The sequence below is a fragment of the Allobrachymonas denitrificans DSM 15123 genome (genome assembly GCF_900110225.1).
In the GTDB taxonomy this organism is placed as follows: Bacteria; Pseudomonadota; Gammaproteobacteria; order Burkholderiales; family Burkholderiaceae_C; genus Brachymonas; species Brachymonas denitrificans.
Map to the genome: position 1 here is coordinate 1,184,627 of NZ_FOCW01000001.1, position 113,422 is coordinate 1,298,048.

A 113,422-nucleotide genomic window follows, 5' to 3' on the forward strand; every position below is an offset into this window, starting at 1 on the left:
CCCGGCCGTGACCTACCACGAGGATGCCGACATCACCGACCTGGAAGCCTTCCGCGTGACCCTGAACAAGGAGAACGAGAAGGCGGGCATCAAGGTCACCATGCTGGCCTTCCTGATCAAGGCCTGCGTCAAGGCGCTGCAGAAGTTCCCCGAGTTCAACAGCTCGCTGGATGGCGACAACCTGGTGCTCAAGAAGTACTTCAACATCGCCTTTGCCGCCGACACGCCGAATGGCCTGGTGGTTCCGGTCATCAAGAACGCCGACAAGAAGTCCGTGTTCGAGATCGCGCAGGAATCCGGCGAACTGGCGAAGAAAGCCCGCGACGGCAAGCTGAGTCCTGCCGACATGCAGGGTGCCTGCTTCACCATTTCCAGCCTGGGTGGCATCGGTGGCACGTATTTCGCGCCCATCGTCAATGCGCCCGAGGTGGCGATTCTCGGCGTCAACAAGAGCGCCATGAAGCCGGTGTGGGACGGCAAGCAATTCGTGCCGCGCCTCACGCTGCCGCTGTCGCTCACGGCCGACCACCGCGTCATCGACGGTGCCCTGGCCACGCGTTTCAACGTCTACCTGGCGCAGCTGCTGGCTGATTTCCGCCGCGTGGCACTGTAAGGAGCTGAAGATGAGCGAAGTGCAAGTCAAGGTTCCCGATATCGGCGATTTCGCCGAAGTGGCCGTAATCGAAGTGCTGGTCAAGCCCGGCGACACCATCAAGGTGGAGCAGAGCCTGATCACGGTCGAGAGCGACAAGGCCTCCATGGAGATCCCCTCCAGCCATGCCGGCGTGGTCAAGTCCCTCGCTGTCCAGTTGGGCGACAAGGTCAGCGAAGGCTCCGTGCTGTTGACGCTGGAAGTGCAGGAGCAGGGCGCTGGAGACGGCGCCGCCTCGCAGCCCGCTCAAGCCGGTGCCTCCGCCGGTGCGGCAAGTGCTGCATCGCCGGCGGCGTCCCCATCAGCCCCGGTCACAGCCGGTTCGGCACAGGCTGCGCAAGCCGTTGCTGCGCCGGCCCCGGTTGCCTCCAGCTACAGCGGCCACGTCGACCAGCAATGCGACGTCCTGGTGCTGGGCGGCGGCCCCGGTGGCTACAGTGCCGCCTTCCGCGCAGCCGACCTGGGTCTGAACGTGGTGCTCGTCGAGCGTTACGCCACCCTGGGCGGCGTCTGCCTGAACGTAGGCTGCATCCCGTCCAAGGCGCTGCTGCACGTGGCTGCCGTCATGGACGAAGTCGGCCACATGGCCGATCTCGGCGTGGACTTTGGCAAACCCGTGGTCAATATCGACAAGCTGCGTGGCTACAAGGAAAAGGTGATCGGCAAGCTGACCGGCGGCCTCGCCGCCATGGCGAAGATGCGCAAGGTGACCGTGGTGCGCGGCTACGGCGCCTTCGTCAGCCCCAACCATGTGCAGGTCGAGGAAACCACCGGCACCAGCCAGGAAAAGACCGGCAACACCACCACCATCGGCTTCCAGAAGTGCATCATCGCGGCCGGCAGCCAAGCCGTGCGTCTGCCCTTCATGCCTGAAGATCCGCGTGTGGTGGACAGCACCGGCGCTCTGGCCCTCAAGGAAGTGCCCAAGCGCATGCTGATCCTCGGTGGCGGCATCATCGGTCTGGAAATGGGTACGGTGTACAGCACGCTGGGCGCCCGTCTGGACGTGGTGGAGATGCTCGACGGCCTGATGCAGGGCGCCGACCGCGACCTGGTCAAGGTCTGGCAGAAGATGAACGCCCATCGTTTCGACAACATCATGCTCAAGACCAAGACGGTGGCTGCCAAGGCGACCGACGCGGGTATCGAGGTGACGTTCGCGCCAGCGGAAGAGGGGGGTCAGGTGCCGGCTCCGCAAACCTACGATCTGGTGCTGCAGGCTGTGGGGCGCAGTCCCAATGGCAAGAAGATCGCTGCCGACAAGGCGGGCGTCTCTGTCAGCGACCGCGGCTTCATCCCGGTCGATGTGCAGATGCGCACCAACGTGCCGCACATCTTTGCCATTGGCGACATCGTGGGCCAGCCCATGCTGGCGCACAAGGCGGTGCATGAGGCGCATGTGGCCGCCGAAGTCATCGCCGGTGAACTCAAGGGCGACAAGGATCTGGCCGCGGCCGCATTCGACGCCCGCGTGATCCCCAGCGTGGCTTACACCGATCCCGAAGTGGCCTGGGTGGGCCTGACCGAGGAGCAGGCCAAGGCCCAGGGCATCAAGGTCAGCAAGGGCCTGTTCCCGTGGTCGGCCTCGGGCCGTGCCATTGCCAATGGCCGCGACGAAGGCTTCACCAAGCTGCTGTTCGACGAGGAAACCCATCGCATCGTCGGTGGAGGCATCGTGGGCACGCATGCCGGTGACATGATCGGCGAGATTGCCCTGGCCATCGAGATGGGCGCCGATGCTGTCGATATCGGCAAGACCATCCATCCGCATCCGACGCTGGGCGAAAGCATCGGCATGGCTGCGGAAGCGGCGCACGGCAGCTGTACCGATCTGCCGCCGCAGAAGCGCAGATAAGCGCTTTCAGCGTCAGCAACGAGAAGCGCCGGTAGCTGCAAGGCCACCGGCGTTTTTCTTGCCCACGGCACAGAAGGCAGGCAACAAAAAAGCGACCACTGGGGTCGCTTTTCTCATGAAGAAGTTGTGTGGCAGGTCGTCAGTTGCCCACCTGCGAGGCGATGTCGAACGCCGTCTTGGTGGTAATCGTGCTGGCGATGCCTTCGCTACCTGGAACACGGCGGGCGCCGTTGAAGCGGGAAGACCAGTAGCTGCCGTCCATGCTCTCCACGCGCACGCGCGCACCGGAACGGGGGGCGTGGATGAACTTGCCATCACCCACGTAGATGCCAACGTGGCTGAAAGCGCGGCGCATGGTGTTGAAGAAAACCAGATCGCCCGGACGCAGTTCCGAACGGGAGATGCTCTGGGTCGCTGCAGCCTGATCGGCAGCGCGACGGGGCAGCACCTTGCCCAGCGTCTTTTCGTAGGTGGCGCGGACAAAGCCGCTGCAGTCAAAACCCGATTCTGCCGAAGTGCCCCCGTAGCGATACGGCACACCGATGAAACCCATGGCCGTGCTGACCAGGTCGGATGCGGTGTTGCGGACGTTCTGTCCTACGTGCTGGATCTGGGACCCGATCCTGCCTTCCTGCAGAAAGCTGTCGAGTTCATCGGAGGGGGAAGCATGGGCCGCTGAGGCGAATAGACCCACGAACAGGAGGGCTGACAATTTCTTCATGGGTGCGTAGTTTATCGGACATGTAGGTGAAATCCGACACGGTTTCACAGAAATAACCGACTTTTACCGGCTTTTTTGTATCAAAAGACCAGAAATTCCTGAAACAAGCCTGACAGTGCCGATTTTTGTCAATGTGTCGTCAGTGTTTGTGCTATATGCGCGCAGTGTCTGGCGCCGGTAAGGGATATCGTCAGCATGCCGGGCAGGGCAGTGCCATCAAAAGCGGCCCATAATCGAATGGATACCCCATAGACAACAAAGGATGCCCTCATGCTGCTCAATCTCGAAGAATCCCAGCTCGTACTGGTTGACTACCAGGAACGCCTGATGCCCTTCATCCATGAGGCCAACATGGTGCTGCAGAACGCGATCCGCCTCGGCAAGATTGCCCGTATGCTGCAGGTGCCCGTGTGGGGCACCGAAGAAAACCCCTCGCGCCTCGGCCCCAACGCGCCCGAGGTGCGTGACCTGTGCGACAAGACGCTCTCCAAGATGTATTTCGGCGCCTGCGAAGATGGCCTGTCCGATGCGCTGCGCCCGCCGGCACGCCCGGTTTCCGGCAATGCACGCAGTCTGCCACGCCACCTGCAGAAGAGCATCGAGAAGCCGGCCGAGCGCAACACCATCGTGATCGCCGGCTGCGAAGCACACGTCTGCCTCATGCAGACAGCCCTGGGACTGATCGAGGACGAGTTCGACGTCTGGGTAGTGACCGATGCCTGCAGCTCCCGCACCGAGCGTAACCGTGATGCCGGATTCGACCGCCTGGCCACGGCCGGTGCAGAACTTGTGACCACGGAAATGGTGGCGTTCGAATGGTTGCGCACGGCCGAACATCCGCAGTTCCGCGACGTGCTCGCGCTCATCAAGTGACCGAGAAAACCGGAGGTCTAGGGACTAACCCGGTTTCTGTCCCGGAGTGCGGCTGACAGGGCCGTTTCCCTCTGGTGTGTCAGCAGCGCGCAAGAAAATATGTCACATAATGCTGCAATATAAAAATACGGATGCAAGGAGCCCTCATGCAAAGTTACGCAGACTTTCATCAACAATCCCTGAGTGACCGGGATGCCTTCTGGGCCGAACAGGCCAAGCGCATCGATTGGGAAACGCCTCCGCAGCAAATCTGCGATTACAGCAATCCCCCGTTCGCACGCTGGTTTGTTGGTGGCAAGACCAACATCTGCCATAACGCCGTCGATCGTCATGCTGCCCAGCGTCCCAATGACGCCGCACTGATCGCCGTTTCCACCGAAACCAATACCGAAAAGACCTACAGCTTTGCCGAGCTGCAGCGTGAAGTCGAGCGCATGGCCGCCACGCTGCTGGATCTGGGCGTGCAGCAGGGCGATCGTGTGCTGATCTACATGCCCATGATTGCCGAAGCCTGCTTCGCCATGCTGGCCTGCACGCGTATCGGTGCCATTCATTCGGTGGTGTTCGGCGGCTTTGCTTCCGGCTCGCTGTCCACGCGCATCGATGATGCACAGCCCAAGGTCATCGTGAGTGCCGACGGTGGCTCGCGTGGCGCCAAGCCCGTGCCCTACAAGCCGCTGCTGGACGAAGCCATCAACCTGGCTCAGCACAAGCCGGCAGCCGTGCTTCTGATCGACCGTGGCCTGACGCCCATGAACCTGGTTGAAGGTCGCGACGTGCTGTGGGGCGACATGCGCGCCAAGCACATGGATGCCCAGGTGCCGTGCGTCTGGCTGGATTCCACGGCTCCCAGCTACACCCTGTACACCAGCGGCACTACCGGCAAGCCCAAAGGCGTGCAGCGTGACACCGGTGGCTATGCCGTGGCACTGGCGACCAGCATTCCCTACATCTACGGCGGCAAGCCGGGCGAAACCTTCTTCTCCACCAGCGATATCGGCTGGGTGGTGGGCCACAGCTACATCATCTATGGCCCGCTGCTGGGCGGCATGGCCACCATCATGTACGAAGGCCTGCCCACGCAGGGCTTCGACCACCAGCCCGATGGCGGCATCTGGTGGCGTCTGGTCGACAAGTACAAGGTCAGCGTCATGTTCAGCGCGCCCACTGCCATCCGCGTGCTCAAGAAGCAGGATCCGGCGCACCTGACCAAGCATGACCTGTCCAGCCTCAAGGCCCTGTTCCTGGCCGGCGAGCCGCTGGATGAGCCCACCGCCAAGTGGATCTCCGACGGCCTCAACGGCAAGCCCATCATCGACAACTACTGGCAGACCGAAACCGGCTGGCCGATTCTGGGCATCTCCAACGGCATCGAAGGTGTGGAAAAGAACCAGCCGCGCTTCGGCAGCCCGGGCTTCCCCACCTACGGCTACAACGTGCGCCTGGTGGACGAGGCTACCGGCCTGGCTGTCGAGGGCGACGATGCCAAGGGTGTGCTGGTGGTCGAAGGCCCGCTGCCTCCCGGCTGTCTGCAGACCGTGTGGGGCGATGACAAGCGTTTCGTCAGCACGTACTGGAACAAGATGGAAGACGCCGCCACCGGTGAAGGCCGCTGGGTGTACAGCACCTACGACTGGGCGCGCCGTGATGCCGATGGCTACTACTTCATCCTGGGCCGTACCGACGACGTGATCAACGTGGCCGGCCACCGCCTGGGCACGCGCGAAATCGAGGAAAGCATCGCCGCGCATCCCAACGTGGCAGAAGCCGCCGTGGTGGGTGTTGCCGACGACGTCAAGGGACAGGTTGCACTGGCTTTCGTCACTGCCAAGTCCTCCGAAGGCCTGGATACTCCTGAAGGCATCAAGAAGATGGAGCAGGAAATCATGCGCCAGGTCGATGGCGACCTGGGTGCGGTGGCACGTCCTGCACGCGTCATGATCGTGACTGCGCTGCCCAAGACACGCAGCGGCAAGCTGCTGCGCCGTGCATTGCAGGCCGTGGCCGAAGGCCGCGATCCCGGAGACCTGACCACGATCGATGACCCGTCTTCGCTGATGGCCATCAAGAGCATGGTCTGACACCAACAGGGCAGGCAGACCGGCAACGGTCTGCCTTGCGGCCAGCGTTGCATCACGGGCAAAGTAAGCGCGTGGTCAGTCAAACGGTGGCACAATACTCGCCTGACTTGTGAGGTTGCACTCCCCAGTTTGGCGCAACGCATCCGCGTTCCGCACATCCTTCCCAGTCACTGTCGCATCCGCCAACCGGTTCAGCCGTGTCGCGGAAGGTTTTCCCAACCAGCTAATGTGCCCTGAAGGGGCACGGAGGTAAGCGCAAGATGAGCGATTCATCGATTTTCAAGGCCTATCAGGGCAACACGTACCTGTTCGGCGGCAACGCTCCGTACGTCGAGGAGATGTACGAGAACTATCTGGCCAACCCTGGCAGCGTGCCGGACAGCTGGCGCGAGTATTTCGACAACCTGCAGCACCTGCCTGCGGTCGACGGCACCAACAGCCGCGACATTCCGCACATGCCGGTGATCAATGCATTTGCCGAGCGTGCCAAGCAGGGCGGTACCCAGGTGGTGTTTGCCAACCCCGACGTCGAGCTGGGCCGCAAGCGCACTGCCGCGCAGCAGCTGATTGCTGCCTACCGCAACTCCGGCACCCGCTGGGCCGATCTGGATCCGCTCAAGCGCAGCGAGCGTCCCGACATTCCCGAACTGGATCTGGCGTTCTACGATTTCACCGATTCCGATCTGGAAACGGTGTTCAACACCAGCAACACCTTCTTCGGCAAGGAACGCATGGCACTGCGTGACTTGCTGAACGCCCTGCGTGAAACCTACTCCGGCACCATTGGCGCCGAATTCATGCATACCAGCGACTTCAACCAGAAGCGCTGGTGGCAGCAGAAGCTGGAGTCTTCGCGCGGCAAGCCCCAGTTCAACACCGAGAAGAAAAAGCGCATCCTTGATCGCCTGACGGCAGCCGAGGGCCTCGAGCGTTTCCTGCACACCAAGTACGTGGGCCAGAAGCGCTTCTCGCTGGAAGGCGGCGAGAGCTTCATCGTGGCCATGGACGAACTGATCAACCAGGCCGGCGCCAAGGGCGTGCAGGAAATCGTGATCGGCATGGCTCACCGCGGCCGTCTGAACGTGCTGGTCAACACGCTGGGCAAGATGCCGCGTGACCTGTTCGCAGAATTCGACCACACCGCCCCCGAAGACCTGCCCAGCGGCGACGTGAAATACCACCAGGGTTTCAGCTCCGACGTCTCCACCGAAGGTGGCCCGGTGCACCTGAGCCTGGCGTTCAACCCGTCCCACCTCGAAATCGTCAACCCCGTGGTGGAAGGCTCCGTGCGCGCCCGCATGGACCGCCGCAAGGATCCCCAGGGCAAGCAGGTGCTGCCCGTGCTGGTGCACGGCGATGCCGCCTTTGCCGGCCAGGGTGTGGTCATGGAAACGCTGGCACTGGCCGAAACGCGTGGCTACCACACCGGCGGTACCGTGCACATCGTCATCAACAACCAGATCGGTTTCACCACCTCCGATCCGCGCGACAGCCGTTCCACGCTGTACTGCACGGATGTGGTCAAGATGATGGACATCCCGGTGCTGCACGTGAACGGTGATGATCCGGAAGCCGTGGCACTGTGCATGCAGTGGGCCATGGAATACCGCAGCGAGTTCCGCAAGGACGTGGTGCTGGACATCGTCTGCTACCGCAAGCTGGGCCACAACGAGCAGGATACCCCCATGCTCACCCAGCCGCTGATGTACACCAAGATCGCCAAGCATCCCGGCACGCGCAAGCTGTACGCCGACAAGCTGTCTGCCCAGGGCATGGGCGAGACGCTGGGCGACGACATGGTCAAGGCCTACCGCGCCGCCATGGATGAAGGCCGCCACACGGTCGACCCGGTGCTGAGCCACTTCAAGAGCAAGTACGCCGTCGACTGGACGCCCTATCTGGACAAGAAGTGGACCGATGCCGGTGACACTGCCATTCCGGTCACGGAATGGAAGCGTCTGGCCGAGCGCATCACCACCGTTCCCGAGAACTTCAACGTGCACCAGCTGGTCAAGAAGGTGCTGGATGACCGCGCCGCCATGGGCCGTGGCGACATTCCGGTGGACTGGGGCATGGGCGAGCACATGGCGTTTGCCTCCCTGGCTGCCAGCGGCTTCCCGGTGCGTCTGTCCGGCGAGGATTGCGGTCGTGGTACCTTCACGCACCGTCATGCCGTGCTGCATGACCAGAAGCGCGAGAAGTTCGACGAGGGCATCTACATCCCGCTGCAGAACATCTCCGAGAACCAGGCTCCGTTCGTCGTGATCGACTCCATCCTGTCCGAAGAGGCAGTGCTGGGCTTCGAATACGGCTACGCCTCCAACGACCCGCAATCGCTGGTGATCTGGGAAGCCCAGTTCGGCGACTTCGCCAACGGTGCCCAGGTCGTGATCGACCAGTTCATCGCCTCCGGCGAAGTGAAGTGGGGCCGCGTCAACGGCATCACGCTGATGCTGCCGCACGGCTATGAAGGCCAGGGCCCGGAACACAGCTCGGCCCGCCTGGAGCGTTTCATGCAGCTGGCCGCCGACGCCAACATGCAGATCGTGCAGCCGACCACGGCCAGCCAGATCTTCCATGTGCTGCGTCGCCAGATGGTGCGCAACCTGCGCAAGCCGCTGATCATCATGACGCCCAAGTCGCTGCTGCGCAACAAGGATGCCACGTCGCCGCTGTCCGAGTTCACCAAGGGCTCGTTCCAGACCGTCATCCCCGAGCAGAACGCCGACGTGCAGAACAAGGCCGACAAGGTCAAGCGCGTGCTGGTGTGCTCCGGCAAGGTGTACTACGACCTGGTCAAGAAGCGCGAAGAGCGCAAGGATCACGACGTCGCCATCCTGCGTGTGGAACAGCTCTATCCGTTCCCGCACAAGGCGTTTGCGACCGAACTCAAGAAGTACCCCAACCTCCAGGAAGTGGTGTGGTGCCAGGACGAGCCGCAGAACCAGGGCGCCTGGTTCTTCGTGCAGCACCAGATCTTCGAGAACATGGCTCCGGGCCAGAAGCTGGGCTATTCCGGCCGCGCCGCCTCTGCCTCTCCGGCAGTGGGTTACGCGCACCTGCACCAGGATCAGCAGAAGTCGCTGGTCGAAGGTGCCTTCGCCCGCCTCAAGGGCTTCGTGCTGACCCGCTGATGGGCCGCTGGTAATTACTTCAAAGATTCAAGAGAAAGAACAAGATCATGGCTATCGTAGATGTGAAAGTTCCGCAGCTGTCCGAGTCCGTTGCCGAAGCAACCATGCTGCAGTGGAAGAAAAAGCCCGGCGAGGCCGTCGCCGTTGATGAAATCCTGATCGAGATCGAGACCGACAAGGTCGTGCTCGAAGTGCCCGCCCCCGCAGGCGGCGTGCTGGCCGAGATCATCGAGCAGGACGGTGCCACGGTTACCGCCGAGCAACTGATTGCCCGTATCGACACCGAAGGCGTGGCTGGTGCCGCTCCGGCCGCTGCTGCTCCGGCAGCCGCACCCGCAGCGCCTGCTGCTGCAGCTCCAGCTGCTCCTGCCGCCGCTGGTGGCAGCATGGCCGGCGTTGCCATGCCCGCAGCTGCCAAGCTGATGGCCGACAACAACCTGGCTGCCGGTTCCGTGCCGGGTACCGGCAAGGATGGCCGCGTCACCAAGGGCGACGTGCTGGGTGCCGTGGCTGGCGGTGCCAAGGCCGCTCCTGCTGCCGTCATCCCGACCGGCGTGCCGACCTCTGCACTGCCGCAGGCTGCCGCTCCGGCCCCCAACCTGGGCGACCGTCCGGAACAGCGCGTGCCGATGACCCGCCTGCGTGCCCGCGTGGCCGAGCGTCTGCTGCAGTCCCAGTCCACCAACGCCATCCTGACGACGTTCAACGAAGTCAACATGGCGCCCGTGATGGAAATGCGCAAGAAGTTCCAGGAGAAGTTCGAGAAGGAACACGGCGTCAAGCTGGGCTTCATGAGCTTCTTCGTCAAGGCTGCCGTGGCCGCCCTGAAGAAGTACCCGGTGCTGAACGCCTCCGTGGACGGCAATGACATCGTCTACCACGGCTACTTCGACATCGGTATCGCCGTGGGCAGCCCGCGTGGTCTGGTGGTGCCGATCATCCGTAACGCCGACCAGATGAGCTTTGCCGACATCGAGAAGAAGATTGCCGAATTCGGCGTCAAGGCCAAGGACGGCAAGCTGGGCATCGAAGAGATGACCGGTGGTACCTTCTCCATCTCCAACGGTGGCGTGTTCGGTTCCATGATGTCCACCCCGATCATCAACCCGCCGCAATCCGCCATTCTGGGCGTGCACGCCACCAAGGATCGTGCTGTCGTCGAGAACGGCCAGATCGTGGTGCGTCCGATGAACTACCTGGCCATGTCCTATGACCACCGCATCATCGACGGCCGCGAAGCCGTGCTGGGCCTGGTCACCATGAAGGAAGCGCTGGAAGATCCGGCTCGCCTGCTGTTCGACATCTAAGCCATTGCATGGCATCAAACGGGTGGCACTGCCGCCCGTTTTTGTAATTGACAAAAGGATTTGATCATGTCCCAACAATTCGACGTCGTCGTCATCGGTGCCGGCCCCGGCGGTTACATTGCAGCCATTCGCGCTGCGCAACTGGGCAAGAAGGTTGCCTGTATCGATGAATGGAAAAACGCCAAGGGCGGCGCAGCCCCCGGCGGCACCTGCACCAACGTGGGTTGCATTCCGTCCAAGGCGCTGCTGCAGAGCTCCGAGCACTACGAGCATGCCGCGCATCACTTCGCTGACCACGGCATTTCCGTCAAGGGCCTGTCCATGGACGTGGCCAAGATGATTGCCCGCAAGGACGAGGTGGTCAAGCAGAACAACGACGGTATCCTGTACCTGTTCAAGAAGAACAAGGTCACCTTCTTCCACGGCCGTGGTTCCTTCGTGAAGGCAGTTGAAGGCGGCTACGAAGTGAAGGTTTCCGGCGACAAGGAAGAAACCATCACCGGCCAGCACGTCATCGTGGCGACCGGCTCCAATGCCCGTCCGCTGCCGCAGGCTCCGTTCGACGAGGAAAACATCCTCTCCAACGATGGCGCACTGCGCATCGGCGCTGCTCCCAAGAAGCTGGCAGTGATCGGTTCCGGCGTGATCGGCCTGGAAATGGGTTCCGTGTGGCGTCGCCTGGGGGCTGACGTGACGATCCTGGAAGGCCTGCCCACGTTCCTGGGTGCAGTCGACGAGCAGATCGCCAAGGAAGCCAAGAAGGCTTTCGACAAGCAGGGTCTGAAGATCGAGCTGGGCGTGCAGGTGGGCGACATCACCACCGGCAAGAAGGGCGTGAGCATCGCCTACAAGAACGCCAAGGGCGAAGACCAGAAGCTGGATGCCGACAAGCTGATCGTGTCCATCGGCCGCGTGCCGAACACCAACGGCCTCAACCCCGAAGCCGTGGGCCTGCAGCTGGACGAGCGCGGTGCCATCGTGGTGGACGGCGACTGCAAGTCCAACCTGCCCAATGTGTGGGCCGTGGGTGATGTGGTGCGTGGTCCGATGCTGGCGCACAAGGCAGAGGAAGAGGGCGTTGCCGTGGCCGAGCGCATTGCCGGCCAGCATGGCCACGTGGACTTTGCCCTGGTGCCCTGGGTCATCTACACCAGCCCCGAAATTGCCTGGGTTGGCCGTACCGAGCAGCAGCTCAAGGCGGATGGCGTGGCCTACAAGGCCGGCACCTTCCCGTTCATGGCCAACGGCCGTGCACGTGCGCTGGGTGACACCACCGGCATGGTCAAGTTCCTGGCCGATGCCACCACGGATGAAATCCTGGGCGTGCATATCGTCGGCCCGATGGCGTCCGAACTGATCGCCGAAGCCTGCGTGGCCATGGCCTTCCGCGCCAGCAGCGAAGACATCGCCCGCATCTGCCACGCTCACCCGAGCCTGAGCGAATCCACCAAGGAAGCGGCCCTGGCGGTCGACAAGCGTACGCTGAACTTCTGATGTCGGATGCGTTGAAGGACGGACCGGTCGCGCGCGTCTACCAGCGGGAGCTGGCCGCGCGCGGCTTCCAGAGTGATCCGGCACAGCTCCGCGCCATTGCGGCGCTGGAGCGTTGTGCCGACGAATGGACCCATTACAAGAGCAAGCGTTCCAGCAAGCTCAAGAAGATGTTCAACAACCCGCCAATTCCGCGCGGGGTCTACATGTATGGCGGCGTGGGTCGCGGCAAGAGCTTCCTGATGGATTGCTTCTTCGAAGCCGTGCCGATCAAGCGCAAGACACGCCTGCATTTCCACGAATTCATGCGCGAGGTGCATCGCGAACTCGGCAAGCTGCAAGGCACCGAGAACCCGCTGGACGCACTCGGCAAGCAGATGGCCAGGCGCTTCAAGCTGATCTGCTTTGACGAATTCCATGTGGCTGACGTGACCGACGCCATGATCCTGCACCGCCTGCTGGTGGCGTTGTTCGAGAATGGCGTGGGCTTTGTCACCACCTCCAACTTCAAGCCGGATGACCTCTATCCCAATGGCCTGCACCGCGATCGCATCCTGCCCGCGATCGCTCTGCTGAACCAGCGGCTGGAGGTTCTGAATGTCGATAACGGCACCGACTATCGCCAGCGCACGCTGGAAAAGCTGCATCTGTACCTGACGCCGCTCACGCCCGAAACCGATGCCGAACTGAACGCGGCCTTCGACAAGCTGGTAACCGGCAAGGACGAAGAACCGGTGTTCCATCTGGCTTCGCGCCAGATTCAGGCGCGCCGCCGAGCGGGTGATGTGATCTGGTTCGACTTCCGCGAGTTGTGCGGCAAGCCGTGTTCGCAGAACGACTACCTCGAGGTCGCGACGGAGTTCCATACCGTGGTGTTGTCCGGCGTTCCCGAGATGAACGAGAGCATGGCCTCGATTGCACGCCGTTTCACTCTGCTGGTGGACGTGCTGTACGATAGGCGGGTAAAACTTGTGATCTCCGCGGCCGTGCCGCCCGCACAGCTCTACACCAAGGGCATGCTGGCCCATGAGTTCGTGCGTACGGTGTCCCGGCTGGAAGAAATGCAGTCGGCCGAATACCTGGCGCTGGAGCATCGCGCGGTGGATATTTCCCTGACCTGAGGCATTTTCCTGCATGCATTGTTTTCGGCACATTCCGGCCCGGTCCTGTCTGGCAGCAGTCGGGCTGGTGGCGCTGGCCTTTCTGGCTGGCTGTACCCCTCCCAAGCTGCCGACCCTCGAGGCAACGGTGGAGGAGGTTCCTTTTCTCGGGCAGCAGCTGACGCAGGAGCAGATTGCCGAATGGCGTGACAAGGTGGCGCAGCACCGTGCGGCCATCGAAGCGCGCCATGCAACGGAAAAGGTGGAGTGCTATCAGCGCTTCTTCGTCAACCGCTGTCTGGCAGAGAGCCGCACGGCTTACCGGCTTGAGGAAAGTGTGCTGCGCAAGCAGGATCTGGAACTCAACCGTCAGGAACGCCTGCTGAAGGAAATTGATCGCCAGCTGCGCATCCAGCAGAATGCGCAGGATGCCGCGTCGGCTGCCGCTGCCCTGACCGTTCCCCCGGCGGCTGCGCCTGCCGCTTCGGCTCCTCCGCGTTGAACGGACAGGCGCTCCCCGGGCAGCGGTCGCTCCGCACATTATTGTTCTCTTTCCTCTCATGGCCGACATCACCACCCATTACCAGGACCACAGCTTGCTGATTCGCGTCAGCGACGCCATCCATGGGGCTTCGGCCCCGGAACTGTTCGTCAATCTGGTCGAGATCCTGAGTGAGGCCGAACGCAGCGAGGATGTCCGCAGCATTGTGTTGGCAGGGTACCAAGGCTTTCTGCCTACACTGGAGTTGCCGGCAGCGCTGTCGGCGGCCGATGCGCAGGCCTGGATCGAAGGCTGGCACTCCGTGCTGGATGCAGTGGATACGGGCAGCAAGCCGGTGACAGCCGTGCTGGAGGGGGGTGTCTCTGCCATGGGGTTCGCACTGGCGCTGGCCTGTGAGCGCGTTGTGGCCAGCCGGTCGTTGCGCCTGCTGCTGGAATCGGGGCAGAACGGAGTGGGGTCCGGCCTGAGCTGGTTTCTGGGTCAGCGGGTTCCGCAGGCTCTCGCGAGCCAGATCCTGTTCGGCAGCGTGGCGCCGGTGCAGCCCGAGCGTCTGTTGCAGGCAGGCCTGGTGGGCATGTTGACGGAGCAGGGCGAAGCGCTGGATCATGCCTTGGCCGATGCTGCCTGCCTGAACCGGCATGCGCCGCAAACCGTGCAACTGGCACGTGAACTGCTGCGTCAGGCGCCGACCCAATCCCTGCACGCCCAGCTGGAGGCAGAGCGCCACTTGCTGTGGAAGCTCCAGCGCCAGTCATCCGGCCGCTGATGTCCGATTGTTTGACACCGGCAGGGAGCAACTCCGGACAAGAAGTGGCGCAGAGCACACTGGAACAGCAGGTGCTGGACTTTTTTGCGCCTGGCGGGCCATTGGCCGAGCATGACCCTCATTATCGCGAGCGTAGCGGGCAACGGCACATGGCGCTGGCGGTCGCGCGCGCCATCGTGGAACACGATGCACTGGTAGTCGAGGCGGGCACGGGGGTTGGCAAGACCTTCGCCTATCTGGTGCCGGCATTGCTGGCCGGTGAGCGCGCGCTGGTTTCCACGGCAACCAAGACCCTGCAGGACCAGCTGTTCACACGGGATCTGCCCTATCTGGCCAATCTGCTCGGCTTGCCGCTGCGGCTGGCCCTGCTGAAAGGGCGGGGCAGCTATTTATGCCTGCACCGGCTGCATCAGGCGAGACATACGGTCCTGCGCTCCGATGGCGCCTTGCTTCACACCATCAGCCGCATCGAACGGTTCGCGCAATCCACCCGCACGGGTGACCTGTCGGAGCTGGAAGGGCTCGACGAACGCTCTCCGGCCATCCCGCTGGTGACCTCCACGCGTGACAACTGCATTGGCAGCACCTGCGATCACTTCAGGCAATGTCACGTCAATGTGGCCAGGCGCGAAGCTCTGGCGGCGGATGTGGTGGTCGTCAATCACCACCTGTTTTTTGCCGATCTGGCTGTGCGCGAATCGGGCATGGCTGAGCTGTTGCCCTCCGTGCATACCGTGATCTTTGACGAGGCGCATCAACTGAACGAGATTGGCACCCAGTTCATGGGCATGCAGCTGGGCAGCGGTCATGTGCTCGATCTGTGTCGTGATCTGCTGGCGACCGGGATGCAGTCGGCACGCGGTCTGGCGGACTGGCAGACGCTGGCACGCCAGCTTGAGCAAGCGGCGCGTGAACTGCGCCTGGTGGTGGGCCAGCGCCCTGCAGGCACCAAGCTGCGTTGGACGGAGTCCGTGCCGGATACGCTGAACCCCGACGAATGGCCGGGCGCGCTGCGGGCACTGCGTACTGCACTCGAGGATGCGGCTTCGGCTCTGGACATGATGTCCGAACTCGGCCCGGATTTCGTGCGCCTGCATCAGCGGGCCACCGCCATGCAGGAACGCATCGATCTGTTCCAGCAACCCTGCCCGCCAGATGCCGTGCGTTGGCTCGACGTTTCGGCTCAGCTGCGTCTGGTGCAATCTCCGCTCGATATTGCAGAGACGGTTCGCACGCGGATGCTCAAGCGCAAACAGTTGCCTGTTCAGGAGAGGGAGCCGGAATCCGCCTGGGATGAACCTCAAGTAATACATGAAGTTCAATCCGAGAAATTACATGATGATCATCGCATAAAACAGGGTAGAACCTGGATTTTTACCTCTGCGACGCTTGGTGATGAACCTCAATTGCGCTGGTTTACCGAGCCGTGCGGCATGCAGGATGTCGCAACGCTGCAGGTGGAAAGCCCGTTTGCCTACGCTACCCACGCCTCGGTCCATGTTCCCCCTGATTTGCCTCTGCCCAATGCGCCAGAGCATCCGGCCGCCGTGGCCAGGCTGGTGGCGGAGGCTGCCAGCCAGATTGGCGGCCGTACGCTGGTGCTGACCACGACCTTGCGCAGTCTGCGTGTTATCGGCGAGGCGCTGCGACGCCGTTTCGAGGGCGGTGACAGCATCGAGGTGCTGGTGCAGGGAGAGTCGACCAAGCGTCGCCTGATAGAGCGCTTCCGTCTGGGCGACGATGAGGGACGCCTGCCTGGATGCATCCTGGTGGCGTCAGCCTCCTTCTGGGAAGGGGTGGATGTGCCGGGAGACGGCCTGCAACTGGTGGTGATCGACAAGCTGCCGTTCCCGCCACCGCAGGACCCCTTGGTGGAAGCGCGTTCGCGCCGGCTGGAGCTGGAAGGACGCAGCCCGTTCCGTGATTATTTTCTGCCGGAAACGGCCGTGATGCTCAAGCAGGGAGCAGGGCGACTGATCCGGCGCGAAAACGATACCGGGGTCCTGATCGTGTGCGACCGGCGCCTGCTGCAGATGAGCTATGGCAATCGCCTGCTCAAGGCATTGCCGCCCATGCGCAGGCTTGCCAGCCGCGAAGAGCTGGATGCCGCGCTGCAGGCCATGGCCTGCAGGCACGGGAAGGACTGATTACCAGAGTTTCCAGAAGGACTTGCGCTGCGCGGCGTAGCCTTTTTCGAGATAGCGGCTTTCCGGGAAGTTCTGGGCCAGCACGCGCTGGGCATCGTCACGGGGCTGCTCCAGACCCAGACGGTCGTAGGAACTCATCAGGATGGCCAGTGCCTCTTCCTGGGCAGGGGTGCCCTGGTAATTGCTGATGGTGGATTGGGCACGGTTGGCAGCGGCCACATAGGCGCCGCGCTTGAAGTAGTAGGAGGCAATCGCCACTTCCGACTTGGCCATGGCATTGACGATGTACGTCATGCGCTTGCGGGCGTCAGCCGAATAGCGGGAATCGGGGAAGCGCGTGACCAGTTCGCGGAAGGCCTCGAACGAGTCCTTGGCGGCCTGCATGTCTCGCTCGGCCAGATCCTGCGTGCTCAGGAAGGTCAGCCAGCCTTCCTTGTTGTTGAAGTTGACCACGCCCTTCATGTACATGGCGTAGTCCAGCGCCGGACTGGAGGGGTTGAGGCGGATGAAGCGGTCAAGCGTGGCACTGGCTTCGGCAATGTCGCCATTCTGGAATTGCGCATAGGCCTTTTCCAGTTGGGCTTGCTGGGCCAGCGGCGTACCCGCCGCGCGACCTTCCAGGATGTCGTAAAGCGGGATGGCCTGGTCGAGCGAGCCGGAACTGCTCTCGCTGCGGGCTTCGCTGTAGATCTTGTTGGGGCTCCAGCTGGAGGTTTTCTCCTGCAGTGTGGGCGGAGAGGAGCATGCGGACAGCAGCACTGCCATGCAGCCGGCCAGCAGGGCCGGACGGTAAACGCGGGATAATGAACCGGTATGCATTGTTTTTTGCATGGAATAGGGCTTTGTGGCAGTCAAGTACTCGAACGATTATAGCCAGCTCCCTGTCACTGCTAAGCCATGAATTTGCAAGCGTTTGCGGGACTGCCCGCAGGGCCCGGAAAGACGGGTTGACGCATGCAAGGCCGGGGTGGTTCCATGCCTCCGATACGGATTTTTCCCTTGCTTCCTGATCTGAATGACCCGGTCGACGAGACCACCTTGCCAGGCACGGCAGGAGGCGACGAGCCTTCGCTGGATGCCGAGGAAGAAACGCGCGAACTTCAGGTGGATGCTGCCTCAAGCGGACAGCGCCTGGACCGCTTCCTCGCTGGTACCGTCACCGAGTTTTCGCGCAGCTATCTGCAGCAGCTGATCGAAGCCGGACTGCTGACCCGCAATGGTCAGCCCTGCAGCAAGGCGGCCACCAAGCTGCGCGCGGGGGATCGGCTGGCACTGGTATTGCGCGCCACGGCCCAGTCGCAGGCCTTTGTCGCGCAGGACATCCCGCTGGACATCGTCTACGAGGACGCCCACCTGGCCATCGTGAACAAGCCGGCAGGCATGGTGGTGCACCCGGCCGCCGGCAACTGGAGCGGCACCTTGCTGAACGCACTGCTGCACCGCTATGCGGAAGCGGCCCAGGTGCCGCGTGCCGGCATCGTGCACCGGCTCGACAAGGATACGAGCGGGTTGATGGTGGTGGCGCGTGACCGCAGCACCATGGATCGCCTGGTGGGGCAGATTGCGGCACGCGAGGTCAAACGCGAGTACTGGGCGTTCGGACAGGGACACTGGAAACGGGGCTCGGAACAGGTCTGCAGCGTGGACGCTGCCATCGGACGCGATCCGCGCAACCGCCTGCGCATGGCAGTGGTGGATTTGTCGCATCAGGCAGGCAAGACGGCGCGCACCGATATCCGTCTCGTGGGCAACAGCACGGCGCAAGGACATAAGGCCTGCTGGGTGCATTGCCAGCTGCACACCGGGCGTACCCACCAGATCCGGGTGCATATGCAGCATCTGGGCCACCCCTTGCTGGCCGATGCCACTTATGGCGGCGCCGCGGCCTGGGGCATGCAGCGGCAGGCCCTGCATGCCTTCCGCCTCTCGCTCACGCATCCGGTCACGGGGCAGCCCTTACAATGCGTGGCACCTTTGCCTGCCGACATGCATGCAGCGCTGCTGGCCATGGGGCTGCAGCCCCTGGCTCCCGACTCCCTGATCGCCCATCCATGAACTCCGCACAAGCCAAACGCATCCTCGAGACCGCGCTGATCTGTGCGCAGCAGCCCTTGACGCTGCGCGACATGCGCACGCTGTTCGAGGACGCCCTGGGCGCCGACACGCTGCGCCAGTTGCTGCATGAACTGGCCCAGGAGTGGGAGCAGAAGGGCGTGGAACTGGTCTGTGTGTCCAGCGGCTGGCGTTTTCAGAGCCGGCCCGAGATGCGCCCGTTTCTGGATCGTTTGCATCCCGAAAAACCGCCGCGCTACACGCGTGCCACGCTGGAAACGCTGGCCATCATTGCCTACCGCCAGCCGGTCACGCGCGGCGACATCGAGGACATTCGCGGCGTCACGGTCAATTCGCAGCTGATCAAGCAGCTGGAAGACCGTGGCTGGATCGAAACCATCGGCTATCGCGAGACGGCCGGGCGTCCCGCCTTGCTGGCTACCACGCGCCAGTTTCTGGACGACCTGGGGATCGCATCGCTCGACCAGCTGCCGGCGCTGGAGGATATCGACCAGAGCGCGGTGTTTGCCCAGCTGGACTCCCTCGAAAGCCCCCAGCCAGCTGGCGAACAGGTTGCAGGCGCTGCGCAGGACCAGCCAGAACTCGACATGCCTGTGGTGGCTGCGCCAATCGAGGGCCTTACGCAAGCGCCGGAAGTTGCTCCCGGGGCCGATGCAGGCGACAATACGCCACTACAGCAATTTGCAACTCCGGTGCCGGACCGTTCGCCTGCCGCGCCGATGTCCCCCGATTCCGGGGTGGCCGACGCAGAGTCGGCCTGATTTCCTTTTCTGTTGCCTCGTTGCCCATCCTGATGCAGCCAGGCCAGGCCTTATCTTCTCAGCAAGTGAATGCCGGTCGTTCCGGATTTGCCCGCCCGATTTTCTGTGACTGTCCCTGTGGCCTTGGCCGCATGGATTTCCATTTGTTTTCATGACCATGACTTCCACTTCCTCGCAACACCCCGATCCGCAACCGAACGAGGAGGGCGGCCGCCCTGCGGACGCCGCTGGCGACGCGAATCCGGCTGGTGACAAGCCGCGCCGCCGTCCGGCGCGCAAGCCTGTGTCGGCTTCTGCTGGCGCGCGGGGTCGCGGCAAGCCGCGTCAGCCGAGCGAGCGTCGTGCCCCCGAGGCGGAAGTGCCTGCGCAGGAAAAGCAGCTGCCGACTCCGGAACAGAGCCATGCGGAGGGCGAACAGCCTGAAGACCTGTTTGCAGCCGTCGTGTCCGGCGAATTCGACAGCAGCGACGAGGGGGAGGCCGAGCGCCCCGCCAAGCGTGTACTGTTGCCGCAGCCGGATGCTCCCAAGCTGCACAAGGTGCTGGCCCAGGCCGGCCTGGGTTCGCGCCTGGAAATGGAGCAACTGATCACCGAAGGCCGCATTTCCGTCAACAACGAGCCGGCGCACGTGGGTCAGCGCATCCAGTTTGGCGATGTGGTCAAGATCAATGGCAAGCCGATCCGCCTGCGCATTGCACCGCCGCCGCCGCGCGTGATTGCTTACCACAAGCCGGTGGGCGAACTGGTCACGCATGACGATCCGCAGAACCGTCCCACGGTGTTCCGCAAGCTGCCGCGCCTGCCCCAGGGCAAGTGGCAGTCTGTCGGCCGCCTGGATCTGAACACCGAAGGCCTGTTGCTGATCACCAGCTCCGGCGAACTGGCCAACCAGCTGATGCATCCGCGCTTCGGCCTGCAGCGCGAGTACGCCGTGCGCGTGCTCGGCGCCCTGAGTGACGAGGAAAAGCAGACCCTGCTGGATGGCGTGCAGCTGGAGGACGGCCCGGCACAGTTCGGCAGTGTCGAGGAGGGCGGTGGCGAAGGCGCCAACTGCTGGTACCGCGTGACGATCTCCGAAGGCCGCAACCGCGAGGTGCGCCGCATGTTCGAGGCAGTCGGCCATGCCGTCAGCCGCCTGATCCGTATCCGCTACGGCGCCATGGCGCTGCCGCGCAACCTGCGCCGCGGCCACTGGATCGAGCTGGGTGACCGCGACGTCAAGGCGCTGATGGCCCTGGTCGGCATGAAGGATCCGGGCCGCGCCGTGCAGGAGCGTCAGGAAGTGCAGACGCGCCGTCGCAGTCCTGACCGCGGTGGTGCCGGCAAGAAGCGCCCGTCGCTGCCGTCTGCAGGCCGCGCGTCGTCTGCGCCGGGGCGTTCTCCCCGTTCCGTCTCCCAGCCCGATCCCATGCAGACCTCCTTTGGCTACATGGATGGTCGCGGAGCCGGCCGTGGCGGCAAGGGCGGCGGTGGCCGCAGCGCTCCCGGTGGCTGGATGGGGCAGGGCAGCAAGCGCCGCAAGTAATCCCGCAATCCGTCGCGCAAGTCCCGTCCTTTGGCACTTGCGCGCGCTAAAATACAACGTTTGCACATGCAGGGAGGCAGAGGCCGCCGTGCGTGTGCAAATCATCCACGAATCCTCATAACCGACCCACAGGAAATACCATGGCAATCGAACGCACGCTCTCCATCATCAAGCCCGACGCAGTGGCCAAAAACGTTATCGGCCAGATCTACGCCCGCTTCGAAGGCGCCGGCCTGAAGGTCATCGCTGCCAAGATGGCGCACCTGTCCCGCGGCGAAGCCGAGCAGTTCTACGCTGTGCACAAGGAGCGTCCCTTCTTCAAGGATCTGGTGGACTTCATGGTTTCCGGTCCCGTCATGATCCAGGTGCTGGAAGGCGAAGGCGCCATTGCCAAGAACCGTGAGCTGATGGGCGCTACCGATCCCAAGAAAGCCGACAAGGGCACCATCCGCGCCGACTTCGCCGACAGCATCGACGCCAACGCCGTGCACGGCTCCGACGCCCCCGAAACTGCTGCTGTGGAAGTGTCCTTCTTCTTCCCGGGCATGAACGTCTACTCCCGTTAATCGGAGTTCGCGACCATGACCACTGCCATCAACCTGCTCGACTTCGACCTCGAAGGGCTGGTGGCGTGGTGCGGCCAGCTGGGCGAGAAGCGCTTCCGCGCCACCCAGCTGTTCCGCTGGATCCACCAGAAGGGTGTGTCCGACTTTGCGCAGATGAGCGACCTGGCCAAGTCCCTGCGCGAAAAACTGGCCGGTGTGGCGGTCGTGGAGCCGCTGCCCGTGGTGTCGCAGCACATGTCTGCGGATGGCACCATCAAATGGCTGTTCGACGTGGGAGACGGCAACGCCGTCGAAACCGTCTTCATCCCCGAAACCGATCGTGGCACGCTGTGCGCTTCTTCGCAGGCGGGCTGCGCGGTGGGTTGCCGCTTCTGTTCCACCGGACACCAGGGCTTCAGCCGCAACCTCACCACTGGCGAAATCATGGCGCAGCTGTGGTTTGCCGAACATTTTCTGCGCAAGCACCTGCAGACAGACGAGCGCGTCATCTCCAACGTGGTGATGATGGGCATGGGCGAGCCGCTGCAGAATTACGGCGCGCTGGTGCCTGCGCTGCGCACCATGCTGGATGACCATGGCTACGGCCTGTCGCGCCGCCGTGTGACGGTATCCACCTCGGGCGTGGTTCCGATGATGGACCGCCTGTCGCAGGATTGCGCCGTGGCGCTGGCGGTGTCGCTGCATGCACCCAACGATGCGCTGCGCGACCACCTGGTGCCGCTCAACCGCAAGTATCCGCTGGCCGAGCTGATGCAGGCCTGCCAGCGCTATCTGGATTTCGCTCCGCGCGATTTCATCACTTTCGAATACTGCATGCTCGATGGCGTCAACGACCAGCCCGAGCATGCGCGCCAGCTGATCGAGCTGGTCCGCACTTCAGGCAAGGGCGCCTGGTGCAAGTTCAACCTGATTCCCTTCAACCCCTTTCCGGCATCGGGCCTCAAGCGCTCCTCCAATGCTGTGGTGCAGGAGTTCGGTCGCCTGCTCAACGAGGCAGGCATTGTCACCACGGTGCGCAAGACACGCGGGGATGACATCGATGCCGCCTGCGGTCAGCTTGCGGGCGATGTGAAGGATCGTACCCGCGTCGAGCAGCGCATCGTGCTGCAGCGCAAGGCGGATACGGCGTTGAAAGCAACGGACGAGGGTGTCCGTGGCAGCTGACAGTCTGTTGCGTCGAATTTCCAGCCGCTGGTCCGGCGTGTTGCTGTGGCTGGCCGTGGCAGCGCTGGCCTGGGGTCTTGCAGGCTGCGGCTCTGCCGGGGTGCAGGCTTCTACTTCGGATACCAATGCCCAACAGCGTGCCCGCTTGCGCATGGAGCTGGCCATGGGCTATTTCCAGAACGGGCAGACCTCAGTGGCTCTGGAGGAAGTCCAGCAGGCACTGGCAGCCGACTCCCGCTACGGGCCAGCCTACAATCTGCACGGCCTGATTTTGCTGCAACAAGGGGATCGCGCCGGCGCCGAGCGAAGCTTTCGCCGGGCAGTCGACCTTAACCGGCATGACGCAGACGCGCGGCATAATCTGGGTTTGCTGTTGTGCGAGCAGGGCGAGCAAACAGAGTCCGCGCAGCAATTTGCACAGGCACTGACCGAGCCGGCCTATGCCAACAGGTTCCGTACGCATCTTGCAGCCGGCACTTGTGCCTTGAAGGCGGGACAGGTGGCGCAGGCCGCCAGCCATGCACGTGCAGCCAACGAGCAGCAGCCCAGTGCGGCTTCCCTGTGGCTGGGCATGCGCGCTGAACACCAGCTGGGTCATGCGCAGGCCGTATCGGCCTACGCTCGCCGCCTGCAGCAGCAGTTTCCGGATTCTGCAGAAATGCAGCGTTACCAGCGCAAGGCCTGGAACGATTAACGACACAACGACGCACCATGAATCAAGCAGTGAAAGCTTCCTACCAATTCGATGCGAGCCAGACGCCTGGCCAGATGCTGCGCGGCCTGCGTGAGCATGCGGGTGTGGAACTCGAAGTGCTGGCGGCAGCGCTCAAGGTGCCTCCGCAGAAGATCGACGCTCTGGAGCAGGACAATCTGACGTCGCTGCCTGCGTATTTTGCCCGTGGTCTGGCAGCCAATATCTGCCGCTACCTGGAGGCAGACCCGCACCCCGTGCTGGCCAAGATGCCGGATGGCAAGCCGCGCATTGCGACGGATGATGAATCCATCAACGCGCCTTTCAGCCCGCATCGCTTTGGCTCGGGCATGCGTTCCGGTGGCGTCCCCGCCTGGGCGCTGGCAGGCGCAGGCCTGCTGGCAGTGGGTGCGCTGGTGCTGTTCCTGTATCCCACGCTGAGCAGCAAGCTGGGCGGCGCGTCTAGCGCCGCCAGTGCAGCCTCTGCGGTGGATGCAGCGTCGGTTCAGACGACTCCTGCGGATGGTGCTGCGACCAATCTGCAGGCGCAACCGGCAGCGCCTTCCAACTTGCAGCCGGCTCCCGCTGTGGCTCCGTCCAATCTGCAACCGGCTCCTGCTGCTCCTGCCGCTTCAGCGCCCGATGCTGCAGCGAGTGCTGTGGCTGCTGCGCCAGCCGGTGAGGGCCTGACGTTCCGCGCCGTGGGGGAAACCTGGGTGCAGGTGCGTTCTCCAGCGGGCAAGACCCTGTATGAGCGCACGCTTAAGGCAGGTGAGAGCGAGCAGGTGGCGATCGCTGCCTACCCGGTGCGTGTCACCATCGGCCGTGCCGAGAACGTGCAGCTCACCGACCGTGGACAGCCCTTCGACATGGCCAGCGTGGCCTCGATCGGCGTGGCACGTTTTGAACTCAAGTGAACCGGAGTCCCGTCATGTTGTTGACCAGTGATCCCGTACCGGTCTCTACACCCGCGCGCCACTCCACCCTGCAAGCCGTGGTGCGCAACGGCGAACGTGTGGTGACCATCGGCGGCGACGCACCGGTGCGTGTGCAGTCGATGACCAATACCGATACGGTGGATGCCATCGGCACTGCCATTCAGGTCAAGGAGTTGGCCCAGGCTGGCTCGGAGCTGGTGCGCATCACCGTCAATACGCCCGAGGCGGCTCAGGCTGTGCCGTATATCCGCGAGCAGCTGGACCGCATGGGTATCGACGTTCCGCTGATCGGAGATTTTCACTATAACGGCCATCGTTTGCTGACGGAATTTCCCGATTGCGCGCAAGCCCTTTCCAAATACCGCATCAACCCCGGCAACGTGGGCAAGGGCGACAAGAAGGACAAGCAGTTTGGCCAGATGATCGAAGCCGCCATGCGCTGGGACAAGCCGGTGCGCATCGGCGTGAACTGGGGCAGTCTGGATCAGGAGCTGCTGGCCGGCATGATGGACGAGAACAGCCGTCGCAGCGAGCCCTGGAGCGGCCAGCAGGTGATGTATGAAGCCCTGATGGCTTCGGCCATCGGCTCCGCCGAGCGTGCCGTCGAGATGGGCATGCCGAAGCACCAGATCCTGCTGTCCTGCAAGGTCAGTGGCGTGCAGGATCTGATTGCCGTCTACCGCGCTCTGGCGCAGCGTTGCAACTACCCGCTGCACCTCGGCCTGACCGAGGCAGGCATGGGCACCAAGGGGACCGTGGCCTCCACGGCAGCGCTGTCCGTGCTGTTGCAGGAGGGCATTGGCGACACCATCCGCGTATCGCTGACGCCGCAACCCGGCGAATCGCGCACGCAGGAAGTGGTGATTGCCTCCGAAATTCTGCAGGCACTCGGTCTGCGCACTTTTGTTCCGAGCGTCACGGCCTGTCCGGGCTGTGGCCGCACTACCAGCAGCACCTTCCAGGAGCTGGCCAAGCAGATCGACGACTTCCTGCGTGCGCAGATGCCGGTCTGGCGCGAGCAGTATCCCGGCGTGGAAACCATGAAAGTGGCCGTGATGGGCTGCATCGTCAATGGACCTGGCGAGAGCAAGCATGCCGATATCGGCATCAGCCTGCCCGGCACCGGCGAGGCGCCTGCAGCTCCCGTCTATATCGACGGCGAGAAGGCGCTCACGCTGCGCGGGGAGGGCATTGCTGCCGAGTTCCAGCAGCTTGTCAACCGTTATATCGAAGACCGTTTCGGCGCCAGCAGCGCCCAGTAACCCGCCGGCATGGCCTGATGTGCGCAGCAGCGCGCCAGAGCCGGCCGCAATGCATACACCATGGCTGAAAAAATTACCGCAATCAAGGGAATGAACGATGTGCTGCCGCCGCAGTCGGCGCACTGGGAATGGTTGGAGCAACAGGTGCGCGACGTAATGGCGCGTTTTGCCTACCGCAACATTCGCACCCCCATTGTCGAGCCTACCGGCCTGTTCGTGCGCAGCCTCGGCGAGGTGACCGACGTGGTCGAGAAGGAGATGTATTCCTTCGAGGACAAGCTCAACGGCGAGGCGCTGACGCTGCGCCCGGAAAACACTGCCGGCGTGGTGCGCGCCGTGGTCGAGAACAACATGCTGTACGAGGGCGGCAAGCGCCTGTACTACATGGGCCCCATGTTCCGCCATGAGCGTCCGCAACGTGGCCGCTACCGCCAGTTCCACCAGATCGGCGCCGAGGCGCTGGGCTTCTCCGGCGCGCACGTCGATGCCGAGTTGATCCTGCTGGCGCACAGCCTGTGGCAGCAGCTGGGTGTGCAGGACGTGCGTCTGGAAATCAACAGCCTGGGTCAGCCGGACGAGCGCAAGGCGCACCGCGAGGCGCTGATCCGCCATTTCGAGGCCCACGCCGAACTGCTGGACGAGGACGGCAAGCGCCGCCTGCACAGCAACCCGCTGCGCATTCTGGACACCAAGAACCCGGCCATGAAGCCGGTGGTCGAATCCGCACCGCGCCTGCTCGACTTTCTGGGTGAAGCCTCGCTGCAGGCTTTCGAGACGCTGCAGGCCATCCTGCACAGCAACGGCGTGGCGTTCACCATCAACCCGCGTCTGGTGCGCGGGCTGGACTATTACAACCTGACGGTGTTCGAGTTCATCACCGAAAGCCTGGGTGCGCAGGGCACCATCTGCGCTGGCGGCCGCTACGATGGCCTGATCGAGCAGGTGGGCGGCAAGCCGGCCCCGGGCGTGGGCTGGGCCATGGGCGTGGAGCGCGTGCTGGAATTGTTGAAGGAGCAGAATCTGCTGCCCGGGGTTCCGGTGCCGGATGCCTATGCGGTGATCCCCGACATGGCCAGCCTGCCGGTGGCCATGCAGGCGATCCAGCAACTGCGCATGGCCGGCGTGGCGGTGCAGATGCATGCCAGTGCCACGGCCGAACTGGGCAGTTTCAAGTCCCAGTTCAAGAAGGCCGACGGCAGCGGGGCGCGTTACGCCCTGGTGTTCGGTGCCGACGAAGTAGCCGAAGGCTGCGTCACCGTGAAATCGCTGCGTGACGGCGCTGGCGCCCAGGTGAAAAAACCGCTGGCCGAAATTGCACAGTGGGCGAACAGCCTACAATCATCCGATTGACGCGTGGGCAGGCACAGGCCCGGCCACGACATTTTTGACAGGACGCTCGAACAAGCATGGCGATTCAGATTCAGAACCTCGACCTGGAAGAACAGGAACAACTCGACAAGATCAAGCACTTCTGGGAGCGCTGGGGCAACCTGATCAGCGGTGTGCTGATTGTGGCGCTGCTGGGCTTTGCCGGCTGGCGCGGCTACGACTGGTACCAGTCGCGTCAGGCTGGCCAGGCGTCGGCGCTGTTCGACCAGGTGCAGGCCAATGCAGAGGCGGGTGACACGGCCAAGCTGGTCAACAGCCTCAAGGCCATGCAGGACAGCTACAAGTCCACCACCTATGCCCAGCAGGCCAATCTGCTGGCAGCCAAGGTGTTCTTCGAGAAAGGACAGCTGGATCAGGCGCGTGATGCCCTGACCGCTGCGGCTGCCTCGGGCACCGACAAGGGTCTGCAGAGCCTGGCCAGGCTGCAGCTCGCTTCCGTGCTGACGCAACAGAAACAGTACGACCAGGCGGTGCAGCAGCTGTCGTCCGACATCCAGCCAGAATTCGCCGCGCTGGCGGCAGACCGTCTGGGTGATGTGCAGACGCTGCAAGGCAAGAATACCGAGGCTGTGGCCTCCTATACCAAGGCTTTCAAAGGGATCGAGGCGGGCCAACCTTATCGCCAGATGGTGGCCATGAAACTCACCGCCCTGGGCGTGGATGTGAGCACCATCGATCCTTCGTTCGGCAAGGAAGCACAGGTGGAAGAGGCAGCTGCCAGCACCGATGTGCCGGCCAGCCCTGCTGCTGATGACGCAGCTTCCGTCCCGGCAGCAGCTCCCAGTGCCGCTGCTCCTGCCAGCGCTCCGGCCTCTGCCGGCTGATCGCCCACGATTTCCGACCATTTTCTGAAGGAGACAGCATGATGTCGCGTCGCTCCCTGAAATCCTCTTCCGGCCGCTGGCTGCTGGCATCCTGCACCGTGGCCGCACTGGCAGCCTGCTCCGGCAGCAAGGCGCCGCCGCCGTCGCCGCTGCAGGCCAATCCGGCGACCGTGCAGACGGGCGTGGCGTGGACGCAGAAGCTGCCTGCCGAAGTGAACTTCCCGCTGCAGGTCGCCACGGTCGGCAACGAGATTGTGGTGGCCGACTCGCGCGGCAACGTGCAGGCCATGCAGGCAAACAGCGGTGCCATGCTGTGGCAGGCATCCGTCGGCAAGGGCATCAGCGCCGGCGTCGGCAGCGACGGCACGACAGCCGCCGTGGTGACGGATCGCAACGAGCTGGTTGCCCTGCGTGCCGGCAAGGAACAGTGGCGCATCCCGCTGGATACGCGTGTCTATACGGCACCGCTGGTTGCTGGCGGCCGCGTGTTCGTGCTGGGCGCGGATCGTAGCGTGTCTGCCTACGACGGTGGCAACGGCTTCCGTCTGTGGACCCAGAAGGCGCGTGCCGCAGACGATGGCCTGGTACTGCGTCAGGGCTCGCTGCTGACAGCGGCAGGCGGCGCGCTGCTGGCCGGCGTGTCCGGCCGCGTGGTGGCGTTCAATCCCGATAACGGCACCCCCTTGCTGCAGCTGAATGTGGCCAGTGCGCGAGGCGGCACCGACGTTGCCCGCATGGGCGATGTGCTGGCTCCGGCATCGCGTGAAGGCGGCAGCCTGTGCACGCGTACTTTCCAGGCTGGCGTCAGCTGTGCCTCCCTGGCGGGTGGCAACACCCTCTGGAGCCAGCCGAGCACGGGCTCTACCGGCATTTCCGGCGACGCGCAGATCGTGGTGGGCAGCGACGATTCCGGCAACGTGGTGGCCTGGGAGCGTGCCAGTGGCAATCCCGCGTGGGCCAACAGCACGCTACGCTACCGTGGCCTGAGCGCTCCCCTGGTGGCCGGCAATGCCGTGCTGGTGGGTGACGCACAGGGCTATGTGCATGTGCTGGCACGCCAGAATGGTGCGCTGGCCAACCGTGTGGCCACGGATGGTGCACCGATCCGCGTCGCGCCGGTGCTGGCCGGCAGTTCGGTCATTGTTGTGGGCAGCAAGGGCACCGTCACCGCCATTCAAGCCCGCTGATCCTGATTGTTTGTCATGAAACCTGTTATTGCCCTCGTCGGGCGGCCCAATGTGGGCAAATCCACGCTGTTCAACCGGATGACCAAGTCGCGCGATGCGATCGTGGCCGATTTTGCCGGCTTGACGCGTGACCGCCACTACGGCAATGGCCGCCAGGGCCGCCGCGAGTACATCGTGATCGATACCGGCGGTTTCGAGCCCGACGCTGGCGATGGCAGCATCTTCCGCGAAATGGCGCGTCAGACGCAGCAGGCAGTGGCCGAAGCGGATGTCGTGCTGTTCATCGTGGATGCGCGTGCCGGCTTGTCGGCGCAGGATCATGACATCGCCAATTACCTGCGCCGCCTGGGCAAGACCAGCATTCTGGTCGCCAACAAGGCCGAGGGCATGAAGGAAGGCCAGCAGCTGGTCGACTTCTATGAACTGGGACTGGGCGAGGTCTATCCCGTGTCCGCAGCCCACGGCCAGGGCATCCGCAGTCTGGTGGATTTTGCGCTGGACAGTATCGGCATCCCGGAGCCGGACGACGATCTGCCAACCGAAGACGAAGGCATCATCAAGCTGGCCGTGGCCGGCCGTCCGAACGTGGGCAAGTCCACGCTGATCAATACCTGGCTGGGTGAGGAGCGCCTGGTGGCGTTCGATCTGCCCGGAACCACGCGCGATGCCATCAGCGTTCCCTTCGAACGCAACGGCCAGAAGTTCGAGTTGATCGACACTGCCGGTCTGCGCCGCAAGGGCAAGGTGTTCGAGGCGATCGAGAAGTTTTCGGTGGTCAAGACGCTGCAGGCGATCGAGTCTGCCAACGTAGTGCTGCTCCTGCTGGATGCCACACAGGGTGTGACGGATCAGGATGCGCATATTGCCGGCTTCATTCTGGAAACTGGCCGCGCTGTGGTGGTGGCCATCAACAAATGGGATGCCGTTGACGAATACCAGCGTGAGCTGGTGCTTCGCTCTGTGGAAACGCGCCTGGCATTTCTCAAGTTCGCGGCACTGCATTACATCTCCGCGAAGAAGCGCCAGGGCCTGGGCCCGGTATGGCAGTCCATCATCCAGGCACATGCAGCCGCCAACATCAAGATGTCCACGCCGATGCTGACGCGTCTGCTGCACGAAGCCGTGCAGTTCCAGGCACCCAAGCGTTCGGGCATGTTCCGTCCCAAGCTGCGCTACGCGCACCAGGGCGGCATGAACCCGCCGGTGGTGGTGGTGCATGGCAACTCGCTGGAACACGTGACCGATGCCTACAAGCGCTATCTGGAAGGGCGTCTGCGCAAGCAGTTCAACCTGATCGGCACGCCGCTGCGCATCGAGATGAAGACTTCCCACAATCCGTACAAGGACAAGGAATAAGCGGAGCTTGTTCCGGGGCGTGGATTCTTTGTGTGCCACGGCTCGCGTGAGTCGCGAGCTTGAGCCGCATTGCTGGAAGGGCTTCTGAATGTTTCGTGCCTGACGATCAGGGCGCGGACGTGGCCAAGGCTGCAGCCGCGGCAAGTCCGCTTCGCACGGCTCCCTCCAGCGTAGCCGGGTAGGGGCCTTCGACATAATCTCCGCAGGCATGTAATCCGGGAGCGACGCTGGCCGGTGGCCGTTGCAGGGCGGGGCTGCAGACAAAGGTGGCGCGCCGGTCAATCAGCGTGGCGATGATGTCCAGGTTTTTCAGGCCCAGTTGTTCCTGAGCCTGCAGGCGGATGGCCTGTTCCAGCGTTTCCCGTTCCAGATCGCAGCAACTGGTGACGAAGGCAAGCAGGCGGGCCGTGCGGCCCGCTGGTGTCGGCCGCAGTCGATCCTTGTGGCAGAACACGAACTGCGCCGGGCGTTCAGGCGTGTCGCGCAGGGCCTGCATGGGGGGCAGATTTTCGGCGGCGTTTTCGCACCAGGCATAGGTGGTGGCGATGGGCATATGTTGCAGCGATTGCGCCATGGCTGACCACGATGGGGAGATGCCGCTGGTCAGGCGCGCTGCCTCGCGTGCAGGAGCCGCCAGAATGACTTGATGAAACTGGGGCAGAGGCAGGGTATCGTCATCTGCCGCGCAATCCAGGTGCCAGTTCCCGTCCCCGGTTCGCGTCAGGTACCGCACGCGCAAGCCGCAGTGGACCGAGGCGCCCTGGTCCCGCAGCCAGCGCGTGGCTGGCCGGGGCAGCAGGTCTCCCAGCGGCGTGCGCGCAATCAATACATCGGAGCCCCCCCGTTCGGCCAGCAAAGCATCCTGCATCACCCGCAGGAACACGGCGCCGCTGGTGTTTTCCGGCAAGCTGTTGAAGGCAGACACGCAAAGAGGGGTGACGAGATCCTGCAGGATACGGGGATGCAGCCCGCGGCACGCGTCGAGCACGGAGGCTGAATCAGGGGCCTTGAAGCCTTGCCACTGCCAGCGCGCCGCCGTGCGCAGCAGTGAAAAACGTTCCCGCCAGTTCCATCCGCCTGCGTTGACAACGGCGCGCAGCACATCGATCTGGGGATGGCCTGCTGGAGACGGCATGGCAAGGCCGGCGCCATCGGGCGTGCGCAGGTCAAGCGGCAGACGCAGCAGCGCATCGTGCAGGTTGACGCCAAGCTCCTGCATCAGCTGCAGGCAGGCACTGTAGGCACCGATCAGGATGTGCTGGCCATTGTCCAGCTGCAGCCCATCGGGCAAGCTCACATTCCGTGCGCGTCCACCGGGTTCGGCTGCAGCCTCGAACAGGGTGACTGCATGGCCCGCGCGTGTGGCGGCAACCGCCGCAGCGCAGCCCGCCCAGCCGGCACCAATCACGGCAATCCGCTGGCGGGCAGAAACGGCTGTCGACAATCTGGTGCCCTCGGCATCAGCGAGCGCGGGAGCTGCCTCGGTGAGCTGCGGATTCTCTGCAGGCCTCATGCCTTGTCAGATGCGATGGGCGCCAAGCGCCTGCACTTTCCACGCCAGCCAGAACTTGCGCAGCGGGGTGAGGCTGATGCGCTGGTGCAGTACCTGAAAGTTTTCCTGCTCGATCTCGCGCAGCAGGGTGCGGTAGATGCTGGCCATCATCAGACCGGGCTTCTGGGCGCGGCGGTCAGCAGCGGGAAGCAGGGCGAGGGCCTTGTCGTAATACTGGTGGGCGCGCTGGGCTTGGTAGCGCATCAGTTCGACGAACTCGGGGCTGTATTCGCGCGCCAGAATGGCGCTGGCCTTGACACCGAAGTGCTGCAGATCGCTGATCGGCAGGTAGATGCGGCCGCGCATGGCATCTTCGCCCACGTCGCGAATGATGTTGGTGAGCTGCAGCGCCAGGCCGAGCTGGTGCGCGTAGTCGGTGGTCTGTGGCTGCGTCTGGCCAAAGATGCGTGCAGACACTTCGCCCACCACGCCGGCAACCAGATGGCAGTAGCGCTGCAGGCCGGCAAAGTCCAGATAGCGCGTCTGTTGCAGGTCCATCTGGCAACCTTCGATCACGGCCATCAGATGGCGCTGCTCGATACCGAAGGCCGGCGCATGCGGCATCAGGGCCTGCAGTACCGGATGCGAGGGCTTGCCGGCAAATGCCTGCCGGACCTCGTTCTGCCACCATGCCAGCTTGGTCTGTGCCACGCCGGGATCCATCACTTCATCCACCACGTCGTCCACCTCGCGGCAGAACGCGTAGAAGGCCGTGATGGCCGCCCGTTTCTGGGCGGGCAGGAACAGGAACGCATAGTAGAAGCTGCTGCCGGAGGAAGCGGCTTTTTGCTGGACGTACTGCTGGGGCGTGGCGGGGGTGGACTCGGACATGGTGCGCTTGGTGAGAGTGGCGGCTATTGTCCCATGCAAATGGGGTGGGGGCGTGACGGAGCCTGTTCGGTAGACTTTTGTGGAGCGGCGCCGGGCAGTGTTCGCTCCTCGGCCACCATGCGACCCAAGGTCAGGGAGTGGGTCTAACCTGGACACTGCAGGCTTCGCAGCAGCATCCGCACGCCATCCAGTGCGCCGATGCGGGGCCGCTTCCGGAATGCGTCCGCTCCGAGTTGCGCGGTCTTCTCGCCGATGCGCAGGCCACCCTGCATCACCAGCCGCAATTCCCAGGCGGCCTTGCGACCTGCCACGCGGGCCACGGCATCCGGCAGGGGGACGCCCTGCAACATCAGTGAGCGTGCCCGTGCCAGCAAGGCATCGAGCAGGGCAGCTCGATGCGCTGCGGGGGCCTGCATCGGTGAGCGGGCATCCACACCATGTGCGCTGGACAGATCCTCCGGCAGGTAATAGCGTCCGCGTGCCACATCCACAGAGATGTCTTGCCAGAAGTTGAACAACTGAAGGGCGGTGCAGATGGCATCGCTCTGCTGCATGGCGGCTTCGGAGCGCACGCCATACAGGTGCAGCATCAGGCGTCCGACCGGATTGGCTGAATAGTGTGCGTAATCCAGCAGGTCGTCATGTCTGGCATATACCGCACCGGCTTCGGAGTGCCGGATGTCCCGCTCGAATGCAGTGAGCAGATCGTGCAGCAGGGCGGTGGGCAGGGCATGCCGCATGATGGCCTGCTGGAGCGGCGCCATGATGGTGAACCACGCGCCATCGGAGGGATAGGGGCGCAAATCACAGGCAAGCGTGAGCGCCTCGCGATAGCGCTGCAACTCTGCCAGCCGCGCAGAAGCTGTCGCTTCACCTTCATCGGCAATGTCGTCTGCCGTGCGGGCGAAATGGTAGGTGGCCGCAACAGCCGGACGCAACGGCTTGGGGCATAGCAGACTCGCCACCGGAAAATTCTCGTAATGCGTGACGGGCGGCGGGGCTTTGGATGGCACGGAAGTTCTGGCGAAACTGGGTAAAACAGGGGCGGCAAGGCAGATTTCTGCGCGTAGGCCCTGATTTCGGGCGTTTTGCCAGCTAAAATCGCATGTTACCCGTTTTCGGAGGCTTGGCCGTGAGGCTGCGCGTCATCCGGAAACGCAAGCGCGGGTGGCGAAATTGGTAGACGCACCAGGTTTAGGTCCTGACGCCAGCAATGGTGTGGGGGTTCGAGTCCCCCCCCGCGCACCACAGATTCATTTCATGGCAAGCCGGCATTCCGGTGCGGCTTGCATTTGCCTGATCAAAGGAACACACCCATGTCCGTGAACGTCGAAACCCTGGAAAAGCTGGAACGCAAGATCACCCTGTCCGTCCCCGTCAAGGACGTGCAGGATGAAGTGACCAAGCGCCTGCAGCGTCTGGCCCGCACCGTCAAGATGGACGGCTTCCGTCCCGGCAAGGTGCCGCTGAGCGTGGTGGCCAACCAGTACGGCCCCGGCGTGCAGTATGAAGTGATCAACGACAAGGTCGGCGAAGCCTTCTTCAAGGCCGCTACCGAAGCCGATCTGCGCGTGGCCGGCCAGCCCTCCATCAGCGAGAAGGAAGGCGCTGCCGAGGGCGAGATGCTGTTCGACGCCGTGTTCGAGGTGTACCCCGAAGTGCAGTTCAAGGACCTGGCCGAAGCCGAAGTCGAGAAGCTGACCGCTGAAGTCGACGACGAGGCCGTCGAGCGCACCATCGACATCCTGCGCAAGCAGCGCCGCACCTTCAGCCAGCGCGGCAAGGACGAGCCTGCTGTGGACGGCGACCGCGTGACCGTGGACTTCGAAGGCAAGATCGACGGTGAAGTGTTCGCCGGCGGCAAGGCCGAAGACTTCCAGTACCTGGTGGGCGAAGGCCAGATGCTGGCCGAGTTCGAAGACGCCGTGCGCGGCATGAAGATTGGCGAGAGCAAGACCTTCCCGCTGGCTTTCCCCGAGGACTACCATGGCAAGGACGTGGCCGGCAAGACCGCCGACTTCCTGGTGACCGTGAAGAAGCTGGAAGCCGCACACCTGCCCGAAGTGAACGACGAGTTCGCCAAGCAGCTGGGCGTGGCTGAGGCCACCGTGGACGGCCTGCGCGCCGACATCCGCAAGAACCTGGAGCGCGAGGTCAAGTACCGCGTGCTGGCCCGCAACAAGACGGCCGTGATGGACGCACTGGTTGCCAACGCCGAGCTGGACCTGCCCAAGGCCAGCGTGCAGGCCGAGATCAACAACATGGTGGCCAACGCCCGTGCCGACCTGAAGCAGCGCGGCATCAAGGACGCCGACAAGGCTCCGATCCCCGGCGATCTGTTCAAGGACCAGGCCGAGCGCCGCGTGCGTCTGGGCCTGATCGTGGCCGACCTGGTGCGTGCCAACAACCTGCTGGCTACGCCCGAACAGGTGCAGGCTCACGTGAGCGAGCTGGCTGCCAGCTACGAGAAGCCCGAGGACGTGGCCCGCTGGTACACCGGTGACCAGCAGCGCATGGCCGAGATCGAAGCTGTCGTGACCGAGAACAACGTCACCGACTTCGTGCTGGGCAAGGCCAAGGTCAGCGAGAAGAAAGTCAGCTTCGACGAACTGATGGGCCAGGCCTGATCTTTCAGGCTCCATGGCTCCCGCATGGCGGGAGCAGGGCACACCGGCCTGCCGGCGGGCTTGCAGTCTGCCGCGCAGGCCTTATTTATTGGGCATCATTCCAGCCATAATGGGACGCTGTACGGCAGGCCGACGTGTTTGCCGGTTTCTGGCGCCCAATCACTTACCGGAGTTCATGCATGCAAAATACGCGCAACAGTGCCCTTGATACCCAGGCTCTCGGCCTTATCCCGATGGTGGTGGAGCAGTCCGGCCGGGGCGAGCGCTCGTACGACATCTATTCCCGCCTGCTCAAGGAGCGCGTGGTGTTTCTGGTTGGTCCGGTGAACGACCAGACCGCCAACCTGGTGGTGGCGCAGCTGCTGTTCCTCGAGAGCGAGAACCCGGACAAGGACATTTCCCTGTACATCAACTCCCCGGGCGGTTCGGTGAGTGCCGGCATGGCCATTTACGACACCATGCAGTTCATCAAGCCCGATGTGTCCACGCTGTGCATGGGCATGGCGGCCAGCATGGGCGCCTTCCTGCTGTCCTCCGGCACCAAGGGCAAACGCTTCTCGCTGCCGAATTCGCGCGTGATGATCCACCAGCCGCTGGGCGGCGCCCAGGGCCAGGCGACGGATATCGAGATCCACGCCCGCGAGATCCTGCGCCTGCGCAAGGACCTGAACCAGATCCTGTCCGAGAACACCGGCCAGCCGCTGGAGAAGATCGAGCGCGATACCGAGCGTGACTACTTCATGGCCGCCCATGAAGCCAGGGAATACGGTCTGGTCGACCGTGTGATCAAGCATCGCGGTGAGGCCGCCTGATGCCGGTTTTTCGGGTGGGCCGCGCTTTGGTGCGGCGAACCCGATCTACCACAATACTGTGTAAATCCTGATGGTTAGAAAACGTTTCTAACCTACAATCGCGTTCCATGACTACCAAAAAAGAAGCCCCCAGCAAGACCATGCACTGTTCCTTCTGCGGCAAGACGCAGGATGAGGTCGACAAGATGGTGTCGGGCAGCTACGGCGGTCAGTCCGTGTTCATCTGCAACGAGTGCATCTCGCAGTGCAACGAGATCCTGGAAGAGGATGCCAGCCAGGCCACTGCAGCCACCCCGGCCGGTGAGCAGCTGCCCACGCCGGCGCAGCTCAAGGAAAACCTCGATAGCTACGTGATTGGCCAGGAAGCGGCCAAGCGCACGCTGGCCGTTGCCGTGTACAACCACTACAAGCGCCTGATGCACAAGGAGCAGCTCGGCAAGGACGATGTGGAGCTGAGTAAGAGCAACATCCTGCTGATCGGCCCCACGGGCTCCGGCAAGACGTTGCTGGCGCAGACCATGGCGCGCATGCTGAACGTGCCTTTCGTGATGGCTGATGCCACCACGCTGACCGAAGCCGGCTACGTGGGTGAGGACGTCGAGAACATCATCACCAAGCTGCTGCAGAGCTGCGAATACGATGTGGAGAAGGCCCAGCGCGGCATTATCTACATTGACGAGATCGACAAGATTTCGCGCAAGTCCGACAACCCTTCCATCACGCGCGACGTATCGGGCGAGGGTGTGCAGCAGGCACTGCTCAAGCTGATCGAAGGCACCATGGCCAGCATTCCGCCACAGGGCGGGCGCAAGCACCCGAACCAGGACTTCCTGCAGGTGGATACCACCAACATGCTGTTCATCTGCGGCGGTGCGTTTGCCGGCCTGGAAAAGGTGATCGAGCGCCGCACGGCAGGCAGCGGTATCGGCTTTGGCGCCGAGGTGCGCAGCAAGGAAAACCGCACGCTGAGCGAGATCTTCCAGAACATCGAGCCGGAAGACCTGATCAAGTACGGCCTGATTCCCGAACTGATCGGCCGCATGCCGGTGGTGACCGCGCTGGCCGAGCTGGATGATACGGCGCTGGTGAAAATCCTGACCGAACCCAAGAACGCACTGGTCAAGCAGTACGGCAAGCTGTTCCAGATGGAAGGCGTGGAGCTGGAAATCACCCCCAAGGCGCTGCAGGCGATTGCCCGCAAGGCCATGGAGCGTAAGACCGGTGCGCGCGGCCTGCGCTCCATCCTGGAGCAGGCGCTGCTGGACACCATGTTCGAGCTGCCTGGCATGCAGAACGTGGAGAAGGTGGTCGTCGACGAATCCGTCGTCAACGAAGCCAAGCCGCCGATGCTGGTGTACCGCAACAAGGAAAAACAGCAGGCCTGAGTCTTCAGGCCTGCATGAGTGACTGGACAACCGGCTCCTCGTGAGCCGGTTGTCGTATCCGGACCCGGCAGTGTGCAAAGCGACACGGTTGCAGGGGCTTTGAATGATGAATGCCGACGCCTTCTGGCGCTTTGTGGGACAGTCGGCTTGCAGGACGTGACCTCGGTGCCTGTGGGCGACCGTCGCGCCGCTTGAAAAGAGGGCCCCAGGCCCCATAACTGGCTCTCCAGCCCCTTTTGTGAAAGAAGTTCGAGATGTCTGACTTTGTCTACCTGCCCCCCGAGAGCGTGGAACTGCCCATGCTTCCCCTGCGGGATGTGGTGGTGTTCCCGCACATGGTGATCCCGCTGTTCGTGGGACGCGCCAAGAGCATTGCTGCGCTCGAAGCCGCCATGGAAGCAGGCCGCTCGGTCATGCTCGTGGCCCAGAAAACCGCGGCCCAGGACGAGCCCGCCATCGACGATATGTTCGGTACCGGCTGCGTTGCTTCCATCCTGCAACTGTTGAAATTGCCTGACGGCACCGTGAAGGTGCTGGTGGAAGGCCGCCAGCGCGCCCAGGTGCAGGCCATTGCCGAAGGCGAAAAATACTTTACCGCGACCGTGCTGCCCGCTGCGGCCGACACTGCGGTTGCCGAAGAGCTGCCGCGTGATGCCCAGAGCGAGATCGAGGCGCTGCGCCGCGCGCTGATGCAGTCCTTCGAGCAGTACGTCAAGCTCAACAAGAAGATCCCGCAGGAAATCCTGGCGTCCATCACCAGCATCGACGATGCGGGCCGTCTGGCCGACACCATCGCCGCGCATCTGCCGCTGAATCTGGAAGACAAGCAGGAAGTGCTGGAGAAGATGGACATCCAGCAGCGTCTGGAACTGCTGTTTGGCCAGCTTGAGCATGAAGTCGACATTCTCAACGTCGACAAGCGCATCCGTGGCCGCGTCAAGCGCCAGATGGAAAAGAACCAGCGCGACTTCTACCTGAACGAGCAGGTCAAGGCGATCCAGAAGGAGTTGGGGGATGGCGAAGAGGGCGCCGACCTGGACGAGCTGGAGCGCAAGATCAAGGCAGCGCGTATGCCCAAGGCTGCGCTGACCAAGGCCGAGGCCGAGCTGAAGAAGCTCAAGCTGATGTCGCCCATGTCGGCCGAGGCTGGCGTGGCGCGCAACTATCTGGATGTGCTGGTCAGCCTGCCCTGGAGCAAGAAGACCAAGGTCAAGCAGGACCTGGCTGAGGCCGAACGCATCCTGAACGAGGACCACTACGGCCTGGAGCGCGTCAAGGACCGCATCCTGGAATACCTTGCCGTGCAGCAGCGCGTGGACAAGGTGAAGGCGCCGATCCTGTGTCTGGTTGGCCCCCCGGGCGTGGGCAAGACCTCGCTGGGCCAGTCCGTGGCCAAGGCCACCGGCCGCAAGTACGTGCGCATGGCGCTGGGCGGCATGCGTGACGAGGCAGAGATCCGCGGGCACCGCCGTACCTATATCGGTGCTCTGCCGGGCAAGGTGCTGCAGAACCTGAGCAAGGCCGGCACGCGCAACCCGTTGTTCCTGCTGGATGAGATCGACAAGCTGGGAGCGGATTTCCGTGGCGACCCGTCGAGCGCGCTGCTGGAAGTGCTGGATCCGGAGCAGAACCATACCTTCAGCGATCACTACGTCGAACTGGATTTCGACCTGAGCGACGTGATGTTCGTGGCGACGTCCAACTCCATGAACATTCCGGCCGCGCTGCTGGACCGCATGGAAGTGATCCGCCTGTCCGGCTATACCGAGGACGAGAAGGTCAACATCGCCGCGCGTTACCTGCTGCCCAAGCAGATGACCAACAACGGCGTGAAGGACGAGGAACTGGAGATCACCGAAGATGCGGTGCGTGACATCGTGCGTTACTACACGCGCGAAGCTGGCGTGCGCGGACTCGAGCGCGAACTGTCCAAGATCTGCCGCAAGGTGGTGAAGGCGGTTCAGCTCAAGCAGGTGAGCGACAAGGTGGTGGTGACGGCCGAGAACCTGAACGACTATCTGGGCGTACGCCGCTTTACGTATGGCCGTGCGGACGAAGCCAGCCGTATCGGGCAGGTGGTGGGCCTGGCCTGGACCGAAGTCGGCGGCGACCTGCTGACCATCGAGTCGGCCATCATGCCGGGCAAGGGTAATATCCTGCGTACCGGCTCGCTGGGCGATGTCATGAAGGAATCGGTGGAAGCCGCGCGCACCGTGGTGCGCAGCCGTGCCGCACGCCTGGGCATTACCGACGAGGTGTTCGAGAAGAAGGACATCCACATCCACGTGCCGGATGGCGCCACGCCCAAGGATGGCCCGAGTGCCGGTGCCGCGATGACGACGGCGCTGGTGTCTGCGATTACCGGTATTCCGGTGCGCAGCGATGTGGCCATGACCGGCGAGATCACGCTGCGTGGCGAGGTGACCATCATCGGCGGCCTGAAGGAGAAGCTGCTGGCGGCCCTGCGTGGCGGCATCAAGAAGGTCATCATCCCCGAAGACAACGTGAAGGATCTGCAGGAAATTCCGGCCAACGTGAAGGAAGGCATGGAGATCATTCCGGTCAAGTGGATCGACCAGGTGCTGGCGATTGCGCTCGAGCGCGAACCGTATCCGCTGGAAATGGCGGGCGCTCCCGGCGTGCCGATCGATCCGGTCGCTGCTGCTCCGGTGAAATCTACGCGGGCCAAGCGTCAGGCTACGAAACACTGATTTTTCGGTATATAATCTAAGGCTTCGGTGGTGCAGAAATGTTCGCCGAAGCGTAGTTGAGATGTGAGTGGCATCACACTGCAAAAAATCAGAAAGACTTGAAAAACTGGCTGATTTCTTGTTATAATCTCAGCTTCACGCGGGAATAGCTCAGTTGGTAGAGCGCAACCTTGCCAAGGTTGAGGTCGCGAGTTCGAGCCTCGTTTCCCGCTCCATATTCGAAGGGGAAGCTCAAAAAGCTTCCCTTTTTTGTCCAGCCTGTGGTTGGGCAATCGGTACCAGTCAAGGCGCGATAGCAAAGCGGTTATGCAACGGATTGCAAATCCGTCTAGCCCGGTTCGACTCCGGGTCGCGCCTCCAGAAATACCACAGCAAATTCAAGCACTTAGAGTCGCAAGGCCTAGGTGCTTTTTCTTTGTCTGGCGGTCTGCGCAAGTGACCACTCGACTAGACGGATTTGGAATCCGTCTCCGAATCGCTTTGCTACTGTTGCAAAGAAAGTGACAGGCAGCGCCGGACGCGATGCTGCCAGTCCTGCCGATTGTGAGAATCAGGCTACGCTGGTTTCGCGCAGCGCCATCTCTTTCAATTCACGCAGGGCCTGTTGAAAAGGCTTGCTCAGTTCAGGCATGCCGGTGCTGCCCGGAAAGTCGAGCAGGGTGGCTTCCATTTCGGCGTAGGTCTGGGCGGGATTGTCGCAACGTTCCATCAGGCAGTCGGCTGCGGCGAATGCGATGGCTTTCCAGGTAGCGAGCTGGTAGTGCAGGTCTTTGTTCTCTTGCATGATGACACCCAGGGACTTGAAAGGGGTTCAAGCACGATTCTGGGTATATTGCGTGTCATCTTTATGACTGCGTTGTCATAAACCACACCCCGAATTTCAGGGGGCCGGGCGCAGATGGTTCTGGAACGGATCTTCTGTCTGGAAACGCTGGTACAGCAGCGGTTGTGCCGCAGGCACATGGCCGTTGGCGCATTGCAGGTGCTGGTCCAGATGGCGTTCGGACGGCTGCAGCAGACGGCGGTAGAACTCGCGGCACATCAGGCGGGCTTCGTTGCCGGGCCAGTCATGGGGCAGCAGTTCTGCGGGGAGTTCCGGGTCACGCAGCAGCAGGCGGCGGTATTCGTGGATGAGCACCGTGCGCAGCAGGAAGGCGGTTTCGTCCGGAATCACGTCACCCAAGTGCTGGCGCAACGATTCGATCAGCGGACGGTAACGTGCCACGAACTCGGCGTAGTCGTTGCCCAGCTGCTCCAGGTTCCAGGCGCGCAGCACCATGTCGACATCGCGCGCCGAATTGCCGAAATGGTTTTCCACGGCGAGCAGCGGCATCAGTTCATGCAGCAATTCGCCCATGCCGTCGGCCATGAGGGCGTCGGAGGCGGCGTCCAGATCAGCGCTGGGATGGATGAAGCAGTCGGTGCCGAGCAGGCCGAAGCCTTGCCAGAACAGGGCGCGGCGCAGCTGGTCGCGCTGGCGTCCGGCAATGTCACCCACCACCAGCATCAGGCGCCAGCGGCGATCCCAGACCGGGGTGCTGGAGGCGTAGATGTGGCGGGCGGCATCTTCGATGCGCTGCTGGCCGGCGGGGGTAAGCAGGTAGTCGGCGCGGCGGCCGTGGGCTTCGGTACGTAGCCAGCCATCCTGGGCCAGACGGAAGACCGTGGTGCGGATCAGGCGTTCGCCGACACCCAAAGGCTCCAGCAGGCGGATCAGGCTGCCCAGCCAGATGCGTCCGCCACGCGGATGGATCGCATCACCGAAAGCAGAGATGATGAGCGATCCGGCGCGGATACGGCGTTGCTGGCTGAAGGCGTCGAGATGGGCCTGAATGAGGGTGGCGGGCATGCGGCGGGTTCCGCTGGGTCAAATACGCAATTATAGGAAGGCCGACGCAGCGTTTTACCCGCCCGGGATCGCGTCGATGTGGTTGAGGCGCGAGGCCTGTGCGTCCGGCTGTGTGGAGCCTAGCTGGCGGGACAGTGCCTGGGCCGCTTCGCGCAGCGCGTGCATGGCCATGCTGTCTTCACCCAGATCGCTCATGCCGACAATGCCCACAACCACCATCACCATGGTGATTTCGTTGCGGAAATTGAACACCGGTGCGCCCAGCGCCTGCACGCCGCCGGCAAAGTAATGCTCGCCGATGGCCACGATGCCTTTTTCGCGGATCTCTGCCAGACGCTGCTGCACATCGGCCATGGTCTGAATGGGCGCGTCAGCGGGCTGGCGGGCGAGTTCGGCCTGGATCAGGGCAGAGGTACGGCGCTCCGGCAGCCAGGCCGAAAACACCAGACCGCTGGCGCTGTTGAGCAGTTCCACGCTCACGCCGGTGACCACGTTGACCGTGATCGGGCGGCGCGGGCGTTCCCAGCGCACGATGACCGGGCCGTTGGCGCTCCAGACGGCGAGGGCGGTGGTTTCGTTGATCTGGTTGCGCAGGCGCGAGATGGCTTCCAGGCCCAGACGGATGCGGTCGATGCGGTTGACGGCGGCCAGACCAATGTTGAGTGCAAAGGGGCCCAGGTCGTAATGCGAGGTGGCCGGGTCCTGGATCACCATGCCGGCGCGGATCAGGCTGACGAGGTAGCGGTGTGCCTTGGCCGGGGGCATGTCGGCCTGCAGGGCGATATCCTTGAGCATCATCGGCCCCTGGCTGTTGACCAGCACGCGTGCTACTGACAGTCCGATTTCCAGCGACTGCACGCCGTTCTTGCTGTCCTTGTCTGGCTGGATCATGAAGTGGCTCCTGACTGGCAAAAAAGCGGTGCGGTGCAGACGCACCCCACCGCTGAAGGGGGACGGGCCGTCCCCGGATGCTGGATCTGAACGGCCTCAGTTGGCCGTGTTCAGCAGGTGGGAGGCATCGGCCACCGTGGGTTGTTGCTGCGCAAAGAACCCTTCAGTGTAGATCATGCCGTCCTGCGCGCCGAGTGCCTTGACGGCATTCACGCAAGTGGCAACAAACTCCGGGCTGCCGGCTGCGAAGATGGTGTGCTTGGACAGGTCGGGGAACAGGCCGGGCAGCACCTCGTTGACGCGACCTTGCAGGAAACCGTCCTTCTGTTCGCGCGTGAGGGTGACCTTGTAGTCGAAGTTGCGGTGCTTGGTGCGCCACCAGGCCATCATGCCGTGGCCATACACATCGGGTTCGGTACGGGCGGAGAACAGCAGGGTGACCGGCTTGCGGAACCCGCGGCGCAGGGCGGTTTCGGCCAGCGCCATGATGGGAGCCAGACCGGTTCCGGCTGCCAGGCACAGAATCGGAGTGTCGACCGCCGGGTCGCCGATGAAGGTGCCGTAGGGGCCGGAGAGCTTGACGTTGTCGCCGATGGTGAGGGTGTCATGCACCCACTGGCTGGTCGGGCCGTCGTCGGAGCGGGCGATCTGCAGTGTGAGTTCGCCATCGGGACGCGGGGCGTTGGCGATGGAGAAGGCACGTGCCGGGATGGCATCGTTGCCCGGACCCAGGGTGACATACTGGCCGGGCCAGTAGCGCAGCGGCTTGCCGACCGGGCGCAGGCGCAGTTCGACCACGCGCGCGGCAACGACGCGCTTGTCGACCACGACGAAGAGGGCGTTTTCGCGCGGAGGGAACAGCTTGGGCTTGGCGTCTTCCGTGCCCCATTCGATTACCAGTTCGTCGGAAATCGGCTTGGCCATGCACATCAGGCCGAAGCCCTGGCGGCGGTCTTCCTGCGACAGGGCCATGTCCAGCACCATGCCCTGGTCGAACTGGCCGGACAGGACCTTGACCTTGCACTCGCCACAGGCGCCGGCACGGCAGTTGTTGGGCAGGGCGAAGCCCGCCTTTTCCAATGACATGAGCACGGTGTCGCCATAGGCGCACTCGACGGATTTGCCGGAAGGCTGCATCACGATGCGGGCCATGTGTGTCTCCTGAATGTTTTCTGGTTATCGTCTGCTTGTGGGGGTTTTCGGGTGCACTCCCAGGGGAAGCGCACCGGGAAACCGCCGTGGGGCGGTAGTACAGGCAGGCCGCGCTTGCACACGGCCTGACCGGCAATTTTCCGGAAATCAGAACACCGGAATGATGTCTTCCATGTCGATGTCGGACACTTCCTGGCCGGTGATGCCGACTTCGGGGATGGCGGGGAACGGAATGTTGTAGCGGTCCAGCACACCCTTCAGGTTCAGCATGGCGTTCTTCCAGTTTTCCAGCTTGGCTTCGTAGGTGGGGATGCCGAAACCGGCCATGCGCGCCACTTCCTCGGCTTCACGCTGGTTGGCGATGAAGTCTTCGGGCAGGTCCCAGAATTCCATCGGGGGCTCGAACAGCACGGCGGACAGGAACAGGTAGCCGGCGCGGATCTGCTTGGTGACCACGGCCTTGGTTTCCTCGGCGATCTTGGGATAGTCGCGCTCCATCACGGCCATGCAGATGGCCATGTGGCGGCCTTCGTCGCGGCCGATGTTCTTGAAGCCTTCCTTGAACACGGCCTCGCGGCTGTTCTCGTACATCTGCTTGAAGATGGTGGCGGCAGCGATTTCGCCCATCAGGAAGGAGCTGAACAGCACGGCCAGGGAGTACTTCGGCACGGCCTGCTTGTAGCCGGTCCAGTAGCGGGAGCCGTTGAAGTACAGCCACTTGGTGTTCTTCTGCAGGCGCTTGCCCAGTTCGGTCTTGGGCTCGTAGGTGATGGGGTCGGGATGGCCCAGCAGCTTGGTGATGGCCAGGCCGCACATGATTTCGTGGTTCTGCTCGTCGCGCTGGACGGAGAAGAAACACTTGCGCACGGGATCTTCCTCATGCACTTCGTAGGTCTTGATCAGGGCTTCGGCGAACACCGGCGGCGCGGAGGCGTCGAACACGGAGAGCAGGGTCCACCAGTAGGCGATGGCTTCGCGCTCTTCCCAGGAGTAGCTGTCCACGTCCAGCGTGTCCCAGGGCAGTTTTTCGGGTTCCCAGTTCTCGCGCAGGGCGGCTTCCCACACTTCCTGCAGCTTCTTGGTGTGCGATTCCCAGGACAGGGGGTACACGTTGGGTTGTTCGATCTCGGGCGGAAATTCCATCTTGTCCGCAAAGCGTTCCTTATGGCTGGCCATGTCTCATCTCCTCAAGGGTGGTTGGTACGGTGCAATGCCAGCCTGGACTGGCTGGTCTGGAAAAACTATAACACACGAAAAATAAAAACAATCGAAATGTGTATCACGTTGGTAGAAAACTGGAGCAATTCGCTCGGTTTTCAGCACATTGAAGAGAACGTGATAATGATCTATCCACATGATTTATCGATAGATTTACGCCATTCTTGCTTCTTTCGGAATGCATTCCACTAATCGTAAACCCTAGTGTGGTTTGGTGCAATTGATACTATAAAATCCGCTTCAACAACGATTCGTGTAGCACAACAAGTGCCAAACCCGCAGCGCCAGACAGCTGCTGAACTGGAGACGACAACAATGAGCCATCCCCTGTACGAGAAGCACAAGGCCACGCTGGAAGCAGGCCTCAAGGCCTTTGGCGAGCGCAGCTACTGGTCTGCCTATAACGAGATGCCCAGCCCCAAGGTCTATGGCGAGGATGCTCCGGCTGCCGGCAAGCAGGCGTTTGACGCGCTGCTGGGCAAGCAGTTCGAGCTCGATCAGCCGGGCAGCAATGGCTGGCAGGGCAGCGAAAAGTCTCCTTACGGCTCTGAACTGAACGTGCAATACCCCGCCTGCGACGTGGATACGCTGGTGGCGGCTGCCGAGAAGGCGATGGAATCCTGGCAGGCGCTGGGCCTGGAAGGCCGCACCGGTGTCTGTCTGGAAATGCTGGAGCGCCTGAACAAGCAGAGCTTCGAGATTGCCCATGCGGTGATGCAGACGACCGGCCAGGGCTGGATGATGGCGTTTCAGGCCGGCGGCCCGCACGCGCAGGATCGCGGCCTCGAGTCCGTAGTGGCGGCGCACCAGGTGCAGATGCTGTCTGCGCCCAACGCGCACTGGGAAAAGCCGCAGGGCAAGAACCCGCCGCTGGTGATGAAGAAGCACTTCGAGCTGGTCGGCAAGGGCGTGGGCGTGGTGATCGGTTGCGGCACCTTCCCGACCTGGAACACCTACCCGGGCCTGTTTGCTGCTTTGGCAACCGGCAACGCCGTGATCGTCAAGCCGCACAGCAACTCCATCCTGCCGGCTGCCATCACCGTGCGTACCATGCGCGAGGTGCTGAAGGAGCAGGGCGTTGATCCCAACCTGGTGAGCCTGTGCGTGACCAGCGGCCATGCCGACACGCAGAAGCTGGTGACGCATGCCGGCGTGCGTTCGGTGGACTTCACCGGCGGCAACCACTTCGGCCACTGGCTGATCGACAACTGCAAGCAGGCTACCGTGTACGCCGAAATGGCCGGCGTGAACAACGTGGTGATCGACTCCACCGATGCCTACAAGGCCATGCTGCGCAATCTGGCATTCACGCTGTCGCTGTATTCCGGCCAGATGTGCACCACTCCGCAGGCGATTCTGGTGCCGGCCGGCGGCATCGAGACGGACGAAGGCCACAAGAGCTACGACGATGTCTGCAATGACCTGGCCAAGGCCGTTAGCGGCTTCCTGTCCAAACCCGAAGTGGCGCATGCGGTGCTGGGCGCGATCCAGTCCGGTGCCACGACCGACCGCATCAACGAAGCGGCGGCCGGTGTGCATGGCCGCGTGATTCTGGCGCCGCAGAAGCTGGAGAACCCCGAGTTTCCGAATGCCGTGGTCAGCACGCCGGTGCTGGTGGCGGTGGATGCGGCCGACGAGAAGGCCTACATGGAAGAGCGCTTCGGCCCGATCAGCTTTGTGGTGAAGACGGCGGATACAGCCGCCTCTGTTGCGCTGTCCGAGCGTCTGGTGCGCGAGTGCGGCGCGCTGACGGTGAGCGTGTATTCCACCAGCCGTGACGTCATCAACGCCATGATCAAGGCGACGCAGCGTTCCAAGGTGGCGCTGTCCATCAACCTGACGGGTGGCGTGTTCGTGAACCAGTCGGCAGCGTTCTCCGACTACCACGGCACCGGTGGCAACCCGGGTGCCAACGCTTCCTATACCGATCTGGGCTTTGTGGCCAACCGTTTCGTCGTGGTGCAATACCGCGAGCATGCGTGAGGACGGCATGGACTACCAGAACATTCTCTACAGCGTGCAGGACGGCGTCGCCCGCCTGACGCTGAACCGCCCCGACAAGCTCAACAGCTTCACCGGTGCCATGCATGCGGAAATCCGCCATGCGCTGGACCAGCTGGAGCAGGACGCCAGCGTGCGCGTGCTTCTGCTGACCGGCGCCGGCCGCGGCTTCTGCGCCGGCCAGGATCTGGCTGACCCGGACATGAATGCCGGCGAAGGCAAGATGGCCGACCTGGGCGCCGTGGTGGAGCGCAACTACCGTCCGCTGATCCTGCGTCTGCAAAACCTGCGCGTGCCGACCGTGGCTGCCGTGAACGGCATCGCTGCCGGCGCGGGGGCTTCGGTCGCACTGGCCTGCGATCTGGTGATTGCCACGCAGTCTGCCTCCTTTCTGCAGGCCTTCAGCAAGATCGGTCTGGTGCCGGATACCGGCGGTACCTGGTTCCTGCCGCAACGCGTGGGCATGGCGCGTGCCATGGGCCTGGCGCTGCTGGCCGAGAAGCTGTCTGCCCAACAGGCGGCCGACTGGGGCCTGATCTGGGCTGCCGTGGCTGACGATGAATTTGCGGCGCACGTCGACAAGCTGCTGCAGATGCTGGCCCAGGCACCGACCAAGGCGCTGGTGCGCACGCGTCAGGCCATGCATGCGGCACCCGGCCACACACTGGAGCAGCAGCTGGCCATGGAGGGCGGCTTCATGCGCGAACTGGGCTGGAGCCACGACTACAACGAAGGTGTGGCTGCCTTCATGGCCAAGCGCGCGCCGCAGTTCAAGGGGGAATGACGATGGCGGCATTGCCTCTGCAGAGGGTGATCGGCGTGGTGGGGACCGGTGCCATGGGCGCCGGCATTGCCCAGGTGGCTGCGGCTGCCGGCCATCCGGTGCGCCTGTTCGACAATCGCGCCGGTGCGGCCGGGCAGGCCGTGGACGGCATCCGCCAGCAATTCGACAAGCTGGCCGCCAAGGGTAAGCTGTCGCAGGAGGATGCTGCTGCGGCTTCCGGTCGCCTGACGGCTGTGGAAAGCCTGCAGGAGCTGGCGGATTGCGGTCTGGTCGTGGAAGCCATTGTCGAGAAGCTGGAAGCCAAGCAGGGCCTGTACAGCGAACTCGAAGGCATCGTGGGGCCGGATTGCATTTTCGGCACCAACACTTCTTCCATTTCCGTGACGGCGATCGGCTCCGCGCTCAAGCGCCCGCAGCGTCTGGCCGGCATGCACTTCTTCAATCCGGCTCCGCTGATGAAACTGGTGGAGATCGTTTCCGGGCTGGCGACGGATGCCGCAGTGGCGCAGACCCTGTTCGACACCGCGACTGCCTGGGGCAAGCGAGCCGTGCATGCCAAGTCCACGCCCGGCTTCATCGTGAACCGTGTGGCGCGTCCGTACTACGCCGAGGCGCTGCGTCTGGTGCAGGAGGGCGCTGCCGATCACGCCACCATCGATGCCGTGATGCGCGATGCCGGTGGCTTCCGCATGGGCCCTTTCGAGCTGATGGACATGATCGGCCATGACGTGAACTTTGCCGTCACCAGGTCGGTGTGGAGCGCCTACTTCTACGACAAGCGTTTCCAGCCCTCCTTGCTGCAGCAGGAGCTGGTGGAGGCGGGTTTTCTGGGCCGCAAGAACGGCCGGGGCTTTTTTGACTACGCCGAAGGCGCAGTCCGCCCCGAAGCGCAGGCTTTTGCAGCCATGCGTGCGCCGGCAAGCGTGGCGATTGTCGGTGAAACACCGGCCGCCGAAGGGCTGGCGCAGCGCCTGCATCTGCAGGGCATCGACTTCTCGCGCAAGCCGGCCAACGGCGATGGGCGTATTGCCGAGGCGGGTGAGGCAGTGATCTATCTTACGGACGGCCGCACTGCCGCCCGTCGCGCAGCGCAGAACGGCATCGAGAACACCGTGCTGATTGATCTGGCGCTGGATTACACCCAGGCCAAGCGCGTCGCGCTCACGGCAGCCCCAAGCACCCGCGAGCAGGCGGTGCAGGATGCCGTCGGCCTGTTCCAGGCAGCCGGCCTTGTGGTGTCGCCGCTCAAGGACATTCCGGGCCTGGCCGTGATGCGAACCGTGGCCATGCTGGCCAACGAAGCCGCCGATGCCGTCAACCAGGGTGTGTGCAGCGCCGGCGACGCCGATGCCGCCATGCAGCTGGGCGTGAACTACCCGCGCGGCCCCTTGCTGTGGGCAGAGCAGGTTGGCCTGCCGGCGGTGCGCGACACCCTGGCCCATCTCGGAAACATTTACGGCGAGGATCGCTACCGCATTTCCCCGCTGCTGCAGCAACGTATCGATGAAGGAAGGAAGTTCCATGAGTAACAACACGGCCGAGCAGCAGCTCGCACTGGCTGTGGCCGAGGCCATGTGGTCGCGCGACCAGGCGGCTCAGGCACTGGGCATGGCGATTGTCGAGGTGCGCCCCGGCTACGCCGTGCTGACGATGAAGGTGCGCCCCGACATGGTCAATGGCCACCACATCTGCCATGGCGGCCTGATTTTCACGCTGGCCGACACCGCCTTTGCCTACGCCTGCAACAGCTACAACCACAACACCGTGGCATCGGCCTGCCATATCGATTTCCTGTCGCCGGGCAAGGAAGGCGACCTGCTGGAGGCAGAGGCCGTCGAACGCTCACTCTCCGGCCGCACCGGTGTCTACGACATCACCGTGCGCGTGGCTGGCGGCAAGACCGTGGCGCTGTTCCGCGGCAAGAGTTACCGCATTCAGGGCGAAGTGATCGCCGGGCTGCAACAGGCCGGTTGAGCCTGGGCCCACCAAACAACAAGGATGGAGGAGAACCATGACTGTCAAGCAACCCCAACCCGGCGATCTTGAACCGATCGAGACCGCCAGCCGTGACGAAATCGCGGCCCTGCAGTTCCAGCGTCTGCAGTGGACCGTGCGCCATGCCTACGAGAACGTGCCGCACTACAAGCAGGTGTTCGACGAGGCAGGCGTGCATCCGGACGACCTGAAGACCCTGGCCGACCTGGCCAAGTTTCCCTTCACCACCAAGAAGGACCTGCGCGACAACTATCCCTTCGGCATGTTTGCCGTGCCGCGCGAGCAGATCACGCGCTTGCATGCCTCTTCCGGTACGACGGGCAAGCCGACGGTGGTGGGTTACACCAGGAATGACATCAACAACTGGGCAGATCTGGGTGCGCGTTCCATCCGTGCCGCTGGTGGCCGTCCGGGCGACATCTGCCATATCTCCTACGGCTACGGCCTGTTTACCGGTGGCTTGGGCGCGCACTATGCGGCCGAGCGCGCCGGCTGTACCGTGGTGCCCATGTCGGGTGGCCAGACCGAGAAGCAGGTGCAGCTGATCCAGGACTTCAAGCCGGACATCATCATGGTGACGCCGTCCTACTCGCTGGTGATTGCCGAAGAGTTCGAGAAGATGGGTATCGACCCGGCGGAATGTTCGCTCAAGGTCGGCATCTTCGGTGCCGAGCCGTGGGGCGAGGGCATGCGTGCCGAGATCGAGAAGAAGCTGGGTCTGGATGCGGTGGACATCTACGGCCTGTCCGAAGTGATGGGTCCCGGCGTGGCCAGCGAGTGCATCGAGAGCAAGGACGGCCCGGTGATCTGGGAAGACCATTTCTATCCCGAGATCATCGATCCCGATACCGGCCGCGTACTGCCGGACGGCGAGCTGGGTGAACTGGTGTTCACCTCGCTGACCAAGGAAGGCATGCCCGTGATCCGCTACCGCACGCGCGACCTGACGCGCCTGTTGCCGCCCACTTCGCGCTCCTTCCGCCGCATGGGCAAGATCACCGGCCGTTCCGACGACATGCTGATCATCCGCGGCGTGAACGTGTTCCCAACGCAGATCGAGGAGCAGATCCTGCGCGACAAGCGTCTGGCCGGCAACTACCAGCTGGTGGTGAGCCGTGACGGCCACATGGACAACCTGGAAGTGCGTTGCGAACTGCAGCGCGATGCTGCCGACCTGCCCGATGCCGATGTGCGAGACATTGTCAAGCAACTGCAACATCACATCAAGACACTGATCGGGGTCTCGACCAAGATCACCGTGATGCAGCCGGATGGCATTCCGCGCACGCTGACCGGCAAGGCCGTGCGCATTCTGGACCAGCGTTCCAAGGAAAGGTAATCCGCCATGGCACAGGCTTTCATTTGCGACGCCATCCGCACGCCCATCGGGCGTTACGGCGGGGCACTGGCATCGGTGCGTGCCGACGATCTGGCGGCACTGCCGATCAAGGCGCTGCAGGAGCGCAATCCCGGCGTGGACTGGACGGCAGTGGATGACATCATCTACGGCTGCGCCAACCAGGCCGGCGAAGACAACCGCAACGTGGCGCGCATGGCGGGGCTGCTGTCCGGCCTGCCGATCGAGGTGCCGGGCACCACGGTCAACCGCCTGTGTGGCTCCGGCATGGATGCCGTGGGCCTGGCTGCGCGTACCATCAAGGCGGGCGAGGCCGGCCTAATGATTGCTGGCGGCGTGGAGAGCATGTCGCGCGCGCCCTTCGTGATGGGCAAGGCGGAAAGCGCCTTCTCGCGCAGCGCGCAGATCTACGACACCACCATCGGCTGGCGTTTTCCCAACCCGGTACTGAAAAAGCTGTACGACACGCATTCCATGCCGCAGACGGCGGACAACGTGGCGCAGGACTTCAACATCTCCCGCGAAGACCAGGATGCCTTCGCCGTGCGCTCACAGCAGCGCTGGGCCGCAGCCGATGCAGCAGGGCGTTTCGATGCCGAGCTGATTCCGGTGGCGATTCCGCAGAAGAAGGGCGATCCCAAGATGTTCACGCGGGACGAGCACCCGCGCCCGGAAACCACGCTGGACATGCTGGCCAGGCTCAAGGGCGTGAACGGCCCGGACCTGACGGTCACCGCAGGCAATGCCTCCGGCGTGAACGACGGCGCCTGCGCGCTGCTGGTGGCGTCTGAAGAAGCCGCAGGCCGTTACGGCCTCAAGCCCATCGCCCGCGTGGTCGGCATGGCCACCGCCGGCGTAGCGCCGCGCATCATGGGCTTCGGCCCGGCGCCTGCCGTGCGCAAGGTACTCGGCCAGACAGGCCTGAGCCTGGACCAGATGGACGTGATCGAGCTGAACGAAGCCTTTGCCGCACAGGCGCTGGCCGTGCTGCGCGATCTGGGCCTGCCGGACAACGCCGGCCATGTGAATCCCAACGGCGGTGCCATCGCCATCGGCCACCCGCTCGGCATGAGCGGTGCGCGCCTGGTGACCACCGCCGCCTACGAGCTGCAACGACAGGGCGGCCGCTACGCCCTGTGCACCATGTGTATCGGAGTGGGGCAAGGCATTGCCCTGATTATCGAACGCGTTTGACCAGAGAAAACCAACCAAGGAGACAGAAGATGATGACCAAGCACACCCTCAAGACCGGCGGCTCGCTGGCAGTTACAGCCCTGATGCTGGCCGGCGCCGCCATGCTCACGGCCTGCAATTCCAAGGAAGCCAGCAAGCCCGCAGAAGGCACCAGCGCTGCAGGCGGCGCTCCGGCTGCCACCGGCGGCGATGCCAACGGCCCGATCAAGATCGGCTCCGTCCTGTCCGTGACCGGCCCGGCGTCTTTCCTGGGTGATCCGGAACTGAAAACCCTGCAGATGTACGTCGAGGACATCAACAAGCAGGGCGGCGTGAACGGCCGCCAGCTGGAGCTGGTGCACTATGACGACGGCGGCGACGCCAACAAGGCCAACAGCTTCGGCAAGCGTCTGATCGAGGACGACAAGGTCGACGTGATCGTCGGCGGCACCACCACCGGCTCCACCATGGCCATCGCTCCGCTGGTCGACAAGGCTGGCGTGCCCATGATCTCGCTGGCCGGCGCCGTGGTGATCACCCAGCCGACGCAGAAGTGGCTGTTCAAGACGCCGCACACCGACCGCATGGCTGCCGAGAAAGTCTTCGAAGACATGAAGAAGCGCGGCATCACCAAGATCGGCCTGCTGTCCGAGACCAGCGGCTTCGGCCAGTCCGGCAAGAAGGAAACCGAGGGTGTGGCAGCCAAGTCCGGCATCGAGATCGTGGCCAATGAAACCTATGGTCCCAAGGACACGGACATGAGCGCCCAGCTCACCAAGATCAAGGGCACGCCGGATGTGCAGGCCGTGCTGATCTTCGGTCTGGGCCAGGGCCCGGCTGTGGCCACCAAGAACTACCGCCAGCTTGACATCAAGCAGCCGCTGTACCAGTCGCACGGCGTGGCTTCCAACGAGTTCCTGAAGCTGGCTGGCGACGCTGCCAACGGCGTGCGCATGCCTGCTTCCCCGCAGCTCGCTCCCGAAGCCCTCAAGGCCGACGACAAGCAGAAGCCCGTGGTCGAGGCTTACAACAATGCCTTCCGCGCCAAGTGGAACCAGGAACCCTCCGCCTTCGGTGGCCACGCCTATGACGGCCTGCTGATGGCCGTGGAAGCCATCAAGACGGCTGGCGGCACCGACAAGGCCAAGGTGCGTGATGCCATCGAGAACACCAAGGGCTTCGTGGGTACCGGTGGCGTGTTCAACATGTCTGCCGAAGACCACAACGGCCTGGACCTGTCCGCATTCAAGATGCTGGAGGTCAAGGACGGCAAGTGGACGCTGGTCGAGTAATCAGCTGATCCCCGTGGGCGCGGCGTGAGTTGCGTCCCTGATCCGGGATCGCAGCAGCGGGGCAGGGCACTGGCTGCAGTGCCTGGCCTCCCGGCTGCGCATCCCCCCGATTTCCGGGCCTGGCGTGTTGCGCGCATGGCCCACCGATTTTCGACAAGAGTTATGTACCAGACCCTTGACATCGAGCGGCAGGGCGCTGTCGCCACGCTCTGGATGAACCGTCCGGACGTGTTCAACGCCTTTGACGAACAGCTGATCGCCGATCTGCATGCTGCCTGCACCGCACTGGATGCCGATGACAGCGTGCGCATCGTCGTGCTGGCTGGCCGCGGCAAGCATTTCTCGGCCGGCGCCGACCTGAACTGGATGAAGCGCGCCTCCGGCTACACCGAGGCCGAGAACCGCGCCGATGCGCTGCGTTTTGCCGGCATGCTGCGTGCGCTCTCCGGCATGCGCAAGCCGACCATTGCCCGCGTGCAAGGCGCTGCGCTGGGCGGCGGCACCGGCCTGACGGCGGCCTGCGACATGGCCATCGCCAGCGAGGACGCCAGCTTTGCCACCTCCGAAGTCAAGTTCGGCATCATCCCTGCCGTGATCAGCCCCTATGTGCTGCGTGCCATTGGCCCGCGCCATGCGCTGCGCTATTTCCAGAGCGCCGAACGCATCGGCGCCCGCCGCGCGCTCGAGATGGGTCTGGTGGGTGAGGTGGTGCCGCTGCAGGATCTGGACGCCGCCGTGCAGAAGCTCGCTGACACGCTGCTGACCTGCGGCCCTGGCGCACAGTTCGCGGCCAAACAGCTGGTCGGCGCCGTCAACGCGCGCCCGATCGACGACGCCACTACCGAGGAAACCGCGCGCCGCATCGCGGCCCAGCGCGCCACCGAAGAAGCCAAGGATGGCATCACCGCCTTCCTCGACAAACGCCCACCGCAGTGGATGGCGCAAGCCTGAACTGCAGGACCCACCGACCCAAGGGAGACCCATCATGGCAGAGTTCCTGCAGTACCTGTTCTCGGGCATCACCGTAGGATCCACCTACGCGCTGGCTGCCCTAGGCTTCACGCTGATCTACAACTCCAGCAACGTCATCAACTTCGCGCAGGGTGAATTCATCATGCTGGGCGGCATGCTGGCGGTGTATTTCACCAACGCAGGCCTGCCGCTGCCGGTGGCATTCATTCTGGCCATCCTGATTCCGGCCATTGTCGGAATCGTGATGGAAAAAGTCACCATCGAACCCGTGAAGGGCGCCGAGACGGTGACGCTGATCATCATCACCATCGGCGCTTCGCTGTTCATCCGCGGCCTGATCCAGGTCTGGCTGGGCAAGGGCACCTTCAGCCTGCCGGCCTTCTCTGGCGACAAGCCGATCTACATCCTGGGCGCCGCCATCCAGCCGCAGAGCCTGTGGGTGCTGGGCGTCACCGCCATCGTGGTAGTGGCCCTGTGGTACTTCTTCAACCGCACGCTGTCCGGCAAGGCCATGCTGGCCACATCCGTCAACCAAACGGCGGCCCAACTGGTGGGCATCAACACCAGCAAGGTGCTGTTCGTCAGCTTCGCGCTGTCTGCCGCGCTGGGCGCACTGGGCGGCATCCTGCTGACGCCGGTGACCATGACGTCCTACGACGTCGGCATCATGCTTGGCCTGAAAGGCTTCGTGGCAGCCGTGGTGGGCGGTCTGGGCAATGGCCTGGGCGCTGTCGTCAGCGGTCTGCTGGTCGGCATCCTGGAATCCATGGGCGCCGGCTACATCTCCTCGGCCTACAAGGACGCGATTCCGTTCATCCTGATCCTGCTGGTGCTGTTCTTCATGCCGCGTGGCCTGTTTGGCGGCAAATCTACCGACCGGGTGTAAATCATGCGCAAGACATCCATGTACATCTCCCTGGGAGTCCTGGCGCTGGCGCTGGCGATTGCTCCCTTCGTCATCAGCAACGCGTTCTATCTCGATCTGGTGATCCGCATTTCCATGAACGCCATCGTGGTGCTGGGCCTGAACCTGCTGGTCGGCTTTGCCGGGCAGATCAGCCTGGGCCATGCCGGCTTCCTCGGCATCGGTGCCTACGCCTCGGCGGTGCTGCCCACGCACTTCGGCTGGCATCCCTTGCCGGCCATGCTGGCTGGCGCCGTGATCTGCGGCCTGCTGGCTGCGGCAATCGCCCGTCCGATCTTCCGCCTCAAGGGCCACTACCTGGCCATGGCGACGCTGGGCCTGGGCATTCTGGTCAACATCGTGCTGCGCAATGAGTCCCAGCTCACGGGCGGTCCCGATGGCATGCCGCTGCCGACCATGGGCCTGTTCGGGCTGGAGCTGAGCAGCGACCGTCACTGGTACTGGGTGGTTGCGATCTTCCTGGTCGTCAGCGTGTGGGCGTCGCTCAACCTGATCGACTCCCCGTTCGGACGCGCGCTGCGTGCCCTGCATGGCTCCGAAGTGGCCTCCCGCGTGGTGGGCGTGAACGTGGTGCGCTACAAGGTCACCATCTTCACCATGTCGGCGGTGTTCGCCAGCATCATGGGCAGCGTGATGGCGCACTACGTCGGCATGGTCACGCCGGGTTTCGCCGACTTCTTCCACTCGATCGAACTGATCACCATGGTGGTGGTCGGCGGCATGGCCTCGGTCTGGGGTTCCCTGCTGGGCGCTGCGCTCCTGACGGCATTGCCACAGGCGCTGGCCACCTTCGAAGGCTGGGAAACCGTCATCTTCGGCGCGATCCTGATGCTGTTCATGATCTTCCTGCCCAAGGGCATCGTCCCGACGCTGGCCAGCAAGTTCGGCAAGAAAGGCGACTGACCATGTCCATGCTCGACGTACAGAACCTCTCCATCCATTTCGGGGGCGTCAAGGCCGTCAATGACGTGTCCTTCAAGATCGATCCTGGCATGATCTATGCGGTCATCGGCCCCAACGGCGCCGGCAAGACCACCTTGTTCAACCTGATCACCGGCGTCTACAAGCCGACCACCGGCACCATCAAGCTCAACGGCGAGGAAATCCAGGGCAAGTCGTCTGACGAACTGGCCCGCCGCGGCATGGCGCGCACCTTCCAGAACCTGCAGGTGTGCATGAACATGTCGGCGCTGGAGAACGTGATGGTGGGCGCCCACCTGCGCCTGGACCGCAACCTGATCAAGGGCGCGCTGCACCTGCCATCCATCACCAGACGCGATGCCGCATTGCGCGAGGAGGCGGCCGAGCTGATGCGCTTCGTCGGTCTGGGTGGCCAGATCGGTGCCCGTGCCGACAGCATGTCCTACGGCGCGCTCAAGCGCCTGGAAATTGCCCGCGCGCTGGCCATGCAGCCCAAGCTGCTGTTCCTGGACGAGCCGGCCGCCGGCCTCAACCACACCGAAACGCATGAAATCGACGAGCTGATCCGCAAGGTGGCCGAAAGCGGCGTGACCTGCGTGCTGGTCGAACACGACATGAAGATGGTGATGAACCTGTCCCAACGCATTCTCGTGCTGGACTACGGCCGCAAGCTGGCCGAAGGCACCCGCGAGGAAGTCCGCAACAACCCGGACGTGATTGCCGCCTACCTGGGCGCACATGCCTGAGCCGTCCGAAGGAAACACCATGGAAGCCTTGCGCATCATCATCGAAGAACACCAGAACCTGTGGCGCGTTGCGGCCACGCTCGATTCGCTCGCCAGCGAGATCGAGCAGGGCCAGCAGGTGGACACCGGCTTTTTCACGGCACTGTTCGACTACATCGACCAGTTCATGGATGGCTGCCACCACGCCAAGGAAGACCATCATCTGTTCCCGGCGCTGCGCCAGCGCAGTCCGGAAGCCGCAGCCGTACTCGATCGCCTGCAGGCCGAGCACCGCAACGGCCCGGAAATGCTGCTTGCCCTGCGTGGCAAGATGAACAGCGCCATGCAGGACGAGACGCACCGTAAAGACTTCGTCGAGGCGCTGCGCACGTATGCCCAGAGCGTGAAGGCACACATCCGCACCGAGGAAAAGGACGTGATGCCGCTGGCGCGTACATCGCTCACGGCAGAAGACTGGCAATCCATCGACGAAGCCTTCGGCAACAACGCCGATCCGGTCTTCGGGGGCGAAGCCAAGGCCGAATTCCGACAGCTGTTCCACCGCCTGGTCAACCTGGCACCGGCGTCGGTCGGTCTGGGCGCGCACGAGGCAGGCAGTCTGACCACCGGCACGGCCAAGCCCACGGGTGAGTTGCTGCTGTCCGTCACCGGCATGGAAAGCTGCTACGGCCGCATCAAGGCGCTCAAGGGCCTGGATGTGGAAGTGCACAAGGGCGAGCTGGTGGCCCTCGTCGGTGCCAACGGCGCCGGCAAGACCACCTTCATGCGCACGCTCTCGGGTGTGCAGCCCATGTCGGCCGGCAAGATCATGTTTGCAGGGGAAGACATCTCCAGGCTGCGTGCCGACCTGCGCGTGCGCCGCGGCATCTGCCAGAGCCCGGAAGGCCGCCAGGTGTTCGGCCCGCTCTCCATCGAGGACAACCTGCGTCTGGGCGCCTTCACGCAGCCCAAAGAGCATCTGCAGGAGGACATGGAGAAGGTCTACGGCATGTTCCCCATCCTCAAGGAAAAGCGCAATCTGCCTGCGGGTACGCTCTCCGGCGGCCAGCAGCAGATGCTCGCCATCGGCCGTGCCCTGATGGGCCGCCCCAAGCTGCTGCTGCTGGACGAGCCCTCCATGGGGTTGGCGCCGCTGCTGGTGGAAGAGGTCTTCAACGTCATCAAGTCGCTCAAGTCGCACGGCATGACCATTCTGCTGGTCGAGCAGAACGCGGCCGCTGCGCTGGCGATTGCCGACCGCGGCTATGTGCTGGAAACCGGCTCCGTGACGCTGAGCGGCCCGGGCCCCGAACTGCTCGCCAACGATGAGGTGCGCCAGGCTTACCTGGGGATGTAAGGCAGCAACGAAACAAGCGCAGGGTGCTAACCCTGCTTCGTCAATGAGCACGGGTGTGCTACATTTTGCGGGCTCCAGACCCTTGTCTGCAGCCCGCTTTTTTTCAGGTCTTGATCCATGGTGCAGTTGCTGTTTACTCCTTCCCGACTGATTCCTGCGTCCCTCGCTCTGGCCAGCCTGATGGCTGTGCCCCAGACATGGGCATCCTCGCTCTGGGTCAATGAGCAGAACATGCTGCGACCGGTGGCGTTGGAGGCTGCCCGCCGCCTCGCCAATGCCGGCAATGACGGCCTCAATCCCGGCCACTACGGCGGCGCGCAACTGCTGCAGACCGTGCAGGCCAGCCAGGGCAGGCCGCTTGACCCGGCCAGTGCTTCCACCCTGGATGCCCAGCTCACCGAAAAGGTCGAGCTGTACCTCCACCATCTGCGCAACGGTCGCGTGGACCCGCGCCAGATCCGTGAGCACTACGACGCCAACAAGACCGACTGGAAAGCCTTCGATGCCCCGACGGCGCTGCGCGAGGCGCTGGGCATGGGCAACCTCGCCAGCGCCTTCGACGCAGCCACGCCGCGCGTTCCCATGTACGACGAATTGCGCAAGGCACTGGAGCGCGAACGCCAGCTGGCCGGCGACCCCGCGTGGACCGGCTCCCTGCCGGCACTGCCCAAGGGCGGCAAGCTGGGCAATGGACAGGCCTGGTCAGGGCTGGCCATGCTGACGCAGCGTCTGGTCGCCATGGGCGATCTGCCTGCAGGTACGGCGGCACCCACCACCTACAACAGCACCCTGCAGGATGGCGTCAAGGCCTTTCAGCAGCGCTACGGACTGCCCGAAAACGGCGTACTCAACAAGGCCACACTGGACAAGCTGAACGAATCGCCCAAACAGCGTGCCGACCGCATCGCGCTGGCCATGGAGCGCCTGCGCTGGACGCCACTGCTGCAGGGCCATCGCACCATCGTGGTGAACGTGCCCGAGTTCCGCCTGCGCGCCTATGACAACGCCGGCGGCCAGCCCGAACCCAAGGTCTCGATGCGCGTCATCGTGGGCAAGGCGCTGGACACGCGCACCCCCATGTTCGACGAGGACATGCGCTACATCGAGTTCAGCCCGTACTGGAACGTGCCGCCCTCCATCGCACGATCCGAAACCATCCCCAAGATCCGTCGCGATCCTGGCTACATGGCACGCAACGGCTTCGAGATCGTGGGGCAGGGTGGCCTGCAGGGCGTACTCAACGGTACGGCACGCATCCGCCAGAAGCCCGGCCCGAGCAACGCGCTGGGCGACATCAAGTTCGTGTTCCCCAACAACCAGAACATCTACCTGCACCACACCTCGTCGCCCGGCCTGTTCAAGCGCACCAAGCGCGACTTCAGCCACGGCTGCATCCGCGTGGAAGAGCCGGTGCAGCTCGCCAAGTTCGTGCTGCAGGATGATCCTGCCTGGACCGAGGATCGCATCCGCAAGGCCATGGGTGCCGGCAAGGCAACCACCGTGCGCCTGAAGGAACCGCTGCCGGTAGTCATCACTTACATGACGACCGTGATCAGTAACGGACAGCTGTTGTTCTTCCCCGACCTGTACGGCCACGACCGCAAGCTGGCTGACCTGCTGGCACAAGGTAAAACCACAAGAGTACCGCCTAAGTCTGCGACGCCGTTACAAAAAAACAGTAGCGCCGCCAGCGCACCCTCCCTACAATGAGTCCCATGGACAGTTTTTCATGACTGTTACATGGGGTGAGCGGTCTGTTGCAGCAGTACATCGGCAGCCTGCTTTTTTTCCTGTTTTTTGTGCAGTGCACGAAACTTTGACGACGCCTGACGCTCCAAGTCAGGTTGCCCCGCACGCATTCAGGTTGCCATCATTCATGAATCAGACAAAGACTCCTTCCCGCCGCTATTTCCTGGGTTCCGCCCTCCGTGCCACCGCCGCCGGAACTCTCGCCATTGGCAGCGGCAGCGCTCTCGCTTCCATTCCCTCGTCCCGCGGTCTGTCCTTCAACCACCTGCACACCAACGAACGCATTTCGCTGGTCTATGCCGTGGGTGACAACTTCCTGCCGCAATCCATCACGCGCCTCAACACCTTTCTGCGCGACCACTACAGCGGCATCGTCGGCACCATGGATCCGGGCCTGTTCGATCTGCTGTACCGCGTGCGCCAGGCGCTGGGTACCAGCCAGTCCTTCGACGTCATTTCCGGCTATCGCAGCCCGGTGACCAACAACACGCTGCGCAACACGCGTGGCGGCGGTGTGGCCAAGAAGAGCCTGCACATGGAAGGCAAGGCCATAGACGTGCGCCTGCCCGGCGTGCCGCTGGCCGAGCTGCGCGATGCGGCCAAGTCGCTGGAAGGGGGTGGTGTGGGCTATTACCCCGACAGCCAGTTCGTGCATATCGATACCGGTCGCGTGCGTTCCTGGTGAGAGCAGGGCGTCGCTGACGCCATTCCGCATCCGGTGTGCTGACCGGATGCATGCAAAAGCGCCTCTCAGGGCGCTTTGTCGTTTCAGGGGGCTTTCATTCACCGTTCCAACGGATCCACTCAGCTTCGCGTCTCGCCAGCTCAGTCAGCCGGGCGCTCCTCTGCCTGCCAGTGCCCGCTCTTGCCTCCCAGCTTCTCCAGCAGACGCACGCCATCGATCTGCATGCCGCGATCTACGGCCTTGAGCATGTCATACACCGTCAGCAAACCGGCCATGGCGCCGGAAAGCGCCTCCATCTCCACGCCGGTACGCCCCACGGTCTCCGTCGTCACACGGATATGCACGCGATGCAGTGCTGCCTCCTTCTCGAACTCCACACCCACATGCGTCAGCGCGAGCGGATGGCACAGCGGAATCAGCAGCGCCGTGTGCTTGGTGCCCTGAATCGCCGCCAGCCGCGCCACACCCAGCACGTCGCCTTTCTTCGCCTGCCCCTGATCCAGCAGTGCAAAGGTCTCGGGCTGCATGGTGATATGGCCGGTGGCCGTGGCGCGGCGGCGGGTTTCCGCCTTCTCGCCCACATCCACCATGTGGGCCTGGCCGGTGGCATCGAAGTGCGTCAGGGAAGACATGGCATTCCATTCGGGAAGTTGGGGTAGCGCCCTAGTGTAGTGGCTGGCCATGCCCGTTTCACAACTGCGAGGCAGACGCTCTCCGAGAGAAGGAGGGCTTCCATGAAAATCTACGTCCAAGGACGTAGCCGCTACGCAGGCCGGTGGAGTGAACGGCCTTTGTCTTTCCCCTATGATGACCGCCATGCCCACCATCAACCAAGGAGAGACATGATCCGGATTCTGTATTTCGGTGTGCTGCGCGACCGCGTGGGCCGGGACAGCGAAGAACTGGCATGGAATGGCGGCAGCACCGATGCCTTGCTGCAACACCTGCGCGACCGCGGCCCGCAATGGGCCGAGGCGCTGGCGCCTGGCCAGGTGTTCCGCATGGCAGTGAACCGCCAGATGGCCTATGGCGAGGTGCCCGTGCCCGATGGCGCCGAAGTGGGCATCCTGCCGCCCGTGACCGGAGGCTGAGCATGTGGCTGTCCGTTTCCGTTCAGGAACAGGCGTTTGACCTTGCTGCCGAAGAGCAGGCGCTGCGCCAGCACGCGGGTGATGCGGGGGCGCTGGTGGTATTCCAGGGCATGGTACGCGCACACGATCAGGCCCATCCTCTGGCAGCGTTGCATCTGGAGCACTATGCCGGGGTCACCGAAAGCGAGATCGAACGCATTGCCCGTCAGGCCGGTGAACGCTGGCCGGTTTCCGCCTGCCGCGTGGTGCATCGCGTGGGCCGGCTGGAGCCGGGCGAGGGCATCGTGCTGGTGCTGGCTGCCTCCGGCCATCGCCGTGCCGCCTTCGCCGCCGCCGAATATCTGATGGACTACCTCAAGACCGAGGCCCCTTTCTGGAAGCGCGAGGAATTTGCCGACGGCAGCACCACCTGGGTTGCCGCCAAGGCGAGTGACGACGCAGCCCGTGACCGCTGGAATGACTGAACAGGCCCTGGTCACCGGACTGATCCTCGCTGGCGGAGAAGGGCGGCGCATGGGCGGTCAGGACAAGGGCTGGATCGCGCTCGCCAGCCAGCCGCTGGTCAGCCATGTGCTTGCACGGCTGCGCCCACAGGTCAGCCAGCTGCAGATCAGCGCGAATCGCCATCTGGAGGAATACCGGACGCTGGGCTTCCCCGTCATCACGGATGACGCTCAATGGCAGGGCATGGGTCCGATGGCCGCCCTCGCCACCGTGGCGCCGATGCTGGCGGATACAAACGGCTATCTGCAACTGGTTCCCTGCGACGCGCCGCTGCTGCCGGATCACCTCGTTCGCGATCTGCTCGCCGCATTGCAAAAAAATCCGGCACTTGAAATCGCCTACCCCCAATGCGGCGATCGGCCGCAACCCGCCATGCTGCTGGCAAAATGTTCCGCACTGGCCAGTGCGGCGGCTTATCTGGCGTCCGGACAACGCAGCCTACGTGGCTGGATCGCCAACCGGGCCTCGCAAGCCGTACCTTTCGATGACGTAGCGGCGTTTGCCAATGCCAACGATCCCGCTGCCTTGCTTCAACTCGAACACCGTTTATCCCATGATGCTTGACTACCACGACGCGCTGCGTCAGCTGCTGGCGTCCCTGCAGCCTGTTTCCGACACCATTCCCTTGCCCCTGGACAAGGCCAGCGGGCATGTGCTCGCCGCCGATCTGCCCGCGCTGTATGACACGCCCCAGTTCGACAACAGCGCCATGGATGGCTACGCCGTGGCCGATCCCGAAGGCAACAGCACCCGTTTCACGCTGGCAGGCCGCATTGCTGCTGGCGAGAGCCCGGAGCTGACCCTGCAGGCCGGTCAGGCCGCACGCATCTTCACGGGCGCTCCGGTTCCTGCCGGCGCCACTGCCGTGGTACCCCAGGAGGATGTGCAGACGGAAGGGGATACGCTCATTCTGGCCCAGCCGGCCCGCGCAGGTGCCCATATCCGCCGCCGCGCCGAAGAATACGCCGCCGGCGGTACGCTGCTGAACCAGGGCACCTTGCTCGACCCCGCTGCCGTCGCCCTGGCTGCCAGCCAGGGCCACGCCGCGCTGCCGGTGCTGCGTCCGCTGCGCGTGGCGGTGTTTTCCAGCGGCAATGAATTGCGCGAACCAGGCACCGATCTGGCACCCCGGCAGATCTACGATGCCAACCGCTACCAGATGCTGGCCTGGCTGGCCGGCATGCCGGTGGAGGTGGTGCTGAGCGGATGCCTGCCGGATGACGCTGCCATCACGCGAGAGCGCCTGCAGGCTGCCTCCACCCAGGCCGATGTGATTCTCACTAGCGGCGGTGTTTCGGTCGGCGAGGAAGACCATGTGCGCGCTGCACTGGCCGATATCGGCCAGCTCGATGTCTGGAAGCTCGCCATCAAGCCGGGCAAGCCCTTTGCCTGGGGCAGTGCCGGTCAGGCACGCGTCTTCATGCTGCCCGGCAATCCGGTGGCCACCTTCGTCGCCTTCTTCATGCTGGTGGCTCCGGCCCTGCGCAAGCTGCAGGGCTTGCCGCAACCCGAACCGCTGGCGGTACAGGCCGTCTCCGGTTTCGAACGCCTCAAGCGCGAGCCGCGGCGCGAATTCCTGCGTGCCGTGGCGCAGGCCGGCCCGGACGGACGCTGGCATGTGAGCGCGCTGCAGGGACAGGGCTCCGCCATGCTGTCTGCCTGCGTGCAGGCCAATGTGCTGGCTGAAATCACCCCCGATACGCCGGTTGCCGTGGGCGATCCGGTTACGATCTACCCCTTGCCCGGAAAAGGATGGTTCTGATGGACAAGCTGCCCACAATCCGCATTGGTCTAGTCTCGATCAGCGACCGCGCCAGCAGCGGCGTCTACCTGGACGAAGGCCTGCCGGCCCTGCGAAGCTGGCTGGAGCGAGCCGTCAGCAACCCGGTGGAATTTGTCGAACGGCTCATTCCCGACGAGCAGGCCGTGATCGAAGACAGCCTGCGTGCGCTGGCCGACCAGGAAGGCTGCGCCCTGATCCTGACCACTGGCGGCACCGGTCCGGCGCCGCGGGACGTCACTCCCGAGGCTACCCTAGCCGTGGCCGATCGCGTGATGCCCGGTTTCGGCGAGCAGATGCGTCAGGTCAGCCTGTATTACGTGCCCACGGCCATCCTGTCGCGCCAGGTCGGCGTGATCCGCGGCACCAGCCTGATCCTGAACCTGCCCGGTCGCCCCAAGGCGATCCAGGAAACACTGGAAGGTGTGAAAAATGCCGAAGGGCAGGTCGTGGTGCACGGCATCTTCGCCTCGGTGCCGTACTGCATCGAACTGATGGGCGGCCCCTACATCGAGACGCGTGCCGAAGTCATTACCGCTTTCCGTCCCAAGAAAAAGTAGGGCGAACTCAAACGTGGCAGGTGGCAGTCAGAGCAAGAAGGGCCCCATTCGAGCAAGCTCAGCCACCCGTCATGGACATGAAACGGATGGACTTCTCCGGCCGCTCGACAAACTCGTGCCGCTCCGGCTTGAGTTCGATGGCGGAGCGGATGGCGGCTTCCAGTTCCGCATCGCTGCAACCTGCGCGCAGCAGGGGGCGCAGCTCGAAACTCTCTTCCTGCCCCAGGCACATGTAGAGCGTGCCATCCACCGACAGGCGCACACGGTTGCAGGTTTCGCAGAAGTGCTGCGAGATCGGTGTGATCAGGCCCAGCGTGAAACCGGTACCGGGGCTGACCCAGTACTTGGCAGGGCCGCCACCCAGCCGTACCGTGCTCGGTACCAGCGCGTATTTCTTTTCCAGCTGCGAGAGCAGGGCGGTCAGTGACAATCCGCGCGTTTCCTGCCCGGTATGGCCCATCGGCATGGCCTCGATCATGCGCAGCACAAAGCCGTTTTCCATGCAGAAGGCCACCATGGCGTCAATATCGCCATCGTTCACGCCCTGCATCGGCACCATGTTGATCTTGATCCGTTCGAAACCTGCCTCGCGTGCGGTACGCAGGCCGTCGAGCACCTTCTGCAGGCTGTCGCTGCCGGTGATCTGCTCCACGCACTCGCCACGCAGCGAATCCAGGCTCACGTTCAGCCGCATCACGCCTGCATCTCGCAGAGCCTGAGCGTGCTTGACCAGTTGCGTGCCGTTGGTGGTCAGAGACAGGTCTTCCACGTTCGGCAGCGCGGAAATGCGTCGCGCCAGATCCGGCAGATTGCGGCGCAGCAGCGGCTCGCCGCCAGTCAGGCGAAAACGCGACGTGCCCAGACGCGCAAACGCCGCCACCACCCGTGTCACCTCGTCGAACGTCAGCCAGTTCTCCGGCTCCTCGAAATCGCGGAAGCCTTTCGGGATGCAATAGGAGCAGCGCAAGTCACAGCGGTCGGTCACCGACACGCGCAGGTAGTCGATGCTGCGGCCAAAACGGTCCACAAGCTGCTGCGGTGCAGCATTGGCAGGAGAAAGAGCGTCGTTCGGGAACTGCATGAATCGCATTGTGGCCCCATTTCTCAGGGACGGTCCAAACCCCTCTGTGCGAGGGGGACTTGCAGCGTGCGATATTGCGGCAATCCGTCCAGCAAATCGAAGTGGGTGGGGCAGTGCCAGTGCATCAGCGCCCCGGTTTCCGGATGCGGCAGCGATAGCGCATAGGCGTGCAGCAACAGGCGTGGTGCCATCGCGTGGTTGTCGGCATCGCCATACAGCAAATCACCGGCAATGGGATGGCCCAGAGACTGCAGATGCACCCGCAGCTGGTGCGACCGCCCCGTCACCGGCTCCAGATCGATGATGCTGTGAGGAACGGCAGGGCGCAGGAATCCTTCGGCCAGGCCGGGAAATGCCTCAGGCTCCGCCACGCTGCGCCAGTGCGTCACGCTCGGCTTGCCATGGACAGGATCGATCTTGCTGCGCGGCCGGTTCGGCCAGTCAACACAAAGCGGCGCATCAATCGTCTGCCATGCCTCCTCCGGCGATTGCAGTTCGCCCTGCACTATGGCCACGTAGCGCTTGTGCACCTGACGTCTGGCAAAGGCGTCGCCAAGCCTGCGCTGTGCCTCCAGCGTGCGCGCCATCACCAGCAGGCCGCTGGTGCCCATGTCCAGCCGGTGCACGATCAGCGCCTCGGGAAACAGCGCCTGCACGCGCACGCTCAGCGAATCGTGGTTCTTTTCCCCGCGGCCGGGCACTGCAAGCAGGTTGGCTGGCTTGTCCAGCACGATCAGGTGGGCGTCCTGATGCACGATCACAACACCGTTTGCGGAAGCTGCGCCAATGCAGTCGCTCTTCAAAACAACACCCTGAAAATTGCAGCGCATGAAATCGCCTTCAGCCCGTCGCCGGCATCGGAAGAGCGGATAAACTTTGAATTTGTCACAAAACCGTCAAAATTGGTAACGCAAGAGTACAAGCGGAATTGTCTCCTGAATCCACATTCAACCCATTCATGATATTCAGCAAACTGCTCCCCCATGAAGGCAACTTCTTCGAACTGACCAGTCGCCATTCCGACTGCATCGTCGATGCCGCACGCAACTTCTGCCAACTGGTGATGAATTACTCCGACCGGGACGTGCGCGTGGCTCTGGCCAAGGAAGTCGACGCGGCAGAGCTGCGTGCCAACGCCGTGGCGGCCGAGTTCAACACCGCGCTGCACAAGACCTTCATCACCCCGGTGGACCGCGAGCAACTGCACCAGCTGATCGGCTCCATGGACGGCGTGGCCGACCTGCTGCGCGACAGCGCCGAAACCATGGCCCTGTATGACCTGCAGGCCGTCACCCCCGAACTGGCCAAGCTCAGTGAAGTCAGCCTGCTGTGCTGCGAACGCATGGATCAGGCCATCAAACAGCTGACCCGTCTGGGCAAGGGCGATGCCGGCAAGCAGGCATTGCTGCTGTGTTCTGAAGTCGATGCACTGGAATCCGAATCCGACCATGTCATGCGCCAGGGCATGAGCCGCCTGTTCCGAGAAGAGCCGGACGTGCGCGAACTCATCAAACTCAAGGCCATGTACGACCTGCTCGAGGCGGTGACCGACCGCTGCGAGGACGTCGCCAAGCTGATCGAAGGCATCGTGCTGGAAAACGCCTGACCGGGCGCCATGGCACTGGCCTGATTCAAGAACCAACCAAAGACCCTCTCCATGGAAGTCATCCCAAGCGCATTGTGGGTTGTGATCATGCTCGTGGTCCTGGCGGTCCTGTTCGATTTCATGAACGGATTCCACGATGCAGCCAACTCCATTGCCACGGTCGTCTCGACCGGTGTGCTGCGACCCGGCCATGCCGTTGTCTTCGCGGCCTTCTTCAACTTCATCGCCATTTTCATCTTCCACCTCAGCGTGGCAGCCACCGTGGGCAAGGGCATTGTCCTGCCCAGTGTGGTCGATACCCATGTGGTGTTCGGCGCCCTGGTCGGGGCCATCAGCTGGAACCTGCTGACCTGGTACTACGGCATTCCGAGCAGCTCCTCGCATGCGCTGATCGGCGGCATCGTCGGCGCCGTGATCGCCAAGGGCGGCACCGATGCGCTGATCTGGCAGGGCATCAGCAAGACCGTGGCCTTCATCATCGTGTCTCCGCTGCTGGGCTTTCTGCTGGGCTCGCTCATGATGGTGGCCGTGTCCTGGATCTTCCGCCGCACTTCGCCGTTCAAGGTGGACAAGCACTTCCGCAAGATGCAGCTGGTCTCGGCCGGTGCTTACAGCCTGGGTCATGGCGGCAACGATGCGCAGAAAACCATCGGCATCATCTGGATGCTGCTGATTGCCACCGGCTATGCGCAGTCCGGCGAGGCCAGCCCGCCGACCTGGGTGATCCTGGTCTGTTATGCCGCCATTGCCCTGGGCACCATGTTCGGAGGCTGGCGCATCGTGCGCACCATGGGCCAGAAGATCACCAAGCTCAAGCCGGTCGGCGGCTTCTGTGCGGAAACCGGCGGTGCGCTCACGCTGTTCATCGCAACGGCGCTCGGTATCCCCGTCTCGACCACGCACACCATCACCGGTGCCATCGTGGGCGTGGGCTCGACACAGCGTGCCAGTGCTGTGCGCTGGGGCGTGGCAGGTGGCATTGTCTGGGCCTGGATTCTGACGATTCCCGCCAGCGCCGCAGTGGCGGCTCTCGCCTATTGGCTGAGCCTGATCATCTTCAAGTGATCTGATGCAGGGGCGGCTGTCTGATGCCCCTGACTGTGGGGGCTCGGCAGTCTGTTTTGTGGCGTGCGATATCCTTGGAGCTCCATCCCGGCAGCGGGGCTCTGGTCAGATTCGGCGCAGCGCGCTGCAGAGGAACAACAAAAAGTGTCGCAGCAACTTCCAGCTCTCGCGCTTTGCCTCTATAATCGAATGTTTTCAGCGTGTCGCTGGCCGGGTGGCCAGTCGCGTGTCTCAAACGCTGGAAGAATTTTTACCACCCGAAGGATTTCAACATGGTCGTCATTCGACTCTCCCGCGGCGGCTCCAAGGCCCGTCCGTTCTACAACGTTGTGGTTGCTGACAAGCGCGTGCGTCGCGACGGCAGCTTCATCGAGCGCGTCGGTTTCTACAACCCCAGCGCCAAGGAAGGCACCGAAGGCCTGCGTATCGCCCAGGACCGCATTGCGTACTGGAAGAGCGTCGGCGCCCAGGTTTCTCCCACCGTGGAACGCCTGGTCAAGCAAGCTGCCAAGGTTGCTGCCTGATACTCCACAGACCTTCCCGGTCTGATGCAAAGCCCAGTGCATTCCACTGGGCTTTGTCTTTTCTGCTCCGCCTGCACACAATCACCGCATGTCTGCCGATCTGAATACCGTTCTGGAATCCGCCACCTTGCCCGAAGACGCTGTCGAGGTCGCCCGCATCGGCGAGGCCTGGGGCGTGCGCGGCTGGTTCCGCATCATTCCCTACAGCAGCCTGCCCGAGGCGCTGTTCAACGCCAGGCAGTGGTTTCTGCTGCCTGCAGAGCGTGGTGCCCGCCATTTCGAAGGCACACGCTCACTGCAGATCCGCCAGGTGCGCGAGCATGGCGACGGCCTGGTGGCAGGCGCAGCCGCCATCATGGACCGCAATGCCGCAGAACTGCTCAAGGGCGCGCGCATTCTGGTGCCGCGCTCCAGCTTCCCGCAGCCGGAAGAGGGCGAATACTACTGGGTCGATCTGATCGGCTGCGCCGTCAGCAACCGCGAGGGCGTGGCGCTCGGCACCGTGCGCGACCTGCTGGCCACCGGCCCGCAGACCACGCTGGTGCTCGATGCCGGCGTGGACGCCGAAGGCAAGGCGCAGGAGCGCTTGATTCCCTTCGTGGATGCCTTTGTCGACAGCGTGGATGTGCCGGGCAAGCGCATCGTGGTCGACTGGCAACCCGACTACTGATTGCCCGGCATGCGCTTCGACATCATCACCCTGTTCCCGGAACTGATCCAGCCCTATCTGGAGGCTGGCGTTACCCGCCGCGCCTATGCCAGCGGACAGGTGCAGGTTCGCCTGTGGCAGCTGCGGGACTACGCCGAAGGCAACTACCGCCGCGTGGATGACCGCCCGTTTGGCGGCGGCCCCGGCATGGTGATGATGGCAGAGCCCCTGTCACGCTGCCTGCAGGCCATCCGCGAGGACCGTGCCGACCCGGCAGGCAGCGAAGCACCGGTGGTGCTGTTCACCCCGATCGGCACACGCCTCGACCATGCAGAAGTGACCCACTGGGCCGAAGGGCAGGGTGCTGTCCTGCTGTGCGGTCGCTATGAAGGTATCGACCAGCGCTTTGTCGATGCGCACGTCACGCACCAGCTCAGCCTAGGTGATTTTGTGCTGTCAGGTGGCGAGATTGCCGCCGTGGCCCTGCTGGATGCCGTGGCGCGCCTGCAGCCCGGTGTGCTGCAGGATGAGGCCAGCCATATCCAGGACAGCTTCAACCCCGCGCTGGACGGCCTGCTGGATTGCCCGCACTACACCCGCCCCGAACAATGGCAGGGGCAGGGCGTCCCCGAGGTGCTGCTGGGCGGCAACCATGCCGCCATCGCCCGCTGGCGCCGCGACCAGAGCCTGCAGCTGACAGCACAACACCGCCCCGAACTGGTGGAACGTGCGCGCAATCAGGGCCTGCTGGACAAGGCCGACCGTGTCACCCTGGCGCGATTGGCAGAAGCTGGCAAGCTGTAATCGCGGACCGGAACGCCCGCGCTGCGGTCTGCCTCAGACTTCGGTACTGGAGTCGCGCGCCTCGACAAAGCAGTCCAGATAGCTGAAGTACTGCGAGGTAAAGAACATCGCCGTGATCACCATCAGCAGCAGCTGCATCAGCACCGAGCCGATCACCGGGCCGGCAATGGCCGTGAACAGCAGCGAAGCACCCAGCACCACCAGCATGGTCAGCCCCACCCAGGCCATCAGATAGACGAAGAAGGCCGGGAAGTTGCGCAGGCAGGCCACGATGCTGAAGAACAGGCTCTTGACCGGCGACACGCCATGCCAGTGCACCAGCGCCGGCGCATGCCAGAACAGCATGGCGATCACCACGTTGAGCGTACCCGCGAGGATGGCCGCCATCTGGAAATCGCCCTGGGACATCAACTCGCGCATGGCGGCTGGTTCAATCGCTTCGCCCAGCAGGTAGATACGCACGAACTGGCCTCCATCCACCCATTGCGTCACGGCCATGCTCAGGCCGAACAGCACGGCATACAGCATGCCCAGCACGGCAATGGCATGCAGGCGTTGCTGGCCGGCACGGAATGCCGTAAGCAGCACGGTAGGCATGGGGTAGTTGCCTTGCGCCACCTCGCGCGCGGCCGTCATGAAACCCAGTGTGGCCGCCGGCAGCATGGCCAGCGCCATGGCAATGCCCAGCCACGGAATCAGCGACAGCAGGTTCACCACCGTCAGGAAGATGAAGAACAGTCCCAGCATCGCCAGCGGCTTCTTGCGGAAGGTGGCGATGCCTTGCTTCATCCATTGGATGCCCTGGCTGGCAGGGACAATATTCAGTCGCATGGGCGATCAGTCAATCTGAATGCTGCACATCTGCGAGAAGCGGCATGCAGCAGGAAACAACCGTGCAGCCATGCCCGTTCAGGCATGCTGCGGCGTATGCAGGGTGAGCGGACGTGCAATGCGCTCGCGCAGCACGCGCTCGAAATGCGTGGGGTCGTGCGGCACCAGCATGCTGGCTTCGCGCGGCAGGTAGAAATCCCACAGGCGGGATACCCAGAAACGCAGCGCCGCAGCACGCAGCATGGCGGGCAGCAGTTCGCGCTCTGCGGCTTCCAGCGGGCGCACGGCCTGGTAGGCGTCCAGCAGGGCCTGTGTGCGCACGGGATCCAGCACGCCGGTCGCCAGGTCGATGCACCAGTCGTTGATGCACACGCCCAGATCGAACAGCCAGGTGTCCACGCCTGCAAAGTAGAAGTCGAAGCAGCCGGTCAGCGTCTCGCCCTCGAACATCACGTTGTCGCGGAACAGGTCGGCATGCACCGGGCCGCGCGGCAGCGCCTGGTAGGCAGCGCTGGCGGCAATGTGGTTCTGGTAGGCCAGCTCGGACTGCAGCAGTTCGCGCTGGCTGTCGTCCATGTGCGGATAGACCTCGGGCGCCGTTGCGTTCCACCAGGGCAGGCCACGCAGGTTGGGCTGCTCGCGCTCATAGTCCTGGCCGGCCAGGTGCATGCGGGCCAGGGTGGTGCCCACGGCAGCGCAATGCGGCGGCTGCGGTTGCAGCTGGCTCTTGCCGCTCAGGCGGTTGGCCACGGCAGCGGGCTTGCCGCACAGCGTGAACAGCACTTCGCCCTCGGCGTTGGCAGCCGGCCTGGGCACCGGAATGCCGCGCAGCGCCAGGTGCTGCATCAGGTACAGATAAAAGGGCAACTGGGCGTGCGTCAGACGCTCGAACAGCGTCAGCACGTATTCGCCCCGGTCGGTGGTGGCGAAATAGTTGGTGTTTTCGATACCGCCCTGAATGCCTTTCAACTCGAGCAGGGTGCCGAGTTGCAATTCTTCAAACAAAGGTCGGGCGGCCTCTAGCGAGACTTCGGTAAATACAGCCATGGTGGAATCAAGCAGTGCGCGGCAATCAGAACTTCAGCACGTTCCACATGCGCTGGCCGGAAGTGGCCGTGGGGTTGGTGCGCTCGGGGGTGATCTGGTAAGCCGGAGCGCGGTTGTTGGGCTTGACCGTGATGCTTTCCGATTCGCCACCTACGCGCAACTCGTTGATGGTGGAGCCGCTGTCCTGGTGGTTCAGGTGCTCGATGCGCTGGTCGCCGCGCAACTGGCCGTCAGTTTCGGCAACACCGGGCTCGGCTGCAACGACAGCGGGGGCGCTGACGCCATCCACTCCGTGCGTCTGCGTCCACGCGGCATGGGAAAACACTGCGGCAGCCAGCAGGATGGAGACGGAAAGGGGAGTTTTCATGGCAATTCGCTTCGATCAATCGGGACGGGCGCCGCATTGTGGCGCAATGCAGGGATTTTAGGGCATAAGGCTGCATTTCCCCAGCCGCAATGGCACGGCAGGCGGGGAATGCCGTATTGCCGCACCGGGCTTTGCAGGCACAATGGCAGGCCTATGCAAGAACAGATTTCCGATTCTCCCGTGGCCGAAGAAACGGCCACCGTGGATGCCCCTTCCGACACTCTGCTGCTGGTGGATGGTTCCAGCTACCTGTACCGCGCCTTCCACGCCGGCGGCGACTGGAGCGTAACCCTGCCCGACGGCACCCGCCAGCCCACCGGAGCCTTGCGCATCCTGATCAACATGATGCAGTCGCTCGAACGCGAGTTTCCCACGCGCTACGCCGTCTGCGTGTTCGATGCCAAGGGCAGCACCTTCCGCAACGCGCTGTATCCGGACTACAAGGGCCACCGTCCGCCCATGCCGGAGGATCTGGCCAGCCAGATCGGGCCCATCCACCAGGTGGTGCGCCTGCTCGGCTGGCACGTGCTGTGCATCGAGGGCGTGGAAGCGGACGACATCATCGGCACCCTGGCCGGCATGGCTGCAGAGCAGGGCAAGCGCGTGATCATTTCGAGTGGCGACAAGGACCTGAGCCAGCTGGTGAACGAGCATGTCACCATCATCGACACCATGAACGGCAAGAAGCGCGACGTGGCGGGCGTCACTGCCGAGTTCGGGGTGCCGCCCTCGCTGATGATTGACTACCAGACGCTGGTGGGCGATACGGTGGACAACGTGCCCGGCGTGGACAAGGTTGGCCCCAAGACGGCGGCCAAGTGGCTCAACACCTACGGCTCGCTCGATAAGCTGGTGGAGGAAGCCGCCGGCATCAAGGGCGTGGTGGGCGAGAACCTGCGCAAGGCGCTGGACTGGCTGCCGATCGGCCGCCAGCTGGTCACCATCAAGACCGATTGCGACCTGGGCGACCATGTGCAGGGGCTGCCCGACCTGGGGGCGCTGGCCCGGCATCCGCGCAACATCGAGGAGCTGCGGGCCTTCTACCAGTTGTACCAGTTCCGCAGCCTGCTCAAGGCCTTGCCGGACGACAGCGGTGGCACTGCCGCTGCGGCGGCTCCGGCCCCTGGCGGCACGGGCGACCTGTTCAGCGAAGCCAGACCGAGCGAACAGGATCATGCTGCCCAGGCATCGGATTACCAGACCATCACCACCTGGTCAGACTTTGACGCCTGGCTCGCCCGCATCGAGCAGGCTGAGTTGACGGCCCTGGATACCGAAACCACCTCGCTCAATCCGCTGCAGGCGCGCATCCTGGGCATCAGCCTGAGTGTGCAGGCGGGGCAGGCGGCCTATATCCCGCTCGGCCATGAGGCGCCGGAATCGCCGGAACAATTGCCACTGGACGAGGTGCTGCAGCGCCTGCGACCCTGGCTGGAAGATGCCAGCAAGCCCAAGCTGGGCCAGAACATCAAGTACGACCGGCATGTGCTCGCCAATCACGGCATCGAGGTGCGTGGCTATATCCACGACACCATGCTGCAGAGCTATGTGCTGGAGGCGCACAAGCCGCACGGACTGGAAAGCCTGGCCGAGCGCCATATCCACCGCCGCGGCCTGAGCTACGAAGACCTGTGCGGCAAGGGTGCCAGCCAGATTCCCTTCAGCCAGGTGCCTGTGGGTCAGGCCACGGTATATGCCTGCGAGGATTCCGACTTTGCCCTGCAGGTACACCAGACCCTGTGGCCGCAACTCGAGAAGGAAGACAAGCTGCGCCGCATCTACGAGCTGGAAATCGAGGCCAGCGAAGTGCTGTTCCGCATCGAGCGCAACGGCGTGCAGATCGATGCACAGCAGCTCGCGCGCCAGAGCAACGAACTCGGCCTGCGCATGCTGGAGCTGGAACGCAGCGCGCACGAGATGGCCGAACAGCCATTCAACCTGAGCTCACCCAAGCAGATCGGCGAGATCTTCTTCACCAAGCTGGGCCTGCCGGTCATCAAGAAAACCTCCACCGGCGCACCGAGCACCGACGAAGAGGTGCTGGAGAAACTGGCCGAGGACTTCCCGCTGCCACGCGCCATTCTGGAATACCGCAGCCTGTCCAAACTGAAGAACACCTATACCGACAAGCTCGCCGGGATGACCAATCCGCTCACCGGGCGGGTGCATACCAACTATGCCCAAGCCGTGGCGGTGACGGGGCGCCTGTCCAGCACCGATCCCAACCTGCAGAACATTCCGGTGCGCACTGCCGAAGGACGCCGCATCCGCGAAGCATTCGTGGCAGGGCCGGGCAACGTGATTGCCAGTGCCGACTACAGCCAGATCGAGTTGCGCATCATGGCGCACATCAGCGAGGATGCGGCGCTGATCCATGCCTTTGAAAGCGGCGCCGATGTGCACCGCGCCACGGCTTCGGAAGTCTTTGGTGTGGCGCCTGATCAGGTCTCCAGCGAGCAGCGCCGCTACGCCAAGGTGATCAACTTCGGCCTAATCTACGGCATGAGCAGCTTTGGCCTGGCCAAGTCGCTGGGCATCGACAACACGGCGGCGCGCAACTACATCCAGCGCTACTTTGAACGCTATCCGGGCGTGCGCGAGTACATGGAGCGCACGCGCGAGCAGGCGCGCGAACAGGGCTTTGTCGAAACCGTGTTCGGCCGCCGCCTGCAGCTGCCCGACATCCGGAGCCCGAACGGCCCGCGCCGCGCCGGGGCCGAGCGTGCCGCCATCAATGCGCCCATGCAGGGCACGGCAGCCGACCTGATCAAGATGAGCATGGTCCAGGTCCAGCGCGCACTCGACGAGCAGCAGCGTGCCACCCGCATGATCATGCAGGTGCACGATGAACTGGTGTTCGAGGTGCCGGAAGCAGAGATCGACTGGGTGCGCAGCGAGGTGCCGCGCATCATGGCCGGCGTGGCGCAGCTGCGCGTGCCGCTGCTGGCAGAGATTGGCTTTGGTCCCAACTGGGAGCAGGCTCACTGAGTTTTTACCCCACCGAGAAGGAGACAGGCATGCATCCCAACCAGATTGAAGACAGCGAAGCCTTGTTGCAGGGCGCAGGCAGCCCAGATCGCCGCGCCGTGCTGCAGGCCGCCATTGCTGCCAGTGCGGTGCTGGCATCGGCCGTGTCCACCGGATGCGCCCAGGCCGGGCCCGGCAAGCAGACGCCGGCCGCGGGCCTGGAGGCAGGCAACGTGCTGATCGACGTGAATGGCTTTGCCATGCCGGCGTACCGCGCAGCCCCTTCCGGCAAGAGCAATCTTCCGGTGGTGCTCGTCATCTCCGAAATCTTCGGTGTGCACGCGCACATTGCCGATGTGGCGCGTCGTCTGGCGCACGCAGGCTATCTGGCCATCGCACCCTCCCTGTTCGTGCGGCAGGGCGACGCCGGCAGCTATACCGAAATTCCCAAGCTGATGAGCGAAGTCATCGCCAAGGTGCCGGATGCGCAGGTGATGGCCGATCTGGATGCCACGGTGCGCTGGGCGGCCGCAAACGGGGGCGACATCGCACGGCTGGGCATCACCGGCTTCTGCTGGGGTGGCCGTATCACCTGGCTATACACTGCGCACAATCCGGCGGTGAAGGCCGGGGTCGCCTGGTATGGCCGTCTGGTCGGGGAGGCCACGGCGCTTGCACCGCGTCACCCGGTCGACCTGGCAGGACAGCTGCACGGGCCGGTGCTGGGGCTGTACGGGGGTGCAGATACCGGCATCCCCATCGCCACCGTGGACCGCATGAAGGCCGCCTTGCAGGAAGCAGGCCGAAAGGGCAATCGTGCCGCTGCAGCCAGCAGCTTTGTGGTCTATCCCGATGCGCCCCATGCCTTCCATGCCGACTACCGCCCGAGCTATCGGGAAACGGAAGCCAGGGATGGCTGGAAGCGCATGCTGGCCTGGTTCCGCCAGCACGGCGTGGCTTAGCCGCGTTCCACCGGCAGCTCAGGCTTGGTCGTGCACCACTCGCTCCAGCTGCCGCCGTACAGGGCAGGGCGGGGCAGTCCGGCGATCTCCATGGCCAGCACATTGGGAATGGCGCTGACGCCGCTGCCGCAGTACACCGTTACGCGACTCGTATCGCGTCCGTCCAGCATGGCATCGAACTCCTGGCGCAGCACCCCGGTCGGCTTGAAGCGGCCGTCAGCTTCCATGTTCTCGGTAAATGGACGATTGAGCGCGCCAGGAATGTGTCCCGCCACCGGATCCAGCAGTTCCTCCTCACCCCGATAGCGGGCCGCGCTGCGCGAATCGATCAGCGTACATTCGCCCTTGCCCAGGCTCTGTGCCACTTCGTCGGTGGAAACCAGACGCACCAACGGCTTGTTCAGTTCGAACGGCTGGTCCACCATGGCATAGGCGCCCGAGTCCATCTGCTGGCTGATCGGATGCGGGCCGGATTCCACCGGGTAGCCGGCATCCTGCCAGGCCTGCAGGCCGCCATCGAGCACGGCCACATTGTCATGGCCCAGCCACTTCATGATCCACCACAGGCGGCCACAGTAGTTGTTGCCGTTACGGTCGTAGACCACGGCCTGCATGTCGTTGGTGAAACCCACGCGGCGCAGCGCATGCACGCAGTCGGAGCGTACCGGCAGCGGGTGGCGGCCACCGCTGGCAGCATTGTCCGGGTCGCTGGAACTCAGGTAGGTATCCAGATCCACGTACAGCGCGCCAGGAATATGCGCCTCGAGGTATTGCTGCACGCCCCAGTCGGGCTGCATCAGGTCGAAGCTGCAGTCGAACACCATCAGGGGCTTGTCCTGGCTCTGGAGTTCGTGCAGTTGTCGGGCGGTGATGAGGGTGGTGTACATGGGTGTCTCCGTTGTTGTTATGTCTGTGATGGCGGTGCCGGTTCAGCCCGCATTCTGTGCGGCCTGCCGCATGGCCTGATGCTGGCGCACCCAGGTGGCGGCAATGCCGGAGAGCACAATGATAACCATGCCCAGCCAGGCAGCCGGCTCCAGCCGCTCGTGGAACAGCCACAGGCTGAACAGCGAGGCATAGACGATGCCCAGATACTGCAGCGTGGCCACCACCAGCGTCGAGCCGCGCGTGTAGGCCCGCGTCATGCACCACTGGCCGAGCGAGGCAAAGATGCCGGTGGCAGGCAGCAGCCAGGCCGTGCGCCATTCCAGCGGCGAAAATCCGCTGAACAGCAGCACCCCCACCAGACCCACCAGCGTGGTGCCCAGCGAAAAATAGAACACCGTCCGAGTTTCTGGCTCGCCCGCACGACCCAGCGCGCTCACCTGCAGATAGGCCACCGCCGACATCATTCCCGAAATCAGTCCCAATAGCGCAGCCAGAGGATCATTGCCCGCCATGCGCGGATTGAGCAGCAGCACCACGCCTACAAACCCGCACAGCACAGCCACGAACAGCCAGGGATAGGCAATGCGCCGCGTCTTCCACCAGGCAGCCACAATCACGAGCGTGCCCAGCCACACGCTGCTCATGGTGTTGAGCGTCATCGATGTGGCAAACGGCAAGTGCCCGATCGCGTAAAACCACAGCGACATGGCGGTGATGCCCGCCAGATTGCGCCGCACATGCAGCAACGGCACGGGCGTCGCCAGCGGCGTACCGCGCAACCAGAGCAGGGCGCTGAACAGGACCACGCCGGTCAGCCCGCGATAGAACACGATCTCCAACGTGCCATAGCCCTGCGAGGCCAGCTTGATGCACACCCCCATGATGGCAAAGAACAGGGCGCCGAGCGCCATCCAGAGGGCTTGCATGCAGAAGTGGCCGAAATGTAGAAGGCAAGAAAATAGCCAGCAGCGGCTGGCGTCTGCTGGCTATTGTAGTGAGAGCGCGGCGCCCTTCGGAGCGATGACCGGATACCCTCAGTCAGGGACAGAGCGGTCGCCCGCGCTTCGAAACCAGGTCAGCGCAGAGCGTCGGTCGCAAGTTCTTCGGGGTTGCCCACCTTGCGGCGATACCACTCGTGGAAATGCTGCATGCCATCTTCCATCGGGCTCTGGTAGGGGCCGACTTCATTGTCGCCACGCTCGAGCAGTGCCTTGCGGCCGGCATCCATGCGTTCGGCGATCTCGTCGTCCTCGATGCAGGTTTCCATGTAGGCCGCTTTTTGCGCCTCGATGAATTCCGGCTCGAACGCGGCGATCTCTTCCGGATAGAAGAATTCGACCAGGTTCAGCGTCTTGTCCACCGCCAGCGGATGCAGCGTGGACACCGTCAGCACGTTGGGATACCACTCCACCATGATGTGCGGGTAGTAGGTCAGCCAGATGGCGCCGTGCTCGGGCAGTTCGCCATTGCGGTACTGCATCAGCACTTCGTGCCACTTCTGGTACACATCGCTGCCGGGCTTCTTGAGCTGGTTGGCAATACCCACCGTCTGCACCGAGTACTCGGGCTTGAACTCCCAGCGCAGGTCGTCGCAGGTGACAAAGTTGCCCAGGCCGGGATGGAACGGACCGACGTGGTAGTCCTCCAGATAGACCTCGATGAAGGTCTTCCAGTTGTAGTTGCAGATGTGCGATTCGACGTGGCTCAGCACATAGCCATCGAAATCGAGCGCGCTGGCCGGGCCCATGTTGGCCAGGTCGGCCTCAATGTCGCGGCCGTTGTCCTCGAACAGCATGCCGTGCCAGTTGCGCAGCTTGTAGTTGTTGAGGTTCAGGCAGGGATCGTGGCTGAAATGCGGCGCGCCCAGCAGCTTGCCGCTGCTGTTGTAGGTCCAGCGGTGCAGCGGGCAGACGATGTTGCCGCCGGCCTGTTCGCCCAGATTGCCCCGCCCCTTCAGCATGACGGCCTGACGGTGGCGGCAGACGTTGGACACCAGCTCGATGCCATTGGGCGTGTGCACCAGTGCACGGCCCTCGTTCTCCTGCGGCAGCGCGTAATAGTCGCCCACGTTCGGCACGGAGGCGGCATGACCCACATAGCGCGGGCCATGGGCGAATATTGTTTCGAGTTCACGCTTGAAAAGCGCCTCGCTGAAATAGCTGCTGACGGGGAACTGGCTTGTGGCCTGCTGTAATTGAAGACTTAAATCAGACATCTTGTCCTGACCTGAGACTCCCCCTATGAAGGGGCAGGGTGCGCTGGCGCGCGAAAAGGTGTGAAGCATGCGGAAATTCATGCGAAGGAAGCACATGCCACCATGCCCCCACCGGCGAACGCGTATTGTACCGTGAGCCCCGGATTTCTGCTGCATACGCGCCACAATACGGCATCATTTCTCTGGAAAATCAACGTCTTAACCACATTTGCGCCACATTTTCATGAAAGCGTCACACGAAAGTCGTGACGAGTCGCACGTTTCCGCGATTCGAGCAAGCACGAAGGCGGCCGCGCTTCTTGTCGTGACAGGGCTGCGGCGTACAATCGACCATCCGATCCGAATGTGTTTTCCCTGATGAGCAGTCTTCCTCCATCTTCTACTACACCCTTGCCCGACACCTACGAAGAAGCCCTCTCCGAACTGGAGGATCTCGTCCAGACGCTCGAGTCCGGGCAGACCCCGCTCGACGAGCTGCTGGCGAGCTACCAGCGCGGTGCAGCGCTGCTGGCGTTCTGCAAGCAGAAACTGACGGCAGTCGAAGACCAGATCCGCGTGCTCGAATCCGGCTCGCAAGGCATTGGCACCAGGGCACTGGAGGATGACAACGCATGAGCAACCCGTCTTCCGATTTCCCGCACTGGATACAGCAACAGCTCGGGCGCGTCGAACAGGCACTGTCCGACTGGGTCGGGCGTGACGCGCCGCACGCTTTGGGCGAAGCCATGCGCTATGCCGTGCTGGACGGTGGCAAGCGCTTGCGCCCGCTGCTGGTACTCGCGGCCTGCGAGGCCACGGACGGCCTGCAGTCTGCCGCGCTGCGCGCTGCCTGCTCCGTCGAGCTGATTCATGCCTACTCCCTGGTGCACGACGACATGCCCTGCATGGACAACGACGTGCTGCGCCGTGGCAAGCCCACCGTGCACGTTGCCTACGGTGAAGCCAGCGCCTTGCTGGCGGGTGATGCCTTGCAGGCACTGGCGTTCGAACTGCTCACGCCCGACGCTTCCGAGGAGGACATCCCGTCTGCCATGCAGGCCACCCTGTGCCGACTGCTGGCGCGCGCCGCAGGCAGCCATGGCATGGCAGGCGGGCAGGCCATCGATCTGGCAAGCGTGGGCGTGGCGCTGACGCGCCCCGAACTCCAGCGCATGCACGCCCTCAAGACCGGCGCCTTGCTGCAGGCCAGCGTGGTCATGGGCGCTGCCTGCAGCAACGCATCTTCCGCCACGCACACAGCGCTGCAGCAGTATGGCGCGGCCATTGGTCTGGCATTCCAGGTGGTCGATGACATCCTGGACGTGACGGCCGACTCCCAGACGCTGGGCAAGACTGCCGGCAAGGACGCTGCCAACGACAAGCCGACCTATGTCTCGCTGCTCGGCCTTGATGCTTCGCGCGCCTATGCACGCCAGTTGCATGAGGAAGCGGTACAGGCGCTGCAGGCCAGTGGCCTGGAGCGTACAGACACCTTGCGCGCCCTGGCCGATCTGGTGATCGAGCGCGCTTTCTGAACGGAGCGTGGCGACCCACCGGTACAATCCACCCATGTGCTCCAGGCCGGATCCGGTGTGTCACGACACCGTGTCACAGGGCAGGGCATGACTGACCAAAATAGAACTTCAGGATTCCTCCTCGATGTCCGCATTGCTCGACAGCATTCATTCCCCGAAAGACTTGCGCAATCTGCCGCGCCAGCAGTTGCAGTCCCTGGCTGACGAATTGCGGGCATTCCTGCTGGACAGCGTCTCGCAGACCGGCGGCCACCTGAGTTCCAACCTCGGCACCGTCGAGCTTTCGGTTGCACTGCACTACGTCTACAACACGCCTGAAGACCGCATCGTCTGGGACGTGGGCCATCAGACCTATCCGCACAAGATCCTGACCGGTCGCCGCGACCGCATGGGCAGCCTGCGCCAGCTCGGCGGCCTGAGCGGCTTTCCGCGCCGTGACGAGAGCGAGTACGACACCTTCGGCACCGCGCACTCGTCCACCAGCATTTCTGCTGCCATGGGCATGGCCATTGCCGCACGCCAGAAGGGCGACGACCGCTACAGCATTGCCGTGATCGGCGACGGCGCCATGACGGCCGGCATGGCCTTCGAGGCACTGAACAACGCCGGCGTTGAGGAAGACATCCGTCTGCTGGTGATCCTGAACGACAACGACATGAGCATCAGCCCGCCGGTGGGCGCACTCAACCGCTATCTGGCGCAGCTGATGAGCGGCCAGTTCTATGCAGCGGCCAAGAACGTGGGCAAGAGCGTGCTCAAGAATGCACCGCCCCTGCTGTCGCTGGCCAAGCGCCTGGAGCAGCAAGCCAAGGGCATGGTCGTGCCGGCCACGCTGTTCGAGAAATTCGGCTTCAACTACATCGGCCCCATCGATGGTCATGATCTCGAATCGCTGATTCCGACGCTGGAAAACATCAAGCACCTCAAGGGTCCGCAATTCCTGCATGTGGTCACGCGCAAGGGGCAGGGCTACAAGCTGGCCGAAGCCGATCCCATCGCCTACCATGGCCCGGGCAAGTTCGATCCCAGTATCGGCCTGCAAAAACCGGCCACGCCGCCCAAGACGACCTTCACCCAGGTGTTCGGCCAGTGGCTGTGCGACATGGCGGCTGCCGACGAGCGTCTGGTGGGCATCACGCCGGCCATGCGCGAAGGATCGGGCATGGTGGAATTCCACCACCGCTTCCCCAAGCGTTATTACGACGTGGGCATTGCCGAGCAGCATGCGGTGACCTTTGCCGGTGGCCTCGCCTGCGAAGGCCTCAAGCCGGTGGTCGCCATCTATTCCACCTTTCTGCAGCGCGCCTATGACCAGCTGGTGCACGATGTTGCCCTGCAGAACCTGCCGGTGGTGTTCGCCCTCGACCGCGCCGGTCTGGTAGGCGCGGATGGCGCCACGCATGCCGGCAACTATGACATCGCCTTCACGCGCTGCATTCCCAACATGAGCGTGGCCTGCCCGGCAGACGAGGCCGAGTGCCGCCAATTGCTCACGGCCGCCTATCGCCAGAACCATCCGGTGACGGTGCGTTACCCTCGTGGCGCCGGTGTCGGCACGGTTCCGGCGTCTACGCTGGAGGACCTGCCGTTCGGCAAGGGCGAGATGCGCCGCAAGGGCCAGCGTATTGCCTTGCTGGCGTTTGGCACGCTGCTGTATCCGGCGCTCGAGGCTGCAGAGCAGCTCGATGCCACCGTGGTCAACATGCGCTGGGCCAAGCCGCTTGACCATGCGCTGCTCGAGGAAGTGGCGCGCTCGCACGATGCCCTGGTCACCATCGAGGACGGCTGCATCATGGGCGGTGCAGGCAGCGCGGTGCTGGAATACCTGCAGGCACATGGCATCACCTGCCCGGTGCTGCAGCTGGGTTTCCCCGACGTATTCATCGAACATGGCGACCCGGTCAAGCTGCTGCAACTGCAGGGACTGGATGCGCCCGGCATTGCCGCCAGCGTGCAGCGCCGCTTTCCCGATCTGCTTCCGGCTGCCGTTTTCGAACGCGCGTCCTAGAAAAAACCCTGACAGATGCTGACGGGCGCAACTTTATAATTCCGCAGTCAATTTGGATTGTTTCTTGTTGTAATTGGAGATTGGAATGGATCGTCGTTCACTTGTGAAAAACCTCGGTATTGCTGGTGCAACCGTTGCTGCTGGCGCCCTGGCCGCCTGCGGCAAGAAGGAAGAAGCAGCCCCCGCAACGGCCGCGGCTTCCGGCGGCGCTCCTGCCGTCCAGACTGGCGAGACCGTACGCTGGCGCCTGGCTTCCAGCTTTCCGAAATCGCTGGACACCATCTTCGGTAGTGCCGAAATGTTCGCCAAGACCGTAAAGGAGCTGTCCGGCGGCAAGTTCGAGGTGTCCGTGCACCCGGCTGGCGAGTTGATGCCTGCTTTCGGCGTGGTGGATGCGCTGCAGAACAACACCGTGGAAATGGCTCAGACCGCTTCCTACTACTTCACCGGCAAGGATCCGCTGTTCGCCTTCAGCTGCGCCGTGCCGTTCGGCCTGACGGCCCGCCAGATGGATTCCTGGAAAGAGCAGGGCAATGGCGGCAAGCTGATGAACGAGTTCTACGCCAAGTACAACTTCTTCTCTGCCAGCGCCGGCAACACCAGCACCCAGATGGGCGGCTGGTACCGCAAGGAAATCAAGACCGTGGCCGACCTGCAGGGCCTGAAAATGCGTCTGGGTGGCGGCATCTTCGGTGAAACCATGGCCAAGCTGGGCGTTGTGGCCCAGAACATGCCTGCCGGCGACGTGTACCAGGCTCTGGAAAAGGGCACTCTGGATGCGACCGAATTCGTCGGCCCGTACGATGATGAAAAGCTGGGCTTCAACAAGGTAGCTCCGTTCTACTACTACCCCGGCTGGTGGGAAGGTGGCGCCGATCTGGAATTCTTCATCAACAAGAAGGCTTTCGACGCGCTGTCCGAGACCAACAAGGCCATCGTCATGGCAGCAACCAAGGTGGCTGCCCGCGACATGACCACCAAGTACGACGCCAAAAACCCGATCGCCCTGAAGAACCTGGTGGCAGCCGGCACCAAGCTGATGCCGTTCTCCAAGGAAGTCATGGATGCCGGCTACAAGGCCGCCATGGAAGTGTTCGCCGAGCACGAAGCCAAGTCGCCCGAATTCAAGAAGGTGCACCAGGACATGCGCGCATTCCAGCGTGACCAGATCCTGTGGAACCGTTTCTCCGAGTTCCGCTACAACAGCTACATGGCTACGCTGAACAACCTGTAAGCCCTCGGGCTTGTAGACGGAAGGCCGCCCCTTGGGGCGGCTTTTTTTATGGTCAGAAGGGAAGGACAGACTTGCTGGAGCCGTTTGTTTCCAATGTGGCTCTGAGCGTGCCTGATTGTGGCGACAGAGTCCGCAGCCATGCCCCGGAGCAACCATGTGGCCACTGAGGGCTCTCCGGACGAGCAACTCGCGCCTTCCACTGCCGATCTGAAACCCAAGCCAAACGTATCACATGGCGTTAGCCGCCTGACTCCCAGTGGTTCTCTACGTGTCCGGACATGAAAAACGCCCCTGAACGGGGCGTTTTTCGGAGCGCAGGGCGCTTTTTTTACTGTGCCTTGGGCACGCTGCGCTTCATCGCAGCCATCGGGTCATCACTGAACCCGCTGCCATCCCCCGCAGCAGGCGGAGGCGTCAGCGGATCGGCGCTGCCGGTCGTCGCGGAAGCCGGCTCGGGAGCTGCTGCCGGTGCAGGTGCGGGAGCTGCGGCGCCCGACGGACCAATCACCGGATCAGCGGGAGCGAGGTCATCGGCCGGAGCCAGATCATCTGCAGGCGGGGCAGGCATGGACGTGCTGCCGGAGCCTGTTGCCGGAGAATCCATGGAATCCAGCGGTGGTGCCCCCAGGCTGTCGCGCATCTGTGCACCAACCTTGTCGAGGTCATAGGTCTGCTTGGCATCCAGGTTGCCCGTCACCAGGCCCGGGAAGGCAATCAGCACACCCACCATGACCAGCTGGATCACCACGAAGGGAATGGCACCCCAGTAGATCTGCATGGTCGTCACCGGCTGCGTGATCTTTTGCGTGACCTTGTCCATATAGGGCTTGGCCGGCGCCACGGAACGCAGGAAGAAGAGGGCGAAGCCGAAGGGCGGGTGCAGGAAGGAGGTCTGCATGTTCACCGCCAGCAGCACACCGAACCAGATCAGGTCGATGCCCAACTTTTCGGCAACGGGCGCCAGCAGCGGCACCACGATAAATGACAACTCGAAGTAATCCAGGAAGAACGCGAGGAAGAAGATCATCACGTTCACCAGGATCAGGAAGCCGACAGCACCGCCCGGCAGGTCGGACAGCAGGTGCTCCACCCAGCGCGGGCCGTCGGCACCCTGGAACACCAGGCTGAACACGGTGGCACCGATCAGGATGAACATCACGAAGCTGGCGAGCTTGGTAGTGGAGGCCAGGGCCTGCGTGAGCAGCTTGTAGCTCATGCGGCCGCGCACCAGAGCCATCACCAGGGCGCCGACAGCCCCCATGGCGCCACCCTCGGTCGGAGTGGCAATGCCCAGGAAGATGGTACCCAGCACCAGGAAGATCAGCAGCAGGGGAGGGATCAGCACGAAGGTGACACGTTCGGCCAGCTTGGACAGCAGCCCCATGCCGGTCACCTTGTTGAAGATGGCAATCACCCAGGCAACGAACACGCCGCCGCACATAGCGACCACGATTTTCTCGTCGGTGGGCACGCTGGTGACGGGCTTGCCTTCCAGCCAGGTGTGGATGTCAGCCATGTGGCGAGCCAGGAAAACGGCCACCAGCGTGGACAGGACGGTCAGCACCAGCAGCGACTGGTAGCCGCCGCTGCCATTCGGCTCACGGTAAATGCGTGCCTCGGGAGGCAGGGCAGGGACACGGGCGGGCTTGAAGATAGCCAGGGCGATGACATACAGCGCGTACAGGCCCATCAGCATGAAACCGGGGATAAAGGCGCCCTTGTACATGTCACCCACGCTGCGGCCCAGCTGGTCGGCCATGATGATCAGCACCAGCGACGGCGGGATGATCTGCGCCAGCGTGCCGGAAGCGGCAATCACGCCGCTGGCCAGACGACGGTCGTAGCCGTAGCGCAGCATGATGGGCAGCGAAATCAGGCCCATGGAAATGACGGAAGCGGCCACCACGCCGGTCGTGGCTGCCAGCAGGGCGCCAACGAACACCACGGCCAGAGCCAGGCCGCCGCGCATCGGACCGAACACCTGACCGACAGTGTCGAGCAGGTCTTCCGCCATGCCGCTGCGCTCCAAAATCAGGCCCATCAGGGTGAAGAAGGGCACGGCGAGCAGGGTGTCGTTCTGCATGATGCCGAACAGGCGCAAGGGCAGGGCCTGCATCAGCGAAGCCGGCAGCACGCCCAGTTCGATACCGATGAAGCCAAAGAACAGGCCGCATGCCCCCAGGCTGAATGCGACTGGAAAGCCGATCAGCAGGAAGACGATCAGCCCCGCAAACATGATCGGGGCGAAGTTGGAAGTAATGAAATCCATGGTTCAGGCGCTCCGCTCAGGTGTTCTTGTTTTCTTCGCTCTTGCGGATGGCCTCGGCCAGTTCCTCTTCGGCGCTCTTTTCGCCTTCCTTGAGCGTCGGATCCGGAATGCGGCCCTGCAGGAAGGCCACGCGCTTGATCAGTTCGGACCAGCCCTGCAACAGCAACAGGATGAAACCCAGCGGCAATGCAACCCATACCGGCCAGCGGATCAGGCCACCCGGGTTGCCGGACATCTCACCGGTCTGGTATTGCTGGATCAGCATGGGAATGCCGAAATACAGCACAACCAGGCACAGCGGAGTGAGGAACAGGGCAAAACCAGCGATATCGACCCACATCTGTGCGCGCTTGGACAGCTTGCTGTTGAGCACGTCAATGCGCACGTGTTCCTGGTTGAGCAGCGTGTAGCCGGCCGCTACCAGGAAAGCCCAGGCAAACAGGTACCACTGAATTTCAAGGTAGGCATTGGAGCTGACGTTGAACGCCTTGCGGACCACCGCGTTGATGGCGCTGATCAGGGTGGAAGCCAGAATGAGCCAGATGACGAGTTTGCCGACGAGTCGGTTGAGCGCATCAATGGCCCTGGAGAGTTGCAGGAGCAAGGACATGGTGTCTCCGTGGTAACTACATGACCCGTGCATTGCATTTGATTGCCGGAGTTACCTGACATCACAATGACGGAAAGCAGGCATTTTACGACTTGCAAGGGGCTTCGCTCCCCAAAATTGCACGACAGTTCGGGGAAAACCCCGCTTGAGGAGATTTCAAGGGAGTTTGCAGCAGCCTTGCACCGGCCTGTGTTCCACGCACTCCGTCCTTCTTGCGTCTGCTGGCGCTCAGGTGCTGTCGTCGCTGTTGCGGCGTGCGCCACGTATGTTCATGAAGGCCAGAGCCAGCTGCAGGACCAATAGAGCAGGTGCGTCATGCTGCAAGGCCCACCAGGCCCAGACAGCATTGCTCAGCAGAAAGGTCCAGAAACCGATGCGGCGCCGGTCTTCACGCGAGGAAGCCGTGAACCAGGACGCCGCCACCGTGATCAGCATGGCCAGCCATTGCAGCCAGTCGAAGCGGTTTAGCCATTCACTCATGCCGGGAAGCGTCAAAGCGCGTAGTTGCCATGGACGCATTCTTGGCTGGGGGCGAGTATGGGCGTGTAGGAGTGCAGCCGTTTCCACGAGTCGGCCAACAGGTTTGCCTGGTCGGCCAAACCCTTAATTTGACATAATATACATCGTATAAAATATGATGTCGATCCGACGGTGGTGCTTTACTGCAACGATCTCGCTAATCCTTAATTGATATTCTGGACAGATTGTCATCAACTTGGCTTCAAACCGTCATCTCGCGCTGTTTTGACCAAAAACTGCAACGGCAACATGGTAAAACATGGTTTTCCCTAGTATTTCCACCCGCAGTTTAGGAAAGCCATCATCCGTGCCTGACGTCAAGACACAATCCCAAGCCGTCGCCGTGAGCGCCATTTCTGCACCACCGCAGTATCTGTCCGACACCTATTCCTGGGCCTACGTAACGCCTGAAGCCGTCCACCGTTTCGAGCGCCAGTGGCTGGTCAACCTGATCCTGTGGGGTAATTTCCCGCGCCTGCGCGACATGGCGCTGGATGCGTTCGGCAAGCAGCTGACTGGCCGCAGCCTGCAGGTGGCCTGCGTGTATGGCGACCTGACGGCCCGCATGGCGGCGCGCCATGCCGACGAAAGCCAGCTGGACGTGATCGACGTGCTGCCGGTGCAGATCGAGAACCTCAAGCGCAAGCTGGGCCTCAGGAGCAAGGTCGGCATCATCCAGGCCAACAGCGCTGCACTGCCGCAAGCCGATGCCAGCTACGATCGTGCCTTGCTGTATTTCCTGTTGCACGAGCAGCCCGAAGATGTGCGCGTCAAGACCGTGCGTGAAGCTTTCCGCGTGGTCAAGCCCGGGGGCAAGATCGTCTTTGTGGACTACCACAAGCCCCGCCTGTGGCATCCGCTGTATCCGGTGATGCGCATGGTGCTCAAGACGCTGGAGCCCTATGCGCTGGACCTGTGGAGCCGCGAGATCACCGACTGGTTCCCGGCCGAATTCAAGACGGCCAGCATCAGCAAGAAGACATACTTCGGTGGCCTGTACCAGATCATCGAGGTGGTGCGCGCCTGATCACCCTCTTCTGCGACATTCCTGTCGCAGCCATGAAAAAAGCGATGATTCGGCAAGGAATCATCGCTTTTTTACTTTAATATCAGAGTTTAATCTATTGATATTAAACGATTTTTAAGACCAGGATTTGACTGACACTGCGCAACCTGATATCCATGTGCGGCCGGACGATGGCAGGTCTTGCGGATGTTCTTGACGATGTTTTTCCTGCTACCCAGGCACTGCTGGATGACAAGAGCCGACTGCGCACCGCATGCATTGCGGACGACTACTCGCCATCCATGGCTGGATGATTGAGCAAGGGATGGCTCAGCCACCGCGTGCGCAGCGGCGCTGGTCCCTGATTTCTGGCAGATTCTGTGCTGTGGCTGTCAGGCAGGCACCAGCGGAATCCACTTGCGAATGCCCTGCATGGCCATCTTGCGGCGCATGAAGGCCAGTTGTGTCTGCAGCGGCAGGCCTTTCGGGCATAGGTCTTCGCAGCCCAGCAGGCTCATGCAGCCGAAGATACCTTGGTCGTTGCCGATCAATTCGTAATAGTCGGCATCCTTGCGCAGATCACGCGGGTCGAGGCGGAAACGGGCAATCTTGTTGAGGCCCACCGCTGCCACGAATTCCGGACGCATCTGCGCCGTGCCACATGCTGCCACGCAGCAGCCGCACTCGATGCAGCGGTCCAGTTCGTAGATCTCTTCGGCCAGTTCCGGCTCCATGCGGGCTTCGAGCGCATTCACGTCCGGCTCGTCCTGGCCATGAACCCAGGTCTGCAGACGCTCGGCCATTTCACGCATCCAGATGCCGGTATTGACCGACAGGTCGGCAATCAGCGCAAAGCCGGGCAAGGGATAGAGCGTGATGTGATCCGGCAGGGTCTGCGTGAGCGTACGGCAGGCCAGGCCCGGACGGCCATTGATCAGCATGGCACAGGAGCCGCAGACACCCGCGCGGCAGACAAAGTCGAAATTCAGATCCGGGGCCTGGTTCTCGCGGATCATGTTGAGCGCGATGAACAGCGTCATGCCGGCCGCTTCGGTGAGCTGGTAGCTTTCCACGCGCGGCGTGGAGGCCGGATCGCGCGGGTTGTGACGGAAGATGGAGAAAGTCAGGGTTCGGCTCATGGCTGCACCTCGGGCAAGCGGGCGTTGTCTTCCCGGTAACGGGCCGGAAGGGATGCGCGGAACGGCAGGAGTTGCTCCTGCACGGCGGCGCGCGACTGTCCTGCCCGTTCGGTACGGATGGCATCCACCTCGCCCTGTCGCGCTGCAGTTGCCGGATTTTCAAGAATGTTGCGCGTGCCGTAGCCACGGAAACCGGGCGGAAGCTCCATCTGGTCGATGGCAATCGGTTCGTACTCGTAGGCGGGCGCCCCGCCCTCTTTCCAGCTCACCAGCGTGCGGCACAGCCAGTCACGGTCGTTGCGCTGCGGGAAATCCTCGCGCGCATGGGCGCCACGGCTTTCCTGGCGCGCCAGCGCCCCTTGGGCGGTCACCAGCGCCAGCTTGAGCATGCGCGGCAGGCGCATGGCCAGCACCAGTTCAGGGCTCGCATCGCGGCCCTTGTAGCGCGTTCCGACCTGTTCGGCGCGCTGCAGCAGCTTCTGCAGCGAGTCGACGGCTTCGCTCAGGCCCGCTTCGTCGCGGAACAGGCCGACTTGGCGCGTCATGATGTCTTCCATGGAGCGGCGGATGGCTTGCGCATCCTCGCGGCCCGGACGCGCCAGGATCTCGCTGATGCGCCCTTCCTGCTGTGCCAGGCACTCGCGTGCCAGACCGGGGCTCATGCTCAGGCGACCGCCCTCCTGCTCCACATAATCGGCCACGTATTCGCCCACCAGCATGCCGGCGACCACGGTTTCGGCCACGGAATTGCCGCCCAGGCGGTTGAAGCCATGCAGGTCCCAGCAGGCAGCTTCACCACAGGCGAACAGGCCGCGCAGCCACGGGCTTTCGCCACGGTGGTTGGTACGGATGCCGCCCATGGAGTAATGCTGGGTGGGACGGACCGGGATCCAGTCCTTGGCCGGGTCGATGCCGAGGAAATACTGGCAGATGTCCTTCACTTCGCGCAGGTTCTTGTCGATATGCGCGGCGCCCAGGCCGGTAATGTCCAGCCATAGATGCTCAGGCTTGGTGGCATCACCAGGAACGCCCTTGCCGCGACGGATGTGCTCGGCCATGCGGCGCGACACCACGTCACGCGAGGCGAGTTCGGCCTTTTCCGGCTCGTAATCGGGCATGAAACGGTGGCCGTCCACGTCGCGCAGCAGGCCGCCGTCGCCACGGCAGCCTTCGGTCACCAGAATGCCGGCCGGCACGATGGCGGTCGGGTGGAACTGCACGGCTTCCATGTTGGCCAGACGGGCCACGCCGGTTTCCAGCGCCAGAGCGGCACCCATGCCCTCATTGATCAGCGCATTGGTGGAGACGCCGTAGATGCGGCCATGGCCGCCCGTTGCCATGACGGTGGCTTCGGCCATCCAGGCCGTGAGTTCGCCAGTGATCAGGTCACGCACCACGGCACCCTGGCAGCGATTGCCTTCGTGGATGAGCGTAATCGCTTCCACGCGCTCGTCCACGGGGATGCTTTCGGCAACGGCGCGACCACCCAGCGCATACAGCATGGCGTGGCCGGTGCCGTCGGAGGTGTAGCAGGTGCGCCATTTACGCGTACCGCCGAAGTCGCGAGCAGTGATCAGGCCGTGGGCTTCGTCGCGTTCGGTGAGCGTGACGCGCTGGCCATTGATGACCGCTTCGTGCTCACCCTTGCGCACGCGGTTCCATGGTACGCCCCAGGCGGCCAGCTCGCGCACGGCCTTGGGCGCCATGTGCGTGAACATGCGGGCCACCAGCTGGTCGCAGCCCCAGTCGGAGCCGCGTACGGTGTCCTCGAAGTGCACGTCCTCGTTGTCGCCAGTGCCCTTGATGGCATTAGCCAGGCTGGCCTGCATGCCGCCCTGAGCCGCCACCGAGTGGGAACGCTTGGCAGGCACCAGCGAAAGGATGCGGACGCCCAGACCACGACGGCGGGCGCCCACGGCGCAACGCAGGCCGGCCAGGCCTCCGCCAATCACCAGAACATCGGTATGCCGGATTTTCATTGTGCGCCCTCCTGGATCCATGCCGGGGTATACGGTTCGCCGGCGTTCGGTGCATGCTCGATGCCCAGCTTGATATAGGCAGCCAGGGACGCGAGACCGAGAATCAGGAAGAAGGCAGTGAGCAGCCACTTGGCTTGCATGAGGCGGCGGCGCCCTGCTTCGGTGGCTGCAGATGGCAGCCAGCCCCACTTGAGGGCCAGACGGTACAGGCCGATGGTGCCGTGCAGTTCGACGGCAAACAGCAGGATGAGATACAGCGGCCAGAAGTTGCCGGTCCAGACTCGGTCGGCCGACTCATAGGGGCCGATCAGTTCGGGGTGGCTCATCATGGTGTAGAGGTGCACCGGAGCCAGGAAGAACAGCGCAAAGCCGGTGGCCACCTGGATCAGCCACAGCCAGGTATCGCCATGGCGCAGCCGGCTGGTGTGCTTGCCCATGCTGCGATACTGCGCCCAATCTGCCGGAAACTTGCGCAGGGCGAGCAAGGCGTGCAGGCCCAGCAGCATGGCAATGACGGCGACAAAGATGGAGACAATCCAGTAGTACGGCTTGCCGAAGACGAAGTAACCCTCGAACATGCGGGCCACGATCCAGAAAAGGTCCTCGCTGATCAGGATGCTGGAGACAAAGCCCATGTGAAACCACATGAACAGGCCCAGTGCCAGGCCGGAAAGACTCTGGATGAGATCCAGAGCGGCGGGCCAGCTTGAGGCGCGCTGGCCGGATACGACAGGAGTGGTAGCGGAACGCATGGGGTCATACTCCGAAGACTGCTTTTCTTGTAACTATACCCCTAATGTTGCGCCGCACAATATCTTGATATCAAGATATATCGGAGATATTCCCCTCTTTTTCACTTTCACAGCCTTGCAAGCGAGCATGAGGCGACATTGTGTGAGGAAATAGCAACGCAACGACAATGTCTGGCGGTTGTGCGCCTCCATGATGCGCAGCCCAACAAACAGAAAGCCCTGCTTCTTCAGCAGAAGCAGGACTCCAGGAAAACGTCTTGGCGACGGAAAATCAGGGCAGCGGGTTGGCTGTCACCGGCTCCTGCCCCGGCGGATAGATCATGGGAATGGGCTCCGGATCCTCCGGAATCGGCTCCCCGCGCAGCTCTGCCGCCGAAGCGGGCGACAACGGTGCCAGGGGCCTGACCTTGCCCGGATCCTTGCGCTTGCGCTGCGCCGAGGCGATCATCGCAATGCTGTCTTCCTTGCCACCGCGACGGGCGTAATCGAGTGCCGTATGGCCACGGGTATCGCGATCCCAAGGGTCGGCCTGGCGCGACAGCAGGAAGCGCACTGCGGCCTCGTCGCCGAATTGCGCGGCCATCATCAGCGGCGTGGCCAGATTGGGGGCCTTGGCATCGATATAGGCATCACGCGCAAGTAGCAGGCGCATGACCTCGACGTTGCCCCGTGTGGCTGCGTAGTGCAATGGCGACCAGCCGCCCTTGTTGGTGGCAGCACCACGGGCAATCAGCTGTTTGGCCAGCGCAGTCTGGTTGCTGATGATGGCCATCATCAGGGGCGATTCGCCGTATTTGTTGGGCGTGCTCAGGTTGATGCCACGCGCGTTCAGCAGCACCGGCAGCACCTTGGCAGATTGCTCCTGAATGGCAACGGTGAGCGCCGTACGGCCGTTCTTGTCCAGCGCATTCACATCCACACCGGCACGAATCAGGTCGCGTGCAGAGATGTCGCTGTCCCGTTTCACGGCCACCATCAGGTCATCCACTGGCGCAGCCAGGGAAAGCGTGGAAATCAGCGAAAAAACGATGGGATAGATGATTTTTTTCATCGGTTTTCAAGTTGCTTGCCTGCTTCGACCTTTCAATTCACAAGAAAGCATCCAGCCTTCTTTTGGTAAAAAGATCAATATGATGCAGACCATTCATCAAGTTGCTTCAAGCTTTTTCGAGATTCTGTTCCATGAGGAACAAAAGCTCGAAATTACGTGAAGTCGCCCTGCCGACCTCCTCCACCGTGCACTGCTTGATCGTGGCCAGCTGGCTGGCAACATGGGGGACATAGGCTGGCGTATTGATCTTGCCGCGGTAAGGAACCGGGGCCAGATACGGGCTGTCGGTCTCGATCAGCAGGCGGTCCATGGGAACGAATGCTGCCACATCCCGCAGATCCTGGGCGTTACGGAACGTGATGATGCCGGAAAAGGAAATGTGGAAGCCCATATCGAGCGCTGCGCGCGCCACTGCTTCGGTTTCTGTAAAGCAGTGGAAGACACCGCCAACGGAGCCTGCGCTGCCATCCTCGCCCTCCTCCCGCAGAATGGCCAAGGTGTCTTCGGAAGCACTGCGGGTATGAATCACCAGCGGCTTGCCGAGCTGGCGCGCAGCGCGGATATGGGTACGGAAGCGCTCGCGCTGCCACTCCATGTCAGCTACGCTGCGGCCGTTGAGGCGGTAGTAGTCCAGGCCGGTCTCGCCAATGCCCTGCACGCGCGGCAGGCTGCCGAGTTCCAGCAGTTTCTCCAGCGTGGGCTCTTCCAGACCTTCGGTATCGGGGTGTACACCAGCCGTCGCCCAGAAGTTGTCGTAGCGCATGGCCAGTGCATGCACATCCGGAAATTCTTCCAGCGTGGTGCTGATGACCATGGCCCGGTCAACCTGTGCTTCGGCCATCGCCTGGCGAATGGTATCGACTTGTTCGCGCAGCTCGGGGAAATTGAGATGGCAGTGTGAATCTACAAACATGCATGAGAAATCAACAGGTCATGTTGATTTATTGAAGTGATTTGTCAAAAAATACGCCTCGATCACCGTGCCGGTAAACGCAGTGCCGGGCGTGTTGCAGGCGCCACCAGCGCCCTGCTCGCCTGCGCCACCAGGTCTTCCAGGAACAGGCCGGGGTTGTAAGGATGCTCTGCGGAGCGCCGGTCCTGTGCCAGGCGCTTGCCCCATTGGCTGATGGCGCGCCAGCCGGCAAGACGTTCCGCAGGAGGGAAATCCTCGCTGCCGAAGAACCGGGGAGTTGCCCCGGCCTTGACCGCCAGCGCATCGTGGCAGATCTTCTGCAGCACGTCGATGGCCTGGGCCGGCGCAAACGCGGAGAACGCCTGCACCTGGGACTGGTAGGCTGCCTGCGGCAGCTTGCGCCAGTCGGCTGCGCGCAGCCCTGCCCTGGCCAGATCGGAAGCGTCTTCCGCACGGCCACCGGCCGCACGCAGCAGCACGCGGGCGTCCTCTTCGGACAAACCCAGCTCCTGCAGCCAGGTGCGGGCTTCATCGGCTTGCGGCCAGTGCAGCGTGTGCGTCATGCAGCGGCTGCGGATCGTGGGCAGCAGCAGGTGCGCGGCCTCGGTCGCCAGCACGAAGCGCACATTGCCGACGGGTTCTTCCAGCGTCTTGAGCAAGGCGTTGGCGGTGACATGGTTCATGCGCTCGGCCGGATAGATCAGCACGGCCTTGCCGCGCGCGCGGCTGCTGGTGCGCTGGGCAAATTCGATGGCATCCCGCATCGCCTCGACGCGGATATCCTTGCTGGGCTTGCGCTTCTTGTCGTCAAGTTCCTTCTGGGTTTTTTCGTCCAGAGGCCAGGCGTGCTCCATCATGCCGGTTTCCGGCATCAGCACCTGCAGGTCCGGATGGGTTCGCACGCTGATGGCGTGGCAGCTTTCGCAAGTGCCGCAGGCAGTGCCGTCCTCCTGGGGATGGTCGCACAGCCAGGCCTGCACCAGAGCCAGGCCCAAGTCATACTGGCCGAGGCCGGTCGGCCCCTGCAGCAGCCAGGCATGGCCGCGTTGCTGCAGGAGTGCCACGGCCTGCTCCCTCAACCAGGGAGCCAGCGGACGGTCGCGCTCCACCTGTGTTTCGGCGGCAGGACTGCGTGTACGGCTCATGCCAGCCAGCCTTTCTGAGCCATGACGGCTTCGACCTGTTGCCAGACTTCTTGCGGCGTGCGCGAGGCATCGATACGGCCAAAGCGCGCGGGCGACTCTCGCATGCGGCGTGCGTAGCCCCCAGCCACACGTTCAAAAAAGCCGGTGGACTCCGCCTCGAACTTGTCGGGCTGGCGCGCATCAGCCAGGCGCTGGGCGGCAATGGCCGGAGAGACGTCGAACCAGAGCGTCAGATCCGGCTGCAACTGGGTGCCGTCCTCCTGACGCAGCACCATGGCTTCGAGTGCGCGCAGGGTGCCCCAGTCAAAATCACGGCCAGCGCCCTGGTAGGCAAAGGTGGCATCGGCAAAGCGGTCGCACAGCACCACCTCGCCACGGGCCAGCGCGGGAGCGATCACTTGCTGCACATGGTCGCAGCGCGCAGCAAACACCAGCAGCGCTTCGGTCAGGGCGCCCATGGGATCGTGCAGCACCAGCGAGCGCAGCTTTTCGGCCAGCGCCGTGCCACCGGGCTCGCGCGTGCGCAGTACCGTGCGCCCCTGGCGCGCAAACGTCTCTGCCAGGGTGCCGATATGCGTGGTCTTGCCGGCACCGTCGATGCCTTCGAAGCTGATGAACAGGCCTTGTCCGGACGGGTTCATGGCTTACCTGCCCCGGATGTACTTGTTGACCGCACGGTTGTGCTCGGTCAGGGTTTCGCTGAACTGGCTGGTTCCGTCACCACGGGCCACGAAGTACAGCGCCTTGCTTTCGGCCGGATTGGCCGCGGCTGACAGCGCGGCTGCGCCCGGCATGGAGATCGGTGTGGGCGGCAGGCCGGCACGCGTGTAGCTGTTGTAAGGCGTGTCGGTTTCCAGATCCTTGCGGCGCAGGTTGCCGTCAAAGCTCTCGCCGATGCCGTAGATCACGGTCGGGTCGGTCTGCAGGCGCATGCCGATCTTCAGGCGATTGCTGAACACCGAGGCGACCATGGTGCGGTCGGCGCTGTGGCCGGTTTCCTTCTCGACAATGCTGGCAAGCTTGAGCAGGTCGTACTGGTTCTTGACCGGCAGGTTGGGATCCCTGCCCTCCCAGGCTGCTTCCAGCTTGCGGTCCATGGTGCGCATGGCCAGCTTGAGCAGATCCACATCGGAAGAGTACTTGGCGTACTTGTAGGTATCCGGGAAGAACATGCCTTCCGGGTGACCGGGGCGGCCCAGCGCTTCCATCAGTTGTTCGTCGCTCATGCCCTGCGTGTCATGGCGCAAGGCATCGGCCTTGCCCAACGCGGCGCGTACCTGACGGATGTTCCAGCCTTCGCCGATGCGCACCTTGCGCATGGCAAATTCGCCCTTGATCAGCTTGTTGAGGAAGGTGCGCGGGGTATCGCCCTGCTTGATTTCGTAGGCGCCGGCCTTGAAGTTGCCCGCACGGCCTCCAATGCGCAGCCACAGGTCCAGCAGCCAGGATGGCGCCTCCACGCCGGCCTTGACCGCATTGGCGCTGATCTGCTGCGCGCCGTCCCCGGACTTGACCTGCAGGTCGATCAGGGGCTGCTTCAGGCTCAGGGGCTGACCGCTCCACCAGTAGCCCCCTGCGGCAGCCGCCAGCAGGAAGGCCACGATGACGATGATGAGTTTGCGCACGCGTTATCCTCGTAATTCGTTGACTCTACCGTTCCGCCAGACAGAGGCGGAACGACATGATAATTCACGCATGACTTCCGAACACATTCCGACTCCTTCAGCGCCTGGCCTGATCGGCCTCTCCCTGCCCGATGGCGTGGTGCCATTGAGCAGTGCAGACAGCACCTGGGGCATGATCCGCGTACACGGCGCCGACGCCACGCGTTTCCTGCAGGCGCAGCTCACCAACGATTTTGCCCTGCTCAAGCCCGACCAGGCCCGCCTGGCGGCATTCTGCAATGCCAAAGGCCGCATGCAGGCGAGTTTTGTCACGTTGCGTACCGTTCATGATGCCGACAGCAGCACCTATCTGCTGGTCTGCCGCAAGGATGTACTGCCCGCCGTGCTCAAGCGGCTGCGCATGTTCGTGCTGCGCAGCAAGGTCACGCTGGATGAGGTGACGGAAGGTTTGGCCCTGTACGGCCTGCTGGGTGAAGCGGCCCTGGCTGTCTGGGGCGAGGGCGCGGAGGCTGCCCAGCCCTGGAGCTATCGCAACAACGGCGAACGCCATCTGGTGTGGCTGTATCCGGCGGCAGAGCCGGATGCCCGTGTTCCGCGCGCCCTGTGCGTGCAGGACAGCTCGCTGCCTCCTCCTGCAGGTGCTGCCCTTGATCCCTCCCTGTGGGAACTGTCCGAGGTGCGCAGCGGCGTGCCCATGGTGAGCGAAGCCACCTACGAAGCCTTTGTGCCGCAAATGGTCAACTATGAGAGCGTAGGCGGGGTCAACTTCAAGAAGGGATGCTATCCCGGTCAGGAAGTGGTGGCCCGCAGCCAGTTCCGCGGCGCCATCAAGCGCCGTGCCTACCCTGCCAGTGGCGTTCTGCCGGCAGATGCAGCGCTGCCCCAGGCGGGGCAGGATGTGTGGCGTCTTGCAGCAGAGGGTGGCGAACCCGAGCCTTGCGGCATCATCGCCCAGGTTGCGCCCACGGATGGCGGCTTTGCCCTGCTCGCTTCGCTGCAGAACAGCTGTGTGGAAGAGGCGGTTCAGGGTCGTGCCACCCTGCGCGCCGGCACGGCAGACGGGCCGGAACTGCATCTGCAGCCCCTGCCCTACGATTTGCTGGAAGATATCTGACGGAAATCAGCCTGCGCTGCGCGCCATCTGGTCGGCGCGTGCGCGCAGGTGCAGCGCCAGCTGGCTCACGGACGGATGCTGCCACGCTGGTGCATGCTCTTCATCCTCCAGGACTGTGGGGAGTGCGGTACGCATGGCTTGCGCGAGTGTGCGGACGCGTTTACGCACCTGGTTGGGCGAAAGACCGCATTGCTGGGCGAATTCGTCCCAGGCGGCGTCGCCCGGAGCCCCTGTGCTGCGATGCCGGCCAATGGCGAGAGCCATGCGTGCCGGCTCGGCCAGATGCGGCATCGGGGACACCAGGGTGCTGCAGACATCCCAGAGCGGTGCCAGCTGCCAGTGCCCGGCTTCGTTACGCTGGAGCAGCAGGCGGTGCGGAGATGCAAGCGCATCCCCCACCAGCACAAAGCCGACCACCAGATCCAGCAGTTGCAGAACCGGCAGCACACTGGGTTGCGCATGCTCACGCAGCAGGGCAAAACTGGCAGCCCAGCCGGAAGCCTGACGGGATGTGGCTGCGCCGGGAGCCAGTCCCAAGGCCTGCCCCAGGGTTTCAGTCTGAATGCGTGTAACACTGCCATCCTCTTCGAGCCTGCGATCGGGACGGAGCTGCAACAAGGTAGTGATGGACTCCGACTGCATCAACTGGGCAGCCTGCACCGGTACGCCCATTTTCTGCAGCAGCTGCATGGTGAAGGCACGCTGCAGCAGCGCGGCATCCTGTCCGCCGGGCGCCATCCAGAGCACGTGACTGCTGTTGGGGTCCTGCGCGTTGCCATTCTCGTCTTCTTGCCAAATCGGCACCACGGCCACACTGGCGGGCCAGGAAGAGCGTGCCTCAGCCGGGCGGCCGAGAATCAGTTCGCCACAGGCATGCAGCAGGGCCTGCCCTGCGGCGTCACCCTGCCCGTCCCGCGTCTGGCTGTCATCGAACAGCGGCAACTGCGGAGCGGCCGGGCTGGCGGCGGGAAGCAGGCTGCTGACCAGATCCATGGCGTAGCGCTTGCGTCCGCTCTGCAGCTTGCGCAGCGAAACAGCCCCCAGGCAGTCGGCACCCAATGCCTCCAGCAGGGCAAGATCGTCGTCCTGGGCAATCTGCAACTCGGTCGATAGCGCCTGCCGGAGCGCTCCCGCAGGCAGCAGACCGGCGAAGAAGGCGTGGCTGGCCCAATGGTCGAACGGCTTGTCCTGCAAGGGAAGGTGCCACGACAGGGGCACGGCATCGGCACGTTCCAGCCATTCAGGGGCGTAGCTGAACTGCAGCCAGCCCTGGCTGGGCGCCGCCAGGGGGCTTCCCTTGGCGGATGCCTTGCCGCCAGGCGTTCCACGATGGGTGAGCGAACCCACAAGCTGATCGTGCAACAGAACCTGCAGACTGAGGGTGGAACGCGCTTGGCTGGTCATCCGGTTTCCTTGTTCAGGCCTCCTCGGCCACATCGTCGGCGAGGGGCACTCCCTGCATGCCGAGGCGTGCGCCAAGGGCTTGCACGACCTGCAGTACCTTGTTCAGGCGCACGGTCGTCTTGCCGGCCTCGAGTTCGACCACGAAACGCAGTCCGACTCCGGCGGCCAGTGCCACGTCGGCCTGGGTCAGCCCCAGGGCCTTGCGTGCCCGGTACAACGCCAACCCCAGATCCTGGGGACTATCTATGGGTTGCAAGGCGAGTTTTTGCATGTCTATTTCCCGCTCGGGGTTTTCATGCACAACATTTTACAAATATGGTATTTGTATGGCAAGCCTCATGTGTCGGGAAAGCACCCACATGGGCTTGCCGTTTTCCATAGCACAATCGCACGATCGTTCTTATTGTGGTGCTGCAACCATGGCATTGGCCTTTACCCCCTTCTGGATCAACCTGTACACAGCGGCAAAACTTCCGTCTGCCTGGCTGGCGGGTGTGCGCGTGCACAGCCTGAGCAATACGGAATGCGAAACGCGCGTCCGGCACCGCTGGATCAACCAGAACCCGTTCCAGTCCATGTACTTTGCCGTGCAGGCCATGGCGGCAGAGATGTCGACGGGATTGCTGCTGATCGCCAAGATCCGGGAGTCCGGACAGCCAGTATCCATGCTGGTGGCCAACAACCGGGCGCATTTCAGCAAGAAGGCACGCGGGCGTCTGCGCTTTCGCTGTACGGATGGCGCCGCACTGGAAGCTGCCGTGCGGGAAGCGCTGGCAAGCGGCGAGGGACGCACGGTCTGGGTGCGTAGCGAAGGCCGTGACGAGAGCGGGGATCTCGTCAGCAGCTTCGAATTCGAATGGACGGTGCGGGGCAAGAAGGCGGGTTGAGGGCCCTGCCCCTGCAAAATCAGAACGTCAGAACCTTGTCGGCCGCCAGCGTGTAGTCGGCCAGTTCACCCAGGTTGCCAATGCTGCAGCCTTCGATCAGCGGCAGATCCAGCAGACCGCGGCTTTGCACGCAGGTGCGGCACAGCTTGACCACGCCACCCAGCTCGACCAGGGTTTCAATCATTTCCTGCATGGTGTTGCCACTGGCGTGTTGCTGGTTGGGCAGTGCCATCACCGTGGCATCGGACATCAGGAATACGGTGATCTGCGGCTTGTTCTCTTCCTTGCCGGCCAGCGCCAGGGCCAGACGCATGGCGGACAGGCTCAGTTCGCTGCCGTATGGGGGAGCGTTGACGATGAAGAGGATGTTTTGCATGGGTATCTCGCGGTAACGGAAAAGTAAAACTATAGCAGGCGGGCGCTCCCTTCGAGGAGCAGGTCACGTCGACTTGCACGGAGGCCGTACATCAGCCAAAGGCGAACAATCCGCGCGTGCGCCACGTCGGCTTGAACAGGCGGCCGCCGTGGCCGCCCTGCCTATCGCTTCAGCCCCTTGAGCTTCTCGAAGGCCGATGCCATGGCGGTGGCCTGGGGCTGTGCCTGCGCACCACGTCCGTATCCGCCGTGACGCTGCTGCCCGCGCCCTGCTCCCTCAAAGCGGTTCTCGCGCGGTTCGCGTTTGCCGGTGGGGGCATCCAGTTTCATGGTCAGGCTGATGCGCTTGCGTGCCACGTCGACTTCCAGCACCTTCACCTTGACGATCTGGCCGGTCTTGACGATTTCACGGGCGTCCTCGACGAACTTGTTGGCCAGCTGGCTGACGTGGACCAGGCCATCCTGGTGCACGCCCAGGTCGACGAAGGCGCCGAAGGCGGCTACGTTGCTCACGGTGCCTTCCAGCACCATGCCCTCCTTCAGGTCGGCGATGTCTTCCACGCCGTCATTGAAACGGGCCACGGCGAAGTCAGGGCGAGGGTCGCGACCAGGTTTTTCCAGTTCCTGCAGGATGTCCTTCACCGTGATGACGCCGAACTGCTCGTTGGCGAACAGCTCGGGGCGCAGGGTCTTGAGCAACTCGGCGCGGCCCATCACCTCTTCCACTGGCTTGCCGGCCTTGGCGATGATCTGCTGTACCACGGGATAGGTTTCCGGGTGCACGCCGGTCAGGTCCAGCGGGTTGTCGCCGCCGCGGATGCGCAGAAAGCCGGCACTCTGCTCGAAAGTCTTGGGGCCGAGCCCGGTTACCTTGAGCAGTTGCTGGCGGTTGGCAAAGGCACCGTTGGCTTCGCGCCAGCGCACCACCGACTTGGCCACGGTGGCGGACAGGCCGGACACGCGGCTCAGCAGCGGCACGCTGGCGGTGTTCAGGTCCACGCCAACGGCGTTCACGCAGTCTTCCACCACGGCATCCAGCGTGCGGGCCAGCTCGCTCTGGTTCACATCGTGCTGGTACTGGCCCACGCCGATGCTCTTGGGATCGATCTTGACCAGTTCGGCCAGCGGATCCTGCAGGCGGCGCGCGATGCTGGCGGCGCCGCGCAGGCTCACGTCCACATCGGGCATTTCCTGGCTGGCGTACTCGCTGGCGCTGTAGACGGAAGCGCCCGCCTCGCTCACTACTACCTTCTGGATGGCCAGCTTTTCGACATTGTTGGAGGCAGCCATCTTGTCCAGCAGCTTGATCAGGTCGCCGGCGAGCTTGTCGGTTTCGCGGCTGGCAGTGCCGTTGCCGATGGCGATCAGGTTGACGCTGTGTTTGGCGCACAGGCGCGCGAGCGTGTGCAGGCTGCCTTCCCAGTCCTTGCGCGGTTCGTGCGGGAAGACGGTGGCGGTGTCGACCAGCTTGCCGGTGGCATCGACCACGGCCACCTTGACGCCAGTGCGGATGCCCGGGTCCAGGCCCATCACGGATTTCTGTCCGGCGGGAGCAGCCAGCAGCAGATCGCGCAAATTGTCGCCAAACACCTTGATGGCGACTTTTTCGGCATCTTCGCGCAGGCGGGCGAACAGGTCGCGCTCGATGGAGAGCGCCAGTTTCACGCGCCAGGTCCAGGCCACGCACTTGCGCAGCAGGTCATCGGACGGGCGGTTCTGGTGGCTCCAGCCCAAGTGCAATGCAATCTTGCCTTCGGCCAGGCTGGGCTGGCCGAGTTTGGGTTTTTCGCCTTCGGGCAGGATGCTGTCGGACAGCACCAGCTTGGCGTCGAGAATGTCCTGCGCGCGGCCGCGGAATACGGCCAGGGCACGGTGGGATGGCACGCGGCCGATGGGCTCGTCGTAGTCGAAATAGTCGCGGAACTTGGCCACTTCGGCGTCGTTCTCGTTCTTGCCAGCCATCAGCTTGCTCTGGAACAGGCCTTCATGCCACATCCATTCACGCAGGTTCTGCACCAGGGCGGCATCTTCGGCCCAGCGCTCGCTCAGGATGTCGCGCACGCCATCTAGCACGGCCTGCACCGTGGTGAAGTCTTCACCGCCCTCACCTTTCTCTGCCAGGACAAAAGCCTGTGCTTCGGCCTGCGGATCGAGCGAAGGATCGGCAAACAGCTTGTCGGCCAAGGGCTCGATGCCGAATTCGCGGGCAATCTGGCCCTTGGTGCGGCGCTTGGGCTTGTAGGGCAGGTACAGGTCTTCCAGTTCCTGCTTGGTGGGCGCGGCTTCGATGGCAGCGCGCAGCTCGGGCGTCAGCTTGCCCTGCTCGTCGATGCTCTTGAGCACGGCGGCGCGGCGGTCGGACAGTTCGCGCAGATAGGACAGGCGGGTTTCCAGTTCGCGCAGCTGCGCATCGTCCAGGCCACCCGTGGCCTCCTTGCGGTAACGGGCGATGAAAGGGACGGTGGCGCCACCATCGAGAAGCTCAACTGCTGTCTGAACTTGACGCGGCAGTACCTTGATTTCACTGGCGATTTGTTCGATGATGCTTTGCACTGCGGGAATCCTCTGGCGCGCACATGATCGCGCGCAACTGCTGTCTGAAAAACGTAGCAGTGTGCCACAAGGCACTCTCCTTTCCGGGGATCCGTCTGAGTAGATCGTGCACTTTCCCGCCCTGTGGGTGCGAAAAAGGCCGGTCTGCAAGCACATTGCTCCCGTCATCCAGCACAGGCACAATGGCGCACCGCCTTGCCATTTTCCGCCATGCCCACCGTGATTTCCCTGCTCAAACGCACCCTGCAGTCGCTGGCAGGCCTGCTGCTGGCATTGGTGGTGCTGTTCGAGGAATGGGGCTGGATTCCGCTGTCCCGCCTGCTGCAAGCGCTGGGACGGTTGCACGTGTGGCGCGTGCTGGAAAAACGGATAGCCGCCCTGCCCCCGCACTGGGCACTGCCCCTGTTTGCCACGCCGATGGTGGTGCTGTTTCCCGTCAAGCTGCTGGTGCTGCAGCGGCTGGCTACCGGGCACCTGTGGCAGGCTGCGGTGCTGGAAATTCTCTCCAAACTGGTGGGCACCGCGATAGTGGCCTGGCTGTTTCAGCTGGTGCAGCCGGCCCTGATGCAGATCGGCTGGTTTGCGCGCTGGTATCCGCGCTGGCTGCTCTGAAAGGCGCGCTGGTTCGCACTGATCCGCAGCAGCCGTCCCTGGCGCATCGGGCGCCTGATGCGCCGGCGTGTGCGGCGCTGGTGGCACACGCTACAAAAACAGGCATAAGTTCACGTGCCGTAGCACCTTGCTGCGGGGCGGCTTGTTTCAGCCGCCGGGGCATCCGGTATATTCTCAGGCTAGGTCACCAGAAGGATGGCCAACGGCACAAGGAGAACACCATGCGCAATCGCACCATTCTGATGATCATCTTCTTTATTCTCGTGGCGGCGTTTGTGGCCCTGAACTGGGCCGAATTGTCGCGTCCGACCGCGCTGAATCTGGGCATGTCCGAGGTGCAGGGCCCGTTGGGTCTGGTGATGCTGGGTATCCTGGGGCTGGCCGTGATCCTGTTCCTGGTCTATGCCGTCACCCTGCAGACCGCCTCCCTGCTGGAAGCGCGCAACCACACCAAGGAACTCAACGCCCAGCGTGACCTGGCCAACAAGGCCGAAGTCAGCCGCTTTACCGAGCTGCGCGGCGTGATCGACCAGATTGAGAGTGACTCGCGCACGCGCCAGAACGAGCTCAAGCAGTGGTTCGAACAGCGTATGGCGACGCTGCAGCAGGAAATGGGCTCGAAGATTGACAACAGCGGCAATACGCTGGCGGCCTACATGGGTGAGCTGGAAGACCGTTTCGAGGGCCGCAGCAGCGCGCGTCCGGCAGGTCCCCGCACGATTGACGATGTGACGCCACGTGGTTGAGGCGAGACCCTTTCGCCGACAGCCTCAATCCGTCGAAATCACCTGATCCATCTCTTTGGGCAGGTGCAGTTCCTGCGCCTTCTTGCTGCCCACGGCCAGCTTGCGCACAAACTTGAAGGTGCCGGTGGCATGCGCACACGGCTTGCCAGCCTCGTTGTAGAGCGTGCCTTCGGTAAATGCCATGGTGGCAGTACGGTGGATGAGGCGGCCCTTCCCTGTCAGCGTGCCCTGGGCCGGCTGCATGAAACTGGTCTTCATCTCGATGGTGACTACGCCCATGTTGGGCTCCAGGCAGCGGGCCGAAGCGGCCAGCGTGACGTCGAGCAGCGTCATGCAGACACCGCCATGCACCACGTTGAACGAGTTGAGGTGCTCCGGCTGGGGCGTGTAGCGCAGCCGGGATTCGCCGTTGGCCGACATTTCCGTCACGATGCCCAGATGCTCCACGAAGGGGATGTGGGGCACATTGATGCGGGTGGCCGTCGCGGATTCCGTGTCGGGCGAAACTTCTGACTCGGACTGCGCGGAAGCTACCTCCCTCTCCGCTGCGCCGGCCTTCTCCAGCGAACCGGCGCTCATGCTTCGTAATCCACCACGGTGCGGCTGGAACACAGCGGCTTGACCTGCGCCTTCACCGCCATGTGGTCCGGATGGTCCTGGTAGGCATCCAGCACTTCCTTGCTCTCGAAGGCAGAGTACAGCACCACGTCGGCATTGGCTTCCAGCCCGTCGGTGCGGATGCCGGCTTCCAGCGCAAGGATGCCGGGCACCACGTTGCGGCAGCTTTCGAGCAGCGCCTTCATGCGCGGTGCGTCGGCGGGGTTGTGCAGGGTCCAGATGACGATGTGCTTGATCATGGTATGCGGTATCGAAGTGCAGAAAAGCGCACAGCTTACAGCACTTCGAACACGCCCGCAGCCCCCATGCCGCCGCCAATGCACATGGTGACGCAGACGCGCTTCGCACCACGACGCTTGCCTTCGATCAGCGCATGGCCCACCAGACGCTGGCCGCTCATGCCGTAAGGGTGTCCCACCGCAATGGCGCCGCCATTCACGTTCAGGCGGTCATCCGGGATGCCGAGGCGTTCACGGCAATACAGCACCTGCACGGCGAAGGCCTCGTTCAGCTCCCACAGGTCGATATCGCCCACAGTCAGGCCCAGGCGGTCGAGCACCTTGGGCACGGCAAATACCGGGCCGATGCCCATTTCGTCAGGCGCGCAGCCGGCCACGGCAAAGCCAAGGAAGCGGCCCAGCGGCTGCAGGCCACGCTGCTCGGCGAGTTTCTCGTCCATCACCACGCAGGCGCCGGCGCCATCGGAAAACTGGCTGGCGTTGCCGGCAGACACGGTGCCGCCCGGCAGGCTGGAGCGCAGGCCGGCGACTGCTTCGAGCGTCGTGCCTTCGCGCAGGCCTTCATCCTTGCTGACGGTGACCTGCTTCGTGACCAGGCCCAGTGTCTTGTCGGCAATGCCGGCAGTGACGGTGATGGGCGCAATCTCGGCATCGAACAGGCCGGCAGCCTGGGCCGCGCAGGCCTTTTGCTGGCTGGCGGCGCCGTAGGCGTCCATGGCGTCGCGGCTGATGCCGTAGCGCTTGGCCACGATCTCGGCCGTCTGCAGCATGTTGAGGTAAATGTCGGGGCGGTTCTGATCCAGCCAGCTGTCCTTAAGCATGTGCTGGTTCATTTCCTGCTGCACGCAGGAGATGCTTTCCAGGCCGCCAGCCACATAGACACTGCCCTCGCCTGCAATGATGCGCTGCGCGGCCAGCGCAATGCTCTGCAGGCCGGAGGAACAGTAACGGTTCACGGTCATGCCGGACACGTTGTCCGGCAGGCCGGCGCGGATCACGATCTGGCGTGCGATGTTGGCGCCGGTGGCGCCCTCGGGCAAGGCGCAGCCCATGATCACGTCTTCCACCTCGGCCGGGTCAATGCCCGCGCGCTGGATGGCGTGCTGCACCACATGGCCGCCGAGCGTGGCGCCGTGGGTCAGGTTGAAGGAGCCCCTCCAGCTCTTGGCCAACGGGGTGCGTGCGGTGGATACGATGACGGCGGATGTCATGGCGGTGTTCTCCTCGTTGTTCTGCTTGTGGGATGTCAGGCGAACTGCCGGCCTTCGTCAGCCAGGCGTTGCAGCAAGGGGGCCGGTTGCCAGAATTCGGCATCGTCCAGCGGGTTGGCGGCAAAGCCGCGCATGGCGGTCAGCACCTGGTTCAGGCCCAGTTCGTTGGCGTAGTGCATGGGGCCGCCGCGATGGATCGGGAAGCCGTAGCCGGCGATGTAGACCATGTCGATATCGCCGGACTTGCTGGCAATGCCCTCTTCCAGGATGCGCGCGCCCTCGTTCACCAGCGCCAGCACCAGGCGCTTGACGATCTCGTCGTTGCCGATCTTGCGCGGCGTGATGCCTTTTTCCTTGCGGTGGTCCTCGATCATCTGGTTGACCAGCGCGCTCGGCTGCGCGTCGCGCTTGCCGGCCTGGTAGTCGTACCAGCCGGCGCCGGTTTTCTGGCCGAAGCGGCCCATTTCGCACAGCTTGTCGGCCGTGCCACTGAAGCGGTAACCCGGACGCTCCACATAGCGGCGCTTGCGGATGGCCCAGCCAATGTCGTTGCCCGACAGATCGGACATGCGGAACGGCCCCATCGGGAAGCCGAACTGTTCCAGCGCGCGGTCCACCTGCTGCGGCGTGCAGCCTTCATCCAGCAGGAAGCCGGCCTGGCGCAGGTACTGCTCGACCATGCGGTTGCCGATGAAACCGTCGCACACGCCGGACACGACCGCGATCTTGCGGATCTTCTTGGCCAGCGCCATCACGGTGGCGAGCACGTCCTTGCCGGTGTGTGCGCCGCGGATCACTTCCAGCAGCTTCATCACGTTGGCCGGGCTGAAGAAATGCAGGCCGACGACATCCTGCGGGCGCTGCGTGAAGGCGGCGATACGGTCCAGATCCAGCGTGGAGGTGTTGCTGGCGAGGATGCAGCCCGGCTTGCAGACTTCATCCAGCTTGCGGAACACCTGCTCCTTCACGCCCATGTCCTCGAACACGGCCTCGATCACCAGATCGGCGTCCTTCAGGTCGGCATAGTCCAACGTGGTGTGCAGCAGGCCCATGCGCTGCTCCAGCTTGTCCGCCTTGAGCTTGCCTTTCTTGAGTTGTGCTTCGTAGTTGCCGCGGATGGTGGCAATGCCGCGGTCCAGCGCCTCCTGCTTCATTTCCAGCAGCAGCACCGGGATGTCGGCGTTGAGGAAGTTCATGGCGATGCCACCGCCCATGGTGCCGGCGCCGATGATGCCGACCTTCTGGATCGGACGCAGCGGCGTGTCGGCCGGCACATCGGCGATCTTGCTGGTGGCGCGCTCGGCGAAGAACAGATGGCGCAGCGAGCGGGACTCGGGTGTCATCATCAGGCTCAGGAACAGGTCGCGCTCCTTGAGCAGGCCTTCGTCCATGCGGGTCTGCGTGGCGACCTGCACGGCATCCACGCATTTGACGGGTGCCGGCAGATGCCTGGCCATGCCGCGCGCCATGTTGCGGGCGAACTGGAAATAGGCTTCACCTTGCGGGTGCGCACAGGGCAGCTGGCGCACCTGTGGCAGTGGGCGCACATCTGCAATGCTTTCGGCGAAGGCGACGGCTTCTTCCAGGATGTTCTCGGCGGAAGGCACCAGCTTGTCGAACAGCTTCTGACCGGGTGCCTGGGCCAGCATCTCGGCCGGCACGCTGTTGCCGGTGATGATCATGTTCAGGGCCGGCTCCACGCCCAGCACGCGCGGCAGGCGCTGCGTGCCGCCGGCGCCGGGCAGCAGGCCCAGCTTCACTTCGGGCAAGGCAATCTGCGTGCCCGCCGCCACCACACGATAGTGACAGCCCAGCGCCAGCTCCAGACCGCCACCCATGGTCAGGCCGTGCAGGGCCACCACCACCGGCTTGGTGGCGTGCTCCACGGCGTGGATCATGGTGTGCAGGTTGGGTTCGGCAAAGGTCAGGTCCGTGCCGAACTCCTTGATGTCGGCCCCGCTGCAGAACTGCTTGCCGGCGCCGTTGATGACGATGGCGTGAACGTCAGCGTCCTGTTCAGCCTGGCGCAAAGCCTGCATGAAGGCCTGGCGGGTAGCCAAGCCCAGCCCGTTCATGGGCGGGTTGTAGAGAGTGATGACGGCCACCGGGCCGCGCTTGGCGAAATGCGCTGTCATGGACTGAGTCTCCGGCTGAAGTTCCGACGCTGCCAGGGTGAGGTCGAAACAGATCCCCGTTTCTGCTTCGCGATGAAGCAGAAAAGTACGGTCGTTTTATTTTCAGCAGATTGTAGGGGAGAAACAGCAAGTCAAGCGTGACCGGATGACAAGGGATAACCCAGGGGAAACGCAAAATTCTTCTTCACCGGAAGATGGTCGGCGGAACACCCCAAGGCTCAAACCATGGCGTAGGACAGCCCGCCATAGGCCAGAATGCCGGCCAGCGTAGGCAGTGCAACTCCCCCAGCGATACGGCGCACCAGCACGATCGCAAGCAGCGACAGCACCACCCGCAGCAGCGGCCAAGCAGGCTGCCCCCATTGCCATTGCGACCAGAGCGAAGCCACCAGCAAGGAGCCGATCGCAGCCGGGCCCAGCGCCTGCAAGGCACCGCGCAGCCAGGGCTGCATGGCTTCATCTCCCCTGCCCTGATGCCAGCGCATGGGCCAGAGGCGGATCAGGAAGGTGCCCGCGCCGCACAGCAGCACCACCCACCAGAGATCGGATGCGTTCATTGCGCAGCCTCCGTGCCCATGTCGGAATCAGTCTTGCGGCTGGCATCCCAGGCGCCGAGAAGCGCACCGCTGGCCAGTCCGCCCAACATGGCGATATGTCCAGGCAGCAGCATCAGCAGTGCTGCGGTTGCCAGCATGGCCCCAAGCGTGACGCGCAGGCGCGTGTGGCGCAGGATTTCCAGCAGCAAGGCAAAGAACAGTGCCGGCAGCACGAAATCCAGTGTCTCGCGCAGCCACGGTGCCTGCTGGCCCAACTGATGCCCCAGCAGGGCTCCCACAGCCGTACCCGATACCCAGGAGGCATACGCTCCCAGCTGCATGCCCATATACCAGCCCTGCCGCTGCTCGGGGGCGATGCGATCCAGCCTGCCGATGGAGGCTGCATAGACCTCGTCCGTCAGGCCGAAAGCCAAAATCGGCAGCGGCAAGCGCCGCCGTGCCGTGCCGAGCTTGTCGAGAATGGAGGGACCGTAGAACAGGTGCCGCACGTTCATCAGCAGCACCGTGGAAATGATGCCGAAGGCCCCTGCCCCTGCTGCAGCCAGCGCCACCAGCACGAACTGCGCCGCCCCCGCATACACCGTGAGCGACACCAGAATTGCCAGCCACGGCGGGAAACCGGCCTGGATGGCGGCCAGGCCGAACGAGACGGCAATCGGAAAATAGCCGAGTCCGATCGACAGGCTGTCGGTCAGACCCTTGCCGACGCTGGTAAAAGACACACGGGACTGCATGGTGGGTGGTGCCGTCTCAGTGGACGTCCTCTTCCAGCACGGGCGGCGACGAATGCAGCGCCTTCTGCGCCAGGTCGTACACCTCGCGCGGCTTGGCGCCCTTCAGGCGATGGTCGCTCCACACCTGGCGCCAGCGGCGTGCACCGCGCTGGCCATGGCGCAGGCCCAGCATGGAACGGGCCACGGCATACCACCAGGTGTCGTACTGCGCCGCCTCGCGCTCCATGTAGGCCACCATGGCCAGTTCCACCTCGTCGCGCGTGAGCATGACGGCACGGTCCTGCTCGCCCGCCATCAGGCCATCCCACTGCGTGAGCGACCACGGGTTGTGCCAGGCTTCGCGGCCGATCATCACGCCATCCACATGGTTCCAGTGGTGCCGGATCTGCTCCGCCGTAGTCACACCGCCGTTGAGGGCGATATTCAGCTCGGGGAAATCCTGCTTGAGCTGATACACCACCTCGTAGCGCAGTGGCGGAATCTCGCGGTTTTCCTTGGGACTCAGGCCCTTGAGCCAGGCATTGCGCGCATGCACGATGAAGTGCTCCACACCCGCGTCCGCCAGCGTGCCGACAAAGTCGCGCACCATGGCATAGCTTTCGTCCTTGTCCAGCCCGATGCGGTGCTTGACGGTGACCGGCACGCGCTGCACCGCGTCCTGCATGGCCTTGATGCAATCGGCCACCAGATCCGGCTCGCGCATCAGGCAGGCCCCAAAGGCGCCAGACTGCACGCGCTCGCTCGGGCAGCCGCAGTTGAGGTTGATCTCGTCATAGCCCCACTGCTCGCCCATGCGCGCACTTTCGGCCAGCATGGCCGGATCGCTGCCGCCCAGCTGCAGGGCCACGGGGTGTTCTTCGGCGTTGTAGCGCAGATGGCTGTCGGCTGCGCCGCGCGTGATGGCGCCCTGGTTGATCATCTCCGTGTAGAGCAAGGCATTCTTGCTCAGCAGCCGCCACAGATAGCGGGCGTGCCGATCGGAAACATCCAGCAGGGGCGCAGTGGCCAGACGCGGGCGCTCACGCATGCATCACCCCATCAGCATGCTGACAAACACGGCGATCACGCCCAGCGGAGCCACGAAACGGCTCACGATGCTCCAGATCTGGTAGCCCGTGCCTTGCAGGCCCAGTTCCTTGCGGATGCTTTCCTGGTTCATGAACCAGCCGGAGAAAATGATGATGCCCAGACCGGTCAGCGGCAGCATGAACTTGCTGGTGAGCTTGTCCAGGAAATCGAAGATCGAGTTGCCCAGAATCTGCACATCGCTCCAGTGGTTGAAGGACAGCAGCGAGGCCACGCCCAGCAGCCAGATCACCGCGCCGGCAATCAGCGTGGCCGACTTGCGTCCCAGCGGCGTCTTCTGCTCCAGCAGGGCCACCACCGGCTCCAGCAGGGACATGGAAGACGTCAGCGCGGCAAATGTCAGCAGGATGAAGAACAGTGTGCCCAGCAGCGTGCCCGCCGGCATGTTGCCGAAGGCGATGGGCAGCGTCACGAAGATCAGGCCGGGGCCGGAGCTGGGCTCCAGACCGTGCGAGAACACCAGCGGGAAGATGGCCATGCCGGCCATCAGGGCGATGGTCGTATCCAGAATCACCACCGTGCGCGCAGCGCCCAGCAGGTTCACATCCTTGCCCAGATAGGCGCCGTAGGCCGTCATGATGCCCATGCCCAGCGACAGCGTGAAGAAGGCATGGCCCAGCGCCGCCAGCACCACGTTACCGTTGACGGCAGACCAGTTTGGCGTGAACAGGAATTCAATGGTGCGGCCGAAGGAGTCGGTCGCGAAGATGCCGTTGGCCACCAGAATCAGCAGCACGACGGCCAGCGCCGGCATCATGATCTTGGAGGCGCGCTCCAGACCGGAGGTGACGCCCATGGCCACGATGCCCATGGTCAAGGCCATGAAGACGGTGTGCCAAAGCAACAGGCTGCCGGAATTGGCCAGAAAGCCTTCAAAAACAGCGCCGGTTTCCTTGCCCGTCATGTCGCTGAACTTGCCGCTGCCGGTGAGGAACAGGTAATCCAGCGCCCAGCCACCGATCACGCTGTAGAAAGACAGGATCAGGAAGGCTCCCAGCACGCCGGAAACGCCCAGCCACTTCCACGCCGGAGAACGCCTCTCGGAAACAGCCACATGCTCCATGGCCTGGATCGGGTTCATCTGCGCACGGCGGCCGATCAGCCACTCCATCACCAG

At 63.4% G+C, this 113,422-nt stretch carries 104 protein-coding genes, 3 tRNA genes and 1 pseudogene (2 of these 108 cut by a window edge); 66 read left to right on the plus strand and 42 right to left on the minus strand.

Annotated features, from left to right (window positions below):
- Both aceF and lpdA (BMW28_RS05490) read left to right on the plus strand, forming a co-directional pair.
- Positions 1-613 carry the 3' portion of a dihydrolipoyllysine-residue acetyltransferase gene (aceF, locus tag BMW28_RS05485; protein ID WP_091814812.1) on the plus strand. Its footprint begins 1,121 nt before the window's first position, so 613 of the gene's 1,734 nt are visible here — the last part of the coding sequence; its start codon lies beyond the left edge, outside the window; the stop codon is at positions 611-613.
- A 10-nt stretch (positions 614-623) separates the two neighbouring features.
- The gene (lpdA, locus tag BMW28_RS05490; protein WP_091814815.1) at positions 624-2,507 is read left to right on the plus strand and encodes a dihydrolipoyl dehydrogenase; all 1,884 of its coding nucleotides are present in this window, start codon (positions 624-626) and stop codon (positions 2,505-2,507) included.
- 139 nt (positions 2,508-2,646) lie between these two features.
- Here lpdA (BMW28_RS05490) and BMW28_RS05495 read toward each other — a convergent pair whose 3' ends face one another.
- Positions 2,647-3,228, minus strand: coding sequence for a C40 family peptidase (locus BMW28_RS05495; RefSeq protein ID WP_091814818.1), 582 nt, complete (start codon positions 3,226-3,228; stop codon positions 2,647-2,649).
- A gap of 270 nt (positions 3,229-3,498) precedes the next feature.
- Here BMW28_RS05495 and BMW28_RS05500 point away from each other — a divergent pair, with 270 nt between their 5' ends.
- From BMW28_RS05500 to BMW28_RS05540, 9 genes are all read left to right on the plus strand, one after another.
- Positions 3,499-4,101 carry an isochorismatase family protein gene (locus BMW28_RS05500; protein ID WP_091814820.1) on the plus strand — a complete coding sequence of 201 codons (603 nt, stop codon included), beginning with the start codon at positions 3,499-3,501 and terminating at the stop codon, positions 4,099-4,101.
- Between the two features lie 146 nt (positions 4,102-4,247).
- Entirely contained in the window at positions 4,248-6,182 is a 1,935-nt protein-coding gene (locus BMW28_RS05505; RefSeq protein WP_091814823.1) for a propionate--CoA ligase, read from the plus strand.
- Positions 6,183-6,442: 260 nt separating this feature from the next.
- Positions 6,443-9,316: a 2-oxoglutarate dehydrogenase E1 component gene (locus BMW28_RS05510; protein WP_091814825.1), complete on the plus strand. Its 2,874-nt coding sequence runs from the start codon at positions 6,443-6,445 to the stop codon at positions 9,314-9,316.
- A gap of 47 nt (positions 9,317-9,363) precedes the next feature.
- Entirely contained in the window at positions 9,364-10,623 is a 1,260-nt protein-coding gene (gene odhB / locus BMW28_RS05515) for a 2-oxoglutarate dehydrogenase complex dihydrolipoyllysine-residue succinyltransferase (RefSeq protein WP_091814828.1), read from the plus strand.
- A 66-nt stretch (positions 10,624-10,689) separates the two neighbouring features.
- Positions 10,690-12,117 (plus strand): dihydrolipoyl dehydrogenase, encoded by a 1,428-nt coding sequence (gene lpdA / locus BMW28_RS05520; protein WP_091815555.1) that lies wholly within the window; start codon positions 10,690-10,692, stop codon positions 12,115-12,117.
- On the plus strand, positions 12,117-13,235 hold the full coding sequence (zapE, locus tag BMW28_RS05525; protein ID WP_091814831.1) for a cell division protein ZapE: 1,119 nt from the start codon (positions 12,117-12,119) through the stop codon (positions 13,233-13,235). Before lpdA (BMW28_RS05520) ends, zapE begins: the two co-directional genes overlap by 1 nt.
- A gap of 13 nt (positions 13,236-13,248) precedes the next feature.
- A complete protein-coding gene (locus tag BMW28_RS05530; RefSeq protein ID WP_143280548.1) occupies positions 13,249-13,716 on the plus strand; it encodes a hypothetical protein in 468 nt (155 codons plus the stop codon).
- 58 nt (positions 13,717-13,774) lie between these two features.
- Positions 13,775-14,482: an enoyl-CoA hydratase-related protein gene (locus tag BMW28_RS05535; protein WP_091814837.1), complete on the plus strand. Its 708-nt coding sequence runs from the start codon at positions 13,775-13,777 to the stop codon at positions 14,480-14,482.
- Positions 14,482-16,629 (plus strand): ATP-dependent DNA helicase, encoded by a 2,148-nt coding sequence (locus BMW28_RS05540; RefSeq protein ID WP_091814840.1) that lies wholly within the window; start codon positions 14,482-14,484, stop codon positions 16,627-16,629. Before BMW28_RS05535 ends, BMW28_RS05540 begins: the two co-directional genes overlap by 1 nt.
- Here BMW28_RS05540 and BMW28_RS05545 read toward each other — a convergent pair whose 3' ends face one another.
- Positions 16,630-17,460, minus strand: coding sequence for an outer membrane protein assembly factor BamD (locus tag BMW28_RS05545; RefSeq protein WP_407640932.1), 831 nt, complete (start codon positions 17,458-17,460; stop codon positions 16,630-16,632).
- Between the two features lie 168 nt (positions 17,461-17,628).
- Here BMW28_RS05545 and BMW28_RS05550 point away from each other — a divergent pair, with 168 nt between their 5' ends.
- The 12 genes from BMW28_RS05550 to der all read left to right on the plus strand — a co-directional run bounded on the left by BMW28_RS05550 (position 17,629) and on the right by der (position 30,365).
- On the plus strand, positions 17,629-18,684 hold the full coding sequence (locus tag BMW28_RS05550) for an RluA family pseudouridine synthase (RefSeq protein ID WP_407640933.1): 1,056 nt from the start codon (positions 17,629-17,631) through the stop codon (positions 18,682-18,684).
- Positions 18,681-19,463, plus strand: coding sequence for an SMC-Scp complex subunit ScpB (gene scpB / locus BMW28_RS05555; protein WP_091814849.1), 783 nt, complete (start codon positions 18,681-18,683; stop codon positions 19,461-19,463). The genes BMW28_RS05550 and scpB overlap by 4 nt, the downstream gene beginning before the upstream one ends.
- Positions 19,464-19,620: 157 nt before the next feature.
- On the plus strand, positions 19,621-20,988 hold the full coding sequence (locus BMW28_RS05560; RefSeq protein ID WP_091815557.1) for a pseudouridine synthase: 1,368 nt from the start codon (positions 19,621-19,623) through the stop codon (positions 20,986-20,988).
- 140 nt (positions 20,989-21,128) lie between these two features.
- Positions 21,129-21,554, plus strand: coding sequence for a nucleoside-diphosphate kinase (gene ndk, locus BMW28_RS05565; protein WP_091814852.1), 426 nt, complete (start codon positions 21,129-21,131; stop codon positions 21,552-21,554).
- A gap of 15 nt (positions 21,555-21,569) precedes the next feature.
- A complete protein-coding gene (rlmN, locus tag BMW28_RS05570) occupies positions 21,570-22,718 on the plus strand; it encodes a dual-specificity RNA methyltransferase RlmN (RefSeq protein ID WP_091814855.1) in 1,149 nt (382 codons plus the stop codon).
- Positions 22,708-23,412, plus strand: a complete 705-nt coding sequence (locus BMW28_RS05575) for a tetratricopeptide repeat protein (RefSeq protein WP_143280549.1) — start codon at positions 22,708-22,710, stop codon at positions 23,410-23,412. The genes rlmN and BMW28_RS05575 overlap by 11 nt, the downstream gene beginning before the upstream one ends.
- Before the next feature lie 17 nt (positions 23,413-23,429).
- Positions 23,430-24,326 carry a helix-turn-helix domain-containing protein gene (locus BMW28_RS05580; protein ID WP_091814860.1) on the plus strand — a complete coding sequence of 299 codons (897 nt, stop codon included), beginning with the start codon at positions 23,430-23,432 and terminating at the stop codon, positions 24,324-24,326.
- Between the two features lie 14 nt (positions 24,327-24,340).
- Positions 24,341-25,609, plus strand: coding sequence for a flavodoxin-dependent (E)-4-hydroxy-3-methylbut-2-enyl-diphosphate synthase (ispG, locus tag BMW28_RS05585; protein WP_091814863.1), 1,269 nt, complete (start codon positions 24,341-24,343; stop codon positions 25,607-25,609).
- Positions 25,610-25,669: 60 nt separating this feature from the next.
- Positions 25,670-26,959 (plus strand): histidine--tRNA ligase, encoded by a 1,290-nt coding sequence (gene hisS / locus BMW28_RS05590; protein ID WP_091814866.1) that lies wholly within the window; start codon positions 25,670-25,672, stop codon positions 26,957-26,959.
- Positions 26,960-27,015: 56 nt separating this feature from the next.
- Positions 27,016-27,822, plus strand: coding sequence for a YfgM family protein (locus BMW28_RS05595; RefSeq protein WP_091814869.1), 807 nt, complete (start codon positions 27,016-27,018; stop codon positions 27,820-27,822).
- Between the two features lie 38 nt (positions 27,823-27,860).
- Positions 27,861-29,009, plus strand: coding sequence for an outer membrane protein assembly factor BamB (bamB, locus tag BMW28_RS05600; RefSeq protein ID WP_091814872.1), 1,149 nt, complete (start codon positions 27,861-27,863; stop codon positions 29,007-29,009).
- A gap of 15 nt (positions 29,010-29,024) precedes the next feature.
- Complete coding sequence (der, locus tag BMW28_RS05605; protein WP_091814873.1) at positions 29,025-30,365, plus strand: ribosome biogenesis GTPase Der; 1,341 nt, start codon at positions 29,025-29,027, stop codon at positions 30,363-30,365.
- A gap of 106 nt (positions 30,366-30,471) precedes the next feature.
- On the opposite strand, the gene hpnE is transcribed toward der, so the two are convergent.
- The 3 genes from hpnE to hpnC all read right to left on the minus strand — a co-directional run bounded on the left by hpnE (position 30,472) and on the right by hpnC (position 33,761).
- Positions 30,472-31,878, minus strand: coding sequence for a hydroxysqualene dehydroxylase HpnE (gene hpnE / locus BMW28_RS05610; RefSeq protein WP_091814876.1), 1,407 nt, complete (start codon positions 31,876-31,878; stop codon positions 30,472-30,474).
- A gap of 6 nt (positions 31,879-31,884) precedes the next feature.
- Positions 31,885-32,748: a presqualene diphosphate synthase HpnD gene (hpnD, locus tag BMW28_RS05615; protein WP_091814879.1), complete on the minus strand. Its 864-nt coding sequence runs from the start codon at positions 32,746-32,748 to the stop codon at positions 31,885-31,887.
- 143 nt (positions 32,749-32,891) lie between these two features.
- A complete protein-coding gene (gene hpnC / locus BMW28_RS05620; protein WP_200785719.1) occupies positions 32,892-33,761 on the minus strand; it encodes a squalene synthase HpnC in 870 nt (289 codons plus the stop codon).
- 148 nt (positions 33,762-33,909) lie between these two features.
- Here hpnC and BMW28_RS05625 point away from each other — a divergent pair.
- The 7 genes from BMW28_RS05625 (at position 33,910) to BMW28_RS05655 (ending at position 40,643) form a co-directional block, all read left to right on the plus strand.
- Positions 33,910-33,996 (plus strand) — tRNA-Leu (locus BMW28_RS05625).
- 68 nt (positions 33,997-34,064) lie between these two features.
- Entirely contained in the window at positions 34,065-35,375 is a 1,311-nt protein-coding gene (gene tig, locus BMW28_RS05630) for a trigger factor (protein ID WP_091814885.1), read from the plus strand.
- A 179-nt stretch (positions 35,376-35,554) separates the two neighbouring features.
- On the plus strand, positions 35,555-36,187 hold the full coding sequence (gene clpP / locus BMW28_RS05635; RefSeq protein ID WP_091814887.1) for an ATP-dependent Clp endopeptidase proteolytic subunit ClpP: 633 nt from the start codon (positions 35,555-35,557) through the stop codon (positions 36,185-36,187).
- A 107-nt stretch (positions 36,188-36,294) separates the two neighbouring features.
- Positions 36,295-37,572: an ATP-dependent Clp protease ATP-binding subunit ClpX gene (clpX, locus tag BMW28_RS05640; RefSeq protein ID WP_091814890.1), complete on the plus strand. Its 1,278-nt coding sequence runs from the start codon at positions 36,295-36,297 to the stop codon at positions 37,570-37,572.
- A gap of 254 nt (positions 37,573-37,826) precedes the next feature.
- On the plus strand, positions 37,827-40,283 hold the full coding sequence (lon, locus tag BMW28_RS05645; protein WP_091814893.1) for an endopeptidase La: 2,457 nt from the start codon (positions 37,827-37,829) through the stop codon (positions 40,281-40,283).
- A 139-nt stretch (positions 40,284-40,422) separates the two neighbouring features.
- Positions 40,423-40,498: transfer RNA gene (locus BMW28_RS05650), tRNA-Gly, on the plus strand.
- Positions 40,499-40,569: 71 nt separating this feature from the next.
- A tRNA-Cys gene (locus BMW28_RS05655) sits at positions 40,570-40,643 on the plus strand.
- Positions 40,644-40,833: 190 nt separating this feature from the next.
- Here BMW28_RS05655 and BMW28_RS05660 read toward each other — a convergent pair.
- From BMW28_RS05660 to BMW28_RS05680, 5 genes are all read right to left on the minus strand, one after another.
- Positions 40,834-41,067, minus strand: a complete 234-nt coding sequence (locus BMW28_RS05660; protein ID WP_091814897.1) for a hypothetical protein — start codon at positions 41,065-41,067, stop codon at positions 40,834-40,836.
- A 96-nt stretch (positions 41,068-41,163) separates the two neighbouring features.
- Positions 41,164-42,132 carry a phenylacetic acid degradation operon negative regulatory protein PaaX gene (gene paaX, locus BMW28_RS05665; RefSeq protein WP_200785720.1) on the minus strand — a complete coding sequence of 323 codons (969 nt, stop codon included), beginning with the start codon at positions 42,130-42,132 and terminating at the stop codon, positions 41,164-41,166.
- A 54-nt stretch (positions 42,133-42,186) separates the two neighbouring features.
- Positions 42,187-43,023, minus strand: coding sequence for an IclR family transcriptional regulator (locus BMW28_RS05670; protein WP_091814900.1), 837 nt, complete (start codon positions 43,021-43,023; stop codon positions 42,187-42,189).
- 96 nt (positions 43,024-43,119) lie between these two features.
- Positions 43,120-44,175, minus strand: a complete 1,056-nt coding sequence (locus BMW28_RS05675; protein WP_091814902.1) for a 2Fe-2S iron-sulfur cluster-binding protein — start codon at positions 44,173-44,175, stop codon at positions 43,120-43,122.
- A gap of 147 nt (positions 44,176-44,322) precedes the next feature.
- Positions 44,323-45,351 (minus strand): hypothetical protein, encoded by a 1,029-nt coding sequence (locus tag BMW28_RS05680; protein WP_091814905.1) that lies wholly within the window; start codon positions 45,349-45,351, stop codon positions 44,323-44,325.
- A gap of 357 nt (positions 45,352-45,708) precedes the next feature.
- Between BMW28_RS05680 and paaN the strand changes: the two genes are divergently transcribed.
- The 15 genes and pseudogenes from paaN (at position 45,709) to BMW28_RS05750 (ending at position 61,329) form a co-directional block, all read left to right on the plus strand.
- Positions 45,709-47,376: a phenylacetic acid degradation protein PaaN gene (gene paaN, locus BMW28_RS05685; RefSeq protein ID WP_091814907.1), complete on the plus strand. Its 1,668-nt coding sequence runs from the start codon at positions 45,709-45,711 to the stop codon at positions 47,374-47,376.
- Positions 47,377-47,383: 7 nt separating this feature from the next.
- Positions 47,384-48,178: a 2-(1,2-epoxy-1,2-dihydrophenyl)acetyl-CoA isomerase PaaG gene (paaG, locus tag BMW28_RS05690; RefSeq protein WP_091815560.1), complete on the plus strand. Its 795-nt coding sequence runs from the start codon at positions 47,384-47,386 to the stop codon at positions 48,176-48,178.
- Positions 48,179-48,180: 2 nt separating this feature from the next.
- Entirely contained in the window at positions 48,181-49,707 is a 1,527-nt protein-coding gene (gene paaH, locus BMW28_RS05695) for a 3-hydroxyacyl-CoA dehydrogenase PaaH (protein ID WP_091815562.1), read from the plus strand.
- Entirely contained in the window at positions 49,700-50,152 is a 453-nt protein-coding gene (paaI, locus tag BMW28_RS05700; RefSeq protein ID WP_091814909.1) for a hydroxyphenylacetyl-CoA thioesterase PaaI, read from the plus strand. The genes paaH and paaI overlap by 8 nt, the downstream gene beginning before the upstream one ends.
- 37 nt (positions 50,153-50,189) lie before the next feature.
- Entirely contained in the window at positions 50,190-51,512 is a 1,323-nt protein-coding gene (paaK, locus tag BMW28_RS05705) for a phenylacetate--CoA ligase PaaK (protein ID WP_091814911.1), read from the plus strand.
- 6 nt (positions 51,513-51,518) lie between these two features.
- A complete protein-coding gene (pcaF, locus tag BMW28_RS05710; RefSeq protein WP_091814914.1) occupies positions 51,519-52,724 on the plus strand; it encodes a 3-oxoadipyl-CoA thiolase in 1,206 nt (401 codons plus the stop codon).
- A 29-nt stretch (positions 52,725-52,753) separates the two neighbouring features.
- Positions 52,754-53,995, plus strand: a complete 1,242-nt coding sequence (locus BMW28_RS05715) for an ABC transporter substrate-binding protein (protein ID WP_234969992.1) — start codon at positions 52,754-52,756, stop codon at positions 53,993-53,995.
- Positions 53,996-54,157: 162 nt separating this feature from the next.
- Positions 54,158-54,946, plus strand: coding sequence for an enoyl-CoA hydratase/isomerase family protein (locus BMW28_RS05720; protein WP_091814917.1), 789 nt, complete (start codon positions 54,158-54,160; stop codon positions 54,944-54,946).
- Positions 54,947-54,980: 34 nt separating this feature from the next.
- The gene (locus BMW28_RS05725) at positions 54,981-55,853 is read left to right on the plus strand and encodes a branched-chain amino acid ABC transporter permease (protein ID WP_091814918.1); all 873 of its coding nucleotides are present in this window, start codon (positions 54,981-54,983) and stop codon (positions 55,851-55,853) included.
- 3 nt (positions 55,854-55,856) lie between these two features.
- Positions 55,857-56,795, plus strand: coding sequence for a branched-chain amino acid ABC transporter permease (locus BMW28_RS05730; protein WP_091814921.1), 939 nt, complete (start codon positions 55,857-55,859; stop codon positions 56,793-56,795).
- A 2-nt stretch (positions 56,796-56,797) separates the two neighbouring features.
- Complete coding sequence (locus tag BMW28_RS05735; protein ID WP_091814923.1) at positions 56,798-57,559, plus strand: ABC transporter ATP-binding protein; 762 nt, start codon at positions 56,798-56,800, stop codon at positions 57,557-57,559.
- Between the two features lie 19 nt (positions 57,560-57,578).
- Positions 57,579-57,977 (plus strand): annotated as a pseudogene (locus BMW28_RS13120) (hemerythrin domain-containing protein); the annotation flags it as partial.
- A gap of 216 nt (positions 57,978-58,193) precedes the next feature.
- On the plus strand, positions 58,194-58,895 hold the full coding sequence (locus BMW28_RS13125; RefSeq protein WP_234970043.1) for an ABC transporter ATP-binding protein: 702 nt from the start codon (positions 58,194-58,196) through the stop codon (positions 58,893-58,895).
- Between the two features lie 117 nt (positions 58,896-59,012).
- Positions 59,013-60,605, plus strand: coding sequence for a L,D-transpeptidase family protein (locus BMW28_RS05745; RefSeq protein ID WP_234969993.1), 1,593 nt, complete (start codon positions 59,013-59,015; stop codon positions 60,603-60,605).
- Positions 60,606-60,771: 166 nt separating this feature from the next.
- Entirely contained in the window at positions 60,772-61,329 is a 558-nt protein-coding gene (locus BMW28_RS05750) for a peptidoglycan L,D-endopeptidase MepK (protein WP_091814925.1), read from the plus strand.
- A 140-nt stretch (positions 61,330-61,469) separates the two neighbouring features.
- Here BMW28_RS05750 and moaC read toward each other — a convergent pair whose 3' ends face one another.
- Complete coding sequence (moaC, locus tag BMW28_RS05755) at positions 61,470-61,961, minus strand: cyclic pyranopterin monophosphate synthase MoaC (RefSeq protein WP_091814926.1); 492 nt, start codon at positions 61,959-61,961, stop codon at positions 61,470-61,472.
- Positions 61,962-62,171: 210 nt separating this feature from the next.
- Between moaC and BMW28_RS05760 the strand changes: the two genes are divergently transcribed.
- Genes BMW28_RS05760 through mog form a run of 5 tightly spaced genes read left to right on the plus strand, consistent with a single transcriptional unit; the run spans position 62,172 to position 65,264 of the window.
- Positions 62,172-62,420 (plus strand): MoaD/ThiS family protein, encoded by a 249-nt coding sequence (locus BMW28_RS05760; protein WP_091814928.1) that lies wholly within the window; start codon positions 62,172-62,174, stop codon positions 62,418-62,420.
- A 2-nt stretch (positions 62,421-62,422) separates the two neighbouring features.
- Positions 62,423-62,884, plus strand: coding sequence for a molybdenum cofactor biosynthesis protein MoaE (locus tag BMW28_RS05765; protein ID WP_091814930.1), 462 nt, complete (start codon positions 62,423-62,425; stop codon positions 62,882-62,884).
- A complete protein-coding gene (gene mobA, locus BMW28_RS05770; protein WP_234969995.1) occupies positions 62,850-63,488 on the plus strand; it encodes a molybdenum cofactor guanylyltransferase MobA in 639 nt (212 codons plus the stop codon). Before BMW28_RS05765 ends, mobA begins: the two co-directional genes overlap by 35 nt.
- The gene (locus BMW28_RS05775) at positions 63,478-64,686 is read left to right on the plus strand and encodes a molybdopterin molybdotransferase MoeA (RefSeq protein ID WP_200785722.1); all 1,209 of its coding nucleotides are present in this window, start codon (positions 63,478-63,480) and stop codon (positions 64,684-64,686) included. The genes mobA and BMW28_RS05775 overlap by 11 nt, the downstream gene beginning before the upstream one ends.
- Positions 64,686-65,264, plus strand: a complete 579-nt coding sequence (gene mog / locus BMW28_RS05780; RefSeq protein WP_091814935.1) for a molybdopterin adenylyltransferase — start codon at positions 64,686-64,688, stop codon at positions 65,262-65,264. Before BMW28_RS05775 ends, mog begins: the two co-directional genes overlap by 1 nt.
- A 58-nt stretch (positions 65,265-65,322) precedes the next feature.
- On the opposite strand, the gene moaA is transcribed toward mog, so the two are convergent.
- Positions 65,323-66,345 carry a GTP 3',8-cyclase MoaA gene (gene moaA, locus BMW28_RS05785; RefSeq protein ID WP_091814938.1) on the minus strand — a complete coding sequence of 341 codons (1,023 nt, stop codon included), beginning with the start codon at positions 66,343-66,345 and terminating at the stop codon, positions 65,323-65,325.
- A gap of 23 nt (positions 66,346-66,368) precedes the next feature.
- On the minus strand, positions 66,369-67,100 hold the full coding sequence (locus tag BMW28_RS05790) for an RluA family pseudouridine synthase (protein ID WP_327020812.1): 732 nt from the start codon (positions 67,098-67,100) through the stop codon (positions 66,369-66,371).
- 203 nt (positions 67,101-67,303) lie between these two features.
- Between BMW28_RS05790 and BMW28_RS05795 the strand changes: the two genes are divergently transcribed.
- From BMW28_RS05795 to trmD, 5 genes are all read left to right on the plus strand, one after another.
- Positions 67,304-67,951 (plus strand): DUF47 domain-containing protein, encoded by a 648-nt coding sequence (locus tag BMW28_RS05795; RefSeq protein WP_091814942.1) that lies wholly within the window; start codon positions 67,304-67,306, stop codon positions 67,949-67,951.
- Between the two features lie 51 nt (positions 67,952-68,002).
- Complete coding sequence (locus BMW28_RS05800) at positions 68,003-69,016, plus strand: inorganic phosphate transporter (RefSeq protein ID WP_091814943.1); 1,014 nt, start codon at positions 68,003-68,005, stop codon at positions 69,014-69,016.
- A gap of 272 nt (positions 69,017-69,288) precedes the next feature.
- A complete protein-coding gene (rpsP, locus tag BMW28_RS05805; RefSeq protein ID WP_091814945.1) occupies positions 69,289-69,540 on the plus strand; it encodes a 30S ribosomal protein S16 in 252 nt (83 codons plus the stop codon).
- An 88-nt stretch (positions 69,541-69,628) separates the two neighbouring features.
- On the plus strand, positions 69,629-70,210 hold the full coding sequence (gene rimM, locus BMW28_RS05810) for a ribosome maturation factor RimM (protein WP_091814946.1): 582 nt from the start codon (positions 69,629-69,631) through the stop codon (positions 70,208-70,210).
- A gap of 9 nt (positions 70,211-70,219) precedes the next feature.
- Positions 70,220-70,993, plus strand: coding sequence for a tRNA (guanosine(37)-N1)-methyltransferase TrmD (trmD, locus tag BMW28_RS05815; RefSeq protein WP_091814948.1), 774 nt, complete (start codon positions 70,220-70,222; stop codon positions 70,991-70,993).
- 33 nt (positions 70,994-71,026) lie between these two features.
- Here trmD and BMW28_RS05820 read toward each other — a convergent pair whose 3' ends face one another.
- From BMW28_RS05820 to BMW28_RS05830, 3 genes are all read right to left on the minus strand, one after another.
- Entirely contained in the window at positions 71,027-71,824 is a 798-nt protein-coding gene (locus tag BMW28_RS05820) for a BPSS1780 family membrane protein (protein WP_091814949.1), read from the minus strand.
- 78 nt (positions 71,825-71,902) lie between these two features.
- Positions 71,903-72,871 (minus strand): homoserine kinase, encoded by a 969-nt coding sequence (locus tag BMW28_RS05825; RefSeq protein ID WP_091814951.1) that lies wholly within the window; start codon positions 72,869-72,871, stop codon positions 71,903-71,905.
- Between the two features lie 25 nt (positions 72,872-72,896).
- A complete protein-coding gene (locus BMW28_RS05830; protein WP_091814952.1) occupies positions 72,897-73,238 on the minus strand; it encodes a hypothetical protein in 342 nt (113 codons plus the stop codon).
- 153 nt (positions 73,239-73,391) lie between these two features.
- Here BMW28_RS05830 and polA point away from each other — a divergent pair, with 153 nt between their 5' ends.
- Both polA and BMW28_RS05840 read left to right on the plus strand, forming a co-directional pair.
- The gene (gene polA / locus BMW28_RS05835; RefSeq protein WP_091814953.1) at positions 73,392-76,226 is read left to right on the plus strand and encodes a DNA polymerase I; all 2,835 of its coding nucleotides are present in this window, start codon (positions 73,392-73,394) and stop codon (positions 76,224-76,226) included.
- A 29-nt stretch (positions 76,227-76,255) separates the two neighbouring features.
- The gene (locus BMW28_RS05840; protein WP_091814956.1) at positions 76,256-77,167 is read left to right on the plus strand and encodes a dienelactone hydrolase family protein; all 912 of its coding nucleotides are present in this window, start codon (positions 76,256-76,258) and stop codon (positions 77,165-77,167) included.
- Here the strand turns inward: BMW28_RS05840 and BMW28_RS05845 are convergent.
- The 3 genes from BMW28_RS05845 to BMW28_RS05855 form a co-directional block, all read right to left on the minus strand.
- On the minus strand, positions 77,164-78,054 hold the full coding sequence (locus BMW28_RS05845; protein ID WP_091814958.1) for a sulfurtransferase: 891 nt from the start codon (positions 78,052-78,054) through the stop codon (positions 77,164-77,166). The two genes, BMW28_RS05840 and BMW28_RS05845, sit on opposite strands and share 4 nt — an antisense overlap.
- Positions 78,055-78,096: 42 nt before the next feature.
- Positions 78,097-78,981 carry a DMT family transporter gene (locus BMW28_RS05850; protein WP_091814961.1) on the minus strand — a complete coding sequence of 295 codons (885 nt, stop codon included), beginning with the start codon at positions 78,979-78,981 and terminating at the stop codon, positions 78,097-78,099.
- A gap of 149 nt (positions 78,982-79,130) precedes the next feature.
- Positions 79,131-80,270 (minus strand): aromatic ring-hydroxylating oxygenase subunit alpha, encoded by a 1,140-nt coding sequence (locus tag BMW28_RS05855; protein WP_091814962.1) that lies wholly within the window; start codon positions 80,268-80,270, stop codon positions 79,131-79,133.
- A 357-nt stretch (positions 80,271-80,627) separates the two neighbouring features.
- Between BMW28_RS05855 and xseB the strand changes: the two genes are divergently transcribed.
- From xseB to BMW28_RS05875, 4 genes are all read left to right on the plus strand, one after another.
- Positions 80,628-80,885 carry an exodeoxyribonuclease VII small subunit gene (gene xseB, locus BMW28_RS05860; protein WP_091814965.1) on the plus strand — a complete coding sequence of 86 codons (258 nt, stop codon included), beginning with the start codon at positions 80,628-80,630 and terminating at the stop codon, positions 80,883-80,885.
- Positions 80,882-81,784 carry a polyprenyl synthetase family protein gene (locus BMW28_RS05865; RefSeq protein WP_091814966.1) on the plus strand — a complete coding sequence of 301 codons (903 nt, stop codon included), beginning with the start codon at positions 80,882-80,884 and terminating at the stop codon, positions 81,782-81,784. The genes xseB and BMW28_RS05865 overlap by 4 nt, the downstream gene beginning before the upstream one ends.
- A gap of 124 nt (positions 81,785-81,908) precedes the next feature.
- A complete protein-coding gene (gene dxs, locus BMW28_RS05870) occupies positions 81,909-83,792 on the plus strand; it encodes a 1-deoxy-D-xylulose-5-phosphate synthase (protein WP_091814969.1) in 1,884 nt (627 codons plus the stop codon).
- An 85-nt stretch (positions 83,793-83,877) separates the two neighbouring features.
- Positions 83,878-85,026, plus strand: coding sequence for a TRAP transporter substrate-binding protein (locus BMW28_RS05875; protein WP_091814972.1), 1,149 nt, complete (start codon positions 83,878-83,880; stop codon positions 85,024-85,026).
- Positions 85,027-85,354: 328 nt separating this feature from the next.
- Here the strand turns inward: BMW28_RS05875 and BMW28_RS05880 are convergent, their stop codons facing one another.
- The 3 genes from BMW28_RS05880 to BMW28_RS05890 form a co-directional block, all read right to left on the minus strand.
- A complete protein-coding gene (locus BMW28_RS05880; protein WP_091814974.1) occupies positions 85,355-87,295 on the minus strand; it encodes a TRAP transporter large permease in 1,941 nt (646 codons plus the stop codon).
- 16 nt (positions 87,296-87,311) lie between these two features.
- Positions 87,312-87,905, minus strand: coding sequence for a TRAP transporter small permease subunit (locus BMW28_RS05885; RefSeq protein ID WP_091814977.1), 594 nt, complete (start codon positions 87,903-87,905; stop codon positions 87,312-87,314).
- Between the two features lie 228 nt (positions 87,906-88,133).
- Positions 88,134-88,385, minus strand: a complete 252-nt coding sequence (locus BMW28_RS05890) for a hypothetical protein (RefSeq protein ID WP_091814980.1) — start codon at positions 88,383-88,385, stop codon at positions 88,134-88,136.
- A 382-nt stretch (positions 88,386-88,767) separates the two neighbouring features.
- Here BMW28_RS05890 and rquA point away from each other — a divergent pair, with 382 nt between their 5' ends.
- Positions 88,768-89,451 carry a rhodoquinone biosynthesis methyltransferase RquA gene (gene rquA / locus BMW28_RS05895; RefSeq protein WP_234969997.1) on the plus strand — a complete coding sequence of 228 codons (684 nt, stop codon included), beginning with the start codon at positions 88,768-88,770 and terminating at the stop codon, positions 89,449-89,451.
- Positions 89,452-89,822: 371 nt separating this feature from the next.
- On the opposite strand, the gene BMW28_RS05900 is transcribed toward rquA, so the two are convergent.
- The 8 genes from BMW28_RS05900 to mltG form a co-directional block, all read right to left on the minus strand.
- Positions 89,823-90,569, minus strand: coding sequence for a fumarate reductase iron-sulfur subunit (locus tag BMW28_RS05900; protein ID WP_091814985.1), 747 nt, complete (start codon positions 90,567-90,569; stop codon positions 89,823-89,825).
- Positions 90,566-92,548 carry a fumarate reductase flavoprotein subunit gene (locus tag BMW28_RS05905; protein WP_091814988.1) on the minus strand — a complete coding sequence of 661 codons (1,983 nt, stop codon included), beginning with the start codon at positions 92,546-92,548 and terminating at the stop codon, positions 90,566-90,568. Before BMW28_RS05905 ends, BMW28_RS05900 begins: the two co-directional genes overlap by 4 nt.
- Entirely contained in the window at positions 92,545-93,300 is a 756-nt protein-coding gene (locus BMW28_RS05910; protein ID WP_091814990.1) for a fumarate reductase cytochrome b subunit, read from the minus strand. The genes BMW28_RS05905 and BMW28_RS05910 overlap by 4 nt, the downstream gene beginning before the upstream one ends.
- Positions 93,301-93,571: 271 nt before the next feature.
- Positions 93,572-94,351, minus strand: coding sequence for an ankyrin repeat domain-containing protein (locus BMW28_RS05915; protein ID WP_091814993.1), 780 nt, complete (start codon positions 94,349-94,351; stop codon positions 93,572-93,574).
- 106 nt (positions 94,352-94,457) lie between these two features.
- Positions 94,458-95,264: a TatD family hydrolase gene (locus BMW28_RS05920; protein ID WP_091814996.1), complete on the minus strand. Its 807-nt coding sequence runs from the start codon at positions 95,262-95,264 to the stop codon at positions 94,458-94,460.
- Positions 95,265-95,326: 62 nt separating this feature from the next.
- Complete coding sequence (locus tag BMW28_RS05925; protein ID WP_091814998.1) at positions 95,327-96,409, minus strand: DNA polymerase III subunit delta'; 1,083 nt, start codon at positions 96,407-96,409, stop codon at positions 95,327-95,329.
- On the minus strand, positions 96,406-97,050 hold the full coding sequence (tmk, locus tag BMW28_RS05930) for a dTMP kinase (RefSeq protein ID WP_091815000.1): 645 nt from the start codon (positions 97,048-97,050) through the stop codon (positions 96,406-96,408). The genes BMW28_RS05925 and tmk overlap by 4 nt, the downstream gene beginning before the upstream one ends.
- Before the next feature lie 3 nt (positions 97,051-97,053).
- Entirely contained in the window at positions 97,054-98,034 is a 981-nt protein-coding gene (mltG, locus tag BMW28_RS05935; RefSeq protein WP_091815002.1) for an endolytic transglycosylase MltG, read from the minus strand.
- Positions 98,035-98,104: 70 nt separating this feature from the next.
- Between mltG and ygfZ the strand changes: the two genes are divergently transcribed.
- Entirely contained in the window at positions 98,105-99,148 is a 1,044-nt protein-coding gene (gene ygfZ / locus BMW28_RS05940; RefSeq protein ID WP_091815004.1) for a CAF17-like 4Fe-4S cluster assembly/insertion protein YgfZ, read from the plus strand.
- A gap of 6 nt (positions 99,149-99,154) precedes the next feature.
- On the opposite strand, the gene BMW28_RS05945 is transcribed toward ygfZ, so the two are convergent.
- Together BMW28_RS05945 and BMW28_RS05950 are read right to left on the minus strand one after the other, a co-directional pair.
- Positions 99,155-100,552, minus strand: coding sequence for a HipA N-terminal domain-containing protein (locus BMW28_RS05945; RefSeq protein WP_159430722.1), 1,398 nt, complete (start codon positions 100,550-100,552; stop codon positions 99,155-99,157).
- 13 nt (positions 100,553-100,565) lie between these two features.
- Positions 100,566-100,823 (minus strand): helix-turn-helix transcriptional regulator, encoded by a 258-nt coding sequence (locus tag BMW28_RS05950; RefSeq protein ID WP_091815009.1) that lies wholly within the window; start codon positions 100,821-100,823, stop codon positions 100,566-100,568.
- Between the two features lie 148 nt (positions 100,824-100,971).
- On the opposite strand from BMW28_RS05950, the gene BMW28_RS05955 reads away from it, so the two are divergent.
- Positions 100,972-101,439, plus strand: a complete 468-nt coding sequence (locus BMW28_RS05955) for a DUF4442 domain-containing protein (RefSeq protein ID WP_091815011.1) — start codon at positions 100,972-100,974, stop codon at positions 101,437-101,439.
- A 19-nt stretch (positions 101,440-101,458) separates the two neighbouring features.
- On the opposite strand, the gene BMW28_RS05960 is transcribed toward BMW28_RS05955, so the two are convergent.
- Positions 101,459-101,815, minus strand: coding sequence for a DsrE/DsrF/TusD sulfur relay family protein (locus BMW28_RS05960; protein WP_091815014.1), 357 nt, complete (start codon positions 101,813-101,815; stop codon positions 101,459-101,461).
- 161 nt (positions 101,816-101,976) lie between these two features.
- Positions 101,977-104,367 (minus strand): Tex family protein, encoded by a 2,391-nt coding sequence (locus BMW28_RS05965; protein ID WP_091815017.1) that lies wholly within the window; start codon positions 104,365-104,367, stop codon positions 101,977-101,979.
- 210 nt (positions 104,368-104,577) lie between these two features.
- On the opposite strand from BMW28_RS05965, the gene BMW28_RS05970 reads away from it, so the two are divergent.
- Both BMW28_RS05970 and BMW28_RS05975 read left to right on the plus strand, forming a co-directional pair.
- The gene (locus tag BMW28_RS05970) at positions 104,578-104,979 is read left to right on the plus strand and encodes a hypothetical protein (protein WP_091815020.1); all 402 of its coding nucleotides are present in this window, start codon (positions 104,578-104,580) and stop codon (positions 104,977-104,979) included.
- 221 nt (positions 104,980-105,200) lie between these two features.
- Entirely contained in the window at positions 105,201-105,725 is a 525-nt protein-coding gene (locus BMW28_RS05975) for a LapA family protein (RefSeq protein ID WP_091815023.1), read from the plus strand.
- Positions 105,726-105,749: 24 nt separating this feature from the next.
- Here the strand turns inward: BMW28_RS05975 and BMW28_RS05980 are convergent, their stop codons facing one another.
- The 8 genes from BMW28_RS05980 to BMW28_RS06015 all read right to left on the minus strand — a co-directional run.
- Positions 105,750-106,304, minus strand: a complete 555-nt coding sequence (locus BMW28_RS05980) for a PaaI family thioesterase (RefSeq protein WP_091815026.1) — start codon at positions 106,302-106,304, stop codon at positions 105,750-105,752.
- Positions 106,301-106,582 carry a Dabb family protein gene (locus BMW28_RS05985; protein WP_091815029.1) on the minus strand — a complete coding sequence of 94 codons (282 nt, stop codon included), beginning with the start codon at positions 106,580-106,582 and terminating at the stop codon, positions 106,301-106,303. The genes BMW28_RS05980 and BMW28_RS05985 overlap by 4 nt, the downstream gene beginning before the upstream one ends.
- Positions 106,583-106,617: 35 nt before the next feature.
- On the minus strand, positions 106,618-107,793 hold the full coding sequence (locus tag BMW28_RS05990) for an acetyl-CoA C-acyltransferase (RefSeq protein ID WP_091815032.1): 1,176 nt from the start codon (positions 107,791-107,793) through the stop codon (positions 106,618-106,620).
- A 35-nt stretch (positions 107,794-107,828) separates the two neighbouring features.
- Entirely contained in the window at positions 107,829-109,928 is a 2,100-nt protein-coding gene (locus tag BMW28_RS05995; protein WP_091815034.1) for a 3-hydroxyacyl-CoA dehydrogenase NAD-binding domain-containing protein, read from the minus strand.
- Between the two features lie 218 nt (positions 109,929-110,146).
- On the minus strand, positions 110,147-110,485 hold the full coding sequence (locus BMW28_RS06000) for an AzlD domain-containing protein (protein ID WP_091815037.1): 339 nt from the start codon (positions 110,483-110,485) through the stop codon (positions 110,147-110,149).
- Entirely contained in the window at positions 110,482-111,219 is a 738-nt protein-coding gene (locus BMW28_RS06005) for an AzlC family ABC transporter permease (RefSeq protein ID WP_234969999.1), read from the minus strand. Before BMW28_RS06005 ends, BMW28_RS06000 begins: the two co-directional genes overlap by 4 nt.
- A gap of 16 nt (positions 111,220-111,235) precedes the next feature.
- Positions 111,236-112,246 (minus strand): tRNA dihydrouridine(20/20a) synthase DusA, encoded by a 1,011-nt coding sequence (gene dusA / locus BMW28_RS06010; protein WP_091815041.1) that lies wholly within the window; start codon positions 112,244-112,246, stop codon positions 111,236-111,238.
- Positions 112,247-112,249: 3 nt separating this feature from the next.
- Positions 112,250-113,422 carry the 3' portion of a sodium-dependent transporter gene (locus BMW28_RS06015; protein ID WP_091815043.1) on the minus strand. 174 nt of this gene lie beyond the right edge of the window, so the window shows 1,173 of its 1,347 coding nt (coding positions 175-1,347); the start codon falls outside the window, past its right edge; its stop codon occupies positions 112,250-112,252.

Bases quoted from the DNA above. Each gene is read 5' to 3' on its own strand.
- lpdA (WP_091814815.1), top strand. From the start codon at position 624: ATGAGCGAAGTGCAAGTCAAGGTTCCCGATATCGGCGATTTCGCCGAA.
- BMW28_RS05495 (WP_091814818.1), bottom strand. From the start codon at position 3,228: ATGAAGAAATTGTCAGCCCTCCTGTTCGTGGGTCTATTCGCCTCAGCG.
- BMW28_RS05500 (WP_091814820.1), top strand. From the start codon at position 3,499: ATGCTGCTCAATCTCGAAGAATCCCAGCTCGTACTGGTTGACTACCAG.
- BMW28_RS05505 (WP_091814823.1), top strand. From the start codon at position 4,248: ATGCAAAGTTACGCAGACTTTCATCAACAATCCCTGAGTGACCGGGAT.
- BMW28_RS05510 (WP_091814825.1), top strand. From the start codon at position 6,443: ATGAGCGATTCATCGATTTTCAAGGCCTATCAGGGCAACACGTACCTG.
- odhB (WP_091814828.1), top strand. From the start codon at position 9,364: ATGGCTATCGTAGATGTGAAAGTTCCGCAGCTGTCCGAGTCCGTTGCC.
- lpdA (WP_091815555.1), top strand. From the start codon at position 10,690: ATGTCCCAACAATTCGACGTCGTCGTCATCGGTGCCGGCCCCGGCGGT.
- zapE (WP_091814831.1), top strand. From the start codon at position 12,117: ATGTCGGATGCGTTGAAGGACGGACCGGTCGCGCGCGTCTACCAGCGG.
- BMW28_RS05530 (WP_143280548.1), top strand. From the start codon at position 13,249: ATGCATTGTTTTCGGCACATTCCGGCCCGGTCCTGTCTGGCAGCAGTC.
- BMW28_RS05535 (WP_091814837.1), top strand. From the start codon at position 13,775: ATGGCCGACATCACCACCCATTACCAGGACCACAGCTTGCTGATTCGC.
- BMW28_RS05540 (WP_091814840.1), top strand. From the start codon at position 14,482: ATGTCCGATTGTTTGACACCGGCAGGGAGCAACTCCGGACAAGAAGTG.
- BMW28_RS05545 (WP_407640932.1), bottom strand. From the start codon at position 17,460: ATGCAAAAAACAATGCATACCGGTTCATTATCCCGCGTTTACCGTCCG.
- scpB (WP_091814849.1), top strand. From the start codon at position 18,681: ATGAACTCCGCACAAGCCAAACGCATCCTCGAGACCGCGCTGATCTGT.
- BMW28_RS05560 (WP_091815557.1), top strand. From the start codon at position 19,621: ATGACTTCCACTTCCTCGCAACACCCCGATCCGCAACCGAACGAGGAG.
- ndk (WP_091814852.1), top strand. From the start codon at position 21,129: ATGGCAATCGAACGCACGCTCTCCATCATCAAGCCCGACGCAGTGGCC.
- rlmN (WP_091814855.1), top strand. From the start codon at position 21,570: ATGACCACTGCCATCAACCTGCTCGACTTCGACCTCGAAGGGCTGGTG.
- BMW28_RS05580 (WP_091814860.1), top strand. From the start codon at position 23,430: ATGAATCAAGCAGTGAAAGCTTCCTACCAATTCGATGCGAGCCAGACG.
- ispG (WP_091814863.1), top strand. From the start codon at position 24,341: ATGTTGTTGACCAGTGATCCCGTACCGGTCTCTACACCCGCGCGCCAC.
- hisS (WP_091814866.1), top strand. From the start codon at position 25,670: ATGGCTGAAAAAATTACCGCAATCAAGGGAATGAACGATGTGCTGCCG.
- BMW28_RS05595 (WP_091814869.1), top strand. From the start codon at position 27,016: ATGGCGATTCAGATTCAGAACCTCGACCTGGAAGAACAGGAACAACTC.
- bamB (WP_091814872.1), top strand. From the start codon at position 27,861: ATGATGTCGCGTCGCTCCCTGAAATCCTCTTCCGGCCGCTGGCTGCTG.
- der (WP_091814873.1), top strand. From the start codon at position 29,025: ATGAAACCTGTTATTGCCCTCGTCGGGCGGCCCAATGTGGGCAAATCC.
- hpnE (WP_091814876.1), bottom strand. From the start codon at position 31,878: ATGAGGCCTGCAGAGAATCCGCAGCTCACCGAGGCAGCTCCCGCGCTC.
- hpnD (WP_091814879.1), bottom strand. From the start codon at position 32,748: ATGTCCGAGTCCACCCCCGCCACGCCCCAGCAGTACGTCCAGCAAAAA.
- tig (WP_091814885.1), top strand. From the start codon at position 34,065: ATGTCCGTGAACGTCGAAACCCTGGAAAAGCTGGAACGCAAGATCACC.
- clpP (WP_091814887.1), top strand. From the start codon at position 35,555: ATGCAAAATACGCGCAACAGTGCCCTTGATACCCAGGCTCTCGGCCTT.
- clpX (WP_091814890.1), top strand. From the start codon at position 36,295: ATGACTACCAAAAAAGAAGCCCCCAGCAAGACCATGCACTGTTCCTTC.
- lon (WP_091814893.1), top strand. From the start codon at position 37,827: ATGTCTGACTTTGTCTACCTGCCCCCCGAGAGCGTGGAACTGCCCATG.
- BMW28_RS05660 (WP_091814897.1), bottom strand. From the start codon at position 41,067: ATGCAAGAGAACAAAGACCTGCACTACCAGCTCGCTACCTGGAAAGCC.
- paaX (WP_200785720.1), bottom strand. From the start codon at position 42,132: ATGCCCGCCACCCTCATTCAGGCCCATCTCGACGCCTTCAGCCAGCAA.
- BMW28_RS05670 (WP_091814900.1), bottom strand. From the start codon at position 43,023: ATGATCCAGCCAGACAAGGACAGCAAGAACGGCGTGCAGTCGCTGGAA.
- BMW28_RS05675 (WP_091814902.1), bottom strand. From the start codon at position 44,175: ATGGCCCGCATCGTGATGCAGCCTTCCGGCAAATCCGTCGAGTGCGCC.
- BMW28_RS05680 (WP_091814905.1), bottom strand. From the start codon at position 45,351: ATGGCCAGCCATAAGGAACGCTTTGCGGACAAGATGGAATTTCCGCCC.
- paaN (WP_091814907.1), top strand. From the start codon at position 45,709: ATGAGCCATCCCCTGTACGAGAAGCACAAGGCCACGCTGGAAGCAGGC.
- paaG (WP_091815560.1), top strand. From the start codon at position 47,384: ATGGACTACCAGAACATTCTCTACAGCGTGCAGGACGGCGTCGCCCGC.
- paaH (WP_091815562.1), top strand. From the start codon at position 48,181: ATGGCGGCATTGCCTCTGCAGAGGGTGATCGGCGTGGTGGGGACCGGT.
- paaI (WP_091814909.1), top strand. From the start codon at position 49,700: ATGAGTAACAACACGGCCGAGCAGCAGCTCGCACTGGCTGTGGCCGAG.
- paaK (WP_091814911.1), top strand. From the start codon at position 50,190: ATGACTGTCAAGCAACCCCAACCCGGCGATCTTGAACCGATCGAGACC.
- pcaF (WP_091814914.1), top strand. From the start codon at position 51,519: ATGGCACAGGCTTTCATTTGCGACGCCATCCGCACGCCCATCGGGCGT.
- BMW28_RS05715 (WP_234969992.1), top strand. From the start codon at position 52,754: ATGATGACCAAGCACACCCTCAAGACCGGCGGCTCGCTGGCAGTTACA.
- BMW28_RS05720 (WP_091814917.1), top strand. From the start codon at position 54,158: ATGTACCAGACCCTTGACATCGAGCGGCAGGGCGCTGTCGCCACGCTC.
- BMW28_RS05725 (WP_091814918.1), top strand. From the start codon at position 54,981: ATGGCAGAGTTCCTGCAGTACCTGTTCTCGGGCATCACCGTAGGATCC.
- BMW28_RS05730 (WP_091814921.1), top strand. From the start codon at position 55,857: ATGCGCAAGACATCCATGTACATCTCCCTGGGAGTCCTGGCGCTGGCG.
- BMW28_RS05735 (WP_091814923.1), top strand. From the start codon at position 56,798: ATGTCCATGCTCGACGTACAGAACCTCTCCATCCATTTCGGGGGCGTC.
- BMW28_RS05745 (WP_234969993.1), top strand. From the start codon at position 59,013: ATGGTGCAGTTGCTGTTTACTCCTTCCCGACTGATTCCTGCGTCCCTC.
- BMW28_RS05750 (WP_091814925.1), top strand. From the start codon at position 60,772: ATGAATCAGACAAAGACTCCTTCCCGCCGCTATTTCCTGGGTTCCGCC.
- moaC (WP_091814926.1), bottom strand. From the start codon at position 61,961: ATGTCTTCCCTGACGCACTTCGATGCCACCGGCCAGGCCCACATGGTG.
- BMW28_RS05760 (WP_091814928.1), top strand. From the start codon at position 62,172: ATGATCCGGATTCTGTATTTCGGTGTGCTGCGCGACCGCGTGGGCCGG.
- BMW28_RS05765 (WP_091814930.1), top strand. From the start codon at position 62,423: ATGTGGCTGTCCGTTTCCGTTCAGGAACAGGCGTTTGACCTTGCTGCC.
- BMW28_RS05775 (WP_200785722.1), top strand. From the start codon at position 63,478: ATGATGCTTGACTACCACGACGCGCTGCGTCAGCTGCTGGCGTCCCTG.
- mog (WP_091814935.1), top strand. From the start codon at position 64,686: ATGGACAAGCTGCCCACAATCCGCATTGGTCTAGTCTCGATCAGCGAC.
- moaA (WP_091814938.1), bottom strand. From the start codon at position 66,345: ATGCAGTTCCCGAACGACGCTCTTTCTCCTGCCAATGCTGCACCGCAG.
- BMW28_RS05795 (WP_091814942.1), top strand. From the start codon at position 67,304: ATGATATTCAGCAAACTGCTCCCCCATGAAGGCAACTTCTTCGAACTG.
- BMW28_RS05800 (WP_091814943.1), top strand. From the start codon at position 68,003: ATGGAAGTCATCCCAAGCGCATTGTGGGTTGTGATCATGCTCGTGGTC.
- rpsP (WP_091814945.1), top strand. From the start codon at position 69,289: ATGGTCGTCATTCGACTCTCCCGCGGCGGCTCCAAGGCCCGTCCGTTC.
- rimM (WP_091814946.1), top strand. From the start codon at position 69,629: ATGTCTGCCGATCTGAATACCGTTCTGGAATCCGCCACCTTGCCCGAA.
- trmD (WP_091814948.1), top strand. From the start codon at position 70,220: ATGCGCTTCGACATCATCACCCTGTTCCCGGAACTGATCCAGCCCTAT.
- BMW28_RS05820 (WP_091814949.1), bottom strand. From the start codon at position 71,824: ATGCGACTGAATATTGTCCCTGCCAGCCAGGGCATCCAATGGATGAAG.
- BMW28_RS05825 (WP_091814951.1), bottom strand. From the start codon at position 72,871: ATGGCTGTATTTACCGAAGTCTCGCTAGAGGCCGCCCGACCTTTGTTT.
- BMW28_RS05830 (WP_091814952.1), bottom strand. From the start codon at position 73,238: ATGAAAACTCCCCTTTCCGTCTCCATCCTGCTGGCTGCCGCAGTGTTT.
- polA (WP_091814953.1), top strand. From the start codon at position 73,392: ATGCAAGAACAGATTTCCGATTCTCCCGTGGCCGAAGAAACGGCCACC.
- BMW28_RS05840 (WP_091814956.1), top strand. From the start codon at position 76,256: ATGCATCCCAACCAGATTGAAGACAGCGAAGCCTTGTTGCAGGGCGCA.
- BMW28_RS05845 (WP_091814958.1), bottom strand. From the start codon at position 78,054: ATGTACACCACCCTCATCACCGCCCGACAACTGCACGAACTCCAGAGC.
- BMW28_RS05850 (WP_091814961.1), bottom strand. From the start codon at position 78,981: ATGCAAGCCCTCTGGATGGCGCTCGGCGCCCTGTTCTTTGCCATCATG.
- BMW28_RS05855 (WP_091814962.1), bottom strand. From the start codon at position 80,270: ATGTCTGATTTAAGTCTTCAATTACAGCAGGCCACAAGCCAGTTCCCC.
- xseB (WP_091814965.1), top strand. From the start codon at position 80,628: ATGAGCAGTCTTCCTCCATCTTCTACTACACCCTTGCCCGACACCTAC.
- BMW28_RS05865 (WP_091814966.1), top strand. From the start codon at position 80,882: ATGAGCAACCCGTCTTCCGATTTCCCGCACTGGATACAGCAACAGCTC.
- dxs (WP_091814969.1), top strand. From the start codon at position 81,909: ATGTCCGCATTGCTCGACAGCATTCATTCCCCGAAAGACTTGCGCAAT.
- BMW28_RS05875 (WP_091814972.1), top strand. From the start codon at position 83,878: ATGGATCGTCGTTCACTTGTGAAAAACCTCGGTATTGCTGGTGCAACC.
- BMW28_RS05880 (WP_091814974.1), bottom strand. From the start codon at position 87,295: ATGGATTTCATTACTTCCAACTTCGCCCCGATCATGTTTGCGGGGCTG.
- BMW28_RS05885 (WP_091814977.1), bottom strand. From the start codon at position 87,905: ATGTCCTTGCTCCTGCAACTCTCCAGGGCCATTGATGCGCTCAACCGA.
- BMW28_RS05890 (WP_091814980.1), bottom strand. From the start codon at position 88,385: ATGAGTGAATGGCTAAACCGCTTCGACTGGCTGCAATGGCTGGCCATG.
- BMW28_RS05900 (WP_091814985.1), bottom strand. From the start codon at position 90,569: ATGAGCCGAACCCTGACTTTCTCCATCTTCCGTCACAACCCGCGCGAT.
- BMW28_RS05905 (WP_091814988.1), bottom strand. From the start codon at position 92,548: ATGAAAATCCGGCATACCGATGTTCTGGTGATTGGCGGAGGCCTGGCC.
- BMW28_RS05910 (WP_091814990.1), bottom strand. From the start codon at position 93,300: ATGCGTTCCGCTACCACTCCTGTCGTATCCGGCCAGCGCGCCTCAAGC.
- BMW28_RS05915 (WP_091814993.1), bottom strand. From the start codon at position 94,351: ATGAAAAAAATCATCTATCCCATCGTTTTTTCGCTGATTTCCACGCTT.
- BMW28_RS05920 (WP_091814996.1), bottom strand. From the start codon at position 95,264: ATGTTTGTAGATTCACACTGCCATCTCAATTTCCCCGAGCTGCGCGAA.
- BMW28_RS05925 (WP_091814998.1), bottom strand. From the start codon at position 96,409: ATGAGCCGTACACGCAGTCCTGCCGCCGAAACACAGGTGGAGCGCGAC.
- tmk (WP_091815000.1), bottom strand. From the start codon at position 97,050: ATGAACCCGTCCGGACAAGGCCTGTTCATCAGCTTCGAAGGCATCGAC.
- ygfZ (WP_091815004.1), top strand. From the start codon at position 98,105: ATGACTTCCGAACACATTCCGACTCCTTCAGCGCCTGGCCTGATCGGC.
- BMW28_RS05945 (WP_159430722.1), bottom strand. From the start codon at position 100,552: ATGACCAGCCAAGCGCGTTCCACCCTCAGTCTGCAGGTTCTGTTGCAC.
- BMW28_RS05950 (WP_091815009.1), bottom strand. From the start codon at position 100,823: ATGCAAAAACTCGCCTTGCAACCCATAGATAGTCCCCAGGATCTGGGG.
- BMW28_RS05955 (WP_091815011.1), top strand. From the start codon at position 100,972: ATGGCATTGGCCTTTACCCCCTTCTGGATCAACCTGTACACAGCGGCA.
- BMW28_RS05960 (WP_091815014.1), bottom strand. From the start codon at position 101,815: ATGCAAAACATCCTCTTCATCGTCAACGCTCCCCCATACGGCAGCGAA.
- BMW28_RS05970 (WP_091815020.1), top strand. From the start codon at position 104,578: ATGCCCACCGTGATTTCCCTGCTCAAACGCACCCTGCAGTCGCTGGCA.
- BMW28_RS05975 (WP_091815023.1), top strand. From the start codon at position 105,201: ATGCGCAATCGCACCATTCTGATGATCATCTTCTTTATTCTCGTGGCG.
- BMW28_RS05980 (WP_091815026.1), bottom strand. From the start codon at position 106,304: ATGAGCGCCGGTTCGCTGGAGAAGGCCGGCGCAGCGGAGAGGGAGGTA.
- BMW28_RS05985 (WP_091815029.1), bottom strand. From the start codon at position 106,582: ATGATCAAGCACATCGTCATCTGGACCCTGCACAACCCCGCCGACGCA.
- BMW28_RS05990 (WP_091815032.1), bottom strand. From the start codon at position 107,793: ATGACATCCGCCGTCATCGTATCCACCGCACGCACCCCGTTGGCCAAG.
- BMW28_RS05995 (WP_091815034.1), bottom strand. From the start codon at position 109,928: ATGACAGCGCATTTCGCCAAGCGCGGCCCGGTGGCCGTCATCACTCTC.
- BMW28_RS06000 (WP_091815037.1), bottom strand. From the start codon at position 110,485: ATGAACGCATCCGATCTCTGGTGGGTGGTGCTGCTGTGCGGCGCGGGC.
- BMW28_RS06005 (WP_234969999.1), bottom strand. From the start codon at position 111,219: ATGCAGTCCCGTGTGTCTTTTACCAGCGTCGGCAAGGGTCTGACCGAC.
- dusA (WP_091815041.1), bottom strand. From the start codon at position 112,246: ATGCGTGAGCGCCCGCGTCTGGCCACTGCGCCCCTGCTGGATGTTTCC.